General features: G+C 61.4%; 65 protein-coding genes and 2 tRNA genes (1 of these 67 only partly in view). 38 read left to right on the top strand and 29 right to left on the bottom strand.

Annotated elements, in window-relative coordinates; translation table 11 throughout:
• Positions 1-64 precede the first annotated feature (64 nt).
• The 8 genes from GSQ73_RS15435 to GSQ73_RS15400 form a co-directional block, all read right to left on the bottom strand.
• Positions 65-628, bottom strand: coding sequence for a GNAT family N-acetyltransferase (locus GSQ73_RS15435; protein WP_158886531.1), 564 nt, complete (start codon positions 626-628; stop codon positions 65-67).
• 13 nt (positions 629-641) lie between these two features.
• On the bottom strand, positions 642-1,256 hold the full coding sequence (locus GSQ73_RS15430) for a YdeI/OmpD-associated family protein (RefSeq protein WP_158885546.1): 615 nt from the start codon (positions 1,254-1,256) through the stop codon (positions 642-644).
• Positions 1,257-1,267: 11 nt separating this feature from the next.
• Positions 1,268-1,756, bottom strand: coding sequence for a GNAT family N-acetyltransferase (locus GSQ73_RS15425; protein WP_158885544.1), 489 nt, complete (start codon positions 1,754-1,756; stop codon positions 1,268-1,270).
• A complete protein-coding gene (locus tag GSQ73_RS15420) occupies positions 1,753-3,048 on the bottom strand; it encodes an amidohydrolase family protein (RefSeq protein WP_158886529.1) in 1,296 nt (431 codons plus the stop codon). Before GSQ73_RS15420 ends, GSQ73_RS15425 begins: the two co-directional genes overlap by 4 nt.
• A 102-nt stretch (positions 3,049-3,150) precedes the next feature.
• Positions 3,151-4,053: a hydroxymethylglutaryl-CoA lyase gene (locus tag GSQ73_RS15415; RefSeq protein WP_158885542.1), complete on the bottom strand. Its 903-nt coding sequence runs from the start codon at positions 4,051-4,053 to the stop codon at positions 3,151-3,153.
• 96 nt (positions 4,054-4,149) lie between these two features.
• Positions 4,150-6,162, bottom strand: a complete 2,013-nt coding sequence (locus GSQ73_RS15410; protein WP_158885540.1) for a biotin carboxylase N-terminal domain-containing protein — start codon at positions 6,160-6,162, stop codon at positions 4,150-4,152.
• A gap of 68 nt (positions 6,163-6,230) precedes the next feature.
• Positions 6,231-6,734 carry a cupin domain-containing protein gene (locus GSQ73_RS15405; RefSeq protein WP_158885538.1) on the bottom strand — a complete coding sequence of 168 codons (504 nt, stop codon included), beginning with the start codon at positions 6,732-6,734 and terminating at the stop codon, positions 6,231-6,233.
• Between the two features lie 42 nt (positions 6,735-6,776).
• Complete coding sequence (locus tag GSQ73_RS15400; protein ID WP_158885536.1) at positions 6,777-7,571, bottom strand: enoyl-CoA hydratase-related protein; 795 nt, start codon at positions 7,569-7,571, stop codon at positions 6,777-6,779.
• A 119-nt stretch (positions 7,572-7,690) separates the two neighbouring features.
• Between GSQ73_RS15400 and GSQ73_RS15395 the strand changes: the two genes are divergently transcribed.
• Genes GSQ73_RS15395 through GSQ73_RS15385 form a run of 3 tightly spaced genes read left to right on the top strand, consistent with a single transcriptional unit; the run spans position 7,691 to position 10,070 of the window.
• Complete coding sequence (locus GSQ73_RS15395) at positions 7,691-7,933, top strand: FeoA family protein (protein ID WP_158885534.1); 243 nt, start codon at positions 7,691-7,693, stop codon at positions 7,931-7,933.
• Positions 7,930-9,771, top strand: a complete 1,842-nt coding sequence (locus tag GSQ73_RS15390; RefSeq protein WP_158885532.1) for a ferrous iron transporter B — start codon at positions 7,930-7,932, stop codon at positions 9,769-9,771. Before GSQ73_RS15395 ends, GSQ73_RS15390 begins: the two co-directional genes overlap by 4 nt.
• Positions 9,768-10,070: a DUF6587 family protein gene (locus GSQ73_RS15385; protein WP_158885530.1), complete on the top strand. Its 303-nt coding sequence runs from the start codon at positions 9,768-9,770 to the stop codon at positions 10,068-10,070. The genes GSQ73_RS15390 and GSQ73_RS15385 overlap by 4 nt, the downstream gene beginning before the upstream one ends.
• Positions 10,071-10,153: 83 nt before the next feature.
• Here GSQ73_RS15385 and rpsT read toward each other — a convergent pair whose 3' ends face one another.
• A complete protein-coding gene (rpsT, locus tag GSQ73_RS15380) occupies positions 10,154-10,417 on the bottom strand; it encodes a 30S ribosomal protein S20 (RefSeq protein WP_072760571.1) in 264 nt (87 codons plus the stop codon).
• 277 nt (positions 10,418-10,694) lie between these two features.
• Between rpsT and GSQ73_RS15375 the strand changes: the two genes are divergently transcribed.
• The 4 genes from GSQ73_RS15375 (at position 10,695) to ispH (ending at position 16,207) form a co-directional block, all read left to right on the top strand.
• Entirely contained in the window at positions 10,695-11,648 is a 954-nt protein-coding gene (locus GSQ73_RS15375) for a bifunctional riboflavin kinase/FAD synthetase (RefSeq protein WP_158885528.1), read from the top strand.
• Positions 11,649-11,745: 97 nt separating this feature from the next.
• Positions 11,746-14,607, top strand: coding sequence for an isoleucine--tRNA ligase (gene ileS, locus GSQ73_RS15370; protein WP_158885526.1), 2,862 nt, complete (start codon positions 11,746-11,748; stop codon positions 14,605-14,607).
• A gap of 101 nt (positions 14,608-14,708) precedes the next feature.
• Complete coding sequence (gene lspA, locus GSQ73_RS15365; protein WP_158885524.1) at positions 14,709-15,209, top strand: signal peptidase II; 501 nt, start codon at positions 14,709-14,711, stop codon at positions 15,207-15,209.
• 35 nt (positions 15,210-15,244) lie between these two features.
• Positions 15,245-16,207 (top strand): 4-hydroxy-3-methylbut-2-enyl diphosphate reductase, encoded by a 963-nt coding sequence (gene ispH, locus GSQ73_RS15360; RefSeq protein ID WP_158886527.1) that lies wholly within the window; start codon positions 15,245-15,247, stop codon positions 16,205-16,207.
• Positions 16,208-16,273: 66 nt separating this feature from the next.
• Here ispH and GSQ73_RS15355 read toward each other — a convergent pair.
• Positions 16,274-16,349, bottom strand: a tRNA-Thr gene (locus tag GSQ73_RS15355).
• 257 nt (positions 16,350-16,606) lie between these two features.
• Here GSQ73_RS15355 and pilV point away from each other — a divergent pair.
• The 6 genes from pilV (at position 16,607) to GSQ73_RS15325 (ending at position 24,040) form a co-directional block, all read left to right on the top strand.
• Positions 16,607-17,143, top strand: a complete 537-nt coding sequence (pilV, locus tag GSQ73_RS15350; protein ID WP_158885522.1) for a type IV pilus modification protein PilV — start codon at positions 16,607-16,609, stop codon at positions 17,141-17,143.
• Between the two features lie 32 nt (positions 17,144-17,175).
• Positions 17,176-18,513: a PilW family protein gene (locus tag GSQ73_RS15345; protein WP_158885520.1), complete on the top strand. Its 1,338-nt coding sequence runs from the start codon at positions 17,176-17,178 to the stop codon at positions 18,511-18,513.
• 56 nt (positions 18,514-18,569) lie between these two features.
• A complete protein-coding gene (locus GSQ73_RS15340; RefSeq protein WP_158885518.1) occupies positions 18,570-19,217 on the top strand; it encodes a PilX N-terminal domain-containing pilus assembly protein in 648 nt (215 codons plus the stop codon).
• A gap of 92 nt (positions 19,218-19,309) precedes the next feature.
• Positions 19,310-22,996 carry a PilC/PilY family type IV pilus protein gene (locus GSQ73_RS15335; protein ID WP_158885516.1) on the top strand — a complete coding sequence of 1,229 codons (3,687 nt, stop codon included), beginning with the start codon at positions 19,310-19,312 and terminating at the stop codon, positions 22,994-22,996.
• Positions 22,997-23,018: 22 nt separating this feature from the next.
• Positions 23,019-23,441, top strand: a complete 423-nt coding sequence (locus tag GSQ73_RS15330; RefSeq protein ID WP_158885514.1) for a type IV pilin protein — start codon at positions 23,019-23,021, stop codon at positions 23,439-23,441.
• A gap of 14 nt (positions 23,442-23,455) precedes the next feature.
• Positions 23,456-24,040 carry a GspH/FimT family pseudopilin gene (locus GSQ73_RS15325; RefSeq protein WP_158885512.1) on the top strand — a complete coding sequence of 195 codons (585 nt, stop codon included), beginning with the start codon at positions 23,456-23,458 and terminating at the stop codon, positions 24,038-24,040.
• Positions 24,041-24,066: 26 nt separating this feature from the next.
• Here the strand turns inward: GSQ73_RS15325 and recD are convergent, their stop codons facing one another.
• Genes recD through recC form a run of 3 tightly spaced genes read right to left on the bottom strand, consistent with a single transcriptional unit; the run spans position 24,067 to position 32,908 of the window.
• Positions 24,067-25,872 (bottom strand): exodeoxyribonuclease V subunit alpha, encoded by a 1,806-nt coding sequence (gene recD, locus GSQ73_RS15320; RefSeq protein ID WP_158885510.1) that lies wholly within the window; start codon positions 25,870-25,872, stop codon positions 24,067-24,069.
• Positions 25,869-29,459, bottom strand: a complete 3,591-nt coding sequence (locus GSQ73_RS15315) for a UvrD-helicase domain-containing protein (protein ID WP_158885508.1) — start codon at positions 29,457-29,459, stop codon at positions 25,869-25,871. Before GSQ73_RS15315 ends, recD begins: the two co-directional genes overlap by 4 nt.
• Complete coding sequence (gene recC, locus GSQ73_RS15310; RefSeq protein ID WP_158885506.1) at positions 29,456-32,908, bottom strand: exodeoxyribonuclease V subunit gamma; 3,453 nt, start codon at positions 32,906-32,908, stop codon at positions 29,456-29,458. Before recC ends, GSQ73_RS15315 begins: the two co-directional genes overlap by 4 nt.
• 210 nt (positions 32,909-33,118) lie before the next feature.
• Here recC and GSQ73_RS15305 point away from each other — a divergent pair, with 210 nt between their 5' ends.
• From GSQ73_RS15305 to GSQ73_RS15260, 10 genes are all read left to right on the top strand, one after another.
• Positions 33,119-33,544: a YciI family protein gene (locus GSQ73_RS15305; RefSeq protein WP_158885504.1), complete on the top strand. Its 426-nt coding sequence runs from the start codon at positions 33,119-33,121 to the stop codon at positions 33,542-33,544.
• A gap of 42 nt (positions 33,545-33,586) precedes the next feature.
• Entirely contained in the window at positions 33,587-34,009 is a 423-nt protein-coding gene (locus GSQ73_RS15300) for a VOC family protein (protein ID WP_158885502.1), read from the top strand.
• A gap of 97 nt (positions 34,010-34,106) precedes the next feature.
• Complete coding sequence (locus GSQ73_RS15295) at positions 34,107-34,634, top strand: SRPBCC family protein (RefSeq protein ID WP_158885500.1); 528 nt, start codon at positions 34,107-34,109, stop codon at positions 34,632-34,634.
• A gap of 54 nt (positions 34,635-34,688) precedes the next feature.
• Positions 34,689-35,975, top strand: a complete 1,287-nt coding sequence (locus GSQ73_RS15290) for an RNA polymerase sigma factor (RefSeq protein ID WP_158885498.1) — start codon at positions 34,689-34,691, stop codon at positions 35,973-35,975.
• A 510-nt stretch (positions 35,976-36,485) separates the two neighbouring features.
• Positions 36,486-36,944 carry a type IV pilin protein gene (locus GSQ73_RS15285; protein ID WP_158886525.1) on the top strand — a complete coding sequence of 153 codons (459 nt, stop codon included), beginning with the start codon at positions 36,486-36,488 and terminating at the stop codon, positions 36,942-36,944.
• Positions 36,941-37,546: a prepilin-type N-terminal cleavage/methylation domain-containing protein gene (locus GSQ73_RS15280; RefSeq protein ID WP_158885496.1), complete on the top strand. Its 606-nt coding sequence runs from the start codon at positions 36,941-36,943 to the stop codon at positions 37,544-37,546. Before GSQ73_RS15285 ends, GSQ73_RS15280 begins: the two co-directional genes overlap by 4 nt.
• Positions 37,543-38,049, top strand: a complete 507-nt coding sequence (locus GSQ73_RS15275) for a hypothetical protein (protein WP_158885494.1) — start codon at positions 37,543-37,545, stop codon at positions 38,047-38,049. Before GSQ73_RS15280 ends, GSQ73_RS15275 begins: the two co-directional genes overlap by 4 nt.
• A gap of 127 nt (positions 38,050-38,176) precedes the next feature.
• The gene (locus GSQ73_RS15270; protein ID WP_254063424.1) at positions 38,177-39,187 is read left to right on the top strand and encodes a PilW family protein; all 1,011 of its coding nucleotides are present in this window, start codon (positions 38,177-38,179) and stop codon (positions 39,185-39,187) included.
• Positions 39,188-39,218: 31 nt separating this feature from the next.
• A complete protein-coding gene (locus GSQ73_RS15265; RefSeq protein WP_158885490.1) occupies positions 39,219-39,821 on the top strand; it encodes a hypothetical protein in 603 nt (200 codons plus the stop codon).
• A gap of 113 nt (positions 39,822-39,934) precedes the next feature.
• The gene (locus GSQ73_RS15260; RefSeq protein WP_158885488.1) at positions 39,935-43,930 is read left to right on the top strand and encodes a PilC/PilY family type IV pilus protein; all 3,996 of its coding nucleotides are present in this window, start codon (positions 39,935-39,937) and stop codon (positions 43,928-43,930) included.
• 191 nt (positions 43,931-44,121) lie between these two features.
• Here GSQ73_RS15260 and GSQ73_RS15255 read toward each other — a convergent pair.
• Positions 44,122-44,196, bottom strand: a tRNA-Val gene (locus tag GSQ73_RS15255).
• Positions 44,197-44,355: 159 nt separating this feature from the next.
• Between GSQ73_RS15255 and GSQ73_RS15250 the strand changes: the two genes are divergently transcribed.
• Positions 44,356-44,697: a lipid-A-disaccharide synthase N-terminal domain-containing protein gene (locus GSQ73_RS15250; RefSeq protein WP_158885486.1), complete on the top strand. Its 342-nt coding sequence runs from the start codon at positions 44,356-44,358 to the stop codon at positions 44,695-44,697.
• An 18-nt stretch (positions 44,698-44,715) separates the two neighbouring features.
• Here GSQ73_RS15250 and metH read toward each other — a convergent pair whose 3' ends face one another.
• From metH to GSQ73_RS15235, 3 genes are all read right to left on the bottom strand, one after another.
• Positions 44,716-47,412, bottom strand: coding sequence for a methionine synthase (gene metH, locus GSQ73_RS15245; RefSeq protein WP_158885484.1), 2,697 nt, complete (start codon positions 47,410-47,412; stop codon positions 44,716-44,718).
• A gap of 64 nt (positions 47,413-47,476) precedes the next feature.
• A complete protein-coding gene (locus GSQ73_RS15240) occupies positions 47,477-48,553 on the bottom strand; it encodes a homocysteine S-methyltransferase family protein (protein WP_158885482.1) in 1,077 nt (358 codons plus the stop codon).
• Between the two features lie 40 nt (positions 48,554-48,593).
• Positions 48,594-49,523 (bottom strand): metalloregulator ArsR/SmtB family transcription factor, encoded by a 930-nt coding sequence (locus tag GSQ73_RS15235; RefSeq protein ID WP_158885480.1) that lies wholly within the window; start codon positions 49,521-49,523, stop codon positions 48,594-48,596.
• Between the two features lie 202 nt (positions 49,524-49,725).
• Here GSQ73_RS15235 and GSQ73_RS15230 point away from each other — a divergent pair, with 202 nt between their 5' ends.
• On the top strand, positions 49,726-50,886 hold the full coding sequence (locus GSQ73_RS15230) for an acyl-CoA dehydrogenase family protein (protein ID WP_158885478.1): 1,161 nt from the start codon (positions 49,726-49,728) through the stop codon (positions 50,884-50,886).
• Positions 50,887-51,011: 125 nt separating this feature from the next.
• On the opposite strand, the gene GSQ73_RS15225 is transcribed toward GSQ73_RS15230, so the two are convergent.
• Positions 51,012-54,242: a multidrug efflux RND transporter permease subunit gene (locus GSQ73_RS15225; RefSeq protein ID WP_158886523.1), complete on the bottom strand. Its 3,231-nt coding sequence runs from the start codon at positions 54,240-54,242 to the stop codon at positions 51,012-51,014.
• 14 nt (positions 54,243-54,256) lie between these two features.
• The gene (locus GSQ73_RS15220; RefSeq protein WP_158885476.1) at positions 54,257-55,501 is read right to left on the bottom strand and encodes an efflux RND transporter periplasmic adaptor subunit; all 1,245 of its coding nucleotides are present in this window, start codon (positions 55,499-55,501) and stop codon (positions 54,257-54,259) included.
• A gap of 478 nt (positions 55,502-55,979) precedes the next feature.
• Between GSQ73_RS15220 and GSQ73_RS15215 the strand changes: the two genes are divergently transcribed.
• The 3 genes from GSQ73_RS15215 to GSQ73_RS15205 all read left to right on the top strand — a co-directional run bounded on the left by GSQ73_RS15215 (position 55,980) and on the right by GSQ73_RS15205 (position 62,890).
• Positions 55,980-60,911, top strand: coding sequence for an NAD-glutamate dehydrogenase domain-containing protein (locus tag GSQ73_RS15215; protein WP_158885474.1), 4,932 nt, complete (start codon positions 55,980-55,982; stop codon positions 60,909-60,911).
• A gap of 103 nt (positions 60,912-61,014) precedes the next feature.
• Positions 61,015-61,776, top strand: coding sequence for an NAD kinase (locus GSQ73_RS15210; protein ID WP_158885472.1), 762 nt, complete (start codon positions 61,015-61,017; stop codon positions 61,774-61,776).
• Positions 61,777-61,960: 184 nt separating this feature from the next.
• Positions 61,961-62,890 (top strand): 5'-nucleotidase, encoded by a 930-nt coding sequence (locus GSQ73_RS15205; protein ID WP_158885470.1) that lies wholly within the window; start codon positions 61,961-61,963, stop codon positions 62,888-62,890.
• A gap of 65 nt (positions 62,891-62,955) precedes the next feature.
• Here GSQ73_RS15205 and GSQ73_RS15200 read toward each other — a convergent pair whose 3' ends face one another.
• Positions 62,956-63,663 (bottom strand): hypothetical protein, encoded by a 708-nt coding sequence (locus tag GSQ73_RS15200; RefSeq protein ID WP_158885468.1) that lies wholly within the window; start codon positions 63,661-63,663, stop codon positions 62,956-62,958.
• A 76-nt stretch (positions 63,664-63,739) separates the two neighbouring features.
• Between GSQ73_RS15200 and GSQ73_RS15195 the strand changes: the two genes are divergently transcribed.
• From GSQ73_RS15195 to GSQ73_RS15180, 4 genes are all read left to right on the top strand, one after another.
• Entirely contained in the window at positions 63,740-63,910 is a 171-nt protein-coding gene (locus GSQ73_RS15195; RefSeq protein WP_256371889.1) for a 5'-nucleotidase, read from the top strand.
• Positions 63,911-63,982: 72 nt separating this feature from the next.
• Entirely contained in the window at positions 63,983-64,975 is a 993-nt protein-coding gene (locus tag GSQ73_RS15190; protein ID WP_158885466.1) for an SDR family oxidoreductase, read from the top strand.
• 16 nt (positions 64,976-64,991) lie between these two features.
• Positions 64,992-65,144, top strand: a complete 153-nt coding sequence (locus GSQ73_RS15185) for a hypothetical protein (protein ID WP_158885464.1) — start codon at positions 64,992-64,994, stop codon at positions 65,142-65,144.
• A 366-nt stretch (positions 65,145-65,510) separates the two neighbouring features.
• Positions 65,511-66,017 carry a DUF4142 domain-containing protein gene (locus tag GSQ73_RS15180; protein ID WP_158885462.1) on the top strand — a complete coding sequence of 169 codons (507 nt, stop codon included), beginning with the start codon at positions 65,511-65,513 and terminating at the stop codon, positions 66,015-66,017.
• Between the two features lie 51 nt (positions 66,018-66,068).
• On the opposite strand, the gene GSQ73_RS15175 is transcribed toward GSQ73_RS15180, so the two are convergent.
• The 3 genes from GSQ73_RS15175 to GSQ73_RS15165 are packed head-to-tail and all read right to left on the bottom strand — an operon-like array spanning position 66,069 to position 68,179.
• The gene (locus GSQ73_RS15175; RefSeq protein WP_158885460.1) at positions 66,069-66,716 is read right to left on the bottom strand and encodes a LysE family translocator; all 648 of its coding nucleotides are present in this window, start codon (positions 66,714-66,716) and stop codon (positions 66,069-66,071) included.
• On the bottom strand, positions 66,713-67,558 hold the full coding sequence (locus GSQ73_RS15170; RefSeq protein ID WP_158885457.1) for an NIPSNAP family protein: 846 nt from the start codon (positions 67,556-67,558) through the stop codon (positions 66,713-66,715). Before GSQ73_RS15170 ends, GSQ73_RS15175 begins: the two co-directional genes overlap by 4 nt.
• A 42-nt stretch (positions 67,559-67,600) precedes the next feature.
• On the bottom strand, positions 67,601-68,179 hold the full coding sequence (locus GSQ73_RS15165; RefSeq protein WP_158885455.1) for a hypothetical protein: 579 nt from the start codon (positions 68,177-68,179) through the stop codon (positions 67,601-67,603).
• Positions 68,180-68,270: 91 nt separating this feature from the next.
• Between GSQ73_RS15165 and GSQ73_RS15160 the strand changes: the two genes are divergently transcribed.
• Entirely contained in the window at positions 68,271-69,227 is a 957-nt protein-coding gene (locus GSQ73_RS15160; RefSeq protein ID WP_158885453.1) for a YafY family protein, read from the top strand.
• Between the two features lie 9 nt (positions 69,228-69,236).
• Here GSQ73_RS15160 and GSQ73_RS15155 read toward each other — a convergent pair whose 3' ends face one another.
• A complete protein-coding gene (locus GSQ73_RS15155; protein ID WP_158885451.1) occupies positions 69,237-70,115 on the bottom strand; it encodes a DMT family transporter in 879 nt (292 codons plus the stop codon).
• Positions 70,116-70,241: 126 nt separating this feature from the next.
• On the opposite strand from GSQ73_RS15155, the gene GSQ73_RS15150 reads away from it, so the two are divergent.
• The 3 genes from GSQ73_RS15150 (at position 70,242) to GSQ73_RS15140 (ending at position 74,389) form a co-directional block, all read left to right on the top strand.
• Positions 70,242-71,411 carry an acyl-CoA dehydrogenase family protein gene (locus GSQ73_RS15150; RefSeq protein ID WP_158885449.1) on the top strand — a complete coding sequence of 390 codons (1,170 nt, stop codon included), beginning with the start codon at positions 70,242-70,244 and terminating at the stop codon, positions 71,409-71,411.
• A gap of 107 nt (positions 71,412-71,518) precedes the next feature.
• A complete protein-coding gene (locus GSQ73_RS15145) occupies positions 71,519-72,067 on the top strand; it encodes a GNAT family N-acetyltransferase (protein ID WP_158885447.1) in 549 nt (182 codons plus the stop codon).
• A 45-nt stretch (positions 72,068-72,112) separates the two neighbouring features.
• On the top strand, positions 72,113-74,389 hold the full coding sequence (locus GSQ73_RS15140) for a thiamine pyrophosphate-dependent enzyme (protein WP_158885445.1): 2,277 nt from the start codon (positions 72,113-72,115) through the stop codon (positions 74,387-74,389).
• Between the two features lie 21 nt (positions 74,390-74,410).
• Here the strand turns inward: GSQ73_RS15140 and GSQ73_RS15135 are convergent, their stop codons facing one another.
• The 4 genes from GSQ73_RS15135 to GSQ73_RS15120 form a co-directional block, all read right to left on the bottom strand.
• On the bottom strand, positions 74,411-76,150 hold the full coding sequence (locus GSQ73_RS15135) for a diguanylate cyclase (RefSeq protein ID WP_254063423.1): 1,740 nt from the start codon (positions 76,148-76,150) through the stop codon (positions 74,411-74,413).
• A gap of 388 nt (positions 76,151-76,538) precedes the next feature.
• On the bottom strand, positions 76,539-77,258 hold the full coding sequence (locus GSQ73_RS15130) for a class I SAM-dependent methyltransferase (protein ID WP_158885443.1): 720 nt from the start codon (positions 77,256-77,258) through the stop codon (positions 76,539-76,541).
• Between the two features lie 102 nt (positions 77,259-77,360).
• The gene (mfd, locus tag GSQ73_RS15125; protein ID WP_158885441.1) at positions 77,361-80,819 is read right to left on the bottom strand and encodes a transcription-repair coupling factor; all 3,459 of its coding nucleotides are present in this window, start codon (positions 80,817-80,819) and stop codon (positions 77,361-77,363) included.
• 111 nt (positions 80,820-80,930) lie between these two features.
• On the bottom strand, positions 80,931-81,482 hold the full coding sequence (locus tag GSQ73_RS15120; protein ID WP_254063422.1) for a GNAT family N-acetyltransferase: 552 nt from the start codon (positions 81,480-81,482) through the stop codon (positions 80,931-80,933).
• Positions 81,483-81,635: 153 nt separating this feature from the next.
• Here GSQ73_RS15120 and GSQ73_RS15115 point away from each other — a divergent pair, with 153 nt between their 5' ends.
• A complete protein-coding gene (locus GSQ73_RS15115) occupies positions 81,636-82,037 on the top strand; it encodes an MmcQ/YjbR family DNA-binding protein (protein WP_158885439.1) in 402 nt (133 codons plus the stop codon).
• Complete coding sequence (locus GSQ73_RS15110) at positions 82,034-82,426, top strand: VOC family protein (RefSeq protein WP_158885437.1); 393 nt, start codon at positions 82,034-82,036, stop codon at positions 82,424-82,426. The genes GSQ73_RS15115 and GSQ73_RS15110 overlap by 4 nt, the downstream gene beginning before the upstream one ends.
• Positions 82,427-82,432: 6 nt before the next feature.
• Here the strand turns inward: GSQ73_RS15110 and GSQ73_RS15105 are convergent, their stop codons facing one another.
• On the bottom strand, positions 82,433-83,645 hold the 3' portion of the coding sequence (locus GSQ73_RS15105) for a beta-L-arabinofuranosidase domain-containing protein (protein WP_158885435.1). 611 nt of this gene lie beyond the right edge of the window; only the last 1,213 of its 1,824 coding nucleotides appear in the window; its start codon lies off the right edge, out of view; it ends in the stop codon at positions 82,433-82,435.

Here is an 83,645-nt window from a genome sequence, read left to right as displayed (position 1 = left end):
TGTAGAAAAAAACCCCCGCCGATCGGCGGGGTTTTTCGTACGCGACCTGTTTCCAGTGCCGCCGTTACACGAGCAGTTCGCGGAATGCCGGCATGTCCACGAGTTGCGGAAATGGAATCACCGGTGACGGTAGCGCGTCCGGTATCTGCAACTGCATCTGCCACACACCCACGTCCCACCACTGGCCGTGCTTGTATCCGCATTGTTTCCAGACGCCTGCCGTGGTGAAGCCCATCGTTTCGTGCATGGTCACGCTGACGTGGCCGGGCAGGGTGATCACGCCGACCGCCTGCGTGATGCCTTGCAGGCGCATGCTTTCCAGCAGCACGCCGTAGAGCCGCCGTGCGATGCCACGTCGTTGCGCGTCGCCATGAACATAGATCGACGTCTCCGCGATCCAGTCGTACGCCGCGCGTTCGCGAAAGCGTCCGGCATAGGCGTACGCCAGCACATGGCCGTCTTCTTCCCAGACCAGCCACGGATAGTGCTGCAGTCGCGCGAGAATTCGATCGCGCATCATCGCCACGCCGGGCAGCTCGGTTTCGAATGTGGCGACGCCATCGATGATCGACGGCGCGTAGATCGCGTGAATGGCATCGGCATCCTTTTCGTGCGCGACGCGAATCATCGGGCGCGTGCCATCAGCATTTTGCATACTTCCAGTTTCGTGATTTGCCTTCGGCGAGCCACTCGATGGTGGTTGCGATGCGCTTGTCGCGCGTCGCGTCGGTCTTGGCTTGGTTGATCCACTCAACGTATTCGCGCTGCATGCTCGCGCTCATCGCGTTGTAGTGCGTGCGCGACGCCACATGCTTCTTCAGTCGCAGCGAGGCGGCCAGCGCCTCGGGCACGACGGGTGGCGGTTTCACGGCGGTTTTCGGACGCCTCAACTTGACGCCTGCTTCGTTCAACGCAGTAGCTTTCTTGATGTATGCAGCAAGCTCTTTCTTCGAAGGCAGATCCTTGATGGACGTGATCTTGCCGAACTGACCCATACCATCTTTCGAGTCATCCGCGCTGTCGCCGCCCACGACCTGCCGCGACAGCCAGAAGCCGAAACCGACGTGTTGCTTGAACGCGGCCATCATGCAGATCGACGAGCCGTTGTAGCCGAAGAACGGCATGCTCCATTTGATGCTTTCTTCCACGTCGGGGCAGGTTGCGTGCACCACGTCGCGCAGATGTCGCAGGATGGGCTGCGCGAATGCGGGCGATTTTTCGATATAGCTGTCGATGCGAGGATCATGGCTGGCCATGGCAACTCCGTTCAGAGTTCGAGGATGAAAAAACGGTCGCAACTGAAGTGACCGGTGCCGCCCATCGGCGCGGACAAAGGTTTGAATCCGCTGCGCGCGTACAGCGCCTGCGCGGCATCCATGCCGGTGAGCGTTTCCAGATAGCAGCGCCGGAAATTGAACGAGCGTGCGGCGTCGAGGCAATATTGCATCATCGCCGTACCTGCGCCGATGCCGCGCGCGGCGGGCATGAAATACATCTTGCGCAATTCGCACACGTCCGGCTCGCCGTTTTCCAGTGGCGCCACACCGCCGCCGCCGATGATTTTTCCATCGCGCTCGACTACGAAATACGCACCACGCGGTTGATCGTAGGCCTCGCACATGCGGTCGACTTCCGCGTCGTGGATCGCAAAACCCGGACCGTCCGCACCGAACTCGGGCATCACGTGGCGGATGATCGCCGCCATCGCGGCGTTGTCTTCGAAGCGGATCGGGCGAATCTGAAAAGCGTCGCTCATGGAGTTCCTTCGGGTGTGCGGTAGATGCTGCCGTTCTTCATCACGAAAGCCGGACGCTGCAGCGCCTTGATGTCGACGCTCGGGTCGCCGTTGAATGCGACGAGATCGGCGTCCATGTCCGGCGCAATGCGACCGAAGTGCTGCGATTGCCGAAGTATTTTCGCGGCTACATCGGTGGCCGCGTGCAGCGCCTGCGATGGTGTCATGCCATTGGCAACCATCGCGGCCGGTTCGCGCCAGTTGTCGCCATGCTTGAAGACGCCGATGTCGCTGCCGTTGCCGATGATCACGCCGAGCTTGAGCGCTGTACGAAAAGCGTGCTCGGCTTCGCGCATGCGTTCGGTCGGTTCGCTCTTGCCGGGCACGTAGTGCTCGAAATATTCCGCGGTGGATTCGACCGCGGTGAGCGTCGGCTCGTAGGCCGTACCGTGCTGCTTGAGTAATCTGAAGGTTGCTTCGCTCGCACCGTAGCCGTGCTCGATGCTGTCCACGCCTGCTTCCACCGCCATGCGCACACCGGCATCGCTGGCGGCGTGCGCGGCCACCGGACGACCGGAGAGATGCGCGGTGTCGACGATGGCCTTGAGTTCGGCGGGCGTGAAAGTCGGCGCAGTGCTGCCGTCCGGGCCGACGCGATAGTCGGCATACAACTTGATCCAGTCCGCGCCACGCGCCGCCTGTTCGCGCACCGCGGCCATGGCGGCATCGACGCCGCTGACTTCCTGCGCGCCGCTTGGAAGATCGAGATCGGGACGATAGCCGCGCGGCCCGGGTCCGTAACTCGCCGTGGCGACGATGGCGCGTGTGGCGACGAACAACCGCGGCCCCGGAATCAGGCCTTCCTCGATCGCGCGCTTCACGGATACATCGGCGAAACCGGCACCTTCCGTTCCCAGATCGCGCAAGGTGGTGAAGCCTGCCAGCAGGGTGGCTTTCGCATGGGCGGCGGCTTCGAGCGTGCGGTAATCCTGCGGTTCGGTCAGCACCTGATCGTTCCACAAGGTTTCGTTGTACGGGTGCAAAAACAGATGCGAGTGCAGGTCGATCAGGCCTGCGGTGAGCGTGGTGCCGGGGAGTTCGATGCGCCGCGTAATCGGCGGCGCCTTGATCGTATCCGCAGGTCCTACCGCAGCGATGTTGCCATCGTGTACCAGCACGGCCCAGCCGTCGTGCGAGGCGTGCTCGTCACCCGTCCACACATGCGACGGGAGCAACAACCATTCGCCTTTGGGCGTCACGGTTTTCGCTGACTGCGCCAGCACGCCCGCGCTGAAGAACGCCAGCGACGCCATTACCAGGCAACGCTGCCAGTTTGGTCGGCTCGCACGCATCGTTGCATCCCCGAAATCCGAGATCACCATGATAGCGACGCATCCTTCGCGCTGGCGAGATGCTCAGCCGACCGCAGTGCGCGCACGTGTGACGCGACTGGCGGTTTCCTTGTGCAACTGCGCGGCCAGCCATGCGCCGGTAGCGACCAGCAGATCGAGGTCCACGCCGGTGGTCATGCCCATGCCGTGCAGCATGTACACCACGTCTTCGCTGGCGACGTTGCCGGTGGCACCCTTGGCATACGGGCAACCGCCGGTGCCGGAAACGGCGCTGTCGATCACGCGCACGCCTTCTTCCAGGCAGCTGAGTATGTTCGCCAATGCCTGACCGTAGGTGTCGTGGAAATGGACGGCGAGCGCGCTGATCGGCACTTCTTGTGCAACGGCATGCAGCATTGCGCGTGCCTTGGCGGGCGTGCCGATGCCGATGGTATCGCCGAGCGAAATTTCGTAGCAGCCCAATTCGTAGAGACGCTTCGCCACGCGCACCACTTCGCTCACCGGTACCTCGCCTTGGTACGGGCAGCCGAGCACCGTGGAGACGTAGCCGCGAACGCGCACTTCGTCGGCCTGTGCCTGTTCGATCACCGGCACGAATCGATCGATGGATTCGTCGATGGAGGCGTTGATGTTCGCGCGATTGAACGCTTCGGAAGCTGCCGTGAACACGGCGATTTCGCGGGCGCCGACTTCGCGTGCGCGCTCATAACCCTGCAGGTTCGGCACCAGCACCGGATAGCTCACGCCCGGCAGCTTGCGAATACCGCGGAACACCTCGGCAGCATCGGCCAGTTGCGGCACCCATTTCGGGCTCACGAAACTGGTTGCCTCGATCGTCTGCAAACCGGTCGACGAAAGCCGATCGATTAGCGCGATCTTCACGTCCGCCGGCAACAGCGTTTTCTCGTTCTGCAGGCCGTCGCGGGCGCCGACTTCGACGATGCGGACGTGGTTGGACGGGTTCATCGGATGCTCCGGATCATTTGTAGGAGCGCACCCTGTGCGCGATTGCTTTTGAAGCATGGCGAGAAGCAATCGCGCACAAGGTGCGCTCCTGCCTGCTCAGGCTACGAATTTCACCAGCACACTATCGGCTTCGACGAATTCGCCTTCGGTGGCGAGCACGTTATCGATGGTGCCGGCACGCGGCGCCTTCAAGGCCAGTTCCATCTTCATCGCTTCCATCACCAACAATTCCTGGCCTTGTTCAACGTGGTCGCCTGCCTTCACTTTCACCAGCACGATGCGGCCGGGCATCGGCGCGATCACCTGATTGCCGCCGGCAGCGTCTTTCACTTCCCATGCGAATGCCGGTGCGCGCGAAAAGCTGTAGCGCTGGCCTTCGGCATCGTGCAGAAGCACATGTTGCGCATCCGCGCGAGCGTTGAACCGGCATGCCTCGCCATCGAAGCGCGCGCTGAGCACGTCGTCATTACATCGTGCACCGCGTACGTTGCAGACACTGTCGCCGTGACGCAATTCGTATTCGCCAGCGTGGCCGCGCGCTTCCACCTCGTGGCGTTGTTCGCGCAGTGCGAGTGCGACGATGCGTTTTCCCGCGTGGCCGACGCGCCAGGCATCGGCATGGTTCCACGGTGAATGCGGATCGGCACTATCACGTGCAGAGGTCATCGCTTCGCGCTCATCGGCCAGCAACGCGGCGGTGGCGCAGGCAAACAGCACGCGATCGACAGGCACGATTTCGCCGGTGACGAACTCCTCCAGATGACGATCGAGATAACCGGTGTCGATGGTTCCGTCGATCACGGCTGGGTGTCGCGCGAGGCGTTCGAGAAAACCGATATTGGATTTCGGCCCGATGATTTCGCAGTCGGCCAGCGCATCGCGCAACCGCTGCAATGCCTGCGCGCGGGTGACGTCGAACACGATCAACTTGGCGATCATTGGATCGTAGAAGATCGTGACCGTATCGCCTTCGACCACGCCGCCATCGAGCCGCACGTGCGCCGAGCGCGAAGGCAGCCGCAATGTTTGCAATTTGCCCGAGCCGGGCAGGAAGTTCTGGTCGGGGTCTTCGGCGTACAGGCGCACTTCGATCGCGTGTCCGCGCGCATGTACCTGATCCTGCGCCAGCGGCAGCGCTTCGCCGTGGGCGATGCGCAGTTGCCATTCGACGAGGTCGAGGCCCAGCGTCAGTTCGGTCACCGGATGCTCGACCTGCAGGCGTGTATTCATTTCCATGAAAAAGAATTCGCCCGGGCTGCCGTCTGCCTGGCGCGCCACGATGAATTCCACCGTGCCCGCGCCGACATAGTCGACGGCTTTCGCCGCCGCGACGGCTGCTTCGCCCATCGCCTTGCGACGCGCCGGATCAAGCGTGGCCGAAGGCGTTTCTTCCAGCACTTTCTGGTAACGGCGCTGCGCGGAACATTCGCGTTCGTTGAGATGGATCACGTTGCCGTGCGTGTCGCCGAACACCTGGAATTCGATGTGCCGCGGATGCTCGACGTAGCGTTCGAGGATCATCCGCGTGTCGCCGAACGAACTGGCCGCTTCACGTTGCGCGGATGCGAGTGCATCAGCGAATTCAGAGGCGTTGCGCACGATGCGCATGCCTTTGCCGCCGCCGCCGGCCGCGGCCTTGATCATCAACGGAAAGCCGGTTTTGCCGGCTTGGTCGGCCAGGTACGCGACGTCCTGATTTTCGCCGTGATAACCCGGCACCAGCGGCACCGCGTGATTATCCATCAGCGCTTTCGCGGCAGCCTTCGAACCCATCGCATCGATGCTTTCCGGACGCGGGCCGATGAAGACGATCCCGGCGTCGTTGCAGGCGCGGGCGAAAGCAGTGTTTTCCGACAGGAAACCGTAGCCGGGATGAATCGCCTGCGCACCGGTTTTTTTCGCCACCTCGAGGATGGCTTCGCCGCGCAGATATGAATCCGCCGGTCGTGGCCCGCCGATCGGCCATGCCTCATCGGCCTGACGCACGTGCTGCGCGTCTTTGTCCGCTTCGGAATACACCGCGATGGTGTGGATGCCAAGGCGTCGGCAGGTGCGGATCACGCGGCAGGCGATCTCACCACGGTTGGCAATCAGTACGCGCTCGAACATGCGGATCCTCGGGATGTTCGTTATCCAGCAAAGCCGGTAAAACTAGCAGATCGCTTATGCGCCGGGTGCTATTCGCCGTCCCAGTAGTCGACAGCTGCGTCGTAGCGGCCGATGACGCGGTAGGGCGGTTTTTCTGGTTGGAGCGTGGGATCGACGACCTGATATTTGCCCGAGTCGGGGTATTCGCAGATATCGGTGACGCCACGCGTGGACACCGCGAGAAAACGCAGTTCGACATCGCCGGTGTTGATGATCTGGTGCGCCGTTTCCGGGCCGCCTGGCGGGCAGGCGATGATGTCGCCGCTGCGCAACGGATAACGGGAATCGCCCAGTCGGAGTTCACCACTGCCTTCGAGGATGAAGAACATTTCCTCCAGCACGCGGTGGTTGTGGAACGGGCAGGCGAGCTTGCCGGGCGCGATCACCGTGAGGTTGTAGCCGAGCCTGCGTGCACCGATGCGACTGCCAATGTCGCCCCAGCGCAAGTCGTATTGATCGGCTAATCGACCCGGCGGCAATTCATCGGCGCTGGCCTGCTGCAGGACGATTTGATCGAGATTGAGAATGTGCATGTTGTCCGTTGATCTGATGTTCGGGTCAGGCGTGAAATCACTTCAGACGTTCGCGACCCAACGCGGTGCCTGCTTGTCGAGGAACGCTCCCAGTCCGTGCTGACCTTCCTCGGAAATGCGCAGGCGGGCAATGAGCTCGGCATTGGCGGCATCGATCCGTTCCGCCTGCGCCGGTTCAGCATCGCCCATGCGCAAGGCCAAGGCCTTCGCTTCGCGCTGGGCATTCGGTCCCGCCTTGTTCAACAAATGCAGTTGGCGCTCGATGGCTTCATCCAGATCGCCGGCGGGAACGCAGGCGTGCAGCAAGCCGATGCGTGCGGCAGTCGCGGCATCGAACACTTCGCCGGTGATGAACAGCCGACGCGATTCGCGCAGGCCGATGGCAGCGACCACATACGGCGAAATCACCGCGGGCACGAGTCCGAGTTTCACTTCGGACAGGGCAAACTTGGCGGTGTCGATACCGATGGCGATATCGCAGCAGGCGACTAGCCCCACGCCGCCGCCATACGCTGCACCGTTTACTCGGGCGATGGTGGGCTTGGACAGGAATTGGAGCGTGCGCATCAGTTTCGCCAGCCGCAGCGAATCCTGGCGATTTTCCTGTTCGCTGGCGCTGGCCATGCCGCGCATCCAGCGAAGGTCGGCGCCGGCCGAGAAGCAACTACCGTTGCCGGTCAGCACGACAGTGCGTACGCCGGGATCGGCATCGAGTTTTTCCAGCGCTTCGGTGAGCGACACGATCAGCACGTCGTCGAAGGCGTTGTGGACCTGCGGCCGGTTCAGGCTCAGCCAGGCGACCGGGCCGCGCCGTTCGCTCAGGATGGATTCGCTCATCGGTGGATTTCCGGCAAAGAAAGCCATCATAAACGCTGGCTGCAAGCGCATGAGCCGCGTGATGCGGCGGATCGGGCAAAGGTCTACAATGCGAACAATTCTTATTTGTGAAGTTGCCCGTGCGCCTCTCCGATCTGCCCAAAGGTGCTACCGCAGTGGTCGAACACGTGCATGACGCGCACGTGTCGGACCCGATTGCGCAGCGCCTACGCGATCTCGGCTTCGTCGATGGCGAGCCGGTGCGGGTGGTGGCGATCGGGCCGCTGGGTGCAGATCCATTGCTGATCCAGATCGGCTCGACGCGGTTCGCCCTGCGTCGCAGCGAAGCGGCGCGAGTCACCGTGCGGCAGGAGGCGGCATGAGCGCGGCAACGGTTCGCATCGCGCTGGTCGGCAACCCGAACTGCGGCAAGACCGCGTTGTTCAACCTGCTCACCGGCGGTCGACAGAAAGTGGCCAACTACGCGGGCGTCACCATCGAGCGCAAGGAAGGCCGTTTCGTCGCGCCATCCGGTCGCACGCTGCAGATACTCGACCTGCCAGGCACATACAGCTTCGACGCGAACAGCCCGGACGAGCAGATCACGCGCGACGTGCTGGAAGGCAATTATCCCGGCGAAGCGGCGCCAGACCTGATCGTCTGCGTGGCCGACGCCACCAATCTGCGCCTGCACCTGCGGTTCGTGCTCGAAGTGAAGCGATTGGGGCGCCCGGTAGTGCTCGCACTCAACATGATGGACGCCGCGCGGCGACGGAATGTCGTCATCGATGTCCCGGAACTGCAGCGCCGGCTTGGCATGCCGGTGGTGGAGACGATCGCGGTGAAACGCGATGGCGCGCAGGCATTGATCGAGCGCGTGGACGGTGAAATTCCCGAAGGCGCGACGGCCGTGGTCGACGATGCGATCAGTCGCGCCGATTTGCACGCGCAGGTGCGCGACATCCTCGGCGCCACCGTCAGCATGCCGCGCCAGACCGCGGCAATGGACGACGCGCTCGATCGCTGGGCGCTGCATCCGGTGTTTGGTCTGGCCATTCTTGCGGTGGTGATGTTCCTTGTTTTCCAGGCGGTCTATTCGATCGGCAAACCGATGACGGACGCCATCGGCGATGGATTCGGCTGGATGGGCGAACACGTGTCCACGTTGCTGCCGCCGGGTCCGTTGCAGAGTTTGATCACCGATGGCTTGTTCGGCGGCCTCGGTACGGTGATTGGTTTCCTGCCGGAAATTCTCGTGCTGTTTTTCTTCATCCTCGCACTGGAGGAATCCGGATATCTGCCGCGCGCGGCGTTCCTGCTCGACCGCCTGATGATGTCGGTCGGCTTGACCGGGCGCTCGTTCATTCCGTTGCTGTCGAGTTTTGCCTGCGCGATTCCCGGCATCATGGGCACGCGCAGCATCCAGGATCCGCGTGATCGTCTCGCGACCATTCTGGTCGCGCCGCTGATGACTTGTTCGGCACGATTGCCGGTGTACGCGTTGCTGATCGGCGCGTTCATTCCGATGCATCACGTGTTGGGTATTTTCAACCTGCAGGGGCTGGTGCTGTTCGCGCTTTATGCCGCCGGCATTCTCGGTGCGATGGGCGTCGGCTGGGTGATCAAGCGCATCCATCGCGACAAAAGTGAGCACGCCTTGTTGATGGAACTGCCCTCGTATCGCATGCCCAAGCCGCGCGATATCGTGATTGGCCTGTGGGAGCGCAGCACGATTTTCCTCAAGCGCTTGACCGGCGTGATCCTCGCGCTGACGGTGCTGATGTGGTTCATCTCCACGTTTCCGTCGCCACCGGCGGGCGCCATCGGTCCGGCAATCGATTACAGCTTTGCCGGTTACCTCGGGCGTGGCTTGCAATACATTTTCGCGCCGCTCGGGTTCAACTGGCAGATCAGCCTGTCACTGATTCCCGCGTTCGCCGCACGCGAAACCGCCGTCGCCGCGCTGGCCACGGTGTATGCGGTCGGCGGCGATGCGGGCACGGGTGGCTTGGCACATGCGCTGACCGCGAACTTCTCTCTCCCCAGCGCGCTGTCGTTGCTGGTCTGGTTCGCGTTTGCACCGCAATGCATGTCCACGCTGGCGGTGATCCGTCGCGAGACGAACTCGTGGCGCAACGTGACAATCTCTTTCAGCTACATGTTCGCAGTGGCGTACGTGGCTTCGCTGCTGACTTATCAAATCGCAAGGTTGCTGACATGAGCGCCGCCTTGCTGATCCAGTACGTGGTGATCGCGTTGCTGGTGGCGGTGAGCGTGCTGGTGGTTTTTCGCAAGCTCGCGCCAAAGCTCACCAATCGCTGGCTGGCCTCAGCGTCGATCCGTTTCAGTCAACCGGATCGCGCGGCTTGGCTGCGTTCGTTCGGTCGACGTTTGCAGCCAAAGCAGGCCACCGGCGATTGCAGCGACGGCTGCAGCACTTGCGCTGCGTGTGGACCCAAACCGCCGGCAGCGGCACGGCCGGGAACGATGCCGCTGGAGTTTCGTCCACGGACCAAGTAGTCCGCGGACCAGACAATCGAAGTTTCGGACAACGAAAAAGCCGGCTCGCGCCGGCTTTTTCGTGAACACGAATCGCTGTTGGCTTATGCCAGTTCGCGAATCTTCGCGTTGAGGCGGCTCTTATGGCGAGCGGCCTTGTTCTTGTGGATCAGGCCGCGGGCAGCGTAGCGATCCATCACTGGTTGAGCGACGGTGAACGCGGCGATCGCGCCGGCCTTGTCCTTGGCCTCGATGGCCTTGACGACCTTCTTGAGGGCGGTGCGGACCATGGAGCGGGCGCTGATGTTGCGCAGGCGGCGCTGCTCGGACTGGCGCGCGCGCTTCTTCGCGGACTTGATGTTGGCCAAGGTAGAACTCCGGAATACAGGGTTGAGGTTGGAAAAAGACGCCAATTATGCGGGCGATTGGCCGTTGCGTCAATCATTTAGCCATGATCGATGGCATGCAACGATGGATGGCCAGATCAGGTCGTCATTTTGACACGCCGGACTTTCATTCGTCGCAGAGTCATCGCCTGGGCTCGTCGCAGCGGATCGAAATCCTGTCCGGGTGATCGCCGGGAAAGACCATACATTGCGGCGGCCTCGACCTGAATCAGCGCGCTGCCACCGTTATACTCAGGCGATGATGAAACTTTTCAGGGACGCTGCGGGCCCTTGCCTGGCGCCCGGCGGCAGTGTGATCGCGGTCGGCGCATTCGATGGCCTGCATCGCGGTCATCAGGCACTGCTCTCGCGGGTGCGCGAACGTGCGCGGGTGATCGAGTGCGCGCCAGTCGTGGTGAGTTTCGAGCCGTTGCCGCGCGCGTTTTTCTCGTCAGAGCCGGTGGCGCGCTTGTCCAGCATTCGCGAAAAACTCCGCGGGTTCGCAGCCGCAGAGATGGATCGAACACTGCTGTTGCGTTTCAACAAGGCACTCACGGCGATGTCGGCGGAAGATTTCGTGCATCAGGTTCTCATCGCGAGACTGGCCGTGCGTGAAGTCTGGGTTGGTGCCGATTTTCGGTTCGGCCAAAAGCGCGGCGGCGACCTCGCGTTACTCGAGCGAATGGGCGAACAGCTGGGTTTTGCCGCGCGCACGATGCCGCTGGTCACGCTGGAGGGCGAACGCGTTTCCGCGAGCCGCATACGTTCATTGCTGGCGAACGGCGACTTTGCGCAAGCCGAGCCGCTGCTTGGGCGGGCTTTCGTCATCGACGGCAAGGTGGAATACGGCAATCAGCTCGGCCGCACCCTTGGTTATCCCACGGCCAACATCCATCTCTCTCAGCGCGTCAGCCCGGTGCATGGCATTTTCGCGGTGCGGGTGGGGCTGGGCGAGGGCGAATGCAGTTGGCCGGGCGTGGCGAGTCTCGGCGTTCGCCCGACCGTGAACCAGGTCAGCGAGCCGTTGCTGGAAGTCCACCTGTTCGATTTCGATGGCGATCTCTACGGCCAGCGCATGGCGGTGGAATTCGTCGCCAAGCTGCGCGATGAACAGAAATTCGACGGACTCGAACCGCTCAAGACGCAGATGGCGATCGACTCGCGCATGGCGCGCGAACTGCTCGGCATGAATTCGCGACTGGTCGAAGCTTGAATGGCCGTCGGCATTCCGGCACAAGTGCAAATCAACTAACGTTCTTTCCTTGCCTGCCATGCTGGCGGGCCGCTTCATTCGAGATGGCAATCAGGCAATGACCCAGGATTACAAAAGCACGATCAACCTGCCGCAGACCGAATTTCCGATGCGTGGCGACTTGCCCAGGCGCGAGCCGATGTGGCTGGCGGAATGGGAACGGGTGGATCGCTATGCGCAGATTCAGCAGAAGACGGCCGACCGCGAGAGCGTGTTCGTGCTGCACGATGGCCCGCCCTATGCGAACGGCTCGATCCACATCGGTCACGCGGTCAACAAGATTCTGAAAGACATGGTGGTGAAGTCCAAGCTGTTGGGCGGTCATCGCGCGCCTTACGTGCCGGGTTGGGATTGCCACGGTCTGCCGATCGAGATCGCGGTGGAAAAGAAATTCGGCAAGGCCGGCGACAAGCTCGACGCCGCCGCGTTCCGGCAGAAATGTCGCGAGTACGCGCAGGAACAGGTCGATGCGCAGCGCACCGACTTCAAGCGACTCGGCGTGCTTGGAGACTGGCAACGTCCGTATCGCACGATGGATTTCAAATACGAGGCGGACATGCTGCGCGCGCTTGCGCGTATCGTGTCGAACGGTCACGTCGTGCGCGGTGCGAAGCCGGTGTTCTGGTGCTTCGACTGCGCCTCGGCTTTGGCTGAAGCGGAGATCGAATACGGCGACAAAGTGTCTCCCGCGGTGGACGTGGCGTACGACGCCGTCGACGCAAAATCGCTTGCTGCAAAATTCGCTGTCGACGCCGTCGATGCGATCGTCGCCATTCCGATCTGGACCACCACGCCCTGGACCTTGCCCGAAAGCCAGGCGGTGTCGCTCGGTGCGGATCTCGAGTACGCGTTGATCGAAGGCCCATCGCGTAACGGCAAACGCGTAATGCTGGTCGTGGCCAGCGCGCTGACCGACAAGGTCGCGCTGCGTTACGGACTGGAACACACGATCGTGCTGGGTCATGCGACAGGCGCGGCGTTGGAAGGATTGAAACTTCATCATCCCTTCTACGCGCGCGAAGTGCCGGTCATCCTGGGTGATCACGTCTCCGCCGAAGACGGCACCGGTGCCGTGCACACCTCGCCCGATCACGGTGTCGAAGATTTCGTGGTGTCGCGCGAATACGGCATTGGCCTGCTCAACTACATCGAGCCGCGCGGCACCTATCGCATCGATACGCCGGTAGCCGACGGACTCGAACTCGGCGGCATGCACATCTGGAAGGCCAACGATGCGCTGGTCGATCTGCTGCGTCAGCGCGGCGTGCTGCTGGCGTTCGCGAAGATCGAGCACAGCTATCCGAATTGCTGGCGCCACAAGACACCGGTGATCTATCGCACCACGCCGCAGTGGTTCGTCAGCATGGAACAGGCGTCGCTTCGCGAAACTGCGCTGACATCGATCAAGAGCGTGCGCTGGATTCCAACCTGGGGCGAAGAACGCATCGCCGGCATGGTGGCCGGTCGTCCGGACTGGTGCATTTCTCGTCAGCGCACCTGGGGCGTGCCGATCGCGTTGTTCGTGCACAAGGCCACGCAGGAGCCGCATCCGGATTCGGTCGAGTTGCTGGAAAAGATCGCGCAGAAAGTCGAGCAGGGCGGGGTCGACGCTTGGTTCTCGCTGGACGCGAAAGAGCTGCTCGGCAAGGACGCGGACGACTACGAGAAAGTTACCGATGTGCTGGACGTCTGGTTCGATTCGGGCGTGACGCATTTCGCGGTGATCGGCCAGCGGCCTGAACTGCAACAGGGCAACGCCGAGCACTACAAAGTGATGTATCTGGAAGGCTCCGATCAACATCGAGGCTGGTTCCAGTCGTCACTGCTGACTTCATCGGCGATCCATGGCCGCGCGCCGTACAACGAAGTGCTCACGCACGGATTCGCGGTGGACGCGAACGGCCGCAAGATGTCCAAGTCCTTGGGCAACGTGGTCGCGCCGCAGAAGGTGATGGATACGCTCGGCGCCGATGTGCTTCGCCTGTGGGTCGCATCAGCCGATTACCGCAACGAGATGACCGTCTCGGACGAGATTCTCAAGCGCGTGTCCGACACCTATCGTCGCATACGCAACACCGCGAAGTTCCTGCTGGGTAATCTCGATGGGTTCGATCCGTCGACGCATCTCGTGTCTGTGGAAAACAGTCTGCGGCTCGATCAGTGGGCCATCCAGCAAGCGCATGACGTACAGCAGGCGGTGCTCGCCGCCTATGATCGTTACGACTATCCGGAAGTAGTCGCGCGCGTGCAGAACTTCTGCACCAACGAGCTCGGCGCTCTGTATCTCGACATCACCAAGGATCGTCTGTACACCATGCCGACCGACAGCCACGGTCGGCGCAGCGCGCAAAGTGCGATGTACCGCATCGCAGAAGCGCTGGTGCGCTGGCTGGCACCGGTGCTGAGTTTCACGGCCGAAGAAATCTGGCAGCAACTGCCCGGCGCGCACAGCGAAAGCGTGCTGTTTGAAACCTGGTACGACGGTTTGGCTAATACGCAGGCTTCGCCGGAACAACGGCGCTATTGGTCTGACTTGTTGACGATTCGCGATACGGCGTCACGCGTTCTCGAAGGCATGCGCAAGGCCGAACAGATCGGCGCAGGCCTTGAAGCAAAACTCGTGATCCACGCCGATGAGGCCGTGCGAACACGTTATGCCGAATCTGCTGACGAGCTGCGTTTCTTCTTCATCGTTTCCGATTTGGAAGTGGCGCCGTTGTCGCCACGTCCGGATGACGCGGTGAAAGTTGAGCTGGATGGCGCCGAAGTATGGGCCTCTGCCAGCGTCAGTAACGCGATCAAATGCGTGCGCTGCTGGCATCGCCGAGATGACGTCGGCAGCCACGCAGCCCACCCGGAACTCTGCGATCGCTGCATCGACAACATCGAAGGCCCGGGCGAAGATCGCCGCTGGTTCTAATGCGCAGAAGCGCACCCGTGCGCGATGCTTTCTGGTGACATGACGAAAGAGCATCGCGCACAGGGTGCGCTCCTACAGGTTCTCTTTTGCAGGTTTTGTCCATGTCCTCCAAACCCAATGCGCTCATCTGGCTGTGGCTGTCCGCCGTCGTCGTCGCACTCGACCAGCTCAGCAAGTGGTGGGCCACGCACGCGTTGCAACCGATGGGCGTGCCGCATCCGGTGATTCCCGGCTTTCTCAACTGGACACTCGCGTTCAATAGCGGCGCGGCTTTCAGTTTTCTCGCTGGCGGCAGCGGTTGGCAGCGCTGGTTCTTTGTGTTGCTCGCACTGGTGGTCAGTGCCGTGCTGTTGACGTGGTTGGCGCGCACGCCGCGTCGGGATTGGCGCACCGGCATGCCGCTCGGGCTGATCATCGGCGGCGCGCTCGGCAACCTGGTCGATCGCCTGCACGCGTCGCAGGTCACCGATTTCATTCACGTGTATTTCCGCGACTGGAATTACCCGATCTTCAACCTCGCCGACTGCGGTATCACCGTGGGCGCGGTCGCGCTGGTCGTGTTCGGACTGTTTGCCGGCAAGCCTGAAAAACGCGTGCGATAATCACCATTCCACTTTCGCGACCGACGAGACATTCCCTGGACATCCTGCTCGCCAATCCTCGTGGTTTTTGCGCCGGCGTTGATCGCGCCATCGCCATTGTCGAGCGCGCGCTGGAATCCTGGGGCGCACCGATCTACGTGCGCCACGAAGTCGTGCACAACCGCTACGTGGTCGACAAATTGCGCGCCGACGGCGCGGTATTCGTCGAAGAACTCCACGAAGTGCCGGACGGGGCGACGGTGATCTTCAGCGCACACGGCGTGTCGCAGGCAGTGCGCGAGGAAGCCGATGCGCGCCATCTCAAGGTATTCGACGCCACGTGTCCACTGGTCACCAAGGTGCACATGGAAGTTGCGCGGCTCGGCCGCATCGGTCGCAGCGTGGTGCTGATCGGCCACGCGGGACATCCGGAAGTCGAAGGCACCATGGGTCAATGGAATCCGGCGAACTCCGGCGAGATTCTGCTGGTCGAATCGCTGCAAAGCGTCGAACAACTCGCGCCTCAATTTCGGCACGCGTTGTCCTATGTGACACAAACCACCCTTTCGGTAGACGACACCAAGGCGATCATCGAAGCATTGCGCACGAAGTTTCCGGACATCGAAGGTCCGCGAAAAGACGACATCTGCTATGCCACGCAGAATCGGCAGGATGCGGTGCGCCGGCTCGCCGATGCGGTCGATCTGATGCTGGTTGTCGGTTCCGTCAACAGCTCCAATTCAAATAGGCTGCGCGAACTGGCCGAGAAGCAGGGCGTGCGTTCGTTCCTCATCGACGGCGCCGAAAATATCGATCGTGCGTGGCTTGAAGGCGTCGAGCACATTGGTCTTACCGCCGGCGCATCAGCGCCAGACAAACTGGTACGCGACGTCATCGCGCGTCTGCAGTCCTGGGGCGCGGGCGAAGTGCGTGAACTGGACGGCGAGCCGGAAAACATCACTTTTGCATTGCCAAAAGAATTGCGCGTGATCGGCAACAACAGCTCGGCGAATTTCTGATCCGTCTTTTACGGATACGAAAGGACAGATATGAAAAGGCCCGCATCAAGCGGGCCTTTTCATATCTGGTGCCGGAAATAGGAATCGAACCTACGACCTACGCATTACGAATGCGCCGCTCTACCAACTGAGCTATTCCGGCGAAGAGCCGCGAATTTTACGGTGCGATGCGATATGGCGCAAGCCGTGCACCCACCCTGGCGGATTCATTCATGGCGATAGTCACAAGAAACGAGTGAGTCGTCGTCGTCGGGTAAGCAGACATGCGCATTCGATGCAGATCAAGCTTCCATCCTGTTTTCATCCACTCGTCGGCCAACTTCTACCGCTTGTCGGCCAGCGATGGACGGCGCGCAAGCGGCGCGTACCCTGCACGCGGGGGTGTCGGGAGAGTTTTTCATGGGATGCATGTCGCGCCAGCGAGGTATCTCGCTGATCGAAGTTCTGGTCGCGACACTGATCTTCAGCATTGGCCTGATTGGCCTGGCTGGATTGATGGTGATGGCGACCCGCTCCAACCACGGCGCCTATCTGCGAACGCAGGTGATCTTTCTGGCCAATAACATGGCCAATCGCATGAGCGCCAACTCCGTAGGCGTGTGGAGCGGGAAATACAACAGCAGCGGATACCCCCTTGCAGTTGCTTCCGTCGATTGCTCAACAACTGCCTGCAACGCAACCAGTCTTGCGGCCCGCGATCAACAGATGTGGAGCAGCCAGCTACGCGCTTTCCTGCCCAATCCACAAGCCACTATTACTTGCGGCGGTACCACCAGCGCCGGATACAACCCCACTGCACAGATCAATTTTCGCCCTCCTTATGGCGGTAATTGCAACATGCAGATCCAATGGAGTGAGCGCTCGGCAGGCGATCAGGCCAGTCAATCGAATGCCGCTGCACAAATCCAGACTTTTACCTGGGAGTTTCAGCCGTGAGGGAGCGCATTTGTTTTCACCGCCAGCGGGGAGTGACATTGATTGAACTGATGGTGGCGATGGTGCTGGGCCTGATCGTTGCAGGCGGCATCGTTACCATATTCATTTCAACCTCCAGCAGTAATCGCACGCAGACTCAGTTGGCCCGGCTGCAGGAAGAAGGGCGTTTTGCAATCAGCCGGCTCAGTAACGATTTGCACATGGCCAATGGCCAGTACTGCACCGGTACCGGCGGTGTGGCACAGGCAGGCACGGGAGGCGTGTACTTGGACCATCTGCGCTCTCCCAAGGTTTACGCCAGGAATCTGACGGGTGCGCTCAGTGACGTCACCACAGCATGGGGTGCCAGCAGCGGAGGCCATGCGTATCCGCCGGCACCTTCGACGCCGTACAGCATGCCGTCGTTCCTCTTCATGCGCGGCTACGACTGCGGTCTTACGGATGCAACGTGTTCGCCAGCCAATCCGGCCGCAGCCGGATTGCCGTCCATGGGAAAGACATTGGGCGCTCGCGTCAGCGGCACGGATGTCATTACCGTGCGTTATGTCAATCCTTCCAGTGGTTGGGCGATCGGTGGGCCAGGTGCAAGCAAAATTGCCACGTCTTCCAGCATGGGCACGATCAATTCAATTACCTTGATTCCGGATTCCTCTGCGGATGAGCCGCCAGTAACCAACTTCGCCAATGGCGATCTGGCGATGCTTGCCGACTGCTCGAATGCCCAGATATTTCCGGCAACGGCATCCGCTACCGGCGTGATTGTGCCGGTAATCAACTCTACCGATGGTTTCGGTACAGGCAGCAGTAATACGCCTGCAGCGCAGCAACCTGAATCGGCACCCAAATTATTTGACGTCAATCGCGATCTGCAGACAGTGACCTATTATCTGAAAGTGGTCAGCGTCAATAACGACAACGCCGCCCCATTTACTGGCGCGCTCATGCGGCGCATCAATGGCGGTGATCCGACCAAAAAAGGTGGCTCGGAGGACGAGTTGGTACGTGGCATCGAGCGCCTGGATTTCAAATACGGCGTGCAGGACTCCAGCGGCAATACAAGTTTTCTCACCGCCAGCCAGATCGACGCCTCCACCAACTGTCCGCCCGCCGAAATCAATGCCATAACCGCTGTCGGATGTTTATGGCGCGGGGTGACCAGTATTGAAGTCAGCATCCTGATGGACGGTCAGGTACCGCTCTATACGCTCGCAGCCGACGACATGATGTACGCCTACAGCATCGACGGAAACACCGTGGCCGTTGCGCCGGAAAGCACTCGCCAGGTCACGCCGAACCAGCAGGGCTTTGTCGATCAGATGCTGCGGCGTGAATTCACCGTGCTGGTCGCTCTACGCAATTACAACCCATGATGCCGCACGCGGTTTCTCGATGCCGTCTGCGCTGAATATAGATCAATGGAGTCATCATGCAAATGTCCAACAAGCTGCCACCGTTTCATCAAGCCGCGCGTACGCAACGTGGCGCGGTATTGGTGGTGGCGCTGATCTTTTTGCTGTTGCTGACCATCCTGGCGATCAGCGCATCCAGTCGTTCGTTGTTGCAGGAGCGCATGGCCGGCGGGCTATTCAATGCGCAGCAGGCCGAGATGAGTGCGCAGACTGCGTTGCGTGGCGCCGAATGGAAATTGTGGACCAGCGCGAGCAGCCTCGGCACGCACCTCCACTGTGGCAGCGGCACCTTCACGGACTGCTACATTTTCGATCCGGCCAATCCGATAGCCAACGTAACCAGTTTCCGCTCCAAGCAAGGGTGGGTTACCGCTGGTGCTACCGAATACAAAGGTTATGGCGATGGAACGAATTACACCGCATTTGCAAGTTCGACTCAGCACGGCAATCTTGCAGATAACCCGCGCTACATGATCGAGGACATGGGCGTCGAGTACGCGCCGGGCATCAGTGGCAGCCTGCATGAGTCCGGCGCCACGGGCACCGGTGGCGTCGGTTACACGAGTACGACAAGGCATATCTACAGGATTACCGCCCGTGCCAGTGGCGGTAGCAACAACACCGTGCGCGTGCTGGAAAGCACATTCGCCGCGAAGAGCAATTGAAACGGAGTTCCAGAATCATGCTTGTCGGTCGTTCGTTTCCCAAGCGTCTGCGCCACGCTTCGTTAGCTTTCATGTTGACGGTTATGGGTGGCATGTCCGCGCCAGCTTATGTGGCCACCGCGATCGTGGTGATTTCCGTAAGCCCGGATGTTTCGGCCGCTCCGGCTGGCAGTTCAAGCACAGGTGTGGTGGATCTCGGCACAACGCCGCCGCAATTGACTCAGACGGTGGCGCCGAATATCGCGCTGACCTTCGATGACTCCGGCTCCATGGGCTCCTCTGGATTGCCGGACACTGTCGACAACGCGGACGGCAATGGAACCGGTTACAAATCGAAACGCTATTACTCGGCATCCTACAATTACGTCTATTACGATCCGACCAAGACGTATAGCCCGCCATCCAATCCGGATGGCACTTCTTTTCCCGACGCCACCTATACGGCAGCATGGCGGGATGGCATCTGCGCAAATACGAGTACAGGCTGCAGCACTACCGTCAATTTATCCACGTCTTTCAAAACGACGGCGACGGGTTTCCCCTCGGACGTCTACGCGTCCAATTGCAGTAACCAGGCCAAGGCCTCCGTGGCAGGCGTCTGGTACAACAATGGCGCTTGCAGCTCTGTCGGCATACCGACCAGCGTATCTTCGGGTGCTGGTGGGTTTTGGTATACGTATAACGGTAGCGGGAATGTTGATTCCGACAGCAGTTATGGCATCCACACGGTGCCGAATACGAGCGACGCCACGGCGCTCGCGTTACAGAAAAACTTTGCCAACTGGTATTCCTATTACCGCACACGCAACCTGATGGCCCGAACGTCGTTGTCGCAGGCATTTGCCAATGTGGCTGCGGGCACGATCCAGATCGTCTGGCAGAACATGAATGCCAATACGCTCGCGACCGGCAGCACGATCGGGCTTTTCAGCGGTACGCAACGCACCAACTTTTTCAACTTTCTCTATGCATCACCGAATAAAGGCGGCACGCCAAGTCTGGATGCCACGATCAGAGTGGGAAAATATTTCAGCCAGAGTCCGACCACCAACAACAAGGACCCTTACTGGAACGGAAAAACCAACAACGATGCCAAGGATCTGACGTGCCGGAAGAATTTCCACATTCTGGTGACCGATGGTTATTGGACGCAGGACACACCTTCCAGTGCGCCGGGATCCGGTTTCCCCGGCAACGTCGTCACCTTGCCTGATGGCAAGATGTATTCAAACTCGTCAGGCAGCACCAGCGTCTATTGGAACCGCACGAGTGGCAGTGCAACCACGCCAACGCTTTCCGATCTCGCTTTCTACTATTGGGCGAATGATCTTCAGCCGGGCATAGCCAACAATTTGCCGGCTTACTGGTCGGGTACCAGTTATACCCAACCGACTCAGGCTCCAGACGCCGATTATTTCAATCCCAGCAACGATCCAGCGGTCTGGCAGCATATCGATATGTATGCGGTGGGTTTGGGTGTCAACGGCACCTTGTCGCAAAACGCCACCACGCTCAACAGCCTGATCGCGGGCGGCACAAAATGGCCCAAGGTCAATGACACGAGCAGCGTGAGTGACGGCACGGGTATCGACGATACGTGGCATGCAGCCCTTAACAGCAGAGGCCTGTACTTCAGTGCAACCAGTCCTTCACAGCTGACGACCCAACTGGGCTCGATTCTCAGCAACATCGGTGCACAGGCGGCTCCCCCGGCGACCGGCGCGCTCAATACCAGCGTGCTGATTGCGAATTCGCTGGGCTTCAATACCGGTTTCAATCTCGGTAGCTGGAGTGGCACATTCACCGCATCTTTCCTGAATGCCGACGGGACGGTTAGTGGCGGTGCATGGGATGTGGGTGCGTTGCTTACGGCGCGTACGACATCGCGACAGATTCTCACCGCGAAAGCCAACGCAGGCGGCACCGGCGTGACAGGCATTCCGTTTCAATGGGGCGGTCTGGATGCGGCCGAAGTAACGAATCTCGGTATACCTGCCAGCACGGCAACCGGCGATAGCGCGCAGACCCGGCTGGCCTGGCTGCGTGGCGATCGCACCTCGGAGAACAACGGAGTGATGCGCTTGCGCACCGCCTTGCTTGGTGCCGTCATCAATGCGCAGCCGGTGTACGTCGCCTATCCAGCCAACGGCTACAGCAATAATAACTGGCCCGCAAATTCACCCGAGGCACGCGCTGCGGTGGCGACCACGCCACATGGCTACGACCAGTTCGTGCAGACGTACAACACGCGTACGCCGACGGTGTACGTCGCCGCCAACGACGGCATGCTGCACGCGTTCGACGCTACCCAGAACGCCGACGGTACGAGGACTTCCACCAGCGGCAACGAATTGTGGGCTTACGTGCCGCGCGCGGTGTATCCGAACCTGGGTGCGTTGACCTTGTCGAAAAATTTCAAACCTGTATCGGGCGTCGATGCCACACCGGTGACGCGCGACGTGTTTTTTCCGAATTCGGGAGGCACGGACGGCAGCTGGCACACGATCCTGGTTGGCGGGCTGCGGCTCGGTGGTCGCGGGGTCTATGCACTGGATATCACCAATCCGTTGACGGTGAACGAGAGTACGGCCAGCAGCTCCGTACTGTGGGAATTCAATGCCGACATGTTGCCGGTGGCATCGGGTGCCGCGCCGGCTCCAGCTGCAACGGGAACCAATCCCGGCGGCAAACCGGCGGATCTCGGTTACACCTTCGGGCAGGCCAATATCGGGCGTCTTGCCAATGGCCGTTGGGTGGTCCTTGTACCGGGTGGTTATTTCCCGGACTGCAAGGCAAGCGATGCACCTCTGGGTTGCACCACGAACCCGGCGTACAACAGTTTCAGTTCGCTGTTCGTGCTGGATGCGCAGACCGGTGCGTTGATCAACGAATTGAAGACGCCGACGATGATCGGCACGAAAGCCATTACCAGCTACGGATTAGGTACGCCGGTGTTGGGTGACTACAACAACGATCAGGTCGATGACGTGGCTTTTGCCGGTGATCTCGTCGGCCAGCTATGGCGTTACGACTTGACCAACCCCGACCCGTCACTCTGGACAGTGACCCTGGCTTACCAGCCGACAACAGCGTACGCACAGCCCATCACGTTGATGCCGCGGTTGTTCCCTGATCCGGCGACCAACAAATTCATCGTGGTTTTCGGCACGGGCAAGTACCTGGGTGCGTACGACAATGCCGTGGCCAACCAGCAACAGCAGGCCGTTTACGGCATACGCGATCTTGGAACCACGGTGGTCGGCACCACGAATCTGCAGCCACAACTTCTGTCGGATTTGGCAAGCACCTCGGGCAGTACCAGCGGTCAGACATTGCGCGGCGTGACCAGCAATACCGTCAGCTCGAGCCAGAGCGGCTGGTATTTCAACCTGATCGACACGGGCGAGCGCATGGTGGTTACGCCAACCGCGTTGTTCGATACGAATCGCGTGGTCATCACAACGCTGATTCCGCAAAGCGATGATCCGTGTGCAGCGGATGACACGGGCGCGGTGATGGTGGTTGACGCGGCCACAGGCGGAGCGGATGGCGGTCTTTCTTCTCTCGGTGGTGGCTGGAGTTCGGGCGGCGTCGCATACCAACCGGTCGGTGCCATCGTGAACAATCCACCCACCAGCGGCACCTTGCCGGTGGCAACGAGCGTGGGTGGCGGACACCTGTTGATTCCCGGGTTGAGCGTCGCAGGTGGCGGCTTACTTTCCATCGACGACGCCATCTGGCGCCGTCGCTCTTGGCGAGAGCTCAACAATGACCAGTGATGTCGGCACAAGGGGACATACGATGGAACGCGAGCGCGGTTTTACGTTGGTTGAACTGATGGTGGTGGTACTGATTATCGCCATCCTTGCCGCTGTCGCGATTCCGGCCTACGGACGTTATGCGTTTCGTGCCCGGAGAGGCGACGGTCAGGCACTGCTGCTGCGTATCGCCAACGCGCAGGAGCGCTTCTATGCGACCAACAATCACTATGGATCGTTGAGCGATGTCGGATTTTCGGCGCCGGCAACGTCGGAGAAGGGTTTTTATCTGGCGACATCAGATGTGGCATCCGGCAGTACGTCGGCGCAGGCATTCAAGGCAAAAGCAACGCCCCAGGGGGCGCAAGCCAGTGATGCGTGCCAAGCACTTTCGATCAGCAACGCGGGCGTCAAGCTGCCAGCAGCGACTGATACCACGTCGAACAGCAACGGTAATTGCTGGTGATGGCCGCGTCCGGTATGCGTCGCCCATCACGTGGTTTCACACTGATCGAACTGCTGGTGACGCTGGTCGTGGCGGCCATCCTGGTGTCGATCGCGTTGCCAAGTTTTCGCGATTTGATGCGCCGTAGCCGAGTCAGTTCGGCCAGCAATACATTGACAGGAAACCTGGCGTACGCCCGCACCGAAGCCATCGATCGCGGCCAGCTGGTTTCCATGTGTCCGAGTACGGACGGCCAAACCTGTGCGGGAGGAACCACGCTCGAAACAGGCTGGATCGTGTACACCTATCCGTCTGGCGCGGCTTCCGCCAACAAGGCGGCTACGGCTACGTCGCTCATCCTGCGAGCAACCGCCAATATCGCTGGCGTGTCGGTGCAATCGAAGAACGCGGAAATCATCACCTTCGGTCAACAAGGGCAATTGAAGTCAACGGCGATGGCAACGTCCGGGCCAACGCTGGACTTCATCACCTGCTATCGCAGCGGCAGCACGGGTCTTGGAACAAGCACCGCAACCGTTCCAGGTGCGGAATTGAAAGTCAACGGATCCGGCAGTGTCGCCACCGACGTCGTTGCTACGGGCACAGCTTGCTCGCCATGATCGTCCGCAGGAAAAACGATGGTTCGTCAGGAACGGTGGCGTAACCGGGCGCCCAGCCCGCCGTGTCTGTCGACAAACCGGTTCGTCGCTGCCTTCAACGAATCATCGCTGCACCAGATTTCCGCGTGGCTGCGCGCGCGCGAAACCGCGGTGTAGAGGAGCTCGCGGCTGAGGATGCGATTGTCGTCGTCCGGCGGGAGCACGATGGCGACGCCCTGATATTCCGAACCCTGGCTTCGATGGATGGTGATGGCCCAGGCGGTGTCGTGCGCGGGCAGGGTGCGTGGGGAAAAGCTGCGCAAGCCGATGTTGCCGTCGCGATCGGCCAGCTCGAACCAGACGCGTAATCCATCCATGCCTTCCAGTGCGATGCCGACGTCGCCGTTGAACAATCCGCGTGCGTAATCGTTGCGGGTGATGATGACCGGGCGTGCGTGATGCCACGTGCGGTTGACGTCGATGTCGAATCGCACGGCGAGGCGGCGAGTCATTACGGCGTTGATGCCTTGTGCGCCGAACGGACCATCGCGCAACGCACACAGAATCTGCATCCGCCGCAATTGCAGCAGCGCTTCGTTGGCATCGATGGCGGACGACATCAACGCCGTCAGTGGCGACAGGTGACGCTCGATCCACGCATCGACATGGTTTTGCACATCGCGGCTCTCGATACAGCGACGCACGTGCAGATCGCCATCGGCGCGATTCGCCAGCAGCGCATTCAGCCACGCGGAGTCGGGCGATTGCCGCAGCGCCTCGATGCTTCGCTGCAATCCACTGCCTGCGCGCCAGCTGTGCGTGAGTGTCACGACTTGTCCGCGCAGCGGCGAGGCGGACTCGTTTGTGTTCGATGACGATGAATGTTCCGACGTGCTGGCGACGATATCGGCCAGCACGGAGCCGGCGTCCACGGACGCGAGTTGGTTGGGATCGCCGAGCAGAATCAGCATCGCGTCCGGGCGCACTGCGTCGAGCAGCTGCCGCATCATCGCCAGATCGATCATCGATGCTTCGTCGACCACGACGATATCTTCGGGCAGAGGATTCAGCGTGCCGCGAGCGAACGCATTGTCGGTCGGGCGATAGCCGAGCAGACGATGCAGCGTTCGCGCATCGGCATGGGAAATCAACGGCAGCAGATCCAACATGTCTGCGTCGCTGTCGTTCGTCATCGATGCCTGCAAATCAGCCTTGCCCTGGGAGACAGCCTGCAAGAGCCGCTGCGCCGCCTTGCCGGTTGGCGCGGCGAGAGCGATGGACGGATGCGCCGGCAGACCGCAGGCTTCGGCGTGGCGAAGCAGCATCAGCAACATGCGCAACACGGTGGTGGTCTTGCCGGTGCCCGGGCCGCCGGTAAGTACGAAGAAGCGTGAACCGGGAACCGCCGACACGGCAGCGCGTTGCAGTTCGGATGGCAGTGCGGGTGTGCCGGCGAACAGGCGCTGGATATCGTTCGCGATCATCTCGATAGCAATAGGTTGCGAGCGTTCAGCGCAGCGCTGCAGGATGGACGCGGCGAGCTTCGATTCGTGCTGCCAGTTGCGCCAGAGATAAAAGCGCTGGCGCGAATCCAGCACGAAAGGCGTGAATTGCGAGCCATCGCCGACCCACGCATGCTGGCGCAACGCATCCAGTGCGTCCTGATCAAAACCGGCGCCGGTGTGCGGATCGACCAGCCACGCGCATGCATGGCCCATGCCTTCAGCCAAGCTGGCCGCGCCAGCGGCGGTGGCCAGCACGCCGGAGCCGGTGCGTTCGCGAACCCAGTGCGCGAATGTCTGATCGACGATGCGCTCCTCGGGATTCACGGCGTCAGGCGATCTGTTATTCATGCGATGGCCTCGTGCTTGCCGGCAAACGCATCGTCGAGCGCTTCGATCAGTGCGGGCGGCCAGCGATGACGCCACACGCCCAAACCTGGCTCCAAACCGAGCGCGCGGACGAACAGATACCAGCTATCCCCAAGCTGTGATGCGGCCGTATAGCCGTCCAGACGCTGACGCAGGTAGCGATGCAGTGCCACGGTGTAGAGCAGCGCTTGCAACGGATAATGATGTTCGGCCATCGATACGTTGAGTGAGTCGTCGCGGTAATCCTGCAGACGTGCGCCAAGCCAGTTGGTCTTGTAATCGAGCACGTGGAAACTCCCGCGCCATTCAACGATGAGGTCGGCGAAGCCGGTGAGCATGCCGTTGAGCGTGGTCGTGTCGAGGCTCGCCGGAACCACGCCGTGTTCACCATGCACGGTGCATAGCTGCCGAAGGCGCGCCAGCGAAACCTGCTGCACCGGAAACTGGAATTCGAATTCGACGATGCGATGCTCGGGCGCCACGTCGATGAGTCGCAGGCCATCACCGAGGTCGGCGTGGCGCGAGCGGTCGATCAGCCGCCCGATGCGCTCCAGCATGTCGTCCGGCGACGCGCCGTTGGACTTGATGGCTTGGGCGTTGAGTTGCGCGGCGAGCAGCGCGCGCTGATCCGGCCACACGAGACCGGGTCGCGCGGATTCCAGCACGCGATGCACGGCGTCGCCGAAGCGCGGTCCACGCCACGGATAGACGACCAACAGGCGGGCGTCATCTACCGGCTCAACTACTGCACCGACGATTTCATCGCCACCCATGCCGACTTCATCTGCTGCACCGCTGTCGTCGATCGTGATGGCCGCTGTCGCATGACGGGCAAGTCCGCTGAAACTGTGCAGCCATTGAAAGGGCCGTGAGCGCGGCAAAGGCGATTGTGTTGCACGCGTCGCCGCCGTTTCCACGATGGGCGCGTAGTGCACGGTGTGATCGGAGAATGGCGCGGCGAGCTGCATGCCTGCGATGGCATCCGCCAGTTGCGGAAGCGATTCTTCGCCTTGGTCGAAACCAAGTTTTTGCTGCGCGTCGAGAATCAACCGATCGATCGCAGCCCATTGCCAGGCGAATTGATCGTTGGCCGTGCGGACGTTGCGATCGACCCAATACACATGCACCGCATATACCGCACGCGTCATGGCGACATAAAGCAGTCGCAGGCGTTCTTCGAGTTCTTCGCGAAAATGCGCGCCGCGATGTTCGACGAAATTCGGCGACCCGAGATCGACGCAGCGACGACCAGCATCGTCGTGATGTCGCAACACGCCCGGTGCGCGCGTGCCCGTGCGGTCGCCCACGCGCCAGATCAGCGGAAGGAAAACGATCGGGAATTCCAGCCCTTTGCTGGCGTGGATAGTGAGCAGTTGAACGCGGCGAGCATCGCTTTCGATACGCAGCTGGCGCTCCTCCGCAGCATCGGCGTCGCCGTCGTCACCCGACTGGCGCATCTCCATAAACCATGCGTAGAGGCCATCGAGTCCTTGCCGCGCGGCTTCCTCGGCGGCGAGCAATTCACCAAGATGGCGCAGGTCCGTCAACACTCTTTCGCCTTCGGGCTGTGCCAGCAAGGCGGTCGCGCGTTCGGCCAGCAAGGCTTCGATCAGCGACAGCACGCCGCGGTTGCGAACCAGCGTGCGCCAGCTATCGAATCTTTCAAGCTTGCGTTCGAATCCCTCGGGTTGTTTTTGCCATGCGTTGAACTCTTCCATGGTTGCGCCGAGCAACTGCGTGGCGAGTGCGCCGCGCACGGCCTGGTCATCGTCGGCATGCAATACGGCATGAAGGATCAACGCGAGTTCGCGCGCCACTTCGCCGGCGAAGATGTTGCCGCGTCCACTGCCGACGCAAGGTACGCCGCGAGCGACCAGCCGCGCGCGCAGCGCAACGATCTGCTTGTTGGTCGACAACAGCACGGCGATGTCGCCGGGCGTGATGCGGTGTTCGCCGATTCGTTGGCTCGGATCGTTGAGAAGTTCGGCGATGCGGTTGGCGCAATCGTCCAGTGCCATCGCATCGAGCGCGCCCAACGCAGTCACCTGCGGATCCTCGCGGAACGGATGGATGATCAGCGGTTGCGTGACCACGACACCATCGACGGACCACAGTTTCTCATCGGCGCGTCCGGCCGCGTCGACGGGCTGATAGCGGATCTGCGGATGTGCGAAGCCGCCGTCGGCGTGCGCGTACCACGCGTTGAAAGCATCGACCAACACGCGGCTCGAACGATGGTTGGTCGCCAACGAATAACGCTGATCCGCGCGTTCGCTGGCGCGCAGATAGGCGGCTATATCGCCGCCGCGAAAACTGTAGATGGCCTGCTTGGGATCGCCGATCATCACCAGCGTGCCACGGTCGCGATAGATGCGATCGAAGATCGCGAACTGCCGCTGGTCGGTGTCCTGAAACTCGTCGATCAGCGCTACCGGAAACGCGCCGAACAAACGATCCGCCAAAACGGCATCGGCGTGTTCACCGCACAGCCGCTGGTAGACCGCGTCGATGAGCATCGAAAACGTCAGCACGTGCCGTTGGCGTGCACGACGCGGCACTTCCTCGCGACAGAAGGCAGCAGCAGCGGCGAGGACTTCGCCGCGAGTGAGGATGGTGCGCAGTGTCAGCAGCGGACGCAGGTCCTGCAGCGCGATGATCAACGGATGCCTGTTCAAATCGCCCGCCGTGGCCGCGGCTTCCTGTTCAAGCACTTGTTCTGCGTCGAACGTTTTATCCAGTGCGTTGCACAGTTCGTCTTCATCATCGTCACGCAATGCGGGCACGATGCGTTTCAGGCGGTTGCGCAGGGCCGTCTTGCGCGAGCCGTAGAGTGATTTGTTCTCTCCCAGTTCTTGCAGTACGGCGATCGCTTCAGGTGTTCGAAGCGCGTCGATGCGTCGCTCCAGTTCGCCGAGCCCGCCGCATTGAATGACCGCATCGGAACCATCCGCAAGCGCGTGCAGATCACGCAGCAGCCCTTCCGGACCCGCGCTCAACAAAAGCGCAGCTTCGCGCGGATCGACCTCGCCGGTGAGGTAGCGCCGGCGCCAGAAATCCTCGACGCATTCGCGCAGCAGTTGTTGTTCGTCGAACAGTTTGTCGTTGGCGAAGGTCGCGCCACTTTCCAGCGGATAGTCGCGCTGAACGCGCTGACAGAAGGCGTGGATGGTCGATATCGGTGCGCGGTCGAGATCGGCGCGCGCGAGCTGGATTTTTCGACACGCGCGACGACGGCTTTCGTCATCCGGGCAAAGCCATGCGAGATAGCTGCGCAGCGAATCGTCTTCGGGCGCGGGTTCCGTGAACGAAACGGGCAGAGCGTGTTCCGCTTCGATCAGTCGCTGACGCAAGCGCTCGCGCAATTCCTGCGCGGCAGCGTCGGTGAAGGTGGTGACCAGAATCTGTTCTGCGCGCAGATCGCGTTCCAGCAAAAGACGCAGATAGATCAGGCCGATGTTCCAGGTCTTGCCGGTACCGGCGCTGGCTTCGATCAAAGTGCGACCGTGCAATGGCATGCGACGCCAGTCGAGAATGGGGAGCGCGTTAACGTCGTCAGCGTTAACGGTCATTCGCCATCTCCTGCATCGGCATTGACTGCGCCTGCTTGAGATTTCATCAGCATCGTGCGATCCGGATCGAGCACATGACAGACGCGCTCGGTGGCGGCGATGAAAGCGGCGCATGCGGCGCTGCGTGGATCAAACAGATCGAGGCCGCGTGTCAGCAGTGCTGCGTAACCGGGAGCGAAGTCGCGTTCGCCGCCGTGATTGAAGTCATCGCCTTCCCACGCGGACGCGGCCTTTGCCAAACGTTGATCGGGTTTGGCGACGGCATAGGCTTGCGCAGCGCGCGGAAAAAACAGCAGCGGTTGCCGATCAGCGGCCATGTAAATTTCGATCAGTTGCTTCAATCCTTCGCGCAACTGCCGAACATCCTGTGCAAGTACAGGCGAGAGCAAAGGCGAGCGACGCGCCTTGCGCCGATCGGATGCCAGCTCGAGATATTCGCCGCGAAGCGCGGTGTGCCCGGCGAGTTTCAGCGCACTCCAGTCGATGTAGAACGACAGCAGTTCCTTCAATCCGGCGGCGCGCGCAGGCTGCGCATCGAACAGAAGCAGGTCGCCGTCGGCGGTGCGGAAAACGCGGTCGATCACGCCGGTGAGTCGAACGCCATCGCCGAGATCGAGGTCGATCGGTTGCGCTGCGGGTACTGCGACGGCGCCGGAAAAAGTTTCGCGCGCTTCGCCGAGCAGTCCACCGAGTGATGCACGCAATGTTGTATACGCTTCCTCGCCGATTGCGCCGCCAGCGAGCATGCCGGACTGCGCGAGCCATGCGGGCGGTTCGACCGGCGGCGCGTCGAGTCCTGCGGCGAGCGCATCGAACAGCAGGCGATGCTCGACGCGTTCGATGCGACTGACGCGCGGTTCCAGTGGTTCGCGATCCGGCCAGGCTTGCTGGTCCAGTGATTCAAGGCTGATGCCTTGCGTACGCAGCAGTGCGTCTTTCGCCGGGTCGCGCCAGAACCGATGGAGTGCGGCGAGTGAGATGTCCTTGCGAGCATTCTCTTCGCTCACTTCGGCACGATTAGAGAGAAATGGTGGACTGGCGAGCGTGGCGTTTTTTTTCAGAAACGCCGGCTCGTACGAGAAAAGGCGTGGATCGTGTTTCGGCTGACCATGCGCATCGCGTTCGTAGTAGCGCGCGTCGAACGGTTGCAGCGGGTGACGCAGTATCCACGGCCGCGGCATGTCGCCGGCTTGCGCAAGGCCGTGCTGCTCGTCGAGAAACTGCAGCAACTCCGCCAGCGGCGCGGCAGGGTTGCGTGGTTTGCCATCGCGCACGCCTTCGCCGATGAAGCTGATATGCAGGATGTCGCGCGCCGACATCATGGCTTCAAGGAACAGGTAGCGGTCTTCGCTGCGCGTGTCGCGATCGCCGCGGCGCGGCTGGGCGAGAATCTTGTTGAGTCCGGCATCGCCGCCGGGCCGCGGAAATTCGCCTTCGTTCATGCCGATCAGGCAGACCGCGCGAAACGGAATCGAGCGTTGCGGTACCAAACCGCAGAAAGTGACGCCACCGAGCAGGAACGCTTGTCGTTCCGGCACCGCGTCGAGCGCGCCACGCACGGCTTCACGCACCACACTCCACGGCAGCGACGTGTTCATGCCGACTTCGCTGGCCTGCGTGCCGAGGCTGGCGGCGAGCCGGCGCAGCGCATCGAGCGCGTTGTTCTCCGCGTCGTCGCGAAGGTCGGCGAGGAACAGCGCGTCGATCAGTTGCAGCAACCATTCGCTCCACGCGCTCAAAGGCTTCGCCGTGGCGAATTCGTCGCGCGCACGGCGCAGCTCGCCGACGAGGCGATCGAGTTGCCCGACCGATTCGACCGCGATGCCCGAGACGCCATCGAGCGGAAGGATGCCGTCGAGCAACGCGCCATCGTCGTTCTCGCCAACGATCCATCCGGCATACATGCGATCGAATCCGAACTTCCACGAGTTGGCATCGACGGCAGCACCACCGGCCTGTGCCTTCATGTCGGCATCCAGTCCCCACGCCACGCGCGATCGGCGCAGCCAGCGCTCCACCGCTTCGCGACTGCCGCTGTCGATGGCGAAGCGACGCGCCACCGCCGGCACGTCGAGGAAATCCAGCACCTCGCTGACAGTGAAACGGCTCTGCGCGACGTCGAGTACCTGCGCGAACGCGCTCATCAACGGATGGGCGCGCGACAGGCCGACGTCGGCAAGGTGCCAGGGAATATGCAAAGGGTCAACGCGATATTGCGCAGGCTCGCCGAATACCGCCGCGAGATACGGCGCATACGCGCTGATGTCCGGCGCCATCACCACGATGTCGCGATGCTGCAGGGTGGGATCGTCGGCGAGGCTGCGAAGCAGGGTGTTCTTCAACACTTCCAGTTCGCGCAATCGCGTATGGCACGCGTGCACGCGCAGGCTGGCGTCGTCGCGTAGCGCGGGCAACACATCTTTCGCCAAGCTGCCCGCATCGATCTGTTCGCGCACCGATTTGCCGACCAGTTCCGGCGCCATGCAGCGAATGCTCGATTGCACCTGCGCCAGCAGGGATGTTTCGCCCGGCAGCGGCTCGGCCTCGTCCATCGGATCGCGCTCGTCGATCGCTTCTGCTTCGTCCAGAGTCAGGCAGAAGTCCTGCGCGATGCGGCCCAGCGCGACCAGCAAGGGATGGCCGACTTCGAAATACAGCGCTTCGGGATCGTCCTGTCGCGCGAGCAGAAAACGACGATCGCGCAGATAGACCCAGTGCTCGCGGCATGGGTCGGGGAAATACACATGCACCGGCGTGTGCAGCGCATACGCCTGCAATGCCTGCAGCACATCGGGCGGCAGATGGCTGACGCCGAAGACGTGTAGCGGCCAATCGTTTGCCGATGCGTCTTCCTCACGCAATGCTTCGAGTAGTGCAGCGCTGCGTTGCGCACGATGCGGCCGCGCGATGGTGCCTTGCACCTGTCGCCACAGCGCGGCTTGCCAATCGCGTGGTCGCCGTGCGGTCGAGCGCTCCCACTCGAGCATCCATTCCGGGCGATAGATGAGGTATTGCGTGTAGAGGCCGGCCATGTGTTCGGCGAGCTGGAAACTGCGCCGTGCGGCATCGTCGCCGGAAAGGTAGTTGTCTACTTCCGGTGCCGTGAGCGATGGCAACGCCATCAACAGCCGCCAACGCAAGGCTTCGTGGCGATAGGCGCCGCCGATCAGCGCTTCGTCGCCAAGCATGCGGCGCGCTGTGCGCTCGAACCATTGCCACGGCAGGATCATGTCGTAGTTGGCTGCAATGCCATGCGCGCCATTCGGTCCCGGGCGTTGCGCAAAGCGCCCGAGCAACCAGCGCTGCAGTCCGGGATGCGCGACCACTACCGTCTGTGCCGCCAGCGGATGCGCCGGTCGCTGCGCTTCGAGCTGACGCGCCAGCTCATCGGCCAGCCGCTCGGTGCGGCTACCGCGATGGACGATCAGTCCGCTTGGGTTTCCCTTCATCCAGGCCAGCTCGCAGAGGTTCGACGATGCAGGCGCACAGCATAGCGAGCCACCGTCCCACGGCTTGAGAATATTTGTCGATTTCCGCACGCAGCGATGTCGATCTGGCCGCAGCCCGTTCGTCGCTGTGATAAGGCAGGCTGCGGCGTGGATACTTGCGTGCGGCTTTCCATATTCTGTTCAACGACCCGATTTACAAGGAGAGCGACGATGCGAGTGCTGGTGATGGTGAAGGCCACCGCGGAATCCGAAGCTGGCGCGATGCCCAGCGAGAAACTGCTGGCCGACATGGGCAGGTTCAACGAAGAGCTGGTCCGGGCTGGCATCATGCTGGCAGCCGAAGGCCTGCACGCCAGTTCCAAGGGTGCGCGGGTGACATTTTCCGGCAGCCATCGCAGCGTCGTCGACGGACCGTTCTCCGAAACCAAGGAGCTGGTGGCCGGCTTCTGGCTATGGCAGGTGAAGTCGATGGCCGAGGCGATCGAATGGGTCAAGCGTTGTCCGAATCCTTTCGAAGGCGAATCCGACATCGAGATTCGCCAGGTGTTCGAGGCCGAAGATTTCGGCGAGGCGCTGACTCCCGAATTGCGCGAACGCGAAGAGCAGATGCGCGCGCAGCTATCCGGCAGTCACTGAGCTTTCTTTCAAACCGCAAGTTTTCAACCACAAGGAAAAGCCATGAAACTGGTTACCTATTTGATGTTTTCCGGACAAGCCGAAGAGGCGTTCAATTTCTACGCTCAGTGCCTGGGCGGCAAGATCACCATGCTCTCTCGCTACGGGGATGCACCGGGGAGCGAAGACCTGTCGCCGGAAGGCCAGCAGCAAGTCATGCATGTACGGCTGGAAGTCGGTGACCAGACGCTGATGGCATCGGACAACCATCCCAGCATGCCGTACGAAGGCATCAGAGGGTGTCAGGTGGCGATCCAGACGCAGACCGCAGCCGAGACCGAGCGTTTCTTCAACGCGTTGAAGGATGGTGGCGATGTCCGGATGGAAGTTGGTGCGACCTTCTGGTCCGAGTGCTTCGGCATGCTGACCGACAAGTTCGGTGTGGAATGGATGGTCAACTGCGAGAAAAATCCGTCGGCGGCTTGAGCGTCATTCGGATGCTTGTCCGCGAGTAACTGCTTTCGAAAAACAGGGCGCGCCTGAAAACGGCGCGCCTCGGAAATCCGCATCTAGGGAAAACATCATGTTCAAGACCATCGCCATCCTTGTGGTCATCGCGATCGTTGCGGTGCTGGCCGTCGCGGCGACGCGGCCGGATGCGTTCCGGGTCGAGCGCAGCATCACCATCAAGGCGCCGCCAGAGCGGATCTTTGCGCGAATCGATGATTTTCATCAGTGGGCCAGCTGGTCGCCCTACGAGAAAATGGACCCGGCGATGAGGCGCAGTTTCAGCGGATCGACCAGCGGCAACGGTGCGACCTATGCGTGGGATGGCAATTCGAAAGCCGGCGCGGGACGCATGGAAATCGTGCAGTCGTCGTCGCCGTCGAAGATCGTGATAAAGCTCGACTTCACCCGGCCGATCGAGGGCCACAACCTGGCCGAGTTCACGCTGCAACCGCAAGGCGAGATGACCACGGTCACCTGGTCGATGCACGGGCCGAGTCCGTATGTCGCCAAGCTCATGGGCATCTTTTTCAACATGGATCACATGATCGGCAAGGATTTCGAAGTCGGCCTCGCCAACCTGAAAGCCGTGTCGGAAAAATAAGACATCGACGGCTGGCCTTGCGCTCGCGCGAGGCAGATGGTGTGATCGCTCGCCATGAATGCGACCGATACCCACCGCGCCATCGATGCCGTCTGGCGGATCGAATCCGCCAGGTTGATTGCCGGCCTCGTGCGCATGCTGCGCGATGTCGGACTGGCCGAGGAGCTTGCGCAGGACGCGCTGGTGGTGGCGCTGGAGCAGTGGCCGAGTTCCGGCGTGCCGGACAATCCGGGCGCCTGGCTCATGACCACCGCCAAGCATCGCGCCATTGACCGGCTGCGCCGCGGCAAGCTGCTCGAACGGAAGCATGTGGAATTGATGCACGAGCTGGAAGACCAGCAGGAACATGCCGTGTCGGAGGTGGAGGCCGCTCTCGATGATCCCATCGGCGATGATCTGCTTCGCCTGATGTTCACTGCGTGCCATCCGCTGCTGTCGGTCGAATCACGCGTGGCACTGACGCTGCGGCTGCTCGGCGGCCTGACCACCGAAGAAATCGCCCGCGCGTTTCTGGTGCCCGAGCCAACCATCGCGCAGCGCATCGTTCGCGCCAAACGCCAGCTCGGCAAGTCCGATGCGCCCTACGAAGTGCCGCGCGGCGAGGAACTGCTCGAACGCCTGTCGTCGGTACTCGGGGTGATCTACCTCGTCTTCAACGAAGGCTATTCGGCTACCGCCGGTGATGACTGGCTGCGTCCGGCCCTTTGCGAAGAAGCCCTGCGGCTGGGCCGCGTGCTGGTCGGATTGATGCCGAGAGAGCCCGAAGTACACGGGCTCGTCGCGCTGATGGAAATCCAGGCTTCGCGGACCCGCGCACGCACGCGACCAAATGGTGAGCCGATCCTGCTGCTCGACCAGAACCGCGCGCAATGGGATCGCCTGCTGATCCGTCGCGGCCTCGTTGCGCTGGAGCGCGCGGAAAAACTCGGCGGCGCACTCGGCCCATATGCGCTACAGGCGGCCATCGCCGCATGTCACGCGCGTGCCTTGACCGCGGATGCGACGGACTGGCAACGCATCGCATCGCTCTACGCCACGCTCGCCGAAGTCACGCCATCGCCGATCATCGAACTCAATCGCGCGGTCGCCGTCGCCATGGCATCCGGCCCCGCTGCAGGCCTCGCCATCGTCGACACACTCGTCGACGAACCCGCGCTGGAAAACTATCACCTGCTGCCGACCGTACGCGCTGATCTGCTGTTCAAGCTAGGCCGCTTCGACCAAGCTTGCGCCGAATTCAAGCGCGCAGCATCGCTCACCCAGAACGTTCGCGAACGTGCGTTGCTGGTCGATCGCATGCACGCGTGTACGAAGGCTTCGTCAACATCCGCAATGTCGTGAACCTGATCTCGTTTTTTCTTTGCCGCTGGACGATCAGCACGTGTCTTCACAAAAGTGAAGACAATCAGGGCAGGAAGTGACCATCAGTGACAGTTGTCTGCGCAAGCGCAGCGGAGATTCAAAGGACAACTAACGAGCTTCGCAACGTTGACGCCATTCCCAAGGCTCAGGCGTCGCGATGGATATCGCTTGCGGCTTGGCTTGAAGAATGCTTGATGCTGTTTGTGAAATTCATAGCGAATATGGACATTGATGGTGTAACACCGCTTGTCGGGTAATTCCTGCCGCTGGTAAGTTGACCCCTGTGCAAGCAGAACTGTTTATGGGCTGAATGCATCCGGTTGACTTTGCTGTGGTCAGGTTGAGGCAGCCGAGGCTCGGAATCAGTATCGATGAAGGCATGGATACCTTCGTCGACTGATGTTCGTCACTGCAGTGTCGAAGTTCGATTCGGACATGGCAGAGGAAACAAACAAACGCTTTCAGCGTGTCAGGGGGCAATACATGAAGATGGGTCTTTCGCGTCGCCGATTGGCGACAGGCTTTACGCTGATCGAGTTGATGATCGTTGTGGTGATCATCGCGATCCTTGCGGCGATCGCCATACCGCTCTATTCCGACTATGTCACGCGCAGCAAACTGACCGAAGCCCATAACGGTCTGAACACCTATCGCGTCAGCATGGAGCAGTACTACCAGGACAACCGCAACTACGGCACCGCGACATGCGGTGCATCGCCTGCGAATGCGTCCAGTACATGGAGATACTTTGGCCTCGGCTGTGTGGTCAACAATGCTGGTCAAGGGTATGTAGCGACGGCCACTGGAAAGCCCGGTATCGGTGTGGTTTCCGGGTTCACGTTTACTGTCGACAACAACAACGTCCGACAGACGACGAATACGCCTGCCGGCTGGGGACCTAACTCGACGGTCTGCTGGGTCGCTCGTAAGGGAGGCGTTTGCCAATGAACGCGCTTGGCCATCGGGGGTTCACGCTTGTCGAGTTGATGGTCACCCTCACGATTCTCGCCATTTTGGTCACGCTCGGCGCACCCAGTTACGAGCAGTGGATTCGCAATACGCGCATTCGCAACGCGTCGGAATCCATCCAGAACGGGTTGCGCTCCGCACGCAACGAAGCAGCACAGCGAAATACCAATGTCCGATTCGAACTGACGACCGCCGCCGTTGCGGATTGGGCCGTCTGCGTCCTTCCGGCAGCCGCAACGGCTAGTACGCCATGCGGGGGAGCGGTTCCCATAGAGCAATTCAGCTCCAAGGGCGGGGCTGGCAGTGTGCAGATTTACGGGAGCAAGAATGTTGCTGATCTCGGCACGCTCAAAACCGCGCCGTTGACTGCCGCGGTGGCCGCCGCTTCGGGCGTCACATTCAATGCGCTGGGTCGACCACTCGGGTATGGCGCGACGTCGCTCCTGAGAATCGATGCAACAGCCGCTGCAGCGGGTAGCAGAAGGTATGTCACCACGATCACGGCGGGCGGCACAGTGAGAATGTGTGACGCCGATCCAAACCTCGCGTTCAGTGCCACCAGCCCGCAGGGGTGCCAATGAAAATCACGAGCGTGATATTCGCTGCGTCATCCAGGCGGCGTTCCGTGTCGGGTTTTGTTCTGCTCGATGCGGTCATCGCCATCCTGATTTTCTCGATCGGCATCCTCGGCATGGTTGCGCTCCAGGGCTCTGCAGTGAAGCTTGCCGGCGATGCGAAATACCGCACGGATGCCGCAATGCTGACGGACCAGGTGCTCGCGCAAATGTGGGGAAGCGATCTATCGACTCCCGGCGCTATCGCTACGGCGTTCAACGGAAGCGGCGCTACCGGCGGTCCGATGTACACGGCCTGGGCAGCCTCCCTCGATTGCACGTCAGCAAACCCGTCGACGAGTTGCCTTCCGGGTGTGAGCGGGGCAACCAATGCGCCGAGCGTCTCTGCCGTCGAGACGGTAAACACCAATAACAAGAACGTCGTAGCCGTGACAGTCACGGTTTTCTGGAAAGCCCCCAACGATACCGGTCCCCACAACTATGTCTCGACCACACAAATCTCGCGTTGACGTGGCGCGCGGTGCTCGCTGTGGCCTGACTTCGGTCCGGTGGCCATCGGCCGCGAAAGACAGTGGGTTTTCCTTGATAGAACTGCTGGTTGGCATCGTGGTCAGCATGATCTGCACGATCGCCATCATGGCCGCCTTCGCGATTTTCGAGGGCCAGAAGCGCACGACCAGCGCCGGCGACGATGCGCAGCAGAACGGCAGCTATTCGCTTTATGAGCTTGAGCGGCAAGTGCGCACCGCCGGATCCGGACTGGTGCAGGGCAAGAATTACGGTCTGTGGGGTTGTGTCCTCCAGGCAAGATCCAGCGGCGCTGCACGACTGCCCGCCGGAGCGTTGGCCAGCCCGTTCAACATCTGGACGTCCTCGCTTGCCATGCCGGTATTGATTGCCGATGGCGGCGCTGGTTCTGACGTGATCGGCGTAATGGGTGGTAACCCTGCCGGTCGTGTATTCAAGGCTCCGGTCACCAGCGTTCCTGACGCCACACATGTCATCGTGAGCAATTCGTTTGGCATCTTCGCCAACGATTACCTGCTGGGCACATTGAACGACGGCACGTGTTCCGTGGGGCAGGCTTTGGCCGACCCCACAACGCTGAACAATGTCGCGCTGAATGCGACCAACAGTTTGAGCGCGGGTATGGCTAACGCCACCAATCTCTACGACCTCGGCAATGCGCCAGTACTCAGTCTTTTCGGGGTCAATACGACAACCCAGTCTCTGGTGACCTACGACCTGTTGCAGCGGCCGATCGCAGGCACGGCACCGGGCGCCATTCCCATCGCAGACGGCATCGTCCAGATGAAGGCGCTCTACGGCGTTCACCTCACCGGCGCCGACCCGGCATCCATCGATGCCTGGGTCAAACCGACCGGCACGTGGTCTGTCGCCACGCTGACGGCCTCGTCGACCGCCGCCAATAACGCAGTCAACCAGATCAAGGCCATTCGTGTGGTGGTGGTCGCGCAAAGCCGGCTGCCCGAACGCGGCAACGTATCCGGCTTGCCGATAACGCTGTTTTCCGATCTGGCGGACGCGACGTTGCATTCCACTTTCACGCCGCAACCGCAGTATCGCTACAAGGTTTACGACACCACGATTCCGGTCCGGAATTCGATGATCACCAAATGGTTCTGAGCCACTGAACATGACGAATCGAGGCACTGGCATGAAATACGGGAGCGGCCCGAAAGCTCAACGAGGCATGGTCGCCACGCTGGTGGCGGTGATTGTTCTTGTGGCGACCTTGCTTGCAGCCGTGGCGCTGATGCGCTCCATCGACACAAGCAACACCATCGCGGGCAGCCTGGCTTTTCGCCAGAGCGTGATCCAGGCCGGCGATCTCGCCTACCAGCAGGCACTGCAGTTGAACTATCTCGAGCCAGTCAGCGACGGGGATCAACCGTCGGCGGGCTATTACGCGTCATTGCAGATACCTGTGACCTCGAACACCCGGGGGATTCCGGATGTTCTGGTAACGCAGATGCTCACGCCGGGAACGAACAACAACACGACAAAACCCCTTACGGGGCTACCAAGCGGCTACACCGGATATTGGGTGGTTGAACGTCTATGCCCGCCCGGGACAGTGGCTGCAAGCGTCACGCTGTGCATTATTCCGGGTGCAGTGATTCAAGGCGGCTCAAGTTCGAACCAGACCAAGGACAACGGCCCACCATTTTCCACTGGCGCCTATGCGGCATACCGGCTGACAGTAGGCGTGCTTGGGCCAAAGAACACGACGGGTTATATCCAGACAGTGTTGCGCTGACTGACAGCGCGACCGTCAAGGCCGGAACTCAGAGTTGATTCCTGATCGATACACAAGATGATTCAACGTTTCAGTCAGATTTTTCACTCGTTAGAAGCAACACGGAAGCGACCATGTTCAAGCATTTTCGTTCTTTGATGAAGTCGACCCCGGGCGCCGGTTTTGTGGCATTCGTATTGACGATATCGGGTATGGCTAATGTACAAGCTGCCTCGACCATACTGTCGGATACGCCGGTCTACAGCGCGTCGAACGTTCCCGCCAATCTGATGCTTGCCTTGTCCGTGGAATTTCCGACGGGCTTGGTGGCTGCTTACAAGGGCACCAACGATTATTCATCGGCGACCAAATATCTCGGCTATTTCGACAACGCAAAATGCTATGACTACGACACGTCAAACGGGTGGTTCAAACCGATAAGCGTCAGTGCGACATGCAGTGGGCACTGGAGCGGCAACGTGCTCAATTGGGCAACCATGGCAGCGCTCGACGAGTTTCGACAGGCGTTGACTGGCGGCAATCGAAGTACAGATACCACAAGTACCACGGTGTTGCTTCGCTCGAACCTGACAACGCAGGGAAGCTACAGCACAAACTTTCCCGACAAGTCCGTGAATGCTTCTGGAAACGTGGGCGATTCTTTTACTGGCACTGTTTACTTTCGGTCGGGCGGGCAGGGGACGAAAATTCTGGTGTCGAACAACTCCAGCTTCTCGAATTTATTATTATCCCGTACGGTTACATATAATGCTCAGGTGAAGGTCTGTGATCCCAACTTTCTCGAGGCCAATTGCAATTCCGCACACGATCCAGGCGATTATCCCGGTGCTGGTGTCTATAACAAGCCCGATGGGTTGATCCAGCAGAACTTCACGAAGATCCGTGTGGGTGCGTCCGCGTATGCATTCCTGAACGGTAACGGAAACGGGCAGGGTAACGGCGTGGTTCGCGCCTTGCTGCGCGATAACGGCCCTACAACTTATAACGGCAATGCTGCGCGTACCGCCAACCCCTATAAGGAATGGGATGCGACCACCGGCATTTTTCCGTCAAATCCGGATACTGCGGATACGACGGGTACTGCACCTGGCGGCGGCAACGCCACGCAGACCGGTGCGATCAATTATCTGAACAAGTTCGGTTACACGAGCAGTGGTTACGAAACCTACGACACCATCTCGGATCTTTATTGGGCGACGCTTGCTTATTACATGCATGTGCCACTGGATGCCGGCTACACGAAAAACCTGACCGCCGGAAACAGCCTCGATCCTGCTTTCCCCGTATTTGGCGGAACGCCGCCCAACGACCCCATCAGCTATTCATGTCAGGCAAATGCGATCGTCACCATTGGCGACGACCACACGCACTACGATACGCGTGTTCCAGGTGGAACATTGACCAGTTCTGTCGCGGGTGGTGGACTGCCCATCATCCCCGTGAACGGTACGGTGCCACCGGTGGACGCGGCGACGTGGACCACGACGATGGGAAATCTTCCGCTGGTTGAGGGCAGCACAACACCAAATAGCTACAGCTATTCCAGAAACTGGAACTCGTCCAGTCCGGCATTGGGAGGACTGGTATGGGGGGATCAGGGCACCTATTACATGCCTGGATTGGCGTATTACGCGCACGTCAACGATATCCGCAACGACCCTGCTCCGCGCGACCCAAGTCTTCCCCCAGTGATCTCAAATTCGTCTGGCAAGCAGACCGTCGATACCTATGCGGTCGATGTACTGGAGCCGGGCATTTATGACGGTACATCCGGCAACGATATTTTCGATCCAACCCGGTTAGGTTCGGCGGGCCCGAATATCTACTGGCTTGCGTCGAAATATGGTGGCTTCAACGACATCAATAGCAACGGCACGCCTGCGAATTTTCTGACCTGGCATACGAATTCGACGACGGCGGTTGCCAAGACGCTGCGGCCGGACAATTTCTTCCTGGGTAACCAACCGGATTTGTTGCAAGCGGGTCTACTGCAAATTTTCAACAAGGTCGCTTCGACCAGCATTGCGCGCGGCGCGGCGCCGAGCGTGACATCGACACGCGCGCTGACAGGCATACCTACCGGCGTCGCGCCGTACTTTTCGAATGTCAGCGGCTTCCCCATCTACAACGTGCAGTACAAACCGATCAGCTGGGACGGAGACGTGACCGGTTTCATAGGAGCCACGACGGCTGGCAGTGACGTGACACAGGTTCCAGGCAGTGCGACGTGGAGTGCGCAGGCACAGCTGGAAAACCTCACCCAGAGTTTGAGCGGAACGACGGTGATTGGCTGGAACACCGGGCGACGCGTCATCACGTCCAACACAAACGGCGCCAGCAGCACGCCAGGCACATCGCCGGGTGTGCCATTCCGCTACGCCAGTCTTCCTGCTCCCGAACAAACCGCCATTGGCAGTTCGTCACTGGTCAACTTTCTGCGCGGGGACAAATCAGGCGAAGCCGTTACCTACCATGTGCGCAATCACGTGCTGGGCGATATCGTGAACTCCCAGGCGGTGTTGGTGCAGGGCGCATCGTCACCCTCTTATGCGGAAGCGACCAATCCAGGCTACACCGCCTTTTCCACGTCGGTGCTCAACCGCCAGCCCGTTGTCTACGCGGGAGCCAACGACGGCATGCTTCACGCATTCGCCGCTGATTTCACGAGTTCGACTCCAGGCAATCTGGTGACCGGCGGAGGTAGCGAGCTGTTTGCCTACGTGCCGAGCTTCCTTTTCAAAGGCCCGAACAACACTCCACTAGTGGATGGACTGGCCGCGCTCGCCAACCTGACCGGTGTTTCCACCAATCCCTGGAACCATCACTTCTATGTGGATGCGACACCACAAGTCGCCGACGTGGACTTCCAATACACGGGACTGAACCCCACCGCGTCGACCGCAGCTTCGTCAAAGTGGCAGACCATTCTGGTGGACGGCCTTGGCAAGGGCGGCAAGGGGATTTTCGCGCTCAATTTAACAACAGTACCCGGTGCGATCAGCACGACCGGAAGCAACAGTACCTCTTCGGCTGACGGTGAAACCAATCTCAGCCAGAGCAAGGTCATGTGGGAGTTCACGGACTCTGACATGGGCTACAGCTACGGTCGTCCGCTGGTCGTCAAGACGCGAAAATACGGCTGGGTCGTGATCATGACGTCCGGCTACAACAACAACACCGGCTCCGGTGATGGTCACGGCGTGCTCTATGTGTTGAATGCCAAGACAGGCGCTTTGCTGCAGAAAATCGACACTGGTGTCGGTTCCGTTGCCAAGCCTGCGGGTCTCGCACAGGCAACCGGCTACACCCAGGATGTCAGCGACGGAACGATCGATCAGATTTATGCCGGTGATCTGTTGGGCAATGTGTGGCGTTTCGATCTCTCCGAACCTGCGATCATCGCGGGTGCGCCGACGCCGGCGTATCCGGCGCCGTTCAAGCTGGCCACCCTCACGGATTCGGGAGGCAACCCGCAGCCCGTCACGACGGCGCCGCGCATTGAACTGGACCTCGATTCCACTGGGCTGGGTACGTTGCGCTACGTATTTGTGGGGACGGGGCGTTTTCTGGATACCAGCGACCTCAACGATACACAGCAGCAGACCATGTATGCCTTGCGGGATGGGACGGGAAGTACGCCGTCATTACCGGCCGCGCCGCTCACCCGAAGCATATTGACGGCCAATCCCTTGGTTACTCCGGTGATCCTGGGGGACAACGCAACCGGCTGGTATTACGACCTCACTGGAAAAGCCAGTGACTCCGGTGGCACGGAACGTATTGTGGTGAATCCTGATGCGGCGGCCGGCGTTGCGGTCATCGCGTGGGCGACGGTCACTCCGTCTCTGGATCCGTGTTCGCTGCAAGGCAATATCTACGCGGCTGATTTTTCGACCGGCCAATCCGTGATCGAAGACGGATCGGGAAATCTGGTGACTTCCATCGGTACGACCTCCGCAACGACGGGTTTGCAAATCGTGCAGTTGCCTAGCGGTGAGTATTCAATTTTGTATGGTCAGACTGGTGCTTTGCCCAAGACGTTGAAGATGAGGCAGCCAAATCCGGACTCAAACCTCAATCGTGTCAACTGGCGAGAAATATTGAATTAGCGAGGCTACGCAAAAAAGTTGGTGATCCGTTGATCGATGCGTGCAGACGCGCACGCGGGTGTGTGCAGGCCCTGGGTGCAGGGCTTGCTCTACGGATTGATAGTGTGGTGACGCGCGGACGTAGTCTCAACACCGCGATCGACGCACAATGAAAAAGGCCACCGCAAGGTGGCCTTTTTCATTGATGCTGTTGGTGGGCGATGCAAGGATCGAACTTGCGACACCTGCCGTGTGAAGGCAGTGCTCTACCGCTGAGCTAATCGCCCGCCGAGCGCGGAATTCTAGGGGGAGTCGCGCGGAGGGTCAATGGCGGAACGGGGCCGAGGGCCATATCGACGATTGAACGCGGAGGTGCGTCGTCCGAAAGGCGGTGGAAGGACGCGGACTGTAAACTCGTTGTTCTTCATTCGCCGAAGCGCCGGACCATGGAATTTCTCAGCACGCATTTCGCCCACATCATGCATTCGCTCCAGCAGTTCCAGCTGACGCCGTGGAAGATGGTCGGCCTGCTTGGATCGGTGATGTTCACCAGCCGGTGGTTTGTGCAGCTTTACTACACGCGCAAGCACAAGCGTGTGGTGATGCCGCTGTCGTTCTGGTGGCTGTCGGTGCTCGGCAGCATTTTGCTGCTCGCCTATTTCACCCTGGGCAAAAACGATTCGGTGGGCATCATCTCGAATTTCTTTCCGACGTTCGTCTCGGTCTACAACCTGGTCGTGCACCTGCGTCATCACAAGAACAGCGTCACAGGCGATACGATCGCCTGAGCTGACGCTGAGCTTGAATCATTCGGGGTCGTAATCCAGGTTCGATGCCAGCCAGCGCTCTGCTTCGAGCATGGTCCAGCCTTTGCGGCGCGCGTAGTCTTCGACCTGTTGCTTGCTCAGCCGTCCGACCACGAAGTACTGACTGTCGGGGTGTGAGTAGTACCAGCCCGATACCGCCGCCGCCGGGTACATCGAGAAGCCTTCGGTGAGTTCGATGCCGGTGTTGCGCGTAACGTCGAGCAGCGCGAACAGCGTGGTTTTTTCGGTGTGATCGGGGCAGGCGGGATAGCCGGGCGCAGGACGGATGCCGCGATATTTCTCGGCGACGAGATCGTCGTTCTGCAGCGCTTCGTCGGGCGCGTAACCCCAGAATTCGCGCCGCACGCGTTCGTGCATGTGTTCGGCGAAAGCTTCGGCGAGACGATCAGCGAGTGCCTTGAGCAGGATCGACGAATAGTCGTCGTAGTCAGCCTCGAAGCGTGCGAGATGTGGCTCGATCCCGATGCCGGCGGTGACGGCGAAGCCGCCGATCCAGTCGGGTTTTCCGGATGCTTTCGGCGCGATGAAATCGGCGAGGCACAAGTCAGGGCGATCGACGGGTTTGTCGGCTTGCTGGCGCAGGCTGTGCAGTGTGCCCAACGGTGTGGTTCGTGCGGAGTCGGCAAACACCTCAACGTCGTCCCCCACATTCGCTGCCGGCCACAGGCCAATGACGGCACGCGCCGTCAGCCACTTCTCGGCAACGATCTTGTCAAGCATGGTCTGCGCGTCGTTGAAGAGTTCGCTGGCCTGCGTGCCGATGATTTCATCGGTGAGGATGGCGGGGTAATGGCCGGCCAGTTCCCAGGTCTGGAAGAACGGCGTCCAGTCGATATACGGACGCAGCACGGCGAGGTCGTACACGTCGAAGACGGTGACTCCCGGCGTGTTCGGTTGCGCTGGTTCGTACGTGTCCCAGTCACAACGGAATCGTTGCCCGCGCGCTTTTTCCAGCGACACAAGCTGCTTGCCCGGACCGCGATTGCGATGACGTTCGCGCACATCGGCGTAGTCGGCGCGCACCTTGGCAAGAAAATTCTCGACCAGATCCTTGCTGACCAGCGACTGCGCGACGCCTACGGCGCGCGAGGCATCCTTCACCCACACGGTGCCTGACTTGTAGTGCGGTTCGATCTTCAGCGCGGTGTGCGCACGTGACGTCGTGGCGCCGCCGATCAGCAGCGGAATGTGGAAATCCTGCCGCTGCATTTCGCGCGCGACCTGGCTCATTTCCTCCAGTGACGGGGTGATGAGTCCGGACAAGCCGATCATGTCGGCCTTCTCCGCGATGGCGGTTTCGAGAATCTTTTGCGCGGGTACCATGACGCCCAGATCGATCACCTCGAAGTTGTTGCAGCGGAGCACCACGCCGACGATGTTCTTGCCGATGTCGTGTACGTCACCCTTGACCGTGGCCATGATGATCTTGCCGTTGTTCTTGCCAGTGTCGCCGGTGCGCAATTTTTCTTCTTCGATATACGGGAGCAGATAAGCCACGGCTTTTTTCATGACGCGTGCGGATTTCACCACCTGCGGGAGAAACATCTTGCCGGCGCCGAACAAATCACCCACCACGTTCATGCCGTCCATCAACGGACCTTCGATCACGTCGAGCGGACGCGATGAAAGCTGGCGCGCTTCTTCGGTGTCTTCGACCACGAACTGGTCGATGCCGTGGACAAGCGCGTGGCTCAGGCGTTCCTTCACCGGCTTGTCGCGCCAGGCGAGTGTTTCGACGACGGCCAGGCCGCGTTTGCCCTTGTAGTTGTCGGCAATGTCGAGGAGCCGTTCGGTGGCGTCGTCGCGGCGATTGAGCACCACGTCCTCGACGCGCTCGCGCAGTTCCGCATCGATGTCGTCCATGATCGTCAACGCGCCGGCGTTGACGATGCCCATGTCCATGCCTGCGCGGATCGCGTGATAGAGGAACACCGCGTGGATCGCTTCGCGCACGGTGTTGTTGCCGCGGAACGAGAACGAAACATTGGAGACGCCACCGGAAATGTGGCAATCCGGAAAGCGCTTCTTCAGCTCGCGCGTGGCTTCGATGAAATCCACCGCGTAGTTGTTGTGTTCTTCGATGCCGGTCGCGATGGCGAAGATGTTCGGGTCGAAGATGATGTCTTCCGGCCGGAAGTCGAGTTTGCTGGTCAGCAATTCGTACGCACGCGTGCAGATTTCCACCTTGCGCTCGCAGGTATCGGCCTGGCCTTGTTCATCGAACGCCATGACCACGGCAGCTGCGCCGTATTGCTGCACTTTGCGCGCGTGTTCGAGAAACTGCTCCTCGCCTTCCTTCATCGAAATGGAATTGACGATGCCCTTGCCTTGCAGGCAGCGCAGGCCGGCCTCGATCACCGTCCACTTGGACGAATCGATCATGAAGGGTACGCGCGCGATGTCGGGTTCCGACGAAATCAGATTCACGAAGCGCGTCATCGCCGCCTCGGAATCGATCAGCCCTTCATCCATGTTGATGTCGATGATCTGCGCACCGTTGTCGACTTGCTGGCGCGCCACTTCGACGGCTTCGTCGTAACGATCTTCCTTGATCAGTTTCTTGAACTGCGCCGAACCGGTGACGTTGGTGCGCTCGCCGACGTTGATGAACAACAGCTCGGGCGTGATCACCAGCGGTTCGAGGCCGGACAGTCGCGTGTGGCGGGGATTACTCATCGACAACAGGATTCCATGTCATGGCTCATCGGACGCACCGAAAAGTCTGCGAAAAAGAAACACGTCACGCAGCGGCCACTTCAAGCGATGGCAGCGCGCGCGGCGCAAATTCGCGCACTGCTTCGGCGATCGCCTTGATATGCGCGGGCGTGGTGCCGCAACAACCACCGACCAGGTTGAGCAGGCCGTCGCGGGCGAAGCCGCCGATCACGCCAGCCATGTGTTCGGGTGTTTCGTCGTATTCGCCGAACGCATTCGGCAAGCCGGCGTTTGGATGCGTGCTGACGTAGCTTTCAGCGATGGTCGAAAGCGTCTGGATGTGCGGACGCAAATCGTCCGCACCGAGCGCGCAATTGAAGCCCACCGAGAGCGGACGCGCATGGCGCACGGAATAGTAGAAAGCTTCCGCGGTCTGGCCGGAAAGCGTACGTCCGGAGCGATCGGTGATCGTGCCGGAAATCATCACGGGCATGCGCGCACCGCGCTGATGGAACAGCTCGCTCAGAGCGAACAGCGCGGCTTTCGCGTTCAGCGTGTCGAAGATCGTCTCGACCATGATCACGTCGGCGCCGCCATCGATCAGGCCGTTGGTGGCTTCGGTGTAATTTTCCGCGAGCTCTTCGAAGGTGACATTGCGAAAGCCCGGGTCGTTGACGTCGGGCGATAGCGAAGCGGTGCGGCTGGTGGGGCCGAGCACGCCGATCACGAAGCGTGGTTGTTGCGGTGTCTTCGCGGTCATGGCATCGCAGGCAGCGCGGGCGAGCTTCGCGCCTTCGAGATTCAACTCGTATGCTAGGTGCTGAAGTTTGTAATCGGCCTGGCTGATGCGCGTGGAGTTGAAGGTGTTCGTCTCGACCAGATCGGCGCCGGCTTCGAGATAGGCTGCGTGCACGCCGCGGATGATGTCCGGCTTGGTCAGCGTGAGCAGGTCGTTATTGCCCTTCAGGTCGCAGCTGCCGGCGTGATCGTGTGCGTGGCCATCGTGACCGTGTTCGAAGCGCTCGCCGCGGAATCCGTTTTCATCCAGCTCATGCGCCTGCAGCATGGTGCCCATGCCGCCGTCGAGAATCAGGATGCGCTGACGCAGCGCCTGTTCGAGCAGGGCGACGCGTTCGGGATGGATGAAGGGCAGGGTGCTCATTGGGATGTCCTCGGGTCTTGCATGTCTTGTCGACGAATCGTCATGCCGGCTTGCGCGCGAGCAGGCTGATTACTTCGAAATGCGGCGCCTTGCGTTCGCGACTGACGCGATTGCAGCTGATCACGTCCAGGCCGGCGGCGTGGGCGAATCCATCCAGTTGCTCGCTGCGAAAGCCGAGGTTGCGATGGTCGAACGGCTCGACGGCCGCGCGGTGATCGTGCTGTCCCAGCGTGACTGCCAGCAGGCGACCGCCGGGGCGCAGCACACGTGCCGCTTCGGCCACGGCCTTCGCAGGTTGTTCCGCATAAGTCAGGGCGTGCAGCATCAATACAAGATCGAAACGCTTCTTGCCGAGCTCCAGCGCATGCATGTCGCCATGAATCACCTGCACGTTGGCGAAGGACTGGAGCCGCTTCGAAGCGGCTTCCGCCACGCGCTCGCTTGAATCCACGCAGACGATGGAATGCGCATGTGGCGCCAGCAATTCCGCCGTGATGCCGTCGCCCGAAGCAATGTCCAGCACATCGCCGGTGACGAGCAATTGCAGCAACGAACGCGCGAGCGTTTCCCAAGTGCGCCCGGGAGAATAGTGCCGCTCCATGTCGCCGGCCACGGTGTCGGCCCAGCCTTCTTCGCGCGCGCGATGAGCGAGCACGCCGGGGAGTCGCGCACTGTCTTCGCGCAGCAGCGCGTCGTCGATGCTTTCGCGCAGCGACACCAGCAAGCCGTGTTGCGCCTCGTCGCTTTCGTTGTTGGCGCGATAGTAGGCAGACACGCCAGCGCGACGGTCGCGCACCAGGCCCGCCTCCTTCAATTTGGCCAGGTGTGTGGACACGCGCGGCTGTGCCAGATGCAGTACCGAAGCCAGCTCGGCGACGGTGAGTTCCTCGTGCTCCAGCAAAGCCAGCAGGCGCACGCGCGTCGGGTCGGCCAGCAGGCGAAGCACGCTGGAAGCGGTCGCCAGGTCCATGGGTGCATCCTTATATCGCGATACAGAGATAACTAGTCTGGCTGCGGTTTGCCGGGGCGTCAAGCGCTGAAGCGCGGGGATCTCTGTTCGCAGCCGTGTCGGCGAAAGACGACGCGCCTGGCGCGGACAGCTAGAATGCGCGGCTGGCCTTTGGCCTGAGGGTTTCTTGATCAGCCGACTCGTGCGGCGCCAGGAGTAGCGCATGGATTTCAGCTTTACCGAAGACCAGTTGTCGATCCAGTCGATTGCCCGTGACTTCGCACAGAAACGCATCGTGCCAGTGGCCGCCGAACTCGACGCCAAGGGTGAGTTTCCGCTGGAGAACATCCGCGAAATGGGCCAGCTCGGCCTGATGGGCATCGAGGTGCCAGAAGCCTACGGCGGCGCGGCGATGGACCCGGTTGCGTACGTGCTGGCGATGATCGAGATTGCCGCAGCCGATGCAGCCACATCGACCATCATGTCGGTCAACAATTCGCTGTTCTGCAACGGCATCCTCAAGCACGGCAACGAGGAACAGAAACAAAAATTCGTGCGGGCCATCGCCACCGGCGAAGCCATCGGTGCGTACGCGCTGACCGAGCCGCAATCCGGTTCGGATGCCTCGGCGATGCACACGCGCGCAACCAAGAATGCCAACGGCGACTGGGTCATCAACGGCAAGAAAAGCTGGATCACTTCCGGCCCGGTGGCGCGATACATTGTGCTGTTCGCGATTTCGACGCCGGGGATCGGCGCGAAGGGCGTGTCGGCTTTCATCATCGATACCAAGCTGCCGGGCTTCCTAGCGGGCAAGTCCGAACCGAAGCTGGGCATTCGCGCGTCGGCCACCTGCGAGATCGAATTCGCCGACTACGTTTGTCCGAAAGAGAATCTGCTCGGTGATGAAGGCAAGGGATTCTCGATCGCCATGGGCGTGCTCGACGCCGGACGCATCGGCATCGCGTCGCAGGCCGTCGGCATCGCCCGCGCTGCGTACGAAGCCACGCTGCAATGGGTGCGTGATCGCAAGGCGTTTGGCCATCCCATCGGTACGTTTCAGATGACGCAGTCGAAGATCGCCGACATGAAATGCAAGCTCGATGCAGCCATGCTGCTGACGCTGCGCGCAGCGTGGACCAAGGGCGAGGCCGAAAAAAATGGTGGCCGTTTCGGCACGGAAGCGGCGATGGCCAAACTGGTGGCATCCGAGGCGGCGATGTGGATCGCGCATCAGGCCGTGCAGATTCACGGTGGCATGGGTTACTCGAAGGAGATGCCGATCGAACGGTTCTTCCGCGACGCCAAGATCACCGAGATTTACGAGGGCACCAGCGAGATCCAGCGCTTGGTGATCGCACGCGCGGAAACTGGTTTGCGCTGAGTTCGCGCCAAGCCAGAAATGAAAAAGCCCGGGCAGGGAAATCTGTCCGGGCTTTTTCTTTATGGCGTGCAACAAGTCTGCGGAAGAATGATTGTTCGCGAAGAAGAGCAATCAAGGTTCAATGCCTAGTGTTGATGTCCAGGCTGCGAGCCTGACGGTTGCCCGCCGTGACCACCATGATCAGGCAACTGCTTCTGATCACCGTTGCCTTCCAGCTTGTCACCGAGCAGGCGGCGCACCACCACGTAGAACACCGGGATCAGCAGCAAGCCGAGGAAGGTGGCGAACAGCATGCCGCCGATCACGCCGGTGCCGATCGCGTGGCGCGCATTGGCGCCGGCACCGGTGGAGATGAAGAGCGGGAACACGCCGAGGATGAACGCCATCGAGGTCATCAGGATGGGTCGCAGACGCAACCGGGCCGCCTCGACCACTGCTTCGCCGAGCGGCTTGCCTTCCTTCTGCAGGTCGACGGCGAATTCGATGATCAGGATCGCGTTCTTCGCGGCCAAGCCCATCACCGTCACCATGCCGATCTTGAAGAACACGTCGTTCGGCAGGCCGCGCATCATCGAGAACAGCACCACGCCGAGCAGTCCGAGCGGCACCACCAGCAGCACCGACACGGGCACCGACCAGCTGTTGTAGAGCGCCGCGAGGCAGAGGAACACCACCACGATCGACAGCAGCATCAGCAAGGTCGCGGTATTGCCGGCCAGCAACTCCTGGTAGGACTGACCGGTCCAGTCGTAACCGAACTGCGACGAGAGGTTCTTGCCGACGATGCCTTCCATCGTCTTCATCGCCTGGCCGGTCGAGTTGCCCGGCGCGGGATTGCCAACGATCTCAACCGCCGCGTAGCCGTTGTAGCGCTGCAGGGCAGGTGAGCCGCTGGCCCACTTGGCATGCACCACGCTGGATAACGGAATCATGTTGTTGGTGATGTTGATACCGGTCGTGCCCGACGTCGTTCCGCCGGCTGTTGCGGCAGTTGTACCGTTCGAGCTGGGAGTGAACAGGTGGTTCAACGCATCCGTGCCCATGCGATACGGCTGGTCAGCCTGGATCTGCACGCGCTTGACGCGGCCGCCGTAGCTGAAGTCGTTGACATAGACCGGCGCCAGCGCCAGCGCGATGGCGTTGTAGATGTCGCTGACCTGCAAGCCCATGGCCTGCGCCTGCACGCGATCCACGGTCAGGTTCAACTGCGGCGCCGGCGGCAACATGTTCGGACGAATGCCGAACAAGGTCTTGTCCTGCGACGCCTTGCCGAGCACCGTCATCATGGCGCCTGCCAGTTCATCACGGGACTGACCGGCACGCGCCTGCAGGTACATGTCGACGCCACCGAACTGGCTGAGGCCGGCGATGGTTGGCAGGTTCACAACGAAGATCTGCGCATCGCGGATGCTGTGCACCGCGCCGTTGGCCTGGCCGATGATTTCCGCAGCGGTGGATTTGCGATCGCTCCAGTCCTTCAACTTGATGAAGGCCATGCCGGTGTTTTCGCCGCTGCCGACGAAGCTGAAGCCCCCGATCTCGAAGACGTCGTCGACACCCGGATTTTTTCGGAGCGTCGTGCGAACCTGATCCATCACATTCATGGTGCGTTGAAGCGTGGCGCCCGAGGGCAGCGACACGACGGCGAGGATGAAGCCCTTGTCCTCGTCCGGCACGAAGCTGGTCGGCAGGCGGCTGTAGAGCACGCCCATCACCACGGCCAGCACCACGAACACCGCCATCCAGCGCGGCGCGTGCTTGACCGCGCTGCCGATGTGGCCGGTGTACTTCGTGGTGACTTTGCCGAAGATTTTATTGAAGCCGCGATAGACGGCATTCTTGTCCTTCTCTTCGTGACTGGCTTTCAGGAAGCTCGCGCACAACGCTGGCGTGAAGCTCAGCGCGAGTAGAGCGGAGAACAACACCGATACCGCGATCGTCAGCGCGAACTGCTTGTAGATCACGCCGACTGCGCCGGCCTGGAATGCCGACGGCACGAACACGGCAGCCAGCACGACGGTGATCGCAATGATGGCGCCGCTGATCTGGCTCATCGCTTTCTTGGTTGCTTCCTTCGGGCCGACCTTGTCCTCGGTCATGATGCGTTCGACGTTCTCGATCACCACGATCGCATCGTCGACCACGATGCCGATCGACAGCACCATGCCGAACAACGTCAGCTGGTTGATGGTGAAGTCGAGCAACAGCATGCCGATGAAAGTGCCCAGCAGCGCCACCGGAATCACCAGCGTGGGGATGATCGTCGCGCGAAAATTCTGCAGGAAGATCAGCATTACGAGGAACACCAGCACGATGGCCTCGGCCAGCGTCTGCACCACTTCCTCGATCGAGATTTTCACGAACGGCGTGCTGTCGTACGGAATCTCGTACTTCACGCCGGGCGGAAACGACTTGGCCAGCTCGTCCATCTTGGCGCGCACGGCGGTGGCGACATTCAATGCGTTGGCGCCCGGCAGCAACTGCACGCCGAACGAGCCGGACGGCTTGCCGCGCCAGACTGCGGTGGAACCATAGGTCTGCGGACCGAAGGCGATTCGCGCGACATCCTTCAGCTTGACGGTGGTGCCGTCAGGATTGGCGCGCAGGATGATGTCGCCGAACTGGGCCGGGCTGGTGAAGCGGCCCTCTGCCGATACGGTGGCGTTGAACACCTGACCCGCAGGCGCTGGATCGGCGCCCAGCGAACCGGCGGCGAACTGCACGTTCTGGCTGGACACTGCCGTCTGCACGTCGGTCGCCGACAGGCCGTAGCCCTGAAGCTTGTCCGGGTTCAGCCAGATGCGCATGCCGTATTCCGAACCGAGCTGGCGCGTGTTGCCGACGCCGGACACGCGGCCGATTTGATCGAGTACCTGCGATGCCACCAGATCGCTGAGCGCAGCGCCGTCGATGCTCGAATTCTCCGAGGTCAACGCGACAAACATCAGGAAGTCGGGGTTGCTCTTGGCCACCACCACGCCCTGCGCAGTCACCGCACTGGGCAGGCGCGGGTTGGCCAGGTTCATCTTGTTCTGCACCTGCACCTGTGCAATATCCGGATTGGTGCCGGTCTCGAAGGTGGCCGTGATGGCCGCCGTGCCGTTGGAGCTGGAGGACGAGCTGAAATACAGCAGGTGATCGATGCCGGTCAGCTGCTGCTCGATCACCTGGGTGACGTTCTTTTCCACCGTGTCGGCGCTGGCGCCGGGGTAGGTGGCATTGATCACGACTTGCGGCGGCGCGATCGTGGGATAGGACTCGACGCCCAGGCCGAGCACGGAAATCGCGCCCACCAAGCTGATGAGTATCGCCATCACCCACGCAAAAATCGGGCGCTCGATAAAGAAATTGGGCAGCATGAAAAACTCCGTTACTGCTGGGTGGCGGACTTGTCGCCGCCCTGCGCAGATTTATCGGCCGGCTTCGCGTCGGGCTTGGTCGGTGCCGCGCCCTGACCGGGGGCGGCGTTGCTGTCACCCTGGCCCGGATGCCATGGCGTGGCTTTGGCCGGGCGGCCTTCCTGCACTTGTTGCAGGCCGGACACGATCACCTGATCGCCGCCGGCGAGTCCCTTGGTGATCACCCAGTTGTTGCCGTTGGCCTGGTCCGCGTCGACGTTTTTGCGTACCACCTTGCCGTCGCTACCGACCACCAGCGCATAGGCGCCGATGGTGTCGCGCTGGATCGCCTGCTGCGGAATCAGGAACACCTTGTTGCGCTCGCCCAGATTCGCCTTGAGCGTGACGTACTGCCCCGGCAACAGCACGTGCTGCGGGTTCGGCAGCTGCGCGCGCAGGTTGATCGCGCCGGTGGACTGGTTCACGGCGGCGTCGGAGAAGTCCAGCGTGCCCGGTTGGTCGTACGTGCTGCCATCGGGCAGGGCGACTTCGACGTGCGTCTGGCTGCGGTCGGACAAGGTGACATTGCCACTGACCTGTGCACGGCGCAGCTGGTCGAAATCGATCGAGCTCAAGGTGAAGTTGACATACAGCGGATCGAGCTGGTCGACCGTGGTCAGCAAGGTGGCTTCGCCGCTGCCGACGAGCGCGCCTTCCGTGACCTGTTGCTGTCCGGCGCGACCCTCGATCGGCGACGTGACACTGGCATAACCCAGGTTGATCCGGCTCGACTGCACATTCGCCTTGGCCGCCTGCACGGCGGCCGCCGAATTGCGCTCGGCGGCTTCGGCGTTGTCCAGATCGGACTTGGAGATGTAGCCCTTCGGCGCCAGCTCGCGCGAACGCTGTGCAGTGACCTTGTTGTTGGTGTAGGTCGCCTGTGCCTGTGCCAGCGAACCCAGGCTCGCATCAAGCGTCGCCTTCAGCGGCGCCGGGTCGATCTGGAACAAGACCTGGCCCTTCTTGACGTCGGTGCCTTCGTCGTAGGTGCGCTTCAGCAGGACGCCAGCGACGCGTGCGCGGACATCCGCGCTGCGGAACGGCGACAGACGCCCGACCAGATCGCGGGTGAGCGGCGAAGTCTGCGGTTGTGCGACCAGCACGCCGACTTCCGGCGTTGGCATCTGCGGCGGCCCCTGATCCTTGCCTTTGCCGCATGCGGCCAAGGCCAGCAGACTCAGGCACAGCACGGGTGTGCGCGGTAAAGAGAACTTCATGGGAGCTCCATAAGATGCTTGAACGGGAAGTGGGTCGCAGTCGTAACGCGCTGCAGCAAGTCGGGCGTGACTAGTTACTGCATCGCGATCCGTGTGTCGTGTGTCATTGGTTTGTCCCGACGGCCGGGGAGCCGCCGCGATCCGCAGCGCCGCGTCGGCCGAGGCCGTCGTGGAGGCATCCATGGATCACCTATACCGGGGAGTTTACATTTTATGGATGACACGAATCCAGTCATTGACACAGGCTGCTGCCATCTGCGCCGGTCAGGCAGTCGCGCGGCCGCATCGGTTGTCTGTACGACGCTGTCTGCCAATGCGACGAGTGTGCCCTGCCGAGGCACGCGAAACGCATGAATCAATGCGCAAGAGCACGCTGCAAACGATGCGATTCGGGTGGATTCGACCCGACCCGCAGCGTATCCTTCCGAGGCTTTTTATCCAGCTTCTCGACGCTCGTCTCCACTGACCAGAAGATGCCATGAATGCGATCCATGCAGTGAACGATAACTCCCTTCCGTCCGATGTCCTGGCAGAGCTCGGCAAGCGCGATCTGCCGACGCAGCGGCTGCATGAAGCCGAGGTTTTCTGCCAGGCTTTCTTCGCGCGCATCGCCGAAAGCGACGCAGACCTGCACACGCCGGCGCACTGGGCCGAACTGGTCAACGGGCTGGTTGATTTCATGCAGCAGCGCCAGAAGGCCCATGCCTCCGTGCGAGTGGTCAATCTTGCCGACACGCATGCCGGCCGCAGCCTGCTGCAGATCGTCACCGACGACATGCCGTTCCTGGTCGATACGGTGAGCATGATCGTCTCGGCGAAGCTGCAGATCCACGCGGTGATCCACCCCGTGCTGAAGGTGACGCGCGACGCCAGCGGCAAGTTGCAGTCGCTGGGTGACGATGCCGGCGCACCCGAGTCGGTCATGCATTTCGAGATCGATCGCGTCGCCGACGAAGTGGCGCAAGTGGAGCTGAAGGCGCAAGTGGAAGCAGCGCTGGACGACGTCCGCCTGGCGGTGATGGACTGGGCCGCGATGCGCGATAAGGCGCTGGCGATCGCACACGACCTGCCGCAACGCAAGCTGCCGACCGACGCGGCATCGGTGCACGAAGCCAGCGAGTTCATGCGCTGGATCGCCGACGATAATTTCACTTTTCTCGGCTATCGCGAATACGAGGTGACCGACGCCGATGGCGAGCGCGTGCTGCGTTCGATCGAAGGTTCCGGCATGGGTATCCTGCAACGGCAGGAACGTTCGATGGCGCCGCGCTCGCTGCGTTCACTCGCGGCCAGCGACCTGCCGCACTCCGGCGCCACCGACACCATCATCCTGACCAAGACGAATGCGCGCTCGCACGTGCACCGCGCCGGCTACATGGATTACATCGGCGTGCTGAAATTCGACGCCAACGGACGCGCCGTCGCCGAGCAGCGTTTCCTCGGTCTGTTCTCGTCCAACGCGTTCATGGCGCGCCCGCAGGATGTGCCGCTGGTGCGTCACAAGGTCGAGGCGGTGCTGGCGCGTTCGGCGCTCAAGCGCGATTCGTATTCAGGCAAATCATTGCGCCACATCCTGGAGACGCTGCCGCGCGAAGAACTGTTCCAGAGCAGCGAGGACGAACTGTTTGCTACCGCGATGGGCATTCTGGAATTGCGCCAGCGTGCGCGCACGCGGTTGTTCATGCGCCGCGATCGTTACGGCCGTTTCTTCACCTGTCTCGTCTACGTGCCGCGCGATCGCTTCAACACGTCGGTGCGTGAGCGCATTGAAACGCTGCTTGGCGATGCCTTGCATGCGGAGCAAAGCGATTCGTCCGTGCAGATGGGTGAAGCTGCGTTGGCGCGGTTGAACATCGTGCTGCGCCCGAAGATCGGCGATCAGCCGGTCTACGATCGCGCGGCGCTGGAGCAGGGCGTGGCCGGCATCGTGCGCAACTGGCACGACGAAGTGCGCGATGTGCTCGTACGCACGCGCGGCGATCATCAGGGCGTCGTGCTGGCCAATCGCTTCGCGAAGTCGCTACCCGCCGGTTATGTCGAAGACGTGAGCCCGGCCGTGGCCGCAGAGGATGTGCACCAGTTGTCGTTGCTCGAAGGCGACAATGCGTTGCGCATGTCGTTCTATCACCCGCCCAAGGCGCCGGAGACACTGCGCTTCAAGGTGTATCGCAGCGGCGGCGACATCGCGCTTTCGGAAGTGCTGCCGCAACTGGAAAACCTCGGCCTGCGCGTGCTGACCGAACATGTCTACGAGATTCCCGGCGACGGCACGCAGTTGTCGATCCAGGATTTCGAAGTGCAGCCGGTAGGCAAGCTCACTTTCAGCGTCGAACAGGTCGGCGCGTTGTTCGAGGATGCTTTCGAGCAGATCTGGCGCGGCAACGCGGAGAACGACGGCTTCAATCGGCTGATCCTCGGTGCCAAGCTCAGCTGGCGCCAGGTGGCGATGTTGCGCAGCTATTGCAAATACCAGCTGCAGGCCGGCGTCGCGTTTTCACAGTCGTACATGGAAGACACACTCAACAACTATCCGGCCATCGCCGGATTGCTGGTGGAGCTGTTCTTGGCCAAGTTCGACCCGCGTCGCGAGGATCTTTCCGCCGATGAACTCAAGGCTGCCGGCGCCACGTTGATCACCGAGATGCGCGCTTTGATTCCACAAGGCGTGCAGGACGCGCATCCGCATCTGATCGAAGGCCTCGGAGCTGCGTTGTCCCTGCCGCGCAGCGAGCAGTACGACACCGTGCATGACGCCATCGGCGTGCTGCTCGAAAATGTCGCCAGCCTCGACGAAGACCGCATCCTGCGAAGCTTCATGGCGGTGATGCACGCCACGCTGCGCACCAGTTTCTTCCAGACATGGGATGGCGCGCATCGTCCGTACATCAGCTTCAAACTCGACTCGCACGAAGTACCCGAGCTGCCCAAGCCGGTGCCGTATCGCGAGATCTGGGTCTGCGCACCGCGCGTGGAAGGCATCCATTTGCGCTTCGGCGCGGTGGCGCGCGGCGGCCTGCGCTGGTCTGATCGTCGCGAGGATTTCCGTACCGAAGTGCTGGGCCTGGTCAAGGCGCAGATGGTCAAGAACACGGTGATCGTGCCGGTCGGTTCCAAGGGCGGTTTTTTCGTCAAGAAAGCGCCGGTTGGTGGCGATCGTGATGTGCAACTGGCCGAAGGCATCGCCTGCTATCGTCTTTTCATCAACGGCCTGCTCGACATCACCGACAACCTGATCGAAGGCAAGGTGGTGAATCCGATCAACGTCGTGCGCCACGATGCGGATGATCCGTATCTGGTCGTCGCGGCCGACAAGGGCACCGCCACGTTCTCGGACATCGCCAACGCCATCTCGATCGAGCACGACTACTGGCTCGGCGATGCATTCGCGTCCGGCGGTTCCAACGGCTACGACCACAAGGGCATGGGCATCACCGCCAAGGGGGCGTGGGAATCGGTGAAGCGGCATTTCCGTTCGCTCAATCGCGATTGCCAGACGCAGGACTTCACCTGCGTCGGCATTGGCGACATGTCCGGCGACGTGTTCGGCAACGGCATGCTTCTTTCACGTCATACCAAGCTGGTCGTCGCGTTCGATCATCGACATATTTTCTTCGACCCGAATCCGGATATTGAAAAATCGTTTGTCGAACGCGAACGCATGTTCAAGCTGCCGCGTTCAAGCTGGGACGATTACGACCGTTCATTGATTTCCGCCGGCGGCGGCATTTATCCGCGCAGCGCCAAATCGATTCCGGTGACCGCCGAAGTGCGCGCCTTGCTCGGACTGAAAGCCGATGTCACGCAGATGGCGCCGAGCGATCTGCTCAGCGCGATCCTGAAAGCGCCGGTCGACCTGCTGTGGAACGGCGGCATCGGCACGTATGTAAAGGCAGCGTCCGAATCGCACGCCGATGTCGGCGATCGCGCGAACAACGCGCTGCGCGTCAATGGCGCCGAACTGCGTTGCAAGGTCGTGGGCGAGGGCGGCAACCTCGGCATGACGCAAAAGGGTCGTATCGAAGCCGCGCAACATGGCGTGCTGCTGAACACCGACTTCATCGACAACTCCGCCGGCGTGGACACCTCCGACCACGAGGTGAACATCAAGATCCTGCTCAACGACGCCGTGCAGCGCGGTGAACTCACCGAGCCGGCGCGTAACACACAGCTTGCCGCGATGACCGACGAAGTCGGCCAGCTCGTGCTGTGGGACAACTATCGCCAGAACCAGGCGATCACTCTGATGGAGCATCAGTCGGTCGGCCGCATCGGATCGATGGCGCATTTCATCCGCACGCTCGAGGCCGAAGGCACGCTCGACCGACAGGTCGAGAATCTGCCGAGCGAAGCGGAACTCACCGAGCGCAAGACGCGCGGCACCGGCCTCACCCGTCCGGAACTCGCGGTGTTGCTGTCATACGACAAGATTCGCCTCTATCAGCAACTGCTCGATTCGGACGTGCCGGAAGATCCATACCTCTCGCGCGAGCTGGTGCGTTACTTCCCCGAACCGCTGCACGAAAAGTATGCCGAGCACATGCAGCGTCATCGGCTGAAGCGCGAGATCATCGCCACCGCGGTGACCAACTCGACGATCAACCGCATGGGCGCCACCTTCATGATGCGCATGCAGGAAGACACCGGCCAGCGCCCGGCGGCGGTCGCCAAGGCGTATACCGCGGCGCGCGAAATTCTCGAGGCGCGCGAGTTGTGGGCAGAGATCGAACTGCTCGACAGTCAGGTCGCCGAGGACACGCAGATCGATGCGATCAAGCAGATCTGGTCGCTGCTGCGACACATGACACGCTGGCTGCTCAACCGTCCCGGCGGCACGCTGGACATCGCCGCCAATGTCGAGCGCTACCAGGACGGCGTGTCCGCGTTGCGCAAGGTGTTGCCCGATGTGCTGACGCCGACCGGCAAGGGTGAGTTCTCCTGCAACCAGGAAAAATGGGAAGGCCTGGGCATGCCGGCCGAACTGGCTATACGGCTTTCGCGCATGCCCGAATTGCGTGCGGCGCTGGACATGGTCGAGGTCGCGCAACAGAGCGGCCACACGATGGAAAAAGTCGCGCACGTGTTCTACGAACTCGGCGAGGCGCTCGACCTGGAATGGTTGCGCGATCAGATCGAGGCATTGCCGGTGGAAGGTCACTGGCATGCACAGGCGCGCGGCTCGCTGCTTGACGAACTCAACCATCAGCATCGTGCGCTTTCGCTGCAGGTGTTGGGCATGACTAACGATCGCACCGACATCACGCCGGTGCAGGCCTGGTTGCAACGCGACGACGCCACGCTGGAATACACCCGCAGCATGCTCGCCGAGATTCTCACGCAGAATGCGGACTATCCGATTGCTTCGGTGGCTGTGCGTCGACTGGCTCAGCTGGCGCAAGTGCCGGTGGCCTGAGTCGGGCCTCAGGTGCTGCAAGAAAACCGAAGGCGCAGGACCGGCATGGTCTTGCGCCTTCATGCTGTGTAATCTCCTCGCGTCTCCTGCCGGGTTCCCACGCATGCGCTTCGCCTTCGTTGCCAGCGATACCCACGTTGCCCAGCAGGCGCGGCGCAAGTTGATCGATCGCTACGGTGATGTACCGCCGCAGGAAGCCGAATTGATCGTCGCTCTCGGTGGCGATGGCTTCATGTTGCGCACGCTGCACGCGTTCCGCGCGCTGGAGATGCCGGTATATGGAATGAAGCTGGGTCGCGTCGGTTTTCTGATGAACAAGCACCGCATCGACGAACTGCCCGAGCGCATCGAACGCGCGCATACGGCGTCTTTGTTTCCTCTGCAGATGCAGGTGACTGATGCGGCCGGCCAGGAACACACGGCGCTCGCCTTCAACGAAGTGTCACTGCTGCGCCAGAGCAATCAGGCAGCGCATCTCGAAGTGCAGCTCAACAGCATTGTGAAATTGTCCACGCTGATCTGCGACGGCATTCTGGTGTCCACGCCCGCCGGTTCGACCGCGTACAACCTTTCCGCGCACGGCCCGATCTTGCCACTGGATGCGAACGTTCTGGCGTTGACGCCCATCAGTCCATTCCGTCCGCGTCGATGGCGCGGCGCCATCCTGCCGCATCGCACTGAGGTCATGTTGCGCATACTCGATCCGGTCAAGCGGCCGGTGAGCGCCACCGCCGATTTCCACGAAGTGCGCGACGTGCGGAGTGTGTCGATCAGGCAATCCGGCGGGCAGGGCGTGCGCCTGTTGTTCGATCCCGAGCACAACCTCGAGCAGCGCATCCTGGACGAGCAGTTCGCCGCGGAGTGAGTCTTTGAGCACAGCGCCGAGAGGCGAGTAACGAGGTCGCAAGCTCGCGATCATGTGACGTGCTCCGTTCTTGCGCTTGATCGTCATGCCGGCGAAGTCCGGAATCCGAGCACTTTCGATTTTTGCATCTGGCTACTTGCTCTCTGCCTCGCCGCTCGTCTCTTGTCCCTGCTAGATTGAAGCGATGAATTCTCCGGTCTCAGATATTCACGATCCAGGTGCTGCCACCGATCAGCGCCTCGTCGTGGCGATTTCCTCACGTGCGCTGTTCGACCTGGGCGACAGCCACGCATTGTTCGAGCGTGACGGACTCGATGCCTATCGCGCATTCCAGATCGAACGCGAAAACGACATCCTGAAACCGGGCGTGGCTTTTCCGCTGGTCCAGAAATTGTTGGGCCTCAACAAGCTCGCCGGTGACGTGCCGCCAGTGGAAGTGATTCTGCTGTCGCGCAATTCCGGCGACACCGGGCTGCGCATCTTCAACGCGATCCAGCATTACGGACTGGAAATCAGTCGTGCCGCGTTCACCAGTGGCGCGCCGACCTCCGACTACATCGCGCCGTTCAAGGCCGATCTGTTTCTTTCCGCCAATGCGGAAGACGTCGGTCGCGCACTTGTTGCCGGCGTCGCGGCCGCCACCATTCTTCCGAGCACCGCGCCGCCGCGCGCCAGCGAACAACTGCGCATCGCCTTCGATGGCGACGCGGTGATCTTTGGCGACGAAGGTGAACGCGTGTCGCGCGAGGAAGGCCTCGAAGCATTCCATCGCCGCGAAACCGAACACGCCTCCGAACCACTGTCAGTTGGCCCGTTCCGCGGATTCCTCACCGCATTGCATCGCTTGCAAGCAGCATTTCCCGCAGAAAATTCGCCGATTCGCACCGCGCTCGTCACCGCGCGTTCCGCGCCCGCGCACAAGCGCGTCATCCTCACGCTGCGCCGCTGGGGCGTGCGCATCGACGAAGCCTTGTTCCTCGGCGGTCGCGACAAAGGGCCGTTCCTCGATGCGTTCGGCGCAGATATCTTCTTCGACGATTCACCGGCGAACGTCGAGTCCGCGCGCAAGCATGTAGCGACCGGACATGTGCCGCATGGGGTAAGCAACCGATGAGTACCCGGTGAAACGAAAACCGCATGTCGTCTCAGAAAGCCTCTGCATCCACCAAAGGCGCTTACCTAATTTCCGTCAGGACAAGGCGTCGTCTGAGTTCCTGTTCCTCCGAAGACAGGCGTTTGACAGAGGCCAGATCCTGGTCCGTTGCCAAGCTTTTCCTGGTAGGCGCGATCAGCCGCGGCGCGATTCGCCGCATCCTTTCGCAGATCATTTCCTTGATCTTCGTACAACTGGGTCATGTCGTTTTGGGTCTGCCTGCTCTGCTGTCGCTGCTTTTCCATGGCTTCGACCGACGCCCTGTTTCCTTGTATCGAGGCATCCCTGGCGACGTGCAGATCATGGAATTTTTTCATCCACTCAGGATGTAGCCGATGTTCCTTGATGGAAGCGGGTGTTACAGAGACTAATTTTATGAGCTGCGCATCGTAGATCAGGACGTCGGACGGCAATCGACCGCTATGCACCAATAGCCGATCGACGTCAGTGAAACTCACCATGCTCTTGATAATACCGTCCGGGTCGTTGGAGACTTTGAGGGCCTCCGCTTCCGCTTGGGCTGCTGCTTCATATCCTGGTGAGTCGAGCTTGGCTATTTTCGCCTCGAGACTCGCCTCCGCTTGCGCACGCGCCGCATTCGCCTGCGCCAGTGCGTCGCCAGCTTGGTCGTTGCTTCCTTGGGCACTCGTTGCGAAGGACGAGTTAGATGCGCAGCCTGCCAGCAGAATAAATGCGCATACTCGGCACAGTGCTTTTTTTGAGAAGAAGTCCATGATGTTTTCTCCATCGACGTGGCATGGATCTTACCCGACGAATAAAGACGTCTACATCTTGCAGTAGGCGGCTGAAGTGGCAGCGGAGTTACGCGACCGATTTCTCGTTGCCGGACCGCCCAGAAACCCCAGACTCGACGCGATCGGCGCGGACATTTTCTTCGATGATTCGCCCGCCGACGTCGAATCCGCGCGCAAGCACGTGGCGACCGGACATGTGCCGCACGGCGTGAGCAATCGCGGCTGAGTAGCTGCCGAAAACTTCACCACGCGCGCACGTGGTCGCCGATAGCGTCATGTCCTTCTGGCGGAGTTCGACATGGCGACCAAAAACAAGACGCGTGCATCCACTGCGACCACTGTGCGTCGGCAGCGCGAGATTCAGGCGCAGACCGATCGCATGGATGCCGACAAGAAAACCAAGAAACCGAGCAAGGCACCTGCGCAAGCCGGCGCACGCAAACATCCCGAAAACCCTCTGCCGAAGCAGCACCAGCGCAAACCGGGCATCGAAAGCGAGCTTGATCCGCGCCCGCAATTCATGGCGCCGAGCTATAGCGGCAGCGGCAAGCTTGCAGGTTTGTCGGCGCTGATTACCGGTGGTGATTCAGGCATCGGTCGTTCGGTCGCGGTGTTGTTCGCGCGCGAGGGTGCGGATGTTGCCATCGTCTATCTCAGCGAAGACGGTGATGCGCAGGAGACGAAGGATCATGTCGAAGGCGAAGGCCAGCGCTGCCTTTTGATTCGGGGTGACGTGAAAGATCCGGCGTTCTGCCGCAAGGCGGTAGAGAAAACTGTCAAGACCTTCGGCAAGCTTTCGGTGCTGGTCAACAACGCGGCGTTCCAGGAACACGCCGAGTCGATCGAGGACATCACCGAGGATCATTTCGATCTCACGCTGCGCACGAATCTCTACGGCTATTTCCACATGGCGAAGGCTGCTTCGCCGCATCTCGGCAGCGGCAACTGCATCATCAACACCGGCTCGGAGACGGGTTTGTTCGGCAACGACAAGCTGATCGATTATTCGATGACCAAAGGTGGCATCCACGCGTTCACCAAGGCGCTGGCAGCCAACCTCGTAGCGCGCGGGATACGTGTGAACGCCGTCGCGCCCGGCCCGGTGTGGACGCCGTTGAATCCAGCAGACCAGCCGGCCGACAGGGTGGCGGAATTCGGCAAGTCGAGTGCGATGGGTCGTCCCGCGCAGCCTGAGGAAATCGCGCCGGCGTATGTGTTTCTCGCATCGCCGAGTTGTTCCAGTTACATCTCCGGCGCGGTATTGCCGGTGATGGGCGGCCCGACCTCTTGATTCGCCATCCACTCGCATGAAACGCAAACGCAGTGCGGCGTTAATCCTGTTGTTGGTGGCCTTGGTCGCAATTATTGCCGCGGGTTTTTATCTGGGCGTGACGCACCAGGAAGCGCGACCAGCGGGCGCGAGTACACCCGATGGCGCGCCGCCTGCGCCAGGCAAGTAACGGCACGACTGTGAATGCTGAGAGAAATCATGATTGAGCGCACCATCAATCCGACTGCGGCGTCCGTAACCCCCGCACCTTCTCCAAGTCGGCCCGATGATCCCTTGCCGCCTGCGCCCGTGCTGCCGGAACCATCACCTGATCCGACACCTGCGCCACCGGCGCCGGAACCCGTGCCATCTCCGCAGCCGCCACCCGAATCACCACCGATGACCGATCCGGAGCCACCGCCGAATCCGATGGGCGATCCGCCGATTCCTCCGGTCACGTCCTGATCTAGGCGAGATATCGAGTCAGTCACGTGACACACACCGTGCCATCACGACGCACGGCATAGCGTCCAGGTTCTTTACGAGGAGACGACTCATGACCATCGCAAAAAGAACACTAATCGCCACAGCCTTGCTCACCACCATGGCCGTCGCTCCATGGGCAATGGCGAAAGGCATGGCGGGTACGCACGACGCAAACTTCGTGACCAAGGCGTCCGCTGCCGGCATGACCGAAGTGCAGGCGAGCCAGTTGGCCGATGCCCACGCGCAGTCGGCGGATATCAAATCGTTCGCGAGCACGATGGTTACCGACCACACCAAGGCGGGTGACGAGTTGAAGGCGATTGCGCAGAAGGATGGGTTCACGCCGTCCGACGCACCGACGGCCATGCAGCAGAAAGCCATCACGCACTTGTCCACACTCAACGGTGCGGCGTTCGACAAAGCCTATTCGGCGATGATGCTGAAGGATCACAACGAAGCCGTGACGTTGTTCAAGGGTGAATCTGCCAGCGGCGCCAATGCCGATCTGAAATCATTTGCCGGCAACACGCTGCCAACACTCGAGCACCACCTCGCGATGGCGAAAAAGCTCAAGTAATCGACATGGATGCATGTGACGGTGCGCGATCATTTGCGCATCGTCTTCGATTCAAAGCGCGCGCCATCCCGCGAAACTGGTAAACATCGCTGCGACGATCAGCAGGGCACCGACGCTCCGTGCCATTGTCGTGCTCGCGGCGGGTTTGTCGTGCAGCCAGTGACGCGTCTTGTCAGCCAGCAATGTCAGTCCGCCATAAACGCAAAGTTGATTGATCGCGATGATCGACCACAACCTCATCGCCTGAAGCCAGAGAGTGCCTTCCTGCGGACGCAGAAACTGCGGAAAGATTGCCAGCATGAAGAGATAAGCCTTGGGATTGAGCAGGCTCGTAAGCACGCCCTGACCGAATGTGGCTGAAGCCGAACGTAGAGGTTTCGGACTTGATTTGCTGTCTGCCGATGAATCGGCGCTTGGATCGACGCGAATCAATGACCAGCCGATCCATGCGATGTACAACGCGCCTGCAAGCAGCAGTGCGTTGAAGGCGCCAGGAATGGTTTTCAGCAACACGCTGATGCCAAGTCCCGTCATCGCGACATGGCAGATGCCACCGGCAACAATCCCTGCGACCGCGACACATCCCCTGCGGCGTCCGCCGGTCAATGTGCTGCCGAGCACGAACGCCATGTCCAGGCCCGGCAGCACGATGATCCCGAACACCAGTGCCACGAACAGCCACAGCGGTGCGTGGGTCAAGGCGTCGCGTCCGTCATGCCAGTCAGCCAGCGAAGGCGCGAACGCGGCGTCGGATCCATCACGAGTCGCTCGGGCGCGCTGCGCAGGAGACCACTTGTGGCAAGTGCGTGCTCCGCGCTCGTCATGCGCGGCGTGATCTGGGCCAGTGCAGCATCGTCGCGGACCACGCCGAGCCAGACGAGAAACGGGCCGTCGCTGCGGATCGGCAGTTGTGGAAAATTGTTCGGCACGTCGAGCGACACCAGTAAGCCTGCAGTGCGCACACCCGTGTCGCTATACGCGGCGAAAGCCTGTTCCGCCTGTCTGGCGAATGCGTCCTCGCTACCTTTTTTCACGCTGAAGATCTGCGCGACCACGATGCCCTGCGCGCCGTTTTCCTCGACCACCGGATCGACTGCGGGCAGAACGAGCACACCCCGCTCGGGATGCAACGGGCGCATCAGCATCACGTTGTCGCTGTCCGGAAGGATCGCATTGACCTTGATCCGATGTTCCTTCCACACCGGCCCGTAATAGAAGGCCGATTCGATGATCGGTCGTGCACTGAGGTCCTTGAAACCGCGCAGCCAGGTGAAGTGATTCGGGTTGCCGCGTTCGGTGAATTGTCCGAACACCATGGCGCCGAGCTGCTCGAAAGCCTCGGGAAAATACGCATCGAAATATTTCACGAAGTGCGCGCGTTCGCCGTGCTCGGTGACATAGCGGCGAAACTCGATCACCTGGTTGTCCTGCAGATGCTCGACGGTCTGCATGTCCGTTGCTTGTCGCGCCAGTGCGCTGGATGTGCCCAGCGCGATACACGCAGCGACGAACGGAAGAAGTGTTGCGAGGAATTTCTTCATGAGGATTCTCGATGGATGCAGGATGGGGTGAGCAGATCGGAATTACTGACGCACGAATTCCATCGTCCAGTTGGTTTCCCACGATGCACCGTGATCGACCGAAAAAGCCTGTTCCCATGCAACGTGATTTTTATCTTGCAGCTTCCAGATGTGGCGCACGAGGATCGGCTTGCCGCCGAAGGTGTCGGGGCCTTCGAAGTCGCCGGTGTTGCCTGAGAACTTGCCGACAAGCGGCGGCTGCAACGTGATGGGCAAATTGAAATTGTCGACCCAGTACAACGTCCACTGCTGCGTCTGCGGATCGTAGAGATTGAAGCTGAGTGCCTCGAAATTTTTCCAGTAGCTGGTGCGGTAGTGCTCCTGCAAACCGAGGCCGCCGGGCAAAGGCTGGAATTCGTCCGTCGCATCGAACGGTATCCATGTGGTGGAACCGGCGAGCCGCTTCGCCAGCTTGCGGTTGTGCACGATCCAGTGGCCGTGGAGGCCATCGAAATCTTTCGAACCATCGTGCGCGGTTGTCGGTTGGGCCTGCGTTGGCATGGCGGATGTGGATGCGTTGACGGCGATGCCGATGGAGAAAGTCAGCGCGAGCAGGCAGGCGGCGAGTGTTCGGTTCGACATGACGTTGGCGACTCCGGCTTGTTGAAAGACATGCCGAGGCTAGAAGCGAAACAGGACAGATCCCGCCCTGATTCGTCGATACAATTGTCAGATGGCGTTACCCACCACGCGCGTGCTGGCGGTACTTGACCTGCTGCAGAGCCATGGCCGCATGAGCGGTTCGGAACTGGCGCAGCGGGTGGGCGTCGACGTGCGCACGCTGCGGCGCTACATCGTGATGCTGGAAGATCTCGGCATTCCGCTGACCACCGAGCGTGGGCGCCACGGTGCGTACATGCTGGTGGCCGGCTACAAGTTGCCGCCGATGATGTTCACCAACGACGAGGCGGTGGCGTTGTCGGTCGGGTTGGTGGCGGCGCGCGGTTTGGGGTTGTCCGACTCCTCACCGGCGGTGGAGAGCGTTCAGGCCAAGTTGTCGCGCGTGATGCCGATCAAGCTCAAGAGCCGTGTCGGCGCGATCGCCGACACGGTGAAAATCGACATGCAACCTTCGGCCGGCACTTTCGGTACGCAGGCCGCGTTGGTGACGCTGACGACGGCCGCGCAAGCACAGCAACGCGTGAACATGCGTTACGTGTCGGGGCAGGGCGAGCAAACGGAACGCCTGTTTGATCCGTACGGCCTGGCTTACTGGGCGGGCGGCTGGTACGCGCTCGGCATGTGCCACCTGCGCCATGCCCTGCGCTCGTTCCGGCTTGATCGCGTCGACGACGTGACGCTGACGGACGTTCCGTTTGAGCGGCCCGCCGGTTTCGATGCACTCGGGCAATTGATGCAGAACATCGCAAGCATGCCGCGCGGTCGTGCGATCGAAGTGTTGCTGCTGACGAATTTGGCGCGAGCGAGCTGCGCGTTTCCGCTTTCGTTCGGTCTGCTGGAACCGATCGATGGCGGCGTGCTGCTGCATGCCAGTGCCGATGACTTGAACTGGTTCGCGCGTCGACTCGCCAGCCTGCCATTCGATTTCGAAATACGTTCGCCGGATGCGTTGCGAACCGAACTGGCGCGATGCGCGATGCGCCTCCAGATATTGGCCAATAACGACTGAGCGATATCGTCAAACGATGCGCGCGCGTTTCCACCAGCGGGTGACTTTTTCTTCGCGCACGAAGGTGAAAAGACCGGCACCAAGAATGATCGCGATGCCGATGGCCATCGGCCAGTCCAGCCCGTCGCCGAAAAGCAGGTAGCCCAGAAACACTGCCCACAACATCTGGCTGTACTGGGTCGGCGCGACATGGTTGGCCGGCGATTTCTGCGTGGCCAGCATCAGCAACACCGCCGCCAACGCAGCCAGCAGGCCGTAGCCGAGCAGCAGCATCCACTGATGCAGGTTCGGCCAGTAAAAATCCTGCAGCAGCATCAACACGCCCGTAAGCAGCATCGGCCCGACCACGCCGGCGCCGTAAAGCGTGATGCGTTTTTCGTGCGGCCCGGCGACACGCATGGCGATCATCGCGATCGCGCTCGCGAACCCGCACACCAGTGCTGCAAGATGGCCGACGCCCAGCGCACGAAAGCCCGGCCTCAGCACCACCAGCACGCCGATGAAACCCGCCACCACCGCCGACCAGCGGCGCCAGCCGACGTGCTCCTTCAGCACCAGCACGGAAAGGAGGGTGACAAAGATCGGCATCAGGAAAATCAGCGCAAACGCCTCGGCCATCGGCAGCGCGGTAAAGGCGATCACCGCCGCCGTGCTGCCAATGGCGCTGGCGACCGATCGCACCAGATAAGGCCCGGGACGCTGCGCCACCAGAACTTCGCGCCAGCGATCGTTGCGCGACTTGATGAAGGGCAGCGCGGCCAGCGCCATGGCTGCACCGAAAAAAACCGCTTCGTACGCCGGCAACGAACCGCGCAGCGATTTCACGAACGCATCGCTGACGGCATAGGCAGCGAAGGCCAGGAAACCGAGCAGTACACCTTTGAACATGGCATTCCGATGGAGGGTGGCGACTGGGCGCGGCGGAACGCGTTCCGCGTGATGCGGGCCAAGCCTGTGGCGCTGTGGACCACGCGCTACAATAGCGGTTTTTCCGCACGCGTCTCCGGAGCTTTCATGGCTGTCGCCCTCAATCCGCTCGATCTCTACGATGTCCGCTCGCTGCTCTCCGATGAGGAGCGCATGGTGCAGGACACGGTGGGCCGCTTCGTCGACGAACGCGTGTTGCCGATCATCGGCGACTGCTTCGATCAGGCTCGATTTCCGATGGAGCTGATCCCGGAAATCGCTGCGCTCGGCTTGCTCGGCGCGACCATTCCGGAGGAATACGGCGGCGCCGGCATGAACGGCGTGAGCTATGGACTGATCTGCCAGGAACTGGAGCGCGGCGATTCGGGCCTGCGCAGTTTCGCTTCGGTGCAAAGCTCGCTGTGCATGTATCCGATCTACGCCTACGGCAGCGAGGAGCAGAAAAAGCAGTACCTGCCGCGCATGGCCGCCGGCGAAGTCATCGGCTGCTTCGGCCTCACCGAACCACATGGCGGATCGGACCCGGCCAACATGAAAACCAATGCGAAGAAAGATGGCGGCGACTGGATCATCAACGGCGCAAAAATGTGGATCACCAACGGCAACCTCGCGCACATTGCAATTGTCTGGGCGCAGACCGACGACGGCATCCAGGGTTTCGTCGTGCCGACCGACACGGCCGGTTTCAAGGCACAGGAAATCCACAAGAAGATGAGTCTGCGCGCATCCGTCACCAGCGCGTTGTTCTTCGACGATGTGCGCGTGCCGGACAGCGCGCGCCTGCCCAACGTGAAAGGCCTCAAGGGCCCGCTTGGCTGCCTCACGCAGGCACGCTACGGCATCACCTGGGGTCCGATCGGTGCCGCGCAGGCATGCCTGAAGGAAGTGCTCGACTACACCGCCGAGCGCATGCTGTTTGGCCGTCCATTGTCATCGAACCAGGCCGTGCAGTTGAAAATGGCCGACATGGCGCGCCGCATCACCATGGCGCAATTGCTGTCGCTGCAACTCGGCAGACTCAAGGACGCGGGCAAGATGCAGCCCACACAGGTATCGCTGGCGAAGTGGAACAACTGCCGCATGGCGATCGACATCGCGCGCGAATGCCGCGATATCCTCGGCGGCGCCGGCATTACCACCGAGCACGGCGCGATCCGCCATGCGCTGAATCTTGAATCAGTGATCACTTATGAAGGCACCGAAACCGTGCACCAGCTTGTGGTGGGCCGCGAACTGACCGGCATCAATGCGTTCTGAATTTCTCGTCATCCCGGCAAAGGCAGGAATGACAGTCGAGAAAAGTCGTCATTCCGACGAAGGCCGGAATGACGAAAAGATAAGTCGATGGTGAGGCAGCACGCCACATGAACTTGCAGGACATCCGCATCGAAACGTCACGCCTCATCCTGCGCCCGCCGCAGCGCGAGGATTTCGACGCTTACGCAGCATTGATCGGCGACGAGGAAACCGCGCGCTACATCGGCGGACATCTTTCGCGCGACGCGGCATGGCGGAAATTTCTGCAGATGCCCGGTGCATGGATGGTGCAGGGTTTCGGCATGTTCTCGGTGATCGACAAAAGCGATGGGCGCTGGCTCGGCCAGCTTGGTCCATGGAAGCCGGAAGGCTGGCCCGGCAACGAGATCGGCTGGTCGTTTCGTCGCGATGTCTGGGGCAAGGGCTACGCGACCGAAGCCGGTATCGCTGCCATCGACTGGGCCTTCGAGCATCTCGGCTGGACCGACATCATCCATTGCATCGACCCGCGCAATATCGCATCGCAGAAGCTCGCCGAGCGACTGGGTTCGAGTAACTTGCGCAGCGGTACGCTGCCCGCGCCGTACCAGGATCACGTCATCGACATCTGGGGCCAGAGCCTCGGGCAATGGCAAGCGCGACGACCATCGGTCTGAGCCGTGCGCGACGCAACACCTCTACTCACTTTCAAGCGATCGATCATGTCCATTCCGTTTGCCATCAGCGCTCGTCACAAGGGCTTCAATCGTGCCGAGGTTGTCGACCAGAACTTCATCGAGTTCGTGCAGTTCTGGCAAGGCGATGTTCGCAGTGCGCCGCGTGACGACGAAGCAGTGTTGCCGGGCAGCGCACTCGATGCACGCGGGTTTCGCGAACTGCTCGAATCGCAACTGATCTCGCGTCACCTCGACCTGATGGCGCGCGTGCTGCGCGTGCAGAACAAGGTTTTCTACACGATCGGTTCCAGCGGCCACGAAGGCAATGCGATGGTGGCGCGACTCACGCGTCACACCGATCCGGCGTTCCTGCATTACCGTTCCGGCGGCTTCATGGCCGAGCGCTTCCGCAAGCTGCCGGGTATGGATCCGGTGATGGATTCGGCGCTGAGTTTCGCCGCCAGCAAGGACGATCCGGCCTCCGGCGGACGTCACAAGGTGTGGGGCAGCAAGCCGTTGTGGGTGCTGCCGCAGACATCGACGATCGCGTCGCACCTGCCCAAGGCGCTGGGCACGGCGGTGGCGATCGAGCAGGCGCGACGCATCGGTCACACGCTGCCGATCCCCGATGATTCGATCGCGATCTGCTCGTTCGGCGACGCATCGAGCAATCACGCCACTGCGCAAACCGCATTCAATGCTGCTGCATGGACGGCGTACCAGAAGCTTCCCGCGCCGGTGCTTTTCGTGTGCGAGGACAACGGCATCGGTATCTCGGTGAAGACGCCGACGGGATGGGTGGCCAGCAATTTCCAGCATCGCTCCAACCTCGATTATTTCTTTGCCGACGGCCTCGATCTCGCCGAAGGCTACGCGCAGGTGCAGCGCGCGGTGGAACATTGCCGACGCACGCGTCGTCCCACGTTCCTGCATCTCAGGACCACGCGCGTGATGGGTCACGCCGGCACCGATTTCGAGATCGAGTGGCGCAGCATCGAGGAGTTGTTCGCGGTGGAATCCACCGATCCGCTGCTGCGTTCGGCAGGTATCGCGTTGGAGTCCGGCCTGTATTCGAAGGACGATCTGCTGAATCTCTACGAAGCCACGCGCAAGCGCTGCTTCGCCGCTGCCGAAGATGCGCACACTCGCCATCGCCTCACCACGCTCGACGACGTGATGACACCGCTGGCGCCGTACACGCCCGCCGCGGTGAAGAAGGAAGGCGAACGCACGGACTATGCGGAAAGGCGCCTCGCGGTTTTCGGCAGCGAAGCAAAGCTTCCGGAAAACCAGCCGCCGCGTCATTTGGCCATCCAGATCGGCCAGGCATTGCACGACGTGATGGCGAAATATCCGGAGTCGCTGCTGTTCGGCGAGGATGTGGCGCAGAAGGGCGGCGTCTATACGGTGACCAAGGGGCTGCACAAGGCGTTTCGCAATACGCGCGTGTTCAACACGCTACTCGACGAGACGATCATCCTCGGGCTCGCGCAGGGTTACGCCAACATGGGCATGCTGCCGATTCCGGAGATTCAGTACCTGGCGTATTTCCACAATGCTGCCGATCAGATTCGCGGAGAGGCTTCATCGTTGCAGTTTTTCTCCAACGATCAGTACCGCAATCCGATGGTGATGCGCATCGCGTCGCTGGGTTATCAAAAGGGTTTTGGCGGCCACTTCCATAACGACAATTCGATCACCGCGCTGCGCGATATTCCCGGCCTTGTCGTCGGCTGCGCGAGTCGCGGCGACGATGCCGCAACGATGCTGCGCACGATGATGGCACTGGCGAAAGTGGATGGCCGCGTGTGCGCGTTCCTCGAACCGATCGCGCTGTACATGACCAAGGACCTGCACGACGCCGGCGACGCGCAGTGGCAGTTCGACTATCCCGCGCCGGGCACGGCGATGACGTTGGGCGAGGGTCGCGTCTACAACGATGCGGCGAACGATCTGGTGGTGATCACCTTCGGCAACGGCGTGCCGATGGCGTTGCGCGCAGCACGCACGATCGAAAAAGAACTCGGCTGGAGCGTGCGCGTGGTCGACCTGCGCTGGCTGGCGCCGCTCAACGATGCGTTCATCGTGCAGCAGGCAAAGACGGCGAAACGAATCATCGTGCTCGACGAAGGCCGCAAGAGTGCAGGTGTGGGCGAGGGCGTGATCACCGCGATCGTCGAAGGTGGATTGGGCGCCACGCCGTTGCAACGCGTGGTGGGCGCGGATACGTTCACGCCGCTGGCCGGAGCCGCCTTGCTGGTACTGCCGGGCGAGGACGATGTCGTGGCGGCTGCGCGCGCTCTGGCCGCAAGTCCCGCGTAGTTGTCGAGGGATGCACGGCGATCAGTGATCGCCGCGACGCTTCTCCACCACGTGCAGGCGCGACGATGCCGGCATGACCGGCGTCACGTACAGGCTGACCTGGTTGCGCCCGTCAAGCTTGGCGCGGTACATCGCCTGGTCGGCGCGCTCGACCAGCGTTTCCAGATCGTCGCCGGCCTTGTGCATGGCGACGCCGATGCTGACGCTGAGCAACAGCGCATCGTCGTTGATGGGAATTTCCAGGCGGTGCACGCGCCGACACAGACGCGTCGCCACGTGCATGGCGTGATCCGGCAACGTGCCGTCGAGCAGCGCGACGAACTCTTCACCACCGTAACGCCCGAGCAGATCCGCAGGCCGCAATTCGGCGGCCAGCGCGCGAGCCACGGCCACCAGCGCGCGATCGCCGCTGTTGTGGCCCTGGCGATCGTTGAGCAGCTTGAAGTGATCCAGGTCGAGAAACAGCATCGCCATCGGTCGTGCCGGATCGACGGCCAGCAAGGCGCTGGCACGCTCGCTCCATGCGCGGCGATTGAGCACATTGGTGAGCGCGTCGTGATCGGCCAGCACGCGAACGACGTCGCGATCGTGACGCAGGTTGAGCGCGCGATCGGCGAGGCCCAGCGACAGCACTACTGCTTCAAACGCACCGCCAGCGAGGCTTGCATCGTTGAGCCATGCGAACTCCGGCAATGCGCCGCTGGTCTGCGCGCTGGTCAGCGCGGTGAGCAGCAACAATGGCGTCCACCCCGCGAGGAAAAACCACGCCGGACGCGAGCCACGCACCGCGGCCACGATCGCTGCCACCAGCAACAGGCCGGCCCCGAGCATGAGCAGCGGATTGAGCAGCAACTGCGCCACTTCGACCAGCAACGCGATGTGGCTGCAGCGCATCAGTACCAGCTGGATCATGCCCACGGCGAGCGCCACGATCGGCACGCGGGCGAGCGGCGCATAACGCTGCAACTCGCAAAACCGCATCATGAACAACGAAGCGAACGCCACCGAAAGCGCCACGGCCGCCGCGCCACTCATCACTGCCGTGCCGGACAGCCATTGCCATTCAAGGGGATGAAACAGGAACCCGGTCTGGATACCCTGGATCAGCGTGTAGCAAAAAATGTAGCCGGCGTACCACGCGTAAGTGACGTCGCGCAGCATCAGCGCAAAGCACAGCGCCATCAGCACCATCGCCAGCATCACGGCAAAGCACGCACTGGCGAAAACCAGCCACTGCGCGTCCTGCGTTTGATAATCCGCCATGGACTGCAACTGGAAACTCACCGGCGCGCTGATCGTCGCCGATGGTTCGAAGCGCAGCAGAATCGGCGTCGATCCGGATTGCGTGGCGGGCACTTGCCATGCCAGCCGTCCATGCCCGTGCAAGCCCGCGCTGAATTCATCCAGCGCCAGCGACTGCGGGACGCCTGAAGGGTAGACGTTGATCGTGCCGAGCGTGGGTGGATAGATCGACAGCACGCGTTCGCCGTTGTCCCACGGCGGCTGCGGGGTGATGACCACCCAGCTTCCGGTGCTGCTGCGCGGAAACCGCTGCAGCATGGATGGGTCGAAGCTCTTCAACTGGCCGGCGTTGTATTCGTCGAGCACGCTCTGCGGCGTATCGCCCGCGCGCACTTCGCGCCACGCGCCGTTGAGCGAAAAAGACGCGTGCGCAGTGCCGAACCACAAAAGGCCGAGCACGACGACGAAGCACGAACGCCAGACGCGCCCAGCTTTCGAATGTGTGATCGTGCCCCCCATTTCCATTCCCCCGTTTTGCCAAGCTCCTGCGGAGCCTTGCCCGTGAATCGTAGTGTCCATTCCACAACCCGCGTGTGCTGGCAACGTGCGTCGCCCAAGCCGGCCGTCGGCGGCAGAAACCTCGCGTGGAGGCGAATCGCCGGAACCGGACCATTTATCGTACCGGATACGAAAGCAGGTTGCGTGCCACGATGGCGCGACACTCGTTTCAAGCTGCTGTAGCGGGCCACGCTAGCCTCGCGGGGCGCTGGCGCGATGGGACAAGCGCGGTCCATCCAGCCCGGCTGCGGTTCGATCTGGACGCGGAGTGTCAGCTGATGGCTGGATCAGCGCCCGATGCCGGCCGGAAACCTTCGTGGGGTTCGATCAGCCAGCGACGATGATGCAGCTAAGCGCGTTTGCCCTGCGCCCACACGATCCAGACCGGCGGAAACATCGCGAGGATCGGCCAGCTACGGCGCACCTTGAGCGCGCCAGCCTCGCGCAACGAGTATGCATAGGCGCCTGTGCATCGGAAATCCAGTAGTGCGAGATGGCCGTCCGGTTTGAGTACCCGAACAATCTCTCGAATCGCCTGATCGCGGTCCGCGCTGTTCGGCAGATTGTGGATCGCGAGACTGGAGATGATCACGTCGAAGCTGTGATCGGGATAAGGCATGGCGCGCATGTCGCCGGTGTCGATCTGCACGCGGTCGGTAACGCCGGCCAGCGCCGCATTGCGGTGTGTGGCGTCGGCGGCGTTGCCGGATTGATCCTTCGTGCTCCACAGATCCAGGCCGGTGGCGCGACCATGCGGCAATTGTCGAGCCGCCTCGATCAACAGCAGGCCGCGACCGCATCCCACATCGAGCACCTGTTCGTCGCCACGCAGATGCAGCTGACGGATCATGCGGCGTATCACGAACGGCTTGCCCACGGTGCTGGTCAGCAGCATCAGCAGGCTGCCTGCAACGAACGAACAACCCGGATAGAGCGTCATCGAGCCGATATCCACGCGGCCCGATGCGGATGCGATCGCGAACGCCATGAGCAGAACGATGCCGATCAGGCCAAGGTTGCGCACCACCCCGGGTGCATCGATGCCGAATTGCGGTTTCGTCTGCTGCATGTCGCGCGCTCCTTCAGTGTGCGGGCATTGTGCGAGCGCCATCCATGCGGCAACCAGTGACAGCCGTCAGGTAAATCGTGTTCGCGTACGTGCGGCGGTTCGCTAACCGGGTCGACGCGCACCCAGCAGCACCAGCACTTCCTGCGCGCTGCGCAGTCGTTCGGCGGCACCGGGGAGATCGAGCGTGATCTTCAGCTTGTCCTGGCCGTCGAGCTTGTAAACGCGCGGCAGGTTCTGGATCAGCTTGATGATGGTCATCGGATCGACCTCGGGCTTCTCCCTGAAAATGATGCGTCCACCGTTCGCGCCGAAATCGAGTTTGCGGATGCCCAGCGGCGTGGCCATCAGCTTGATGCTTGCGACGGCGAATAACTGCTTGGTTGGGTCCGGCAGCAGCCCGAAGCGATCGATCATTTCCACCTGCAGATCGCGCAGCTCCTCTTCGTTACGCGCGCTGGCTATGCGCTTGTAGAGCGTGAGGCGAGCATGCACATCGGGCAGGTAATCGTCCGGAATCAACGCGGGCAGATGCAGTTCGACTTCGGTTTCGTGTTCGCTGCTGAGATCGAAGTCCGGCACCTTGCCTGATTTCAGCGCGCGCACGGCACGATCGAGCAGTTCGGTGTACAGGCCGAAACCGATTTCCTGGATTTGCCCCGATTGCTCGTCGCCGAGCAACTCGCCCGCGCCGCGGATTTCCAGGTCGTGCGTGGCAAGCGTGAAACCGGCGCCGAGTTCCTCCAGCGAGGCAATCGCCTCCAGTCGCTTCTGCGCATCGGCGGTGATCGACTTGCGGTCGGGCACGATCAGGTAAGCGTACGCGCGATGGTGCGAGCGGCCGACGCGGCCGCGCAGTTGATGCAACTGCGCGAGGCCGAAGCGATCCGCGCGATCGATGATGATGGTGTTGGCGGTAGGAATGTCGATGCCGGTTTCGATGATGGTGGTGCACACCAGCACGTTGAATCGCTGGCGATGAAAATCCGCCATCACGCCTTCCAGTTCGCGTTCCGGCATCTGGCCGTGCGCGATGCGGATGCGCGCCTCCGGCACCAGTTCTTCCAGCTCGCGCACCGTGCGTTCGATGCTCTGCACTTCGTTGTGCAGGAAATACACCTGGCCGCCGCGCGACAGCTCGCGCTGCAATGCTTCGCGGATCGTCGCCGGATCCCACGACGAAATGAACGTGCGCACAGCGGAGCGATGGGCCGGCGGCGTGGCGATCAACGACAGGTCGCGCAGTCCGGCCATCGCCATGTTCAGCGTGCGCGGGATCGGCGTGGCGGTCATGGTCAGCAGGTCGACTTCGGCGCGCAACTTTTTCAATTGCTCCTTCTGGCGCACGCCGAAACGCTGTTCTTCGTCGACGATGACGAGGCCGAGGTTCTTGAACTTGATGTCCGGCTGCAACAGCTTGTGCGTGCCGACGATCACGTCGATCTGGCCGTCCGCGAGGCGCTTCAGAGCATCGTTCACTTCCTTGGTCGATTTGAAGCGTGAGAGCACGTCCACGCGCACGGGCCAGTCGGCGAATCGGTCGGCGAAATTTCGATAATGCTGCTGTGCGAGCAAGGTGGTCGGTACCAGCACGGCCACCTGCTTGCCCGCGGTAGCGGTGGCAAACGCCGCGCGCAACGCGACTTCGGTTTTGCCGAAACCGACATCGCCGCAGATCACGCGATCCATCGCGCGTGGTGCGGCAAGATCGGCGAGCACCGCTTCGATCGCGGTTTCCTGATCGGGTGTTTCCTCGAACGGGAAGGTGCTGCCGAACTCTTCGACCAGCTGGCGATCGATCGGCATCGATTCGCCGCCACGTGCTTCGCGTTGCGCGTAGATCGCCAGCAGTTCCGCGGCGACGTCGCGTACTTTTTCCGCTGCCTTGCGACGCGCGCGTTCCCACGCATCGCCACCCAGCGAATGCAGCGGCGCCAGTTCCGGCGCGGTGCCCGAATAGCGGCTCACCAGCCCGAGCTGCGACACCGGCACATAGAGCTTGTCGCCTTTCGCGTATTCGATGGTAAGGAACTCGCCGTCCATACCGCCGACGTCCATAGAGAGCAGGCCCTGATAGCGGCCCACGCCATGATCGACGTGCACGATGGGTGCGCCGATCGTGAGTTCGGTGAGATCGCGGATGATCGCTTCCGGGTCACGCGCCGTGCCACGCCGACGCTTGCGATCGCGCTCGCTGCGCACGCGCTCGCCGTAGAGTTCGCGCTCGGTGAGCACGGTGATCGCAGGTTTCGTCAGCGCGAAACCCTGTTCGAGCCCGGCGATGGTAATGGCGAATGGCGTGTGGGAAGCATCACTCAGAAACGCTTGCCAGCCCTCGACGTTCTGCGGCTTCATGCCAGCCGTCGCCAGCGTTTCGATCAGCGCTTCGCGACGGCCGGCCGAATCGGCGGCGATCAACACGCGTCCCGGATAGCTCTCGATGAAGTGGCGCAGCGATGTGCCCGGTTCCTCGCCCTTGCGGTTGAGCGGCAACTCCGGCGCGGGCTGCGTACCGGACGCGACAGCGTGCTCGTGTTCTGCTTCCACATCGATGCGCAGGCGACGGTTGAGTTGTTCGCGCAGTTGCTCCGGCGAGAGGTACAACTCGTTCGGCGGAAGTACCGGGCGTTCGATGTCGTGCGCGCGCTGGTCGTAGCGTTCGGCCGTGTGCGTCCAGAATTGTTCGGACGATTCGCGCGTACCTTCGCCCAGCACGAACAGTGCATCGTCGGCGAGGTAATCGAACAGCGTGGCGGTCTGCGGGAAAAACAGCGGCAGGTAATACTCGATGCCGCCGGGCGTCACGCCTTCCTTCATGTCCTGGTACAGCGGGCAACGCCGCACGTCGATCGGAAAGCGCTCGCGCAGCGCAGTGCGGAAATCCTTTGCAGCTGCGTCGGTCAACGGAAATTCGCGCGCGGGGAGCAGATCGACTTTCTCCACTTGCTGCTGCGAGCGCTGTGTTTCCGGATCGAAGCTGCGAATCGAATCCACTTCGTCGTCGAACAGTTCGATGCGGTACGGCTCGGCGCTGCCCATCGGAAACACATCGAGTAGAGCGCCACGTACCGCAAAATCGCCTGGCTCGGCGACCTGCGGCACATTGCGATAACCCGACGCTTCCAGTCGTCGCTGCTCGGCGATGATGTCGAGCTTCTGACCTTTCGACAGCACCAGCCCGGAACCGGTGATGTGCGAGCGTGGCGCGATGCGCTGCATCAGCGTCGCGACCGGCACCACGAGCACACCGCGTTTCACATTCGGAAGCTGATACAGCGTCGCGATGCGCTGCGAAACGATTTCCGGGTGCGGACTGAACACGTCGTACGGCAACGTTTCCCAATCGGGGAAATGCAGCACCGGCAGACCGCCAGCGAAGATTTTCAGTTCCGCTTCGAGTGCCTGCGCGCGTTGCGTGTCGCGCGTCACGGCGACCAGCAAGCCTTCGTGCGTGCGCGTAGATTCGGCGATCAGCAACGCGCGGGAGGAGCCGTGGGGCGGCGTCCAGTAGCGGCGTTGCTTGGCGGTTTTCGGGAGCGGCGGATGGGGAATCGAACGGGACATAGATTGCGTGTGTTGGTGGCGACCTGAAGATCGCGCCGGGGAAGCGGCCAAGTGTAGCGTGACGTCCCTGAAGGGCCGAGTTTTACGGGCTGCGTCCGCTGCCGGGACGAGTCAAAGTCGGAGTGAAATCTGCGCAACGCCGGGTTCGTTTTCCTGCAGCCGGCGTTCGAAGCCGAGCTCCTTGCACAGGCGCAGCATCGGCCGGTTTTCCAGCAGCACGTAGCCCCAGATTTCCGCGAGGCCGCGGCGCCTGCAGTCGTCCACGAGATGCTGCATCAGCAGCGCGCCGAGGCCGAGACGTGTCCAGTCCTGTTCGACCAGGATCGAGAACTCGGCGCTGTCCGCTGCTTCGTCCACGTAGATTCGCCCGACGCCACGAATTTCGGCAGGTGTGGCGAAGCGATCGGCCAGCACGAGCGCGGTTTCGATGGCCGGGTCGATCCGGCACAGCCGCTGTGCCATCGATTCGGGCAGTTCGGACATGGCATGCAGGAAGCGCCGCCGGATGTCCTGCGGCGAAAGTCGCGTGAAGCAGCGACGCAGCGCATCGACATCGTCCGGGCCGATATCTCGCAACTGCAACTGGCGTCCGTCGCCGAGTTGCATGACGCCGTCGCCCGGTGTCGATGGGTGCGCCGTTCGGGGTGCATCGTTGACTGGCATGGCGCTCCGGGATACCTGCAGCGACATCGCGTTGAACGCGCAATCGTCGCTGTCGGTCCATGAGTCTGGCGGCGACGTCATGAATCGGCAGTGACGTGTACGCAGCATCGTGCGCGATACTTCGCGTTCGATGCAATGAGGCGGTGGAGTCACATGGAACCGGAATCGAAACACGGACTCGATGTGCGTGGCTTGCGCTCACTCTGCGGGAACTGGCCGGGCGTGAGCGAAGAAATCAAATGGGGCGCGGATCTGGTGTTCAGCGTCGCGGGCAAGATGTTCGTGATCACGCCGTCGGATGGAAGCGAAGGTGGGCGACTGTCGTTCAAGGCAGCCGAGGATCGCTTCCTCGAACTGACCGATCGACCCGGCATCGTTCCCGCTGCGTATCTCGCTCGCGCACGTTGGGTATCGGTGATCGAACCAGGCAGATTCAGCACGGAAACGCTGCAGGGGTTGGTGCGCGAGTCGTATCTCGCAGTGCACGGCAAACTGAGCAAGAAGCTGCAGGCCGAACTGGGGCCGTTGCCCATCACTTCAAGGGACGTGGCATGAATCAACATCTCGGTGCGCTCGCGTTGCTGGTCGCCGATTACGACGAAGCGATTGCGTGGTACACGCGAGCGCTGGGGTTTGAGTTGGTCGAAGACACCGACATGGGCAACGGCAAGCGCTGGGTATTGCTGGCGCCGCAGGGTTCAAGCGAAACGCGATTGTTGCTGGCGAAAGCGCAGGGCGAGCAACAGCAATCGCAGATCGGCGATCAGGCCGGTGGTCGCGTATTCCTGTTGTTGCATACCGATGATTTCGATCGCGACCATCGAAACATGCTCGCGCAAGGCGTGCAGTTCGACGAAGCGCCGCGACATGAGTCTTATGGCAGCGTCGCCGTATTCCGCGATCTCTACGGCAATCGATGGGATCTGCTGCAACGCAAATCGTGATGCGTTTCAGATCGGATGCACGCTCTGATAAGTGCTGTAAATTTCGTTGCCAATCGCGAAAAACGGCCGCAATTGCGCGCGATCACCGCCTGCATCGACGCGCCAATGATCGCCGCCGGATGACGCGACGGACGACAACAGCGAGCGTCGTTCGAACACGGACTGCGATGATGCGCTGTCGAGCATGCGCATCAGCACCAGCGGCCCAGCGAGCAATGCCACGGTGTCGGGATGTTCGGCGTCGACACTCTGCAGGCGCAGCGACAAGGGCAGCTCGAGTTCGAGTCGGTCGCCGGATGTCCATTGCCGCCGGATCGTCGCGAATGTCCCCGGTTCCAGTGCGTCACGTGCGGGTTTTCCGTTGATCCGAAGCGTTGCGCCGTGTGCCCATGAAGGGATTCGCAAATGGATCGCGAATGTCTGCGGCGTAGCTGTTTCCACGCGCATGCCGATGGCGCTGGCATTCGGATAATTCGTCTCGATCGTCAGGCGCCGATCGTTGCCGCCTTGTCGCCAGCTCACCCGCGAAGGCACGTAGAGATTGACGTAAATGCCTTGCGCATCGGTGAAGAAGGCGCTGATGCGATAGTCCGCCGCGATCACCGGCAATGTGCCCGAACAGCACGGCCAGCGATCCGGATGAAACGTCTTCTGCGCCTGCCGCGCATAGTCGGAATAATAGAACGCGTGACCATCGGCCTCGATCGGTTTGGCGCCGAGCACAGTGTTGTAGAGCACGCGCTCCATGCTGTCGCCGTAGCGCGAATCGCGGGTGATGCGCAGCAGGTAACGCGTGAGCTTGAAGTGCGCGTAAGAGCCGCAAGGCGTTTCGAAACTCTTGTGTTGAACAGCGAGACTCACGCCGAGCCCGCCGCTGCCCGGCTTCACGAAATGCTCGTCCGGGCCCCAACCGCCGGTGGCGAAACTCTGTGCGTCGATCATCGCAAAACCTTGTCGCGCCGCTTCGAGATACATCGGCTGCTTCAACGTGAGGTAACCCTGCGCCGCCGAACTCAATGCGTTGACGTGGCTATAGGCGTGCTTGCCCGGCAACACATTTTCGCCGCGCGCGAGCGGGCCGAAAAAATCGTCGTAGAGAAATCGCTGGCCGAGTCGTCGATGCTGTTCGTCTCCGGTGAGCCGGTAAGCGAGAAACTGATTTTCGGGCAGCGTGTAGCTTTCGTCCCAGGCATGCTGGCTGAAATCCTCGCCGGGTTTC

It is taken from the genome of Rhodanobacter sp. L36 (genome assembly GCF_009765755.1).
Taxonomy (GTDB): Bacteria; Pseudomonadota; Gammaproteobacteria; order Xanthomonadales; family Rhodanobacteraceae; genus Rhodanobacter.
The sequence above is the reverse complement of the archived record's forward strand: the minus strand, read 5'-3'. Positions and strand labels throughout refer to the sequence as shown.

Coding starts and splice junctions, on each gene's coding strand:
- metH (WP_158885484.1), bottom strand. CDS start 47,412: ATGAGTAATCCCCGCCACACGCGACTGTCCGGCCTCGAACCGCTGGTG.
- GSQ73_RS15430 (WP_158885546.1), bottom strand. CDS start 1,256: ATGGCCAGCCATGATCCTCGCATCGACAGCTATATCGAAAAATCGCCC.
- GSQ73_RS15410 (WP_158885540.1), bottom strand. CDS start 6,162: ATGTTCGAGCGCGTACTGATTGCCAACCGTGGTGAGATCGCCTGCCGC.
- GSQ73_RS15280 (WP_158885496.1), top strand. CDS start 36,941: ATGAACGCGCTTGGCCATCGGGGGTTCACGCTTGTCGAGTTGATGGTC.
- recC (WP_158885506.1), bottom strand. CDS start 32,908: ATGAAGGGAAACCCAAGCGGACTGATCGTCCATCGCGGTAGCCGCACC.
- GSQ73_RS15265 (WP_158885490.1), top strand. CDS start 39,219: ATGAAATACGGGAGCGGCCCGAAAGCTCAACGAGGCATGGTCGCCACG.
- GSQ73_RS15250 (WP_158885486.1), top strand. CDS start 44,356: ATGGAATTTCTCAGCACGCATTTCGCCCACATCATGCATTCGCTCCAG.
- GSQ73_RS15275 (WP_158885494.1), top strand. CDS start 37,543: ATGAAAATCACGAGCGTGATATTCGCTGCGTCATCCAGGCGGCGTTCC.
- GSQ73_RS15115 (WP_158885439.1), top strand. CDS start 81,636: ATGGAACCGGAATCGAAACACGGACTCGATGTGCGTGGCTTGCGCTCA.
- recD (WP_158885510.1), bottom strand. CDS start 25,872: ATGAATAACAGATCGCCTGACGCCGTGAATCCCGAGGAGCGCATCGTC.
- lspA (WP_158885524.1), top strand. CDS start 14,709: ATGTCCTCCAAACCCAATGCGCTCATCTGGCTGTGGCTGTCCGCCGTC.
- GSQ73_RS15145 (WP_158885447.1), top strand. CDS start 71,519: ATGAACTTGCAGGACATCCGCATCGAAACGTCACGCCTCATCCTGCGC.
- GSQ73_RS15120 (WP_254063422.1), bottom strand. CDS start 81,482: ATGCCAGTCAACGATGCACCCCGAACGGCGCACCCATCGACACCGGGC.
- GSQ73_RS15425 (WP_158885544.1), bottom strand. CDS start 1,756: ATGAGCGACGCTTTTCAGATTCGCCCGATCCGCTTCGAAGACAACGCC.
- GSQ73_RS15340 (WP_158885518.1), top strand. CDS start 18,570: ATGCAAATGTCCAACAAGCTGCCACCGTTTCATCAAGCCGCGCGTACG.
- GSQ73_RS15400 (WP_158885536.1), bottom strand. CDS start 7,571: ATGAGCGAATCCATCCTGAGCGAACGGCGCGGCCCGGTCGCCTGGCTG.
- GSQ73_RS15155 (WP_158885451.1), bottom strand. CDS start 70,115: ATGTTCAAAGGTGTACTGCTCGGTTTCCTGGCCTTCGCTGCCTATGCC.
- GSQ73_RS15330 (WP_158885514.1), top strand. CDS start 23,019: ATGGAACGCGAGCGCGGTTTTACGTTGGTTGAACTGATGGTGGTGGTA.
- GSQ73_RS15315 (WP_158885508.1), bottom strand. CDS start 29,459: ATGACCGTTAACGCTGACGACGTTAACGCGCTCCCCATTCTCGACTGG.
- GSQ73_RS15260 (WP_158885488.1), top strand. CDS start 39,935: ATGTTCAAGCATTTTCGTTCTTTGATGAAGTCGACCCCGGGCGCCGGT.
- GSQ73_RS15230 (WP_158885478.1), top strand. CDS start 49,726: ATGGATTTCAGCTTTACCGAAGACCAGTTGTCGATCCAGTCGATTGCC.
- GSQ73_RS15220 (WP_158885476.1), bottom strand. CDS start 55,501: ATGAAGTTCTCTTTACCGCGCACACCCGTGCTGTGCCTGAGTCTGCTG.
- GSQ73_RS15300 (WP_158885502.1), top strand. CDS start 33,587: ATGAAACTGGTTACCTATTTGATGTTTTCCGGACAAGCCGAAGAGGCG.
- pilV (WP_158885522.1), top strand. CDS start 16,607: ATGGGATGCATGTCGCGCCAGCGAGGTATCTCGCTGATCGAAGTTCTG.
- GSQ73_RS15325 (WP_158885512.1), top strand. CDS start 23,456: ATGCGTCGCCCATCACGTGGTTTCACACTGATCGAACTGCTGGTGACG.
- GSQ73_RS15210 (WP_158885472.1), top strand. CDS start 61,015: ATGCGCTTCGCCTTCGTTGCCAGCGATACCCACGTTGCCCAGCAGGCG.
- GSQ73_RS15415 (WP_158885542.1), bottom strand. CDS start 4,053: ATGAACCCGTCCAACCACGTCCGCATCGTCGAAGTCGGCGCCCGCGAC.
- GSQ73_RS15130 (WP_158885443.1), bottom strand. CDS start 77,258: ATGCAGCAGACGAAACCGCAATTCGGCATCGATGCACCCGGGGTGGTG.
- GSQ73_RS15110 (WP_158885437.1), top strand. CDS start 82,034: ATGAATCAACATCTCGGTGCGCTCGCGTTGCTGGTCGCCGATTACGAC.
- GSQ73_RS15290 (WP_158885498.1), top strand. CDS start 34,689: ATGAATGCGACCGATACCCACCGCGCCATCGATGCCGTCTGGCGGATC.
- ileS (WP_158885526.1), top strand. CDS start 11,746: ATGACCCAGGATTACAAAAGCACGATCAACCTGCCGCAGACCGAATTT.
- GSQ73_RS15295 (WP_158885500.1), top strand. CDS start 34,107: ATGTTCAAGACCATCGCCATCCTTGTGGTCATCGCGATCGTTGCGGTG.
- GSQ73_RS15375 (WP_158885528.1), top strand. CDS start 10,695: ATGATGAAACTTTTCAGGGACGCTGCGGGCCCTTGCCTGGCGCCCGGC.
- GSQ73_RS15240 (WP_158885482.1), bottom strand. CDS start 48,553: ATGAGCACCCTGCCCTTCATCCATCCCGAACGCGTCGCCCTGCTCGAA.
- GSQ73_RS15200 (WP_158885468.1), bottom strand. CDS start 63,663: ATGGACTTCTTCTCAAAAAAAGCACTGTGCCGAGTATGCGCATTTATT.
- GSQ73_RS15305 (WP_158885504.1), top strand. CDS start 33,119: ATGCGAGTGCTGGTGATGGTGAAGGCCACCGCGGAATCCGAAGCTGGC.
- GSQ73_RS15405 (WP_158885538.1), bottom strand. CDS start 6,734: ATGCACATTCTCAATCTCGATCAAATCGTCCTGCAGCAGGCCAGCGCC.
- GSQ73_RS15285 (WP_158886525.1), top strand. CDS start 36,486: ATGGGTCTTTCGCGTCGCCGATTGGCGACAGGCTTTACGCTGATCGAG.
- GSQ73_RS15165 (WP_158885455.1), bottom strand. CDS start 68,179: ATGTCGAACCGAACACTCGCCGCCTGCCTGCTCGCGCTGACTTTCTCC.
- GSQ73_RS15215 (WP_158885474.1), top strand. CDS start 55,980: ATGAATGCGATCCATGCAGTGAACGATAACTCCCTTCCGTCCGATGTC.
- GSQ73_RS15140 (WP_158885445.1), top strand. CDS start 72,113: ATGTCCATTCCGTTTGCCATCAGCGCTCGTCACAAGGGCTTCAATCGT.
- GSQ73_RS15135 (WP_254063423.1), bottom strand. CDS start 76,150: ATGGGGGGCACGATCACACATTCGAAAGCTGGGCGCGTCTGGCGTTCG.
- GSQ73_RS15385 (WP_158885530.1), top strand. CDS start 9,768: ATGAGCGCCGCCTTGCTGATCCAGTACGTGGTGATCGCGTTGCTGGTG.
- mfd (WP_158885441.1), bottom strand. CDS start 80,819: ATGTCCCGTTCGATTCCCCATCCGCCGCTCCCGAAAACCGCCAAGCAA.
- GSQ73_RS15185 (WP_158885464.1), top strand. CDS start 64,992: ATGAAACGCAAACGCAGTGCGGCGTTAATCCTGTTGTTGGTGGCCTTG.
- GSQ73_RS15390 (WP_158885532.1), top strand. CDS start 7,930: ATGAGCGCGGCAACGGTTCGCATCGCGCTGGTCGGCAACCCGAACTGC.
- GSQ73_RS15270 (WP_254063424.1), top strand. CDS start 38,177: ATGGCCGCCTTCGCGATTTTCGAGGGCCAGAAGCGCACGACCAGCGCC.
- GSQ73_RS15435 (WP_158886531.1), bottom strand. CDS start 628: ATGATTCGCGTCGCGCACGAAAAGGATGCCGATGCCATTCACGCGATC.
- GSQ73_RS15170 (WP_158885457.1), bottom strand. CDS start 67,558: ATGAAGAAATTCCTCGCAACACTTCTTCCGTTCGTCGCTGCGTGTATC.
- GSQ73_RS15420 (WP_158886529.1), bottom strand. CDS start 3,048: ATGGCGTCGCTGGCGTTCTTCAGCGCGGGCGTGCTGGCGCAGTCAGCG.
- GSQ73_RS15235 (WP_158885480.1), bottom strand. CDS start 49,523: ATGGACCTGGCGACCGCTTCCAGCGTGCTTCGCCTGCTGGCCGACCCG.
- GSQ73_RS15205 (WP_158885470.1), top strand. CDS start 61,961: ATGAATTCTCCGGTCTCAGATATTCACGATCCAGGTGCTGCCACCGAT.
- GSQ73_RS15180 (WP_158885462.1), top strand. CDS start 65,511: ATGACCATCGCAAAAAGAACACTAATCGCCACAGCCTTGCTCACCACC.
- GSQ73_RS15335 (WP_158885516.1), top strand. CDS start 19,310: ATGTCCGCGCCAGCTTATGTGGCCACCGCGATCGTGGTGATTTCCGTA.
- GSQ73_RS15160 (WP_158885453.1), top strand. CDS start 68,271: ATGGCGTTACCCACCACGCGCGTGCTGGCGGTACTTGACCTGCTGCAG.
- GSQ73_RS15190 (WP_158885466.1), top strand. CDS start 63,983: ATGGCGACCAAAAACAAGACGCGTGCATCCACTGCGACCACTGTGCGT.
- GSQ73_RS15150 (WP_158885449.1), top strand. CDS start 70,242: ATGGCTGTCGCCCTCAATCCGCTCGATCTCTACGATGTCCGCTCGCTG.